The 112084-nt window shown below is 72.3% G+C and carries 110 protein-coding genes and 3 pseudogenes (2 of these 113 only partly in view); 59 read left to right on the top strand and 54 right to left on the bottom strand.

The genetic code is table 11. The annotated features are described in order from the left end of the window. Positions 1-32, top strand: the final stretch of a protein-coding gene (locus tag H305_RS0100765; RefSeq protein WP_028798713.1) for a pirin family protein. It extends 934 nt beyond the left edge of the window; the window shows 32 of its 966 coding nt (coding positions 935-966); its start codon lies off the left edge, out of view; the stop codon is at positions 30-32. A gap of 216 nt (positions 33-248) precedes the next feature. Here H305_RS0100765 and H305_RS0100760 read toward each other — a convergent pair whose 3' ends face one another. From H305_RS0100760 to H305_RS0100750, 3 genes are all read right to left on the bottom strand, one after another. After that, positions 249-1619, bottom strand: coding sequence for a VWA domain-containing protein (locus H305_RS0100760; protein WP_028798712.1), 1371 nt, complete (start codon positions 1617-1619; stop codon positions 249-251). After that, positions 1616-2476, bottom strand: a complete 861-nt coding sequence (locus tag H305_RS0100755; RefSeq protein WP_028798711.1) for an AAA family ATPase — start codon at positions 2474-2476, stop codon at positions 1616-1618. The genes H305_RS0100760 and H305_RS0100755 overlap by 4 nt, the downstream gene beginning before the upstream one ends. 165 nt (positions 2477-2641) lie before the next feature. Further along, the gene (locus H305_RS0100750) at positions 2642-3997 is read right to left on the bottom strand and encodes a hypothetical protein (protein ID WP_028798710.1); all 1356 of its coding nucleotides are present in this window, start codon (positions 3995-3997) and stop codon (positions 2642-2644) included. A 113-nt stretch (positions 3998-4110) separates the two neighbouring features. Here H305_RS0100750 and H305_RS0100745 point away from each other — a divergent pair, with 113 nt between their 5' ends. Next, positions 4111-5337 carry a molybdopterin-dependent oxidoreductase gene (locus H305_RS0100745; RefSeq protein WP_028798709.1) on the top strand — a complete coding sequence of 409 codons (1227 nt, stop codon included), beginning with the start codon at positions 4111-4113 and terminating at the stop codon, positions 5335-5337. Between the two features lie 496 nt (positions 5338-5833). On the opposite strand, the gene H305_RS55940 is transcribed toward H305_RS0100745, so the two are convergent. The 3 genes from H305_RS55940 to H305_RS0100730 are packed head-to-tail and all read right to left on the bottom strand — an operon-like array spanning position 5834 to position 8033. After that, the gene (locus H305_RS55940; RefSeq protein WP_028798708.1) at positions 5834-6685 is read right to left on the bottom strand and encodes a class I SAM-dependent methyltransferase; all 852 of its coding nucleotides are present in this window, start codon (positions 6683-6685) and stop codon (positions 5834-5836) included. Continuing rightward, on the bottom strand, positions 6682-7302 hold the full coding sequence (locus H305_RS0100735) for a TIGR04282 family arsenosugar biosynthesis glycosyltransferase (protein WP_028798707.1): 621 nt from the start codon (positions 7300-7302) through the stop codon (positions 6682-6684). The genes H305_RS55940 and H305_RS0100735 overlap by 4 nt, the downstream gene beginning before the upstream one ends. Continuing rightward, entirely contained in the window at positions 7299-8033 is a 735-nt protein-coding gene (locus tag H305_RS0100730; RefSeq protein ID WP_028798706.1) for a glycosyltransferase family 2 protein, read from the bottom strand. The genes H305_RS0100735 and H305_RS0100730 overlap by 4 nt, the downstream gene beginning before the upstream one ends. Positions 8034-8577: 544 nt before the next feature. Between H305_RS0100730 and H305_RS44115 the strand changes: the two genes are divergently transcribed. Next, positions 8578-9264 carry a response regulator transcription factor gene (locus H305_RS44115; protein ID WP_037762071.1) on the top strand — a complete coding sequence of 229 codons (687 nt, stop codon included), beginning with the start codon at positions 8578-8580 and terminating at the stop codon, positions 9262-9264. Between the two features lie 34 nt (positions 9265-9298). Next, on the top strand, positions 9299-10411 hold the full coding sequence (locus tag H305_RS0100720; protein WP_028798705.1) for a sensor histidine kinase: 1113 nt from the start codon (positions 9299-9301) through the stop codon (positions 10409-10411). Positions 10412-10460: 49 nt separating this feature from the next. Here H305_RS0100720 and H305_RS0100715 read toward each other — a convergent pair whose 3' ends face one another. Next, on the bottom strand, positions 10461-11456 hold the full coding sequence (locus H305_RS0100715; RefSeq protein WP_028798704.1) for an NAD-dependent epimerase/dehydratase family protein: 996 nt from the start codon (positions 11454-11456) through the stop codon (positions 10461-10463). A gap of 338 nt (positions 11457-11794) precedes the next feature. Between H305_RS0100715 and H305_RS0100710 the strand changes: the two genes are divergently transcribed. Beyond that, the gene (locus H305_RS0100710; protein WP_028798703.1) at positions 11795-12589 is read left to right on the top strand and encodes a SigB/SigF/SigG family RNA polymerase sigma factor; all 795 of its coding nucleotides are present in this window, start codon (positions 11795-11797) and stop codon (positions 12587-12589) included. Between the two features lie 173 nt (positions 12590-12762). On the opposite strand, the gene H305_RS0100705 is transcribed toward H305_RS0100710, so the two are convergent. From H305_RS0100705 to H305_RS0100695, 3 genes are all read right to left on the bottom strand, one after another. Next, on the bottom strand, positions 12763-13089 hold the full coding sequence (locus H305_RS0100705; protein WP_028798702.1) for an ANTAR domain-containing protein: 327 nt from the start codon (positions 13087-13089) through the stop codon (positions 12763-12765). A gap of 220 nt (positions 13090-13309) precedes the next feature. Continuing rightward, the gene (locus H305_RS0100700; RefSeq protein ID WP_028798701.1) at positions 13310-14620 is read right to left on the bottom strand and encodes an ABC transporter permease; all 1311 of its coding nucleotides are present in this window, start codon (positions 14618-14620) and stop codon (positions 13310-13312) included. A gap of 3 nt (positions 14621-14623) precedes the next feature. Beyond that, positions 14624-15412 (bottom strand): ABC transporter ATP-binding protein, encoded by a 789-nt coding sequence (locus tag H305_RS0100695; protein WP_037761948.1) that lies wholly within the window; start codon positions 15410-15412, stop codon positions 14624-14626. A 178-nt stretch (positions 15413-15590) separates the two neighbouring features. Between H305_RS0100695 and H305_RS0100690 the strand changes: the two genes are divergently transcribed. From H305_RS0100690 to H305_RS0100680, 3 genes are read left to right on the top strand one after another with little or no spacing between them, the layout of a single operon-like run. Beyond that, a complete protein-coding gene (locus tag H305_RS0100690) occupies positions 15591-16271 on the top strand; it encodes an ABC transporter permease (protein ID WP_028798699.1) in 681 nt (226 codons plus the stop codon). Beyond that, on the top strand, positions 16268-16939 hold the full coding sequence (locus H305_RS0100685) for an ABC transporter permease (protein WP_028798698.1): 672 nt from the start codon (positions 16268-16270) through the stop codon (positions 16937-16939). The genes H305_RS0100690 and H305_RS0100685 overlap by 4 nt, the downstream gene beginning before the upstream one ends. An 11-nt stretch (positions 16940-16950) precedes the next feature. Further along, positions 16951-17874, top strand: coding sequence for an ABC transporter substrate-binding protein (locus H305_RS0100680; protein ID WP_028798697.1), 924 nt, complete (start codon positions 16951-16953; stop codon positions 17872-17874). A 200-nt stretch (positions 17875-18074) separates the two neighbouring features. Here the strand turns inward: H305_RS0100680 and H305_RS0100675 are convergent, their stop codons facing one another. The 7 genes from H305_RS0100675 to rhaI all read right to left on the bottom strand — a co-directional run bounded on the left by H305_RS0100675 (position 18075) and on the right by rhaI (position 27318). Further along, positions 18075-19229, bottom strand: a complete 1155-nt coding sequence (locus H305_RS0100675; protein ID WP_028798696.1) for a betaine/proline/choline family ABC transporter ATP-binding protein — start codon at positions 19227-19229, stop codon at positions 18075-18077. 188 nt (positions 19230-19417) lie between these two features. Beyond that, positions 19418-20065 carry a LutC/YkgG family protein gene (locus H305_RS0100670; RefSeq protein WP_028798695.1) on the bottom strand — a complete coding sequence of 216 codons (648 nt, stop codon included), beginning with the start codon at positions 20063-20065 and terminating at the stop codon, positions 19418-19420. Further along, complete coding sequence (locus H305_RS0100665; protein WP_028798694.1) at positions 20062-21537, bottom strand: LutB/LldF family L-lactate oxidation iron-sulfur protein; 1476 nt, start codon at positions 21535-21537, stop codon at positions 20062-20064. Before H305_RS0100665 ends, H305_RS0100670 begins: the two co-directional genes overlap by 4 nt. Further along, entirely contained in the window at positions 21534-22289 is a 756-nt protein-coding gene (locus H305_RS0100660; RefSeq protein ID WP_028798693.1) for a (Fe-S)-binding protein, read from the bottom strand. The genes H305_RS0100665 and H305_RS0100660 overlap by 4 nt, the downstream gene beginning before the upstream one ends. Before the next feature lie 98 nt (positions 22290-22387). After that, the gene (locus H305_RS0100655; RefSeq protein ID WP_051370329.1) at positions 22388-23776 is read right to left on the bottom strand and encodes a rhamnulokinase; all 1389 of its coding nucleotides are present in this window, start codon (positions 23774-23776) and stop codon (positions 22388-22390) included. 56 nt (positions 23777-23832) lie between these two features. Then, entirely contained in the window at positions 23833-25872 is a 2040-nt protein-coding gene (locus tag H305_RS0100650) for a bifunctional rhamnulose-1-phosphate aldolase/short-chain dehydrogenase (protein ID WP_028798691.1), read from the bottom strand. A 285-nt stretch (positions 25873-26157) separates the two neighbouring features. Beyond that, positions 26158-27318 carry an L-rhamnose isomerase gene (gene rhaI, locus H305_RS0100645; protein WP_028798690.1) on the bottom strand — a complete coding sequence of 387 codons (1161 nt, stop codon included), beginning with the start codon at positions 27316-27318 and terminating at the stop codon, positions 26158-26160. Between the two features lie 381 nt (positions 27319-27699). Between rhaI and H305_RS0100640 the strand changes: the two genes are divergently transcribed. The 7 genes from H305_RS0100640 to H305_RS0100610 all read left to right on the top strand — a co-directional run bounded on the left by H305_RS0100640 (position 27700) and on the right by H305_RS0100610 (position 35673). Next, positions 27700-29214: a sugar ABC transporter ATP-binding protein gene (locus tag H305_RS0100640; RefSeq protein ID WP_028798689.1), complete on the top strand. Its 1515-nt coding sequence runs from the start codon at positions 27700-27702 to the stop codon at positions 29212-29214. Continuing rightward, entirely contained in the window at positions 29211-30251 is a 1041-nt protein-coding gene (locus H305_RS0100635; RefSeq protein WP_028798688.1) for an ABC transporter permease, read from the top strand. Before H305_RS0100640 ends, H305_RS0100635 begins: the two co-directional genes overlap by 4 nt. Further along, on the top strand, positions 30244-31233 hold the full coding sequence (locus H305_RS0100630) for an ABC transporter permease (RefSeq protein WP_028798687.1): 990 nt from the start codon (positions 30244-30246) through the stop codon (positions 31231-31233). Before H305_RS0100635 ends, H305_RS0100630 begins: the two co-directional genes overlap by 8 nt. 195 nt (positions 31234-31428) lie before the next feature. Beyond that, complete coding sequence (rhaS, locus tag H305_RS0100625; protein ID WP_028798686.1) at positions 31429-32511, top strand: rhamnose ABC transporter substrate-binding protein; 1083 nt, start codon at positions 31429-31431, stop codon at positions 32509-32511. A 17-nt stretch (positions 32512-32528) separates the two neighbouring features. Further along, the gene (locus H305_RS0100620) at positions 32529-32849 is read left to right on the top strand and encodes an L-rhamnose mutarotase (protein ID WP_028798685.1); all 321 of its coding nucleotides are present in this window, start codon (positions 32529-32531) and stop codon (positions 32847-32849) included. 346 nt (positions 32850-33195) lie between these two features. Beyond that, positions 33196-34215, top strand: a complete 1020-nt coding sequence (locus H305_RS0100615) for a LacI family DNA-binding transcriptional regulator (RefSeq protein WP_028798684.1) — start codon at positions 33196-33198, stop codon at positions 34213-34215. A gap of 156 nt (positions 34216-34371) precedes the next feature. Beyond that, positions 34372-35673: an alpha/beta fold hydrolase gene (locus H305_RS0100610; protein WP_028798683.1), complete on the top strand. Its 1302-nt coding sequence runs from the start codon at positions 34372-34374 to the stop codon at positions 35671-35673. Here H305_RS0100610 and H305_RS44110 read toward each other — a convergent pair. Beyond that, complete coding sequence (locus H305_RS44110; RefSeq protein WP_051370314.1) at positions 35654-36238, bottom strand: SDR family NAD(P)-dependent oxidoreductase; 585 nt, start codon at positions 36236-36238, stop codon at positions 35654-35656. The genes H305_RS0100610 and H305_RS44110 overlap by 20 nt on opposite strands. 214 nt (positions 36239-36452) lie before the next feature. Here H305_RS44110 and H305_RS0100600 point away from each other — a divergent pair, with 214 nt between their 5' ends. Then, on the top strand, positions 36453-37301 hold the full coding sequence (locus tag H305_RS0100600) for a pentapeptide repeat-containing protein (protein ID WP_028798682.1): 849 nt from the start codon (positions 36453-36455) through the stop codon (positions 37299-37301). Here the strand turns inward: H305_RS0100600 and H305_RS0100595 are convergent. Further along, complete coding sequence (locus tag H305_RS0100595; RefSeq protein WP_028798681.1) at positions 37263-38753, bottom strand: cytochrome P450; 1491 nt, start codon at positions 38751-38753, stop codon at positions 37263-37265. The two genes, H305_RS0100600 and H305_RS0100595, sit on opposite strands and share 39 nt — an antisense overlap. 107 nt (positions 38754-38860) lie before the next feature. Between H305_RS0100595 and H305_RS0100590 the strand changes: the two genes are divergently transcribed. Both H305_RS0100590 and H305_RS0100585 read left to right on the top strand, forming a co-directional pair. Further along, the gene (locus H305_RS0100590; protein WP_028798680.1) at positions 38861-39469 is read left to right on the top strand and encodes a TetR/AcrR family transcriptional regulator; all 609 of its coding nucleotides are present in this window, start codon (positions 38861-38863) and stop codon (positions 39467-39469) included. A 118-nt stretch (positions 39470-39587) separates the two neighbouring features. Then, positions 39588-40313 (top strand): DUF2470 domain-containing protein, encoded by a 726-nt coding sequence (locus tag H305_RS0100585; protein WP_028798679.1) that lies wholly within the window; start codon positions 39588-39590, stop codon positions 40311-40313. Here H305_RS0100585 and H305_RS0100580 read toward each other — a convergent pair. The 3 genes from H305_RS0100580 to H305_RS0100570 all read right to left on the bottom strand — a co-directional run bounded on the left by H305_RS0100580 (position 40281) and on the right by H305_RS0100570 (position 44036). Beyond that, positions 40281-41528 (bottom strand): lactonase family protein, encoded by a 1248-nt coding sequence (locus tag H305_RS0100580; RefSeq protein ID WP_028798678.1) that lies wholly within the window; start codon positions 41526-41528, stop codon positions 40281-40283. The two genes, H305_RS0100585 and H305_RS0100580, sit on opposite strands and share 33 nt — an antisense overlap. Positions 41529-41651: 123 nt before the next feature. After that, on the bottom strand, positions 41652-42710 hold the full coding sequence (locus tag H305_RS0100575; RefSeq protein WP_028798677.1) for a hypothetical protein: 1059 nt from the start codon (positions 42708-42710) through the stop codon (positions 41652-41654). 63 nt (positions 42711-42773) lie between these two features. Beyond that, a complete protein-coding gene (locus tag H305_RS0100570; protein ID WP_028798676.1) occupies positions 42774-44036 on the bottom strand; it encodes an FUSC family protein in 1263 nt (420 codons plus the stop codon). A gap of 113 nt (positions 44037-44149) precedes the next feature. Between H305_RS0100570 and H305_RS0100565 the strand changes: the two genes are divergently transcribed. Together H305_RS0100565 and H305_RS0100560 are read left to right on the top strand one after the other, a co-directional pair. Further along, positions 44150-44746: a TIGR03086 family metal-binding protein gene (locus H305_RS0100565; RefSeq protein ID WP_028798675.1), complete on the top strand. Its 597-nt coding sequence runs from the start codon at positions 44150-44152 to the stop codon at positions 44744-44746. 223 nt (positions 44747-44969) lie between these two features. Continuing rightward, the gene (locus tag H305_RS0100560) at positions 44970-45311 is read left to right on the top strand and encodes a helix-turn-helix transcriptional regulator (protein ID WP_028798674.1); all 342 of its coding nucleotides are present in this window, start codon (positions 44970-44972) and stop codon (positions 45309-45311) included. A 7-nt stretch (positions 45312-45318) separates the two neighbouring features. Here the strand turns inward: H305_RS0100560 and H305_RS0100555 are convergent, their stop codons facing one another. Beyond that, positions 45319-45813 carry an FBP domain-containing protein gene (locus H305_RS0100555; RefSeq protein ID WP_028798673.1) on the bottom strand — a complete coding sequence of 165 codons (495 nt, stop codon included), beginning with the start codon at positions 45811-45813 and terminating at the stop codon, positions 45319-45321. An 85-nt stretch (positions 45814-45898) separates the two neighbouring features. Between H305_RS0100555 and H305_RS49910 the strand changes: the two are divergent. Together H305_RS49910 and H305_RS0100550 are read left to right on the top strand one after the other, a co-directional pair. Then, positions 45899-46105: pseudogene (locus H305_RS49910) on the top strand (DUF3626 domain-containing protein); the annotation flags it as partial. Positions 46106-46250: 145 nt separating this feature from the next. Then, a complete protein-coding gene (locus tag H305_RS0100550) occupies positions 46251-47210 on the top strand; it encodes a phosphotransferase family protein (RefSeq protein ID WP_028798672.1) in 960 nt (319 codons plus the stop codon). A 48-nt stretch (positions 47211-47258) separates the two neighbouring features. Here the strand turns inward: H305_RS0100550 and H305_RS0100545 are convergent, their stop codons facing one another. From H305_RS0100545 to H305_RS0100530, 4 genes are read right to left on the bottom strand one after another with little or no spacing between them, the layout of a single operon-like run. Beyond that, positions 47259-48617, bottom strand: a complete 1359-nt coding sequence (locus tag H305_RS0100545; protein WP_028798671.1) for a GH1 family beta-glucosidase — start codon at positions 48615-48617, stop codon at positions 47259-47261. A 29-nt stretch (positions 48618-48646) separates the two neighbouring features. Then, positions 48647-49519: a carbohydrate ABC transporter permease gene (locus tag H305_RS0100540; protein ID WP_078628812.1), complete on the bottom strand. Its 873-nt coding sequence runs from the start codon at positions 49517-49519 to the stop codon at positions 48647-48649. After that, positions 49512-50510 carry a carbohydrate ABC transporter permease gene (locus tag H305_RS0100535; RefSeq protein WP_028798669.1) on the bottom strand — a complete coding sequence of 333 codons (999 nt, stop codon included), beginning with the start codon at positions 50508-50510 and terminating at the stop codon, positions 49512-49514. The genes H305_RS0100540 and H305_RS0100535 overlap by 8 nt, the downstream gene beginning before the upstream one ends. A gap of 14 nt (positions 50511-50524) precedes the next feature. Continuing rightward, positions 50525-51841 carry an ABC transporter substrate-binding protein gene (locus H305_RS0100530; RefSeq protein ID WP_028798668.1) on the bottom strand — a complete coding sequence of 439 codons (1317 nt, stop codon included), beginning with the start codon at positions 51839-51841 and terminating at the stop codon, positions 50525-50527. 168 nt (positions 51842-52009) lie between these two features. Here H305_RS0100530 and H305_RS0100525 point away from each other — a divergent pair, with 168 nt between their 5' ends. Further along, positions 52010-53308, top strand: coding sequence for an ROK family transcriptional regulator (locus H305_RS0100525; RefSeq protein ID WP_028798667.1), 1299 nt, complete (start codon positions 52010-52012; stop codon positions 53306-53308). 129 nt (positions 53309-53437) lie between these two features. Next, positions 53438-54271: an alpha/beta fold hydrolase gene (locus tag H305_RS0100520; protein WP_028798666.1), complete on the top strand. Its 834-nt coding sequence runs from the start codon at positions 53438-53440 to the stop codon at positions 54269-54271. Between the two features lie 57 nt (positions 54272-54328). On the opposite strand, the gene H305_RS0100515 is transcribed toward H305_RS0100520, so the two are convergent. From H305_RS0100515 to H305_RS0100505, 3 genes are all read right to left on the bottom strand, one after another. Continuing rightward, positions 54329-55288 carry an SDR family NAD(P)-dependent oxidoreductase gene (locus H305_RS0100515; protein ID WP_028798665.1) on the bottom strand — a complete coding sequence of 320 codons (960 nt, stop codon included), beginning with the start codon at positions 55286-55288 and terminating at the stop codon, positions 54329-54331. Positions 55289-55594: 306 nt separating this feature from the next. Beyond that, the gene (locus H305_RS0100510) at positions 55595-56407 is read right to left on the bottom strand and encodes an SAM-dependent methyltransferase (protein WP_028798664.1); all 813 of its coding nucleotides are present in this window, start codon (positions 56405-56407) and stop codon (positions 55595-55597) included. 405 nt (positions 56408-56812) lie between these two features. Beyond that, on the bottom strand, positions 56813-57850 hold the full coding sequence (locus tag H305_RS0100505; protein WP_028798663.1) for a PHP domain-containing protein: 1038 nt from the start codon (positions 57848-57850) through the stop codon (positions 56813-56815). A 321-nt stretch (positions 57851-58171) separates the two neighbouring features. Between H305_RS0100505 and H305_RS0100500 the strand changes: the two genes are divergently transcribed. The 4 genes from H305_RS0100500 to H305_RS0100485 all read left to right on the top strand — a co-directional run bounded on the left by H305_RS0100500 (position 58172) and on the right by H305_RS0100485 (position 60474). After that, a complete protein-coding gene (locus H305_RS0100500; protein ID WP_028798662.1) occupies positions 58172-58411 on the top strand; it encodes a hypothetical protein in 240 nt (79 codons plus the stop codon). 544 nt (positions 58412-58955) lie between these two features. Then, positions 58956-59330 carry a hypothetical protein gene (locus H305_RS0100495; protein ID WP_028798661.1) on the top strand — a complete coding sequence of 125 codons (375 nt, stop codon included), beginning with the start codon at positions 58956-58958 and terminating at the stop codon, positions 59328-59330. Between the two features lie 3 nt (positions 59331-59333). Next, positions 59334-60071 (top strand): hypothetical protein, encoded by a 738-nt coding sequence (locus tag H305_RS44105; RefSeq protein ID WP_158690460.1) that lies wholly within the window; start codon positions 59334-59336, stop codon positions 60069-60071. Positions 60072-60102: 31 nt separating this feature from the next. Next, positions 60103-60474, top strand: a complete 372-nt coding sequence (locus tag H305_RS0100485) for a peptidase inhibitor family I36 protein (RefSeq protein WP_028798660.1) — start codon at positions 60103-60105, stop codon at positions 60472-60474. A 174-nt stretch (positions 60475-60648) separates the two neighbouring features. Here the strand turns inward: H305_RS0100485 and H305_RS0100480 are convergent, their stop codons facing one another. After that, positions 60649-61296, bottom strand: coding sequence for a TetR/AcrR family transcriptional regulator (locus H305_RS0100480; protein ID WP_028798659.1), 648 nt, complete (start codon positions 61294-61296; stop codon positions 60649-60651). 173 nt (positions 61297-61469) lie between these two features. On the opposite strand from H305_RS0100480, the gene H305_RS0100475 reads away from it, so the two are divergent. Beyond that, positions 61470-62903, top strand: a complete 1434-nt coding sequence (locus H305_RS0100475; RefSeq protein ID WP_028798658.1) for an MFS transporter — start codon at positions 61470-61472, stop codon at positions 62901-62903. Between the two features lie 124 nt (positions 62904-63027). Here the strand turns inward: H305_RS0100475 and H305_RS0100470 are convergent, their stop codons facing one another. Continuing rightward, the gene (locus H305_RS0100470; protein WP_028798657.1) at positions 63028-64287 is read right to left on the bottom strand and encodes a lectin; all 1260 of its coding nucleotides are present in this window, start codon (positions 64285-64287) and stop codon (positions 63028-63030) included. Positions 64288-64427: 140 nt separating this feature from the next. Then, positions 64428-64964 carry a VanZ family protein gene (locus H305_RS0100465; RefSeq protein WP_051370313.1) on the bottom strand — a complete coding sequence of 179 codons (537 nt, stop codon included), beginning with the start codon at positions 64962-64964 and terminating at the stop codon, positions 64428-64430. Here H305_RS0100465 and H305_RS53860 point away from each other — a divergent pair. The 7 genes from H305_RS53860 to H305_RS0100430 all read left to right on the top strand — a co-directional run bounded on the left by H305_RS53860 (position 64852) and on the right by H305_RS0100430 (position 69252). Further along, on the top strand, positions 64852-65283 hold the full coding sequence (locus tag H305_RS53860; protein ID WP_199791326.1) for a hypothetical protein: 432 nt from the start codon (positions 64852-64854) through the stop codon (positions 65281-65283). The genes H305_RS0100465 and H305_RS53860 overlap by 113 nt on opposite strands. Before the next feature lie 243 nt (positions 65284-65526). Next, a complete protein-coding gene (locus H305_RS0100455; RefSeq protein ID WP_028798654.1) occupies positions 65527-65709 on the top strand; it encodes a hypothetical protein in 183 nt (60 codons plus the stop codon). Beyond that, positions 65706-66158: a monovalent cation/H+ antiporter complex subunit F gene (locus H305_RS0100450; protein WP_028798653.1), complete on the top strand. Its 453-nt coding sequence runs from the start codon at positions 65706-65708 to the stop codon at positions 66156-66158. Before H305_RS0100455 ends, H305_RS0100450 begins: the two co-directional genes overlap by 4 nt. Further along, positions 66151-66411, top strand: coding sequence for a Na(+)/H(+) antiporter subunit B (locus tag H305_RS0100445; protein ID WP_028798652.1), 261 nt, complete (start codon positions 66151-66153; stop codon positions 66409-66411). Before H305_RS0100450 ends, H305_RS0100445 begins: the two co-directional genes overlap by 8 nt. Continuing rightward, positions 66408-67148, top strand: a complete 741-nt coding sequence (locus tag H305_RS0100440; RefSeq protein WP_028798651.1) for an MnhB domain-containing protein — start codon at positions 66408-66410, stop codon at positions 67146-67148. The genes H305_RS0100445 and H305_RS0100440 overlap by 4 nt, the downstream gene beginning before the upstream one ends. Beyond that, positions 67148-67495 (top strand): sodium:proton antiporter, encoded by a 348-nt coding sequence (locus H305_RS0100435; protein WP_037761942.1) that lies wholly within the window; start codon positions 67148-67150, stop codon positions 67493-67495. The genes H305_RS0100440 and H305_RS0100435 overlap by 1 nt, the downstream gene beginning before the upstream one ends. Then, positions 67495-69252 (top strand): complex I subunit 5 family protein, encoded by a 1758-nt coding sequence (locus tag H305_RS0100430; RefSeq protein ID WP_028798649.1) that lies wholly within the window; start codon positions 67495-67497, stop codon positions 69250-69252. Before H305_RS0100435 ends, H305_RS0100430 begins: the two co-directional genes overlap by 1 nt. Positions 69253-69318: 66 nt before the next feature. Here H305_RS0100430 and H305_RS0100425 read toward each other — a convergent pair whose 3' ends face one another. Together H305_RS0100425 and otr(A) are read right to left on the bottom strand one after the other, a co-directional pair. Next, positions 69319-69969: a DUF4230 domain-containing protein gene (locus tag H305_RS0100425; RefSeq protein WP_028798648.1), complete on the bottom strand. Its 651-nt coding sequence runs from the start codon at positions 69967-69969 to the stop codon at positions 69319-69321. 166 nt (positions 69970-70135) lie between these two features. Beyond that, positions 70136-72010 carry a tetracycline resistance ribosomal protection protein Otr(A) gene (gene otr(A), locus H305_RS0100420; protein ID WP_028798647.1) on the bottom strand — a complete coding sequence of 625 codons (1875 nt, stop codon included), beginning with the start codon at positions 72008-72010 and terminating at the stop codon, positions 70136-70138. 249 nt (positions 72011-72259) lie between these two features. On the opposite strand from otr(A), the gene H305_RS0100415 reads away from it, so the two are divergent. After that, positions 72260-73213 (top strand): ribose-phosphate diphosphokinase, encoded by a 954-nt coding sequence (locus H305_RS0100415; RefSeq protein ID WP_028798646.1) that lies wholly within the window; start codon positions 72260-72262, stop codon positions 73211-73213. Positions 73214-73327: 114 nt separating this feature from the next. Then, complete coding sequence (gene tuf / locus H305_RS0100410) at positions 73328-74521, top strand: elongation factor Tu (RefSeq protein WP_028798645.1); 1194 nt, start codon at positions 73328-73330, stop codon at positions 74519-74521. Here the strand turns inward: tuf and H305_RS0100405 are convergent. Continuing rightward, complete coding sequence (locus tag H305_RS0100405; protein ID WP_028798644.1) at positions 74502-74882, bottom strand: anti-sigma factor antagonist; 381 nt, start codon at positions 74880-74882, stop codon at positions 74502-74504. The two genes, tuf and H305_RS0100405, sit on opposite strands and share 20 nt — an antisense overlap. A 583-nt stretch (positions 74883-75465) precedes the next feature. Here H305_RS0100405 and H305_RS54275 point away from each other — a divergent pair. Further along, a pseudogene (locus H305_RS54275) lies at positions 75466-75610 on the top strand (AraC family transcriptional regulator); the annotation flags it as partial. A gap of 94 nt (positions 75611-75704) precedes the next feature. Next, complete coding sequence (locus H305_RS0100400; RefSeq protein ID WP_028798643.1) at positions 75705-76571, top strand: hypothetical protein; 867 nt, start codon at positions 75705-75707, stop codon at positions 76569-76571. A gap of 4 nt (positions 76572-76575) precedes the next feature. Here H305_RS0100400 and H305_RS0100395 read toward each other — a convergent pair whose 3' ends face one another. Both H305_RS0100395 and H305_RS0100390 read right to left on the bottom strand, forming a co-directional pair. Next, complete coding sequence (locus tag H305_RS0100395) at positions 76576-77130, bottom strand: TetR/AcrR family transcriptional regulator (RefSeq protein ID WP_028798642.1); 555 nt, start codon at positions 77128-77130, stop codon at positions 76576-76578. Continuing rightward, on the bottom strand, positions 77127-77489 hold the full coding sequence (locus tag H305_RS0100390; protein WP_028798641.1) for a DUF1304 domain-containing protein: 363 nt from the start codon (positions 77487-77489) through the stop codon (positions 77127-77129). Before H305_RS0100390 ends, H305_RS0100395 begins: the two co-directional genes overlap by 4 nt. Before the next feature lie 273 nt (positions 77490-77762). Here H305_RS0100390 and H305_RS44100 point away from each other — a divergent pair, with 273 nt between their 5' ends. Continuing rightward, positions 77763-79244, top strand: coding sequence for an oxidoreductase (locus H305_RS44100; protein WP_158690459.1), 1482 nt, complete (start codon positions 77763-77765; stop codon positions 79242-79244). A 336-nt stretch (positions 79245-79580) separates the two neighbouring features. On the opposite strand, the gene H305_RS0100380 is transcribed toward H305_RS44100, so the two are convergent. After that, entirely contained in the window at positions 79581-80780 is a 1200-nt protein-coding gene (locus H305_RS0100380; RefSeq protein WP_028798640.1) for a PucR family transcriptional regulator, read from the bottom strand. A 261-nt stretch (positions 80781-81041) separates the two neighbouring features. Between H305_RS0100380 and H305_RS0100375 the strand changes: the two genes are divergently transcribed. Further along, the gene (locus H305_RS0100375) at positions 81042-82763 is read left to right on the top strand and encodes a fatty acyl-AMP ligase (protein ID WP_028798639.1); all 1722 of its coding nucleotides are present in this window, start codon (positions 81042-81044) and stop codon (positions 82761-82763) included. 241 nt (positions 82764-83004) lie between these two features. Next, positions 83005-83229: pseudogene (locus H305_RS56270) on the top strand (beta-ketoacyl synthase N-terminal-like domain-containing protein); the annotation flags it as partial. On the opposite strand, the gene H305_RS44095 reads toward H305_RS56270, so the two are convergent. Beyond that, entirely contained in the window at positions 83226-84680 is a 1455-nt protein-coding gene (locus H305_RS44095; RefSeq protein ID WP_078628836.1) for a cytochrome P450, read from the bottom strand. The pseudogene H305_RS56270 and the gene H305_RS44095 overlap by 4 nt on opposite strands. 354 nt (positions 84681-85034) lie before the next feature. Here H305_RS44095 and H305_RS0100365 point away from each other — a divergent pair, with 354 nt between their 5' ends. Genes H305_RS0100365 through H305_RS0100345 form a run of 5 tightly spaced genes read left to right on the top strand, consistent with a single transcriptional unit; the run spans position 85035 to position 89399 of the window. Continuing rightward, positions 85035-86765: a sensor histidine kinase gene (locus tag H305_RS0100365; RefSeq protein WP_028798638.1), complete on the top strand. Its 1731-nt coding sequence runs from the start codon at positions 85035-85037 to the stop codon at positions 86763-86765. A gap of 4 nt (positions 86766-86769) precedes the next feature. Beyond that, on the top strand, positions 86770-87180 hold the full coding sequence (locus H305_RS0100360; RefSeq protein WP_028798637.1) for a roadblock/LC7 domain-containing protein: 411 nt from the start codon (positions 86770-86772) through the stop codon (positions 87178-87180). Beyond that, the gene (locus H305_RS0100355; RefSeq protein WP_028798636.1) at positions 87177-87548 is read left to right on the top strand and encodes a DUF742 domain-containing protein; all 372 of its coding nucleotides are present in this window, start codon (positions 87177-87179) and stop codon (positions 87546-87548) included. Before H305_RS0100360 ends, H305_RS0100355 begins: the two co-directional genes overlap by 4 nt. Beyond that, positions 87529-88134 (top strand): GTP-binding protein, encoded by a 606-nt coding sequence (locus H305_RS0100350; protein ID WP_028798635.1) that lies wholly within the window; start codon positions 87529-87531, stop codon positions 88132-88134. Before H305_RS0100355 ends, H305_RS0100350 begins: the two co-directional genes overlap by 20 nt. Then, positions 88131-89399 carry a cytochrome P450 gene (locus tag H305_RS0100345; protein ID WP_028798634.1) on the top strand — a complete coding sequence of 423 codons (1269 nt, stop codon included), beginning with the start codon at positions 88131-88133 and terminating at the stop codon, positions 89397-89399. Before H305_RS0100350 ends, H305_RS0100345 begins: the two co-directional genes overlap by 4 nt. 51 nt (positions 89400-89450) lie before the next feature. Here H305_RS0100345 and H305_RS0100340 read toward each other — a convergent pair whose 3' ends face one another. From H305_RS0100340 to H305_RS0100330, 3 genes are all read right to left on the bottom strand, one after another. Then, positions 89451-90482: a 7-epi-alpha-eudesmol synthase gene (locus tag H305_RS0100340; protein ID WP_028798633.1), complete on the bottom strand. Its 1032-nt coding sequence runs from the start codon at positions 90480-90482 to the stop codon at positions 89451-89453. Between the two features lie 304 nt (positions 90483-90786). Then, complete coding sequence (locus tag H305_RS0100335) at positions 90787-92418, bottom strand: amidohydrolase (protein ID WP_028798632.1); 1632 nt, start codon at positions 92416-92418, stop codon at positions 90787-90789. Beyond that, positions 92408-93922, bottom strand: a complete 1515-nt coding sequence (locus tag H305_RS0100330) for an APC family permease (protein ID WP_028798631.1) — start codon at positions 93920-93922, stop codon at positions 92408-92410. Before H305_RS0100330 ends, H305_RS0100335 begins: the two co-directional genes overlap by 11 nt. A 118-nt stretch (positions 93923-94040) precedes the next feature. On the opposite strand from H305_RS0100330, the gene H305_RS0100325 reads away from it, so the two are divergent. The 3 genes from H305_RS0100325 (at position 94041) to H305_RS0100315 (ending at position 95804) form a co-directional block, all read left to right on the top strand. Continuing rightward, positions 94041-94760 carry a TetR/AcrR family transcriptional regulator gene (locus H305_RS0100325; protein ID WP_028798630.1) on the top strand — a complete coding sequence of 240 codons (720 nt, stop codon included), beginning with the start codon at positions 94041-94043 and terminating at the stop codon, positions 94758-94760. Positions 94761-94873: 113 nt separating this feature from the next. Continuing rightward, positions 94874-95335: a pyridoxamine 5'-phosphate oxidase family protein gene (locus tag H305_RS0100320; protein ID WP_028798629.1), complete on the top strand. Its 462-nt coding sequence runs from the start codon at positions 94874-94876 to the stop codon at positions 95333-95335. Between the two features lie 76 nt (positions 95336-95411). After that, positions 95412-95804 (top strand): VOC family protein, encoded by a 393-nt coding sequence (locus H305_RS0100315; RefSeq protein ID WP_028798628.1) that lies wholly within the window; start codon positions 95412-95414, stop codon positions 95802-95804. 146 nt (positions 95805-95950) lie between these two features. Here H305_RS0100315 and H305_RS0100310 read toward each other — a convergent pair whose 3' ends face one another. Both H305_RS0100310 and H305_RS0100305 read right to left on the bottom strand, forming a co-directional pair. After that, complete coding sequence (locus H305_RS0100310) at positions 95951-96256, bottom strand: DUF4235 domain-containing protein (RefSeq protein WP_028798627.1); 306 nt, start codon at positions 96254-96256, stop codon at positions 95951-95953. Positions 96257-96281: 25 nt separating this feature from the next. Beyond that, entirely contained in the window at positions 96282-97298 is a 1017-nt protein-coding gene (locus H305_RS0100305) for a glutathione S-transferase family protein (RefSeq protein WP_028798626.1), read from the bottom strand. Between the two features lie 302 nt (positions 97299-97600). On the opposite strand from H305_RS0100305, the gene H305_RS0100300 reads away from it, so the two are divergent. Further along, positions 97601-98539 carry a cation diffusion facilitator family transporter gene (locus H305_RS0100300; protein WP_028798625.1) on the top strand — a complete coding sequence of 313 codons (939 nt, stop codon included), beginning with the start codon at positions 97601-97603 and terminating at the stop codon, positions 98537-98539. Positions 98540-98648: 109 nt separating this feature from the next. On the opposite strand, the gene H305_RS0100295 is transcribed toward H305_RS0100300, so the two are convergent. Further along, positions 98649-99092 (bottom strand): nitroreductase family deazaflavin-dependent oxidoreductase, encoded by a 444-nt coding sequence (locus tag H305_RS0100295; protein ID WP_028798624.1) that lies wholly within the window; start codon positions 99090-99092, stop codon positions 98649-98651. Positions 99093-99219: 127 nt separating this feature from the next. Continuing rightward, complete coding sequence (locus H305_RS0100290) at positions 99220-99852, bottom strand: LysE/ArgO family amino acid transporter (protein ID WP_028798623.1); 633 nt, start codon at positions 99850-99852, stop codon at positions 99220-99222. Between the two features lie 358 nt (positions 99853-100210). Between H305_RS0100290 and H305_RS0100285 the strand changes: the two genes are divergently transcribed. Together H305_RS0100285 and H305_RS0100280 are read left to right on the top strand one after the other, a co-directional pair. Then, entirely contained in the window at positions 100211-101413 is a 1203-nt protein-coding gene (locus H305_RS0100285) for a cytochrome P450 (protein WP_028798622.1), read from the top strand. A 19-nt stretch (positions 101414-101432) separates the two neighbouring features. Beyond that, the gene (locus tag H305_RS0100280) at positions 101433-101627 is read left to right on the top strand and encodes a ferredoxin (RefSeq protein ID WP_028798621.1); all 195 of its coding nucleotides are present in this window, start codon (positions 101433-101435) and stop codon (positions 101625-101627) included. A 153-nt stretch (positions 101628-101780) separates the two neighbouring features. On the opposite strand, the gene H305_RS44090 is transcribed toward H305_RS0100280, so the two are convergent. Then, positions 101781-102398, bottom strand: coding sequence for a TetR/AcrR family transcriptional regulator (locus H305_RS44090; protein WP_051370310.1), 618 nt, complete (start codon positions 102396-102398; stop codon positions 101781-101783). Between the two features lie 102 nt (positions 102399-102500). On the opposite strand from H305_RS44090, the gene H305_RS0100270 reads away from it, so the two are divergent. Both H305_RS0100270 and H305_RS0100265 read left to right on the top strand, forming a co-directional pair. Next, a complete protein-coding gene (locus tag H305_RS0100270) occupies positions 102501-102959 on the top strand; it encodes a nuclear transport factor 2 family protein (RefSeq protein WP_028798620.1) in 459 nt (152 codons plus the stop codon). 9 nt (positions 102960-102968) lie between these two features. After that, positions 102969-103523 (top strand): flavoprotein, encoded by a 555-nt coding sequence (locus H305_RS0100265; RefSeq protein WP_028798619.1) that lies wholly within the window; start codon positions 102969-102971, stop codon positions 103521-103523. On the opposite strand, the gene H305_RS0100260 is transcribed toward H305_RS0100265, so the two are convergent. Both H305_RS0100260 and H305_RS0100255 read right to left on the bottom strand, forming a co-directional pair. After that, a complete protein-coding gene (locus H305_RS0100260; protein ID WP_078628810.1) occupies positions 103508-105268 on the bottom strand; it encodes a phospholipid carrier-dependent glycosyltransferase in 1761 nt (586 codons plus the stop codon). The genes H305_RS0100265 and H305_RS0100260 overlap by 16 nt on opposite strands. A 219-nt stretch (positions 105269-105487) precedes the next feature. Then, the gene (locus H305_RS0100255) at positions 105488-106345 is read right to left on the bottom strand and encodes an endo alpha-1,4 polygalactosaminidase (protein WP_028798617.1); all 858 of its coding nucleotides are present in this window, start codon (positions 106343-106345) and stop codon (positions 105488-105490) included. 295 nt (positions 106346-106640) lie between these two features. Here H305_RS0100255 and H305_RS0100250 point away from each other — a divergent pair, with 295 nt between their 5' ends. Both H305_RS0100250 and H305_RS0100245 read left to right on the top strand, forming a co-directional pair. Beyond that, positions 106641-106859 carry a hypothetical protein gene (locus tag H305_RS0100250; RefSeq protein WP_028798616.1) on the top strand — a complete coding sequence of 73 codons (219 nt, stop codon included), beginning with the start codon at positions 106641-106643 and terminating at the stop codon, positions 106857-106859. A 21-nt stretch (positions 106860-106880) separates the two neighbouring features. After that, positions 106881-107795 (top strand): alpha/beta hydrolase, encoded by a 915-nt coding sequence (locus tag H305_RS0100245; RefSeq protein WP_028798615.1) that lies wholly within the window; start codon positions 106881-106883, stop codon positions 107793-107795. 188 nt (positions 107796-107983) lie between these two features. Here the strand turns inward: H305_RS0100245 and H305_RS44085 are convergent, their stop codons facing one another. Beyond that, a complete protein-coding gene (locus H305_RS44085; RefSeq protein ID WP_078628809.1) occupies positions 107984-108826 on the bottom strand; it encodes a phytanoyl-CoA dioxygenase family protein in 843 nt (280 codons plus the stop codon). Between the two features lie 124 nt (positions 108827-108950). Between H305_RS44085 and H305_RS0100235 the strand changes: the two genes are divergently transcribed. Next, positions 108951-110000: an AraC family transcriptional regulator gene (locus tag H305_RS0100235; RefSeq protein ID WP_420708003.1), complete on the top strand. Its 1050-nt coding sequence runs from the start codon at positions 108951-108953 to the stop codon at positions 109998-110000. Here H305_RS0100235 and H305_RS0100230 read toward each other — a convergent pair. The 3 genes from H305_RS0100230 to H305_RS0100220 all read right to left on the bottom strand — a co-directional run. Beyond that, positions 109969-110457 carry a universal stress protein gene (locus tag H305_RS0100230; RefSeq protein WP_028798613.1) on the bottom strand — a complete coding sequence of 163 codons (489 nt, stop codon included), beginning with the start codon at positions 110455-110457 and terminating at the stop codon, positions 109969-109971. The genes H305_RS0100235 and H305_RS0100230 overlap by 32 nt on opposite strands. A 5-nt stretch (positions 110458-110462) precedes the next feature. Next, positions 110463-111683 (bottom strand): SLC13 family permease, encoded by a 1221-nt coding sequence (locus H305_RS0100225; RefSeq protein ID WP_234020600.1) that lies wholly within the window; start codon positions 111681-111683, stop codon positions 110463-110465. 219 nt (positions 111684-111902) lie between these two features. Then, on the bottom strand, positions 111903-112084 hold the final stretch of the coding sequence (locus H305_RS0100220) for a PAS domain-containing protein (RefSeq protein ID WP_420708002.1). Its footprint extends 457 nt past the window's final position; the window shows 182 of its 639 coding nt (coding positions 458-639); its start codon lies beyond the right edge, outside the window — the gene reads right to left on this strand; it ends in the stop codon at positions 111903-111905.

The raw sequence follows: 112084 nt of genomic DNA, 5'->3' as shown, positions 1-112084 counted from the left end.
TGCCGCTGAAGCCGCGCGGACGGGTGCGTTGACCTGCGGAGATGCCCGCGCATCCAAGGCGTTGCCGACGATGTCGCCCCTGGCCGGACGAACACTGACGCGACGCCGGCTTCATTGACCCCCCGTCGGGGCAGACCGACCCCACCCGGAATTCACCGACCGATCTGCCGATCCGCGGCATGACTCTGCCGATCCGCGGCATGACGGGGCGGAGGATCGTCGGCGGGCGCCAGCGCTCGCGTGCTCGTTCAGACCGGCAGCAGCCGGGCGATCAACGCGCTGAGCTGCCGTGCGTTGCGGCACTCGTGCATCTCGACGAGTCCGGCGTAGGCGGGAGCGGCGGAGTCGCCGGTGCCCCACTGGGAACGCGGTTCGGGGTTCAGCCAGTAGGTGCGACGGGACCGCTCGGAGATGTCCCGCACGGCCGGCAGGTTCGGGTCGCTCATGTTCGTGCGGGCGTCACCGAGGACGAACACGGTCGTGCGGGGGCCCACGGCGTCGGCGTACCTTTCGGTGAACTCCCCGAACGCGACACCGTAGTCACTGCTGCCGTGCCACCCCGTCAGCGTGGCCTCGTCGCGGATGCGGGCGCTCAGTCCGTCGGAGTCGGCCGCGCCGCGTTCCAGCAGGCCGGTCACCTCGTCGATCCGGTTGACGAAGGCGAACACCCGCACCTTGCTGAACTGGTCGTGCAGCGCCTGCACCAGCAGCATCGTGAAGTCGGAGAACCCCGACACGGAACCCGACACGTCGCACACCAGCACCAGTTCCGGGCGGACGGGTCGGCGCCTGCGCAGCACGGGCCGCATCGGCACCCCGCCCGTCGACAGCGAGCCGCGCAGCGTCCTGCGCAGGTCGATGGTGCCGCGGGAGGCCCGGCGACGGCGTGCGGCGAGCCGGGTGGCCAGCTTGCGGGCCAGCGGCCGCACCACCTTGCGCAGTTCGGCGAGCCGGTCCCGCCCCGCGAAGAGGAAGTCGACCCGGTCCGCGGTCGGCGCCACCGCCCGCCGCGCGATCTCGTCCCGGCCGCGCCGCTCGGCCACCCGGCGCCGCGCCTCCGTGGCGACCTGCTGCCGGAATTCCTCGATGCGCCGCCGGATCTCGTCCTCCAGCAGCCGGTCGGTGAAACCGGCGGCGTCACCGCGGGCACGGACGGTGTCACGCACCCGGGCCATCAGCGTCTGCGGACGCAGCCGGTCCAGCGCCTGGTACGACGACCAGCCGTCACCGCCCGGCGTGGCGCCGTAGCCGCCGAAGCCGGCCACCGCCTCCTGCGCCAGCCGGGCCAGCATCGCCCGGTCGTCGGCGGCGAGCGCCTCGGCCAGCCGGCCGCGCAGGTCCTCCCGGTCCACCGTCGTGTCGGCGTCCAGGGCGCCGACGCGGCGCGGGAAATACACGTCGAAGACCGGGTCGAACACCCGCCGCTGCCCGGGGTTGTGCAGCAGCGTGGCGGCCAGCCCTTCGCGCAGCCGTTCGCGGTCGGCGAGTCCGAGCGCCTCCAGTGCCTGCGCGGCGTCCACGCTCTCCCCGGTGCCGATGCGCACACCGTGCGAGCGCAGCGCGCCGACCAGGCCGGTCAGCCGTTCCGCGAGGTCCGCGGCGGGCGCCGGAGAGGTCACAGGGAGTCCAGGTCGAGCTTGGCCGCCGCCTTGAGGACATCGTCCTGGTGCTTGAGGATGACGCCCAGACTGTCGCGTACGACGGTCTCGTCCAGGGTGTCCGCGCCGAGCGCGAGGAGGGTGTGGGCCCAGTCGATGGTCTCCGCCACCGAAGGCACCTTCCGCAGGTCCATCTCGCGCAGCGCGCCGACCACCCGCACCACGGACTCCGTGAGCGCCGCGTCGAGGCCCGGCACCTTCAGCCGTACGATCCGGCGCTCCAACTCCTCGTCGGGGAAGCCGATGTGGAGGAAGAGACAGCGGCGGCGCAGCGCTTCGGACAGCTCGCGGCTCGCGTTCGAGGTGAGTACCACGAACGGGCGGCGGGTCGCGGTGACGGTGCCGAGCTCGGGGACGGTCACCTGGAAGTCGCTGAGCACTTCGAGCAGCAGGCCCTCCACCTCGACGTCGGCCTTGTCGGTCTCGTCGATGAGCAGCACCTTGGGGTCGTCCCCGCGGATCGCCGTGAGCAGCGGGCGGGGCAGCAGGAACTCCTCGCTGAAGATGTCCGTGCGCGTCTCGTCCCACGTCTCGTCCCGCCCGGCGCTGATGCGCAGCAGCTGCTTGGCGTGGTTCCACTCGTACAGCGCCCGGGACTCGTCGACCCCCTCGTAGCACTGCAAGCGGATCAGCCGGGCCCCGCCGACCTGGGCGACGGCCTTGGCGAGTTCGGTCTTGCCGACGCCTGCCGGGCCCTCCACCAGAAGCGGCTTGCCGAGCCGGTCGGCGAGGAACACCGTGGTGGCGACGGCGGGCGACGCGAGATAGCCGGTGTCGGCGAGGCGCGCGGTGACATCGTCGACGGACGTGAAAAGCAACGGGGCCTCCAGCTCGGCACGGGCCAGGTCGGGCCCTACTATCTAAGCGCTTGTTCACTGCTTCTGTCACCTGTGACGGCGCCCACGCCGCAGGCCCGCGCAGGGCACCCGCCGGGGCGGACGCCGGACGCCCTGTCGGGTCGGGGACACCGGGACGCTCCGGCGTCACCAGCCGGTCAGCAGCAGGTGGTTGAGGAGCAGGGCGAGCACGGCCTGCGCGGCGAGCCAGCCGCGGGGCCGGGGCAGCAGCGCGCCCGCCGCGAGCAGCCACATCGCGAACGGCAGCCAGATCCGCTCCGTCTCCGCCTTGCTCATCCCGGACAGATCGGCGACGAGGAGGGCGAGCAGAGCGGTGAGCACGAGCAGCGCGAGACGGGCTTCCGGCACGCTGCCGGGCATCCGGGGTCCCTTGCGGAGAACGGCCCGTAGCTCACCGAGCACCGGCGTCGCGCAGACGCGTCGCAGCCCCGCCACCGTCGCCGGGCCCACGACCAGCACCGTGCACGCGAGGTTCGCCCACACCCAGTAGCCGCACGGCCGGATGCCGCCCGCGCCCTCGTAGTAGCGGGTGACCAGCAGCCGGTACGCCTCCCACCAGTCGAAGCCGAGCAGCGTGAACACCAACGGCACGACCGCGGCCCCGGCGACGACGTAGGGCAGCGGGCGCAGCCGACGGGAGCCGAGGAGCAGCGCGGCGGCGGCGATCAGCGCGAACAGCGTCAGCCCGTAGGAGAGGTAGCAGGTGAGGCCGAACAGGAGGCCCGAGGCGAGACCGCAGGACCGCGGGCGGTGCCCGGTGACGGCGAGGGCGAGGAACGCGACGGCCCACGCGGCGACGGCCGCGAAGTAGCCGTCCGCGGAGGTGCCCATCCATACGGCTGCCGGGGCGAGCACGAGGAACGGCGCGGCGCGGCGGGCCAGCGCCTCCCCGCAGAGCACCCGCACGGCCACGAGGACCGCGGCCGGTGCGGCCGCCCCAACGACGATGCACCAGACCCCGGCCCACGCGCCGCCGCCCAGCCCGATCCGGTCCAGCAGGACGAACGTGACGGTGGCGGCCGGGGGATGCCCGGCCACATGGGCCGGCCAGTGGTCCGGCGAGTGGATCAGGATGTGGTGGGTGAAGTCCCGGAGCGTGCCCGGGATGTCATGGAAACGGTCGATGACCTGGAGATACTCGTACCCGGTCGTGAGGCGCTGCGCGATCCCGCGCTGCCAGCCGTCGACCAGCGCCAGCGCGGACGTCCACGCCGTGGCCGTGCCCCAGGCGGCCCACAGCAGGGCGCGCCAGGGCAGCCGGGCGGCGAGGCGCGGACCGTACGCGACCACGGCGACCGCCACGACGAGCGCGGCGGCTGTGCCGGGTCCCGCGTGCGGTTCCCAGTGGGCGTACAGCGGTGGCCAGGACACGTGCAGGGTGCCGTGGCGGTGTTCGATCCGGCCGCCGATCAGGACGGCGGCCGCGACGAGCAGGGCGGCGGCCGACACGGCGTACAGGTCACGGAGAAGATCGCGGTTCACACCGGCACGCTAGGCCGCGGCACTCCCTCGACCGCCGCCGCTCGTGTGGATGTCAGAGTTTCGTCATGGTTCGTGGCCCCTTTCGGGCGGTGTCGCGGGCCTACGGTCGGGCCATGCCTCGGTCTCCCTCCTCGCCCGCCTTCTGGCGCAGCCCGTTGCGCGGCCCATGGTTCACCGCCGTGCTCGGCGTCGTCCTGCTCGGCGGGATCACGGTGCTGTTCGTCACCGGGCTCGTGTCGTACGCCGCCTACAACCCGGATCTGTCGCCGGTCAACGACAAGACCCCCGACAAGGGGCTGCTCGCCTTCTACCTGTTCTCCTGGCCGACCGGCCCGGTCTGGCTGTACCGCCTCACCCAGGGCGTGCACGTGACGCTGGGCATCGTGCTCGTCCCCGTCCTGCTCGCGAAACTGTGGTCGGTCGTGCCGAAGCTTTTCGCGCTGCCGCCCGCACGGTCGCTCGCCCACGCGCTGGAGCGGATCTCGCTGCTCCTGCTGGTCGGTGGCGGGCTGTTCGAGTTCACCACCGGGATCCTGAACGTCCAGCTCGACTACGTCTTCCCCGGCTCGTTCTACCCGCTGCACTTCTACGGGGCCTGGGTGTTCTTCGCCGCGTTCGTGGCACACGCCGTGCTCAAGATTCCGGCGGCGCTCCGCGCGCTGCGCCACCCGCACGACGAACAGGGAGACCTGGTCCCACCGGAGCCCGCCGAGCCCACCGTCTCGCGGCGCGGTGCCCTCGCTGTCGTGGGCGGCGGCTCGTTGCTGCTGTTCGTCACGACGGCCGGCCGCAGCTTCGACGGGCCGCTGCGCCGAACCGCCCTGCTCACGCCGCACGGGGGCCCCGAACCGGGCGGCGGGCCCGCCGGGTTCCAGATCAACAAGACGGCCGCGTCGCGGGGGATCAGCGCGAGCGAGACGACCGAGGAGGCCTGGCGGCTGGTCGTGCGGGGCGGTGGCCGCACGGTGCGGCTGAGCAGGTCCGATCTGCTCGGACTACCGCAGCACGGTGCCGCCCTGCCCATCGCGTGCGTGGAGGGCTGGTCCACCTCCGACCAGTGGTGGCGGGGGGTGCGGCTGCGCGACCTGGCGGCACTCGTCGGGTACGAGCCCCAGGCGGCGCCCGACGTCCTGGTGGAGTCCCTCCAGCGGCACGGCGCCTTCCGCAGCGCGGCGCTGCGCGACAACCAGGTGCGCGACCCGCGTTCCCTGCTCGCACTCTTCGTCAACGGCGCGCCGTTGACGCCCGATCACGGCCACCCGGCGCGCGTCATCGTCCCCGCGGCGCCCGGTGTGCTCAACACCAAATGGGTGGCCCGGATGACGTTCGGAGACCTGTGATGAGGCGGCCGGTGATGAGACGGCCCGCGATGCGGTGGCCCTCGATGAAGCGGCCGGTGGTGAGACGGCCCGCGATGCGGTGGCCCACGATGAAGCGGCCCGTGCTGAGGTGGCCCGCGTTGCGACGGCCCACGATGACGCGGTCCGCTCGCGCGCGGTCCGGTATTCGGCGGGCCGCGCGGCGGCCGCTCCGCTCCTACGTCGGGAGCCCGCTGCAACTCCTGCTGCTCGCCTGCTCGTTCGCGCTCGCCGGATACGCGGGGGTACGGCTCCTCGCGGACGACTGGTTCGCCGTCGCGCTCTGGTTCGTGGGCGCCGCCGTGCTGCACGACCTGGTGCTGGTGCCCCTGTACGCGGGAGCCGACCGGGCGCTGATCGGAACCCTGGACAGGGTGGGCCGCCGGGAGTGGACGCTCTACGTCCGTGTCCCGGCGGCGCTCTCCGCGCTCCTCCTGCTCGTGTGGTTCCCGCTCATCACCGGACAGGTCGCGGACCGCTACCGGTCCGCGACGGGCCTGCCCGGCGACGGCTTCCTCGCCCGCTGGCTGCTGATCACGGCGGTGCTGTTCGGCGGTTCGGCGGCGCTGCTCGTCCTGCGGACATGGCGCGCCGCGCGGTCGGACCGGTTGCGCAGGGCGGCGAAGGAACGCCCGCCGGCCGCCCACTGACCCTCCGGGCGCCAGCCCGCGCCCACCCCGTGCCGCAACAGGGCCGGGGTGCCGACGCGGGCCCAGGGGAACGCCGGCCCGCCGACGCCGCCCTGGGCGTCGAGGGCCCGTACGACATGGACGCTGACACGTTCGTCGACGTCCATGTCCGGGAGCGTCTCGGCGAGCAGCAGGCCGCCGGGCGCCACCAGCTGGGACAGCCGGCGCAGCAGGGCGGCCGGGTCGCCGCCGATGCCGATGTTGCCGTCGACGAGAAGGGCGGTGTCCCAGCGACCCTCACCGGGGAGCGGTTCGAACACGGACCGGCGCAGCGCCTGTCCGCCGAGCCGCAGGGTCCGGGCCACCGCGGTCTCGCTCACGTCGATGCCCAGCGCGCGGTGGCCGCGGGCCGCGAGCTCGGCGACCAGCCGCCCGGGGCCGCAGCCGACGTCCAGCACGGCGCCCTCGCAGCGCCCCAGGACCTGGAGGTCCACCGCGTCGGCCCGCGCGCACCAGCGTTCCACCTCCAGGGGCAGCAGCCAGCCGTCGGTCCGGCGCAGGAAGAGCGGACCCCGGCCGCGCGCCAGGGCGTCCGCGTACGGGTCGGCGCCCCAGGGGCCCGGTGCGCCGGTTCCCGGGGCGGCCGCCGACCGGTCCGGACCGGCGACCTCGGCGGCGGTGGTCTCGCGAGCGCTGTTCATCGGTCACCGGCCGCCGCTCCGAGGCGGCTCAGCTCGGCCGCGAAACGGCCAGCGGGTGCCGAGGCGGCGACCGCCTCCACGTCCGCGGCTGTGTCGACGTCCCGCAGCCGGGGCAGATCGCGCACCCGCAGGCCCGCGGCCGTGAGGCGGTCCCGCTGCACGGCGCCGGTGGTGGGCGTCGACATCGGAACGCCCCGCAGGAGCGCGGGATCGGGTGCGGCGAGCCCCAGAGCCCAGAAGCCGCCGTCCTCGGCCGGCCCGAACCAGGCGTCGCAGTCGGCGAAGTCCACTGTGAGCAGCGCCGGCGTCACCTGGGGCGTGTCCATCCCGATGAGCAGCGCGGGTCCGGTGCATCCGGCGAAGGCCGCGGCCAGCCGCTCGTCGAGCCCGCCCGCGCACTGCGGTACGACGTCGAAGCCGGGGGGCAGCCAGGCGCCGGGCGCTCCGTCGAGCACCAGGACACGGCGCGCCGCGGGCGTCGCGGCCACCGCGCGCAGGGTGTCCACGAGCGCGGCTTCCGCGAGCGTCGCCGCCTCCCGGGGCGTGAACGGAGGCGTCAGGCGGGTCTTGACCCGTCCCGGCCGCGGTTCCTTGGCGATGACGAGGAGCGTGGTCACTGGGTGGTTCCTCCGGGGGACGGGGCGGCCGCGGGGGCGGCGCCGGGCGGCTCGGCCAGCACACGGCGCATGTCCCGCACCGCGTGCCAGGTGCCGCGCCACGTGCCTGTCACCTTGGACGCGCCGGTGCGCGGCAGATAGGGCACGTCGTGCTCGGTGACGCGCCAGCCGGCGTCGGCGGCGCGGACGACCATCTGGAGCGGGTAGCCGCTGCGGCGGTCGGTGAGGCCGAGGGTGAGCAGGGGCTCGCGGCGCGCCGCGCGGAGCGGCCCCAGGTCGCGCAGGCGCAGCCCCGTGCGACGGCGCACCATCCGGGCGAGCACGGCGTTGCCCGCGCGGGCGTGCGCGGGCCAGGCGCCTCGTTCGCGTGGGCGGCGCCGTCCGAGCACCAGGTCCGCCCCGCCGTCCCGTACCTCGCGCACGAACGGCACGAGCAGCGACGGGTCGAGCGAGGCGTCGCAGTCGCAGAAGCACACGATGTCCGCGGTGGCGGCGGTGAGGCCGGCGTGGCAGGCGGCGCCGAAGCCGCGGCGCTTCTCGCGCACGACGGTCGCGCCGAGGGCGCGGGCCAGTTCCGCCGAGCCGTCGGTGGAACCGTTGTCCACGACGAGGGCGCGCCAGCCGGGCGGGATGCGGGCGAGCACCCAGGGGAGGGCCTCGGATTCGTCCAGGCAGGGCAGGACCACGTCGACTTCCGGGTCCGGGGAGGGAGAGGTCGTCACGGCGTTCACCCTACGAACGCGAAGGGGAGATATCGGACTTCAGATCCTTACGAAACACGGACGTCGGACAGGGCCGGCAGCATCGCAGACGGACCGGTGGGAGGCTGGACCCATGCAGCAGCCGTACGAATCCGCAGGCACGCGGCACCGGGACGCTCCGGCCCCCGACGGTCGAGCTCCCGACGGCCGCGACCCCGTACCGCCCGGCTCCGCCGAGCCCGCGGGACCGGGACCGGGACCGGAGGCTCCGTCGGAGGGCGCACCTCGCGATCCCGTGACGGCCGGACCGCACGCTCCGTCCGGCACCGGACCGCACGCAGGCCCCGGACCTCGTACGCAAGAGCGCTCCGGACGCGGCGCGCACGAAGGGGCCGGGCACGGTGGGAGCGAAGGGGCCGGGCACGGTGGGCGCGAGGGCTCAGAGCACGGTGGACCCGACGGCTCCGGGCACGGTGGACTCGGCTCGGAGCACGGTGCGCACGACGGCTCCGGGCCCCGTGAAGCCGTACCCGCCGCGCGCGTTCCCGGCGGGTACGGGGAGGCCGCCCGTGTCCTGGTCGTGGACGACGATCCGACCGTCGCCGAGGTCGTCTCCGGCTACCTCGACCGCGCGGGATACCTGGTGGACCGTGCCGCGGACGGGCCTTCCGCGCTCGCCCGCGCCGCCGCGCACCGGCCCGACCTGGTGGTGCTGGACCTGATGCTGCCGGGCATGGACGGGCTGGAGGTGTGCCGCCGGATGCGCGGCCACGGCCCCGTGCCGGTCATCATGCTCACCGCGCGCGGTGACGAGGACGACCGGATCCTGGGTCTGGAGGTCGGCGCCGACGACTACGTCACCAAGCCCTTCAGCCCCCGCGAACTGGTGCTGCGCGTGGAGTCGGTGCTGCGCCGCAGCAGGCCCGCCCCCGCGGCCCGGCCCCTCGCCACGGCCGGACTGGCCATCGACCCGGCGGCCCGCCGTGCCACCAAGCACGGTGAGGAACTAGCCCTCACCATCCGCGAGTTCGACCTCCTCGCCTTCTTCCTGCGCCATCCGGGCCGGGCCTACAGCCGCGAGGACCTGATGCGCGAGGTGTGGGGCTGGGACTTCGGCGACCTGTCGACCGTCACGGTCCATGTGCGCCGACTGCGGGGCAAGGTCGAGGACGACCCGGCGAGCCCCCGGCTGATCCAGACGGTGTGGGGCGTCGGCTACCGCTTCGACGGCCCATCCCGTGAGGAGGCGGTCCGTCCATGACCACCGCCCTGCCGCGCGAGGAGGCGGCCTGACCATGCACGACATACTGCTCATGGCGCTGTACGCCTTCCTGGGAGCCGCGGCCGCCGGGCTGCTCGGCGCGGTCGCCCTGTGGCTGCTGCGGCGACGGTCGCTCACCGCGTCGCTCGGCGTCGTCGCGGCGGTCGCCGTGACCGCCATGCTCGCGGGGACGCTCGCCGTGGCCTGGGCGATGTTCCTGTCCTCCCACGACCTGACCGTGGTGACCACGGTCGTCGCCATGGCGGCCGTGGTGTCCCTGGCCACCGCACTGCTGCTGGGCCGCTGGGTCGTGGCGCGCAGCCGGGCGCTCACCCTCGCCGCCCGTTCCTTCGGTGACGGCGGCGACTTCGCCGCGCCCGACGGCCCCGCGACCGCCGAACTGGAGGCGCTGGGCCGGGAACTGGCGGCCACCAGCGCGAAGCTGGCGCAGTCCCGTGAGCGTGAGCGCGCCCTGGAGACCTCGCGCCGCGAACTGGTCGCGTGGATCTCGCACGACCTGCGTACCCCGCTGGCCGGACTGCGCGCGATGTCCGAGGCGCTGGAGGACGGGGTGGCGGCCGACCCCGATCGCTATCTGCGCCAGATGCGCACCGAGGTCGAACGGCTCAACGGCATGGTGGGCGACCTGTTCGAACTGTCCCGCATCCATGCGGGCGCACTCGCGCTCTCCCCGTCGCGCGTCTGTGTGTACGACCTCGTCGGCGACGCCCTCGCGGGCGCGGACCCACTGGCCCGCGAGCACGGGGTCCGGCTGGTCGGCGACCGTGTCGAGTCGGTCCCGGTCGAGGTGGACGGCAAGGAGATGAGCCGGGTCCTGGGCAATCTGCTGGTGAACGCGATCCGCCGGACGCCGGCCGACGGTACGGTCGCGGTCGCCGCCGAACGGTCGGACGAGGGGGTCGTGCTGTCCGTGACCGACGGCTGCGGCGGCATCCCCGAGGAGGACCTGCCGCGCGTCTTCGACACGGGCTGGCGCGGCACGAACGCCCGTACCCCTCCCGCCGGAGCCGGCCTGGGCCTCGCGATCGTCCGCGGCATCGTGGAGGCCCACCAGGGCCGGGCCGCCGTGCGCAACGTCCCCGGAGGCTGCCGCTTCGAGGTCAGACTGCCCACGGCCGAGGTGTGAGCGGCGCACGCGGGCGAGAGCGAGAGGCTCCCGCGCAGGAGTGGCGTCGCTACTCCCCACGCAGTCGCGCGGTCGCGAACTCCCGCATCCCTTCGGCGAATCCGACCTCGGCCTTCCAGCCCAGCTCGGCCCGCAGTCGCGTCGAGTCGGCGGTGATGTGCCGCACGTCCCCGAGCCGGTACTCCCCGGTCACCACGGGCTCGGGGCCCCGGGACGCCGCCGCGAGGGCCTGTGCCATCTCGCCGACCGTGTGCGGTTCGCCGCTGCCGGTGTTGTAGGCCGTGAGCGCGCCCGCGCGTGAATCCGCCTCCAGAGCGGCCACGTTGGCCGCCGCCACATCCCGTACGTGCACGAAGTCCCGCCGCTGGCCGCCGTCCTCGAAGACGCGCGGCGCCTCGCCCCGGGCGAGAGCCGAACGGAAGAAGGAGGCGACCCCGGCGTACGGGGTGTCGCGGGGCATCCCGGGGCCGTACACATTGTGGTAGCGCAGCGACACCGCGCTGCCACCGGTGGACCGGGCCCACGCGGCCGCCAGATGTTCCTGGGCCAGTTTCGTGGTGGCGTAGACGTTCCGCGGATCGGCGGGGGCGTCCTCGCCGACCAGCCCCGGGGTCAACTCCGCACCGCAGCGCGGACACCGGGGCTCGAACCGCCCCGCGTCCAGGTCCGTCACGGCACGGGGCCCGGGACGTACCGCCCCGTGCCGTCCGCACGCGTACGCGCCCTCGCCGTACACGACCATGGAGCCGGCGAGCACGAGCCGCCGCACCCCCGCGTCGGCCATCGCGGACAGCAGCACCGCCGTGCCGAGGGCGTTGCGCGACACGTACTCCGCCGCGTCGCCGAAACCCGTGCCCAGTCCGACCATCGCCGCCTGGTGGCACACGGCGTCCACCGTCGGGAGGGCGGTGGCGACCGCGTCCGCGTCACGCACGTCGAGGCCGTCGCGCAGGTCGAACGCGAGCGGCTCGTGCCCCCGCGCCCGCAGCGCCCGCACGACATGGGACCCGATGAACCCGGCGTCGCCGGTGACCAGTACTCGCATGCCGCTCACGCTAGGGCTGCGGCCCGCCCCACGGCAGCAGCGCGCCCGTCACGTCACGGCTCCGTAAGACCTCCACCGCACGAGGCCCCTTCCCCGCACCGCTCCACCGCCGGAGCCTCACCCGGTCACGCTCCAGCGTCGCACGATCGCCTGGCGTCATAAAATTCACGAATTTGTTTGCGTGTGTCGAGAGAGGGAAACTGGAGGATGAGTGCTTCGGACAGGAGGCACGTCCGTGGGAGCCGGTGTGCCGGACCGCGGGTGTCTTCCTCGGCCCCTGTGCGTGCCCTCCCACGGTGACTGTTCAGTCAGCACCTCCTGAGGGAGTTGTGAGCACCATGTCCGTCACCGCGAGAACGACGCATCACCCCCACGACGACGCTCCCGACACCACTGAAGCCTTCGAACGTCTGTCCACCCTTCCCGACGGCCCGCAGCGGCAGGCGCTGCGCGACGAACTCGTGCGGACCTGGCTCCCCATGGCCGAACGCATCGCCGGACGGTTCCGCGGCCGGGGGGAGTCCATAGAGGACCTCGTCCAGGTCGCGGCACTGGGTCTCGTCAAGGCCGTCGACCGCTACGACCCCGCCATGGGGCACGCCTTCGAGAGCTACGCCATCCCGACCATCACCGGCGAGATCAAGCGCCATTTCCGGGACCACATGTGGGTCCTGCACGTGCCGCGCCGGGTCCAGGACCTGCGCAACCGCGTGCGTGCCGCGCTCAAGGAGCTGTCCCAGACGATCCCGGGCCGGCGGCCCACCGTCACCGAGATCGCCGAGTGCGCCCACCTGTGCGAGGACGACGTACGGACCGCCCTGGAGGCGCTGGACAGCTTCACCGCTCTGTCGCTGGACGCCGACCTGCCGGGCAGCGACGACGGATACGCGCTGTCCGACGCCCTCGGCGAGCCCGACACCGGCTACGACCTGGTCGTCGACCGGGAGGCCGTGAAGCCCCTGCTGTGCGAGTTGCCCGAGCGTGAGCGGACCATCCTCTACCTGCGCTTCTTCCGCGGCATGACACAGAGCGGCATCGCGCGGCAGCTCGGCATCTCGCAGATGCACGTGTCCCGGCTGATCAGCAATTCGTGCAGTACGGTGCGGGAACAGGCGCTCGCCGACGTGGCGTAGGCACCCCGGTGCCCGGCACGCAGAACCGGCCGCCCTGCCGAGTCGATTCGGCAGGGCGGCCGGTGGCGAGCTCACTGCCGAACCCTCCCGGGAGCGGTTGGCCAATGCCTCGCTCCTATCGGACTACCGGGGAGGGAGCGATCGAAACACCCGCGCACCTCGGGCGTCCGGGCTCACCGAGGCGGTGGCGCACCCGGGATCTCCGTGGGCCCGTACTTGTCGAGCGTCTCCTCCAGGACCGCGCGCACGTCCGCGGGCAGCTCTCCCTCCTGCCCCCAGACGATGATCATCTCCGCGACGGCGCGCAGCCTGATGTTCGTGTGCTGGGACACCTCCCGCAGGACGGCCCAGCCCTGCCTGGGTGTCACCCGCCCGAGCGCCACCATCATGCCGATGGCCTGGTCCACGACGGCGTGCGAGGTGACCGCTTCCTTCAACTGGTCGATCTCTTCCCGCAGCCTGCGCGGATCGTCGTCATCCGGACGGGCGTCTGGACTCATCGTCCCCTCCGGGCGGGGTGTGTCGTCGAGCAGGGCTCCTGGATCCATCGTCGCCACTGCGGCGGGCGTGTGCCAACGCTGCGGGGGAGCATCGACTCGTCCTCGTTCCGAGCCCGCGTTCCGCCCGGTCCGTCGCAGTGCCGTGCCCGCGTCCCGACACGACAGGGGCACCCGCCCGACGAGCGGCTGCCCCTGCCCCTGTACCTGCCGGAGCGCTCGATCACGCGGCCAGGGTCACGGCCTCCACCGCGGGTGCCCGCACGGCGTGCCGGGCCGTGAGCAGGCTCGTGCCCACGGTCACCAGCGCTGCGACCGCGAGGACGCCGAGCCAGATTCCCGGTCCCCGGCCGGGCAGCAGCGTGTCCGACCGGACCAGCGTGAAGGGGAGGATCGCGGCGAGTGCGGCCAGCGTGCCGAAGAAGACGCCGGTCACCGTCAGGACCACGCTCTCCACGCCGACCGTCGCGAGGACCTGCCCCGGTGTCGCGCCGGCCAGCCGCTGCCGCCCGAACTCGCTGGACCGGTAAGTCGTCGTCGCGTAAAGGGAGTTGACCAGCATCACGCAGGCGAAGACCACGATGATCCCGACGACCACCAGGTTCAGGGTCTCCAGGTTCTTGGCGTCGACGGACTTCGGCAGGCCGGAGGCGTCGGTCGCGTCGTTCTCGACGGCCTGCATGTACAGGGTCGCCGTCGCCACGCAGGTGAAGAGGATCAACGGCATCAGGACCGTGGACAGTTCCGCGGCTCGGCGCCGCAGGTTCCGCACGGCGAACCAGCCGCTCGCTCCCGGCAGGGGCAGCCGGTCCAGCACGGCCGTCAGCAGCTTCGGCGACAGCAGCGCGCACCCCACGGACAGCAGGATCGCACCATAGGCGGGCGGCGCCATCAGGGCGGCGTCCCGCGCCGAGAAGGCGAAGGTCGAGCAGACGGCCACGGCGCCGAGGGCCGGCGCCCCGTACGCGAGGAACCTTCGCGCCCCGCGCCGGGGCACGCTTCGCCGGGTGACCCGGCGCACCGCGAGGAACGCCGCGCCCGCCGCCGCGAGCACCGTGATGCCGATGCCGGACATCAGCGCGACGGGACCGAAGGAGTAGTCCACCGATCGCGCCACCTGTCCGCTGTCCTGGAAGACGCCCAGCAGGGCCCGCCCGCCGAGCATCGCCGGACCGATCGCCAGAACCGCACCCACCAGCGCGATCACGACGGCCTCGCCGACGACCATCCGCCCGATCTGCGCCGGCGTCGCTCCGGAGCAGCGCAACAGCTCCATCTCCGAGCGCCGTTGACGGACGTTGACCGTCAGCGTCGACGCCACCGCGAAGAACACCAGCAAGGTGCCGTACCCGCCGACGACGCTCGCCGCGGTGGACAGCGACTCCGCGCTCACCCGGTCCACGCCCGCCCGGCCGGCCGTGTCGTGCATCGAATTGAACGTCATGACGATCGCCGCGCCCAGGAACGCGGACAGCAGGGTCGCCGTACAGCGCGCGGGGCGCTTGCGCAGAGAACACAGGGCCAGAGCGAACATCCCTCACACCTCCAGCAGGACGTCGTCGCCGAGATGGGCCAGCCGCTCGGCCACCGCGTCGACCGTCGGTGCGTGCAGCTCGCCCGCCAGGCGACCGTCCGCGAGGAACACGACGGAGTCGGCGTACGAGGCGGCCACCGGGTCGTGCGTCACCATGACCACGGTCCGGCCGTGCACCCGCACGGCCTCCCGCAGCAGGACCAGTACGTCCCGCGCGCTGCGCGTGTCCAGGGCCCCCGTCGGCTCGTCCGCGAAGATCACCCGGGGCTCGGTCACCAGCGCCCGGGCGATCGCCACGCGCTGCCGCTGTCCTCCGGAGAGCTGGTCGGGCAGATGACCCAGCCGGTCTCCGAGGCCGACGGCCGTCAGCACCTCCCGCACCCGCGCCCGGTCGACGCGCCGGCCGGCGAGCTTGAGCGGCAGGATCGTGTTCTGGGCGACGGTCAGTGTCGGCAGGAGGTTGTACTGCTGGAAGACGAAGCCGATCCGGCTGCGCCGGAACCGTGTCAGCTCCGCCTCGCCGCCGCCGGTCATCTCCGCCCCGTCCACCCTCACGATGCCGCTGTCGGGCCGTTCGAGCCCCGCCGCGCACTGCAGCAACGTGGACTTCCCGGACCCCGAGGGCCCCATGACGGCGGTGAACGTGCCGCGTGCCAGACCGAGCGTCACCCCGTCCAGAGCGGTCACTGCGCCGGCCCCGGTCCCGTAGGACTTGCCGACCTTGACCAGCCGCAGCGCCTCGGCGGCGGGTCCCGGGTCGTTCGTGCGTCGCGCTCGGTGAAACATCGTCATCACCCTCCGTCGGCACGCCCTGTGCCTCGTCCACGACGCTACGGAGAGCCGGGTCCGCCCACACTGGCCGCAGGACCCCTGTTCCGGGGTGTACCCAGCGACACCCTCGGACGGGAGCCACACCCCGTACGGGTCACCAGAACGCGCCGGGAGCCGCCCGCCCCGATGGAATGAAGGGGTGACCGCGCCCCCCGACGACTGCCTGGCGCGCAACGAGTGGATCTGCGGCGAGTATCTGAGCACCCGCCGGCACATCCTCCTCGACGCGGTCGCCCAGCACCTTCAGCTCACCGCGGTCTCCGTCCTCATCGGACTGGCCGTCGCGGTGCCGCTCGCCGTGCTCGCCCGTCGCTGGGGCCTGGCCGCGGGCCCGGTCCTCGCGGCGACAACGGTCCTCTACACCATCCCGTCGCTCGCGATGTTCTCGCTCCTGCTGCCCGTCTACGGTCTGTCCGCCGCGCTGGTCGTCGCGGGCCTCGTCCTGTACTCGCTGACCCTCCTTGTACGGAACATCCTGGCGGGCCTGCGGGCCGTCCCGGAGGAGACCCGGCAGGCCGCGCGGGGCATGGGGTACGGGCCCGTCCGGCTGCTGCTCACCGTGGAGCTGCCGCTCGCACTGCCGGCGGGCATGGCCGGGCTGCGGATCGCCACCGTGTCGGCGGTGTCCCTGGTCACGGTCGGCGCCATCGTCGGCTTCGGCGGGCTCGGCAATCTCATCTACTCGGGCATGAACACCTACTTCAAGGCGCAGGTCCTCACCGCGTCGGTGCTGTGCGTCGTCATCGCCGTCGCCGCGGACCTCCTGCTCCTCGCGGTGCAGCGGCTCATGACCCCCTGGACCCGGGCGAGCCGCGGATGAACACCCTGAGCGAGGCCTGGGGTTGGCTCACCGACCCCGCGCACTGGTCGGGCGACGACGGCGTCTGGCACCGTCTCGCCCAGCACCTCGTCCTGACGGTCGTCTGCCTGGTCGTCAGCTGCCTGATCGCGCTGCCCGTCGCCCTCGTCCTCGGGCACCTCGGCAAGGGCGGCGTGCTCGCCGTGAACCTCTCCAACGTCGGCCGGGCCGTGCCCACCTTCGCCGTGCTGGTGCTTCTCCTGCTCACCCCGATCGGGAGGTGGGGCGAGGGGCCGACGGTCGTCGCGCTCGTCCTCTTCGCGGTGCCGCCCCTGCTCACCAACGCGTACGTCGGGATGCGCGAGGTCGATCGCGACGTGGTGCGGGCGGCCCGGGGAATGGGCATGACCGGCCGGCAGACTCTGTTCCAGGTCGAACTGCCCCTCGCACTTCCCATGGTGCTGACCGGGGTGCGGATCGCCGCCGTCCAGCTCGTCGCGACCGCCACCATCGCCGCGCTCGCCGGCGGCGGCGGGCTCGGCCGGATCATCACCGCGGGGTTCAACCTGGCCAGCACGCCTCAGGTCGTCGCCGGTGCCGTGCTGGTCGCCGTCTTCGCCCTGCTCGTCGAGGGCGTCTTCGAGGTCGTCGAGCGGGTGGCACCGCACCGGGCGAGGGGCTCGCGGTGAGGAGACGCGCCGTGCTGACGGGGGCCTTCTTCCTGCTCGCGGGCTGCGCCACCGGACCGTCGCTGGAGAACCGGGGCTCGGTCACCGCCCCGCCCGGCGACAGCAGGCACCTGGTCATCGGCTCGGCCGGATTCACCGAGAGCGACCTGCTGGCGCAGATGTACGCGCTGCTGCTGAGGCAGGCCGGCTACAAGACGTCGATGATCACCGTCGCCAACCGGGAACTGTACGAACCGGCCCTGGAATCGGGCCAGATCGACGTCGTGCCCGAGTACGCGGCGACCTTCGCGGACTGGCTGAACGCGAAGACTCACGGTGCCGACGCGCGCCCCGTCGGCTCGCCCGACCTCGGCACCACCATGACCGCCCTGCGCGAACTGGCGACGCCGCGCGGGCTCACCGTCCTCGACCCCGGCAGAGCCGTCGACCAGAACGCCTTCGCGGTGTCCGCCGCGTACGCCCGGGAGCATCACCTCAAGACGCTCGGCGACCTCGGGCGGTCAGGTCTCGCGGTGCGGCTCGCGGCGGGCGACGAGTGCGTGCAACGGCCGTACTGCGAGCCGGGGCTGACGAAGACGTACGGCATCGACGTCGTCGCCGTCGACCCGAAGGGCGTCGGCACCACCCAGGCGAAGCAGGCCGTGCAGAGCGGCCGGGACCAGATGGTGCTGACCACCACGACGGACGCCACGCTCGACGAGTTCGGGCTCGTTCTGCTGGAAGACGACAAGCACCTGCAGAACGCCGACTACATCGTGCCCGTCGTCAACCGTTCGCGGGCGGGCGGCGAGGGCGTCATCAAGGCTCTCGGCAAGCTCAACGACGTCCTCACCACGGCCGACCTGGCGTCCCTGAACCGGCAGGTGGACAGCTGGCGACGGCTGCCCGAGGACGTGGCGCGCACCTATCTGCGGGACAAGGGCCTGCTGAGCTGACCCGAGGGGATCTCGCATCGACCGGGCAGGCGCCGGGCGCGAGGCCTCTTCGGACAGGTCGACCGGATCGGTCCGACGCGGCGGGCCCGGGGCCCGCGGGCGCCTCGACCGCCCCACCGCGGCCGGAGTCTCCCACGCGCTTCGGGCGCCCCGCGGCCGCAGTCCCCGACGCGCTTCGGGCGCCCCGCACGCTCCGCGGCTCAGGCGTCCGCCACCGAGTCGAAGTCCACCTGACCGCGCGGCACGCCCCGCGCGTCCGCGTCCACCGACCTGCGCAACGCCTCGTGGAGCTTGGCCGGGGTCAGTACGCCGAGGAAGCGCGCCTCGTCCAGTACGGCGACCCAGCCCGCGTCGTGCTGGAGCATGACCCCGAACGCCTGCTTCAGGGGAGCGCCCACGGGCACCCAGGAGTTCATCCGGTGCGCCAGGTCGCGGACCCGGCCGCCCGCGCCGAGTTCGTCCCGGCCGACCCATCCGTGCAGATCGCCGTCGGCGTCGAGCACCACGGCCCAGCGGGCGCCTTCGGCCCGCAGCCGTTCCGCGGTCCGCCCGGCGCTCTCGTCCAGCCGCGCGATCGGCGGCTGCTCCAGGTCGTCGGCCTCGATCGTGGTCACCGACAGGCGTTTCAGGCCGCGGTCCGCGCCCACGAAGTCGGCGACGTACGGCGTGGCGGGCGTACCGAGAACGGCGCCGGGGGTGTCGAACTGCTCGATGCGGCCCTGGCCGTACACCGCGATGCGGTCGCCGAGCCGCACCGCCTCCTCGATGTCGTGCGTGACCAGCAGCACCGTCTTGCGCACGGCTTCCTGCATGCGCAGGAACTCGTCCTGCAACTGCTCGCGCACCACCGGGTCGACGGCCCCGAAGGGCTCGTCCATCAGCAGCACGGGGGGATCGGCGGCGAGCGCCCGCGCCACGCCGACCCGCTGGCGCTGCCCGCCCGACAACTGGTCCGGATAGCGCGGTCCGTACGTCGCCGGGTCCAGGCCCACCAGGTCGAGCAGTTCGGCGGCGCGTGCCCGTGCCTTCGCCTTCTTCCAGCCGACGAGAGTGGGCACGGTCGCCGTGTTGTCGAGGATCGTCCGGTGCGGGAACAGGCCGACCTGCTGGATGACGTACCCGATGCGCCGCCGCAGCCGTACCGGGTCGACCGTGGCGATGTCCTCGTCGTTCACGAAGATCCGTCCGGACGTCGGCTCGATCAGCCGGTTCACCATCATCATGGTCGTCGTCTTGCCGCAGCCCGACGGGCCGACGAGCGTGACGAGTTCACCCTCGGCCACCTCGAAGGAGAGGCCGTCCACGGCGGTCGTGCCGTCCGGATAGCGCTTGGTGACCTGCTCGAACCGGATCATTCCCTCACGCTAACCGCGTGCCGCGATCACCGCCCACCAGCGGCGTCCTCGCGAGTCGAATCATGAGTTCCGTTTTTGAGAAGTGCGGCGCAGAACGGTGCTCACCACGGCCGGCCGCCCTGGACTGAGCGGGCACACGGACGGGGCGGGCCCGTACGGTTCACCGCGCGGACCCGCCCACGGACGGCTCAGACCTCGCTCACCAGGATCACCTCCAGGGTGCGCGGACCGTGCACCCCCTCGACCCGGTCGAGTTCGATGTCGCTGGTCGCCGAGGGTCCGGAGATCCAGGTCAGCGGGCGCTCCGGAGCGAGCCGGGCGAGTCCCTGCGGCACCGAGGAGACCACCTGGTCCGGGACGCGCACGACACAGATGTGGTGGTCCGGCACCAGGGTGATCCGGCGACGGCCCTGATCGGGGCCGCCGTCGAGCACGATGGTGCCGGTCTCGGCGATCGCCACCGCGCACGCGGTGACCGCGCTGTCGACCCGGTCGAGTTCGTGCGGGGTGGTCTCGGCACGGTCCGCCACGCGCGTGATGTCCGTGTCCGCCAGCCACGCCTCGTCCAGGCCCGGCGGGACCACCACGGAGGCCGAACCGTGCTCCGCGAGCAGCCCGGCGATCACACCGGCCAGTCCGTCCGCGGCACAACGGTGCACCAGCGCCCGGTAGTCGGCCAGGTTCTCGGCGAGCAGCTCGACCGTCTCCGCGACACTCCGCTCCCCGTGCTCGCGCAGATAACTCCGGTCCACGGCCTGGTCGTACGGCGTATCGTCGTGGCCCGTGTCCGCGAGCGCGCGCCGCACCCGGCCGAGAACCACATCCCTGCTGTTCACTTCGCGTCCCTTCCGCCCCGAGTGCGCTGCCACCAGTCGCGGAACGGCTCCGCGGGAACCGGCGGCAGATCGCGGCTGGCGCTCCACGCCCTGCCGGGTCCCGGCAGCGTCCGCGGATGGAAACGGCGCGTCCGCCCGGCGAGCCGCTGGCCGGCGCGCAGCGCGCCGGGGTGGCTGAACGCCCAGCGCGCCGCCCGCATCGCCGCCCGCTCGGCGGCGTGCCCCTTGGCCGGCTTGAGGACGACCTTGTTGCCCTCACGAGTCGCCTGGCCGCCCTGGGCGACCCGCTCCCGCAGGTGCACGAGCACCTCCGGAATGTCGATGGCGACCGGGCACACCTCGTAGCAGGCGCCGCACAGCGAGGAGGCGTACGGCAGGGACGCGTCGATCTCCGAGGCGGTGCCCCGGAGTTGAGGGCTGAGGATCGCGCCGATCGGGCCCGGATAGACGGAACCGTAGGCGTGGCCGCCGGCCCGCTCGTACACCGGGCAGACGTTCAGGCACGCCGAGCAGCGGATGCAGCGCAGCGCCTGACGGCCGACCTCGTCGGCCAGCGTGTCGGTGCGGCCGTTGTCGAGGAGCACCAGGTGGAAGGCCCGGGGTCCGTCCTCGTCGGTGGTGCCCGTCCAGGTCGAGGTGTACGGGTTCATGCGCTCGGCCGTGGAGGAGCGGGGCAGCGTCTGGAGGAACACCTCCAGGTCCTGCCAGGTCGGCACGATCTTCTCGATGCCGACGACCGAGATCAGGGTCTCCGGGAGGGTCAGGCACATCCGGCCGTTGCCCTCGGACTCGACGACGACGAGGGTGCCGGTCTCGGCCACCATGAAGTTGGCGCCGGAGACGCCGACCTTTGCCCGCAGGAACTTCTCGCGCAGATGCAGCCGCGCGGCCTCGGCGAGCTCGGCGGGCGTGTCGGTCAGGCCGTCGGGGGCGGGGCGGCCCCACTCGCCCATCTCCCGGGCGAAGATGTCGCGGATCTCGCCGCGGTTGCGGTGGATCGCCGGGACCAGGATGTGTGAGGGCCGGTCCTTGCCCAGCTGCACGATGAGCTCGGCGAGGTCGGTCTCGTAGGCACGGATGCCCTCCGCCTCCAGGGCTTCGTTGAGGCCGATCTCCTGCGTGGCCATCGACTTGACCTTCACGACCTCCGACTCGCCGGTCGCCCGGACCAGGCCGGCCACGATGCGGTTGGCCTCGTCGGCGTCGGCCGCCCAGTGCACGGTGCCGCCGGCCGCCGTGACCGACTCCTCCAACTGCACCAGGTAGCGGTCGAGATGACGGAGCGTATGGTCCTTGATCTGCTTGCCCGCCTCGCGCAGCGCCGCCCAGTCGGACACCTCCGCGACCGCCTTGGCGCGCTTGGAGCGGATGGTGTGCGTGGCGTGCCGCAGGTTGCCGCGCAGCGTGGCGTCGTGCACGGCCTCGTGCGCGGCCTTCGGAAACGCCGGCATGCCGACGAACGTTCCGCTCATGCCCAGGGCTCCTCTTCCGTGCTCGCCAGGATCTCCGCGATGTGCACCGGACGCATGCCCGTGTCGAGGCGGGTCATGGTGCCGCCGATGTGCATCAGGCAGGAGTTGTCGGCCGCGCACAGCATCTCGGCACCCGTCGACACGGCGTTGCGCACCTTGTCGGCACCCATCGCGGCCGAGACGTCGGAGTTCTTGACGGCGAACGTGCCGCCGAAACCACAGCACTCGTCGGCGCCGGGCAGCTCGCGCAACTCCAGTCCCCTGACGGCCTGGAGGAGGCGGCGCGGCCGGTCGCCCAGACCCAGGCTCCGCAGTCCGTGGCAGGTCGGATGGTAGGTGACCGAGTGCGGGTAGTAGGCGCCGACGTCGGTCACGCCGAGCACGTCGACCAGGAACTCCGTCAGTTCGTACGTCTTCGGCACGACGGGCGCCAGCGTGGTCGCGAGGGTGTCGCCGCGGCCTTCGGCACGCGCCCGCTCACCCAGACGCGGATACAGCTCCCGCACCATCGCCCCGCAGGAACCGGACGGGGTCACGATCGCCTCGTACTCCCCGAATACATCGGAGAAATGACGGGCGAGCGGTTCTGCCTCATGGCGATATCCGGTGTTGTAGTGCGCCTGTCCGCAACACGTCTGATCCATCGGGAAGTCGACGTCGACACCCAGTCTGGTCAGCAGTTTCACCACGGCGCGGCCTGTGTCCGGATACAGCGTGTCGTTGACACAGGTCAGGAACAGAGCGACACGCATCGCAGCTCCTTGTTGTCGATCATCGGATGAGTGCAGCCTACGCGGCGGGTGTGCGGAGCGGGAGACGCCGCGCACCCGCCGTGTGCGGGCGGCAGAGGTCAGCGTGCGGCGAGCCGTTCCTCGGCAGCACGCCAGGCCGCGGCGTCGCCGCGCGGTTCGTACCGCCGCAACGGCTGGGTCCGGGCGAGCAGCCGGCGCATCTGCGCGCGGTCGCCCACCTGGCCGTGCGCCCGCGCCTGGACGAGGACGTTGCCGAGTGCCGCCGCCTCCGCGGGGCCCGCGACGACGGGCAGCCCGCAGGCGTCGGCGGTCAGCCGGCACAGCAGATCGTTGCGGGCGCCGCCGCCCACGACGTGCACGACGTCGACCGGGTGGTCGGCGAGGGCCTGCGCCTCGGCGACCGCGCGGCGATGGGCGAGCGCGAGGGAGTCGAGGATGCAGCGCGTGACCTCCGCCGGGGACGCGGGCACCGGCTGGCCCGACTCCCGGCAGGCGTCGGCGATCCGCTGCGGCATCCGGCCGGGCGCCAGGAACGCCGCGTCGCCCGCGTCCACCACCGACCGCAGGGGCGTGACCTCGGCGGCGGCCGCGAGCAGGCCGTCCAGGCCGGGGTCGTCCCACTCGCGCAGACACTCCTGGAGCAGCCACAGCCCCATGATGTTCCGCAGATAGCGGACGGTGCCGTCCAGCCCCAGCTCGTTCGTGAAGTTGGCCGTCCGGCTCTCCTCGGTGAGCACGGGCGCGTCCAGCTCCAGGCCCGCCAGGGACCAGGTGCCGGTGCAGATGTAGGCGAAGCGCTCACCGTCCGCGGGGACCGCGGCCACCGCCGAGGCGGTGTCGTGCGAGGCGACGGCCGTCACCGGGACCGGGCCGGTCAGCCCGGTCTCCTCCAGCACCCGCGGCAGCAGCAGGCCCGCCGGGTCGCCGGGGCGGCGCAGCGGCGCGAACAGCCCGAGGTCGATACCGAGCCGTTCGGCCGGCCCGTACGCCCAGTCGCGCGTCCTCGGGTCGATGAGCTGGGTGGTCGACGCGTTGGTGAGCTCGGTCCCGGCCTCGCCCGTCAGCCAGTACGTCAGCAGGTCCGGGATCAGCAACAGGCGCTCGGCGCGGGCGAACTGAGCCGACGAGCGGGCCGCCGTCAACTGGTAGAGCGTGTTGAAGGGCGCGTACTGGAGTCCGGTCGCCGCGTACAGCTCCGCGGCGGACACGGTCGCCCACACCTTCTCCGCGACACCCTCGGTACGGGAGTCCCGGTAGTGCACCGGGTTGCCGAGGAGCGCTCCGTCCGCGTCCAGCAGGCCGTAGTCGACGGCCCAGCTGTCGATGCCGACCGAGTCGACCTGGCCGGCGGCGCGCAGCCCGTCCAGGACGCCCGCGTACAGGCCGAGGATGTCCCAGCGCAGGCCCTCGGGCAGGCGGACCGGCCGGTTCGGGAAGCGGTGCGCCTCGGCGAGGTCCAGCGAGTCGGGCCCCACGCGGCCGACCATGACGCGTCCGCTGGACGCGCCGAGGTCGACCGCGGCGTACGTGCGGTGCACAGCCGTCACCGCAGGAACGCGGCGGCGACGCCCGCGTCGACCGGGACGTGCAGGCCCGTGGTGTGCGTCAGCTCCCCGCCGGTCAGCGCGAACACCGCGTTCGCGACATGCTCGGGCAGCACCTCCAGCTTGAGGATGGTCCGCTGGGCGTAGAACTCGCCGAGCTTCTCCTCCTCGATGCCGTAGGTCGCCGCGCGCTGCGCGCCCCAGCCGGCCGCGAAGATTCCCGACCCGCGGACCACTCCGTCGGGATTGACGCCGTTGACCCGGATGCCGTGCTCGCCCAGCTCGGCGGCCAGCAGCCGCACCTGGTGCGCCTGGTCGGCCTTGGTCGCCGAGTAGGCGATGTTGTTGGGTCCGGCGAAGACCGCGTTCTTCGAGGCGATGTAGACGATGTCGCCGCCGAGACCCTGCCGGGTCATCACCCGCGCGGCCTCGCGCGAGACGAGGAACGAGCCGCGGGCCATGATGTCGTGCTGGAGGTCCCAGTCCTTCGCGGTGGTCTCCAGCAGCGGCCTGGAGAGGGAGATGCCCGCGTTGTTGACGACCAGGTCGACGCCGCCGAAGGCCAGCACCGCCGCCTTGAAGGCCTCGGTGATCTGCTCCTCGGACGTCACGTCGACGGTGACGGCGACGGCCTTGTCGGGGCCGCCGAGCTCCTCGGCCACGGCGGCGGCGTTCTCGGCGTTCAGGTCGGCGACGACCACACAGGCGCCCTCGGCCACCAGCCGGTGCGCGATCGCCTTTCCGATGCCGCTGCCGGCGCCCGTCACCAGCGCCACGCGCGTGGCGAGCGGCTTGGGCTTCGGCATCCGCCGCAGCTTGGCCTCCTCCAGGGACCAGTACTCGATGCGGAACTTCTCTGCCTCCTCGATCGGCGCGTACGTGGAGACGGCCTCGGCGCCCCGCATCACGTTGATCGCGTTGACGTAGAACTCGCCCGCCACGCGGGCCGTCTGCTTGTCCTTGCCGAAGGAGAACATGCCGACCCCGGGGACCAGCACGATCGCCGGGTCCGCGCCGCGCATCACGGGGGAGTCGGGCAGCGCGTGCCGTTCGTAGTAGGCCTCGTACTCCTCGCGGTACCCGGCGTGCAGCTCCTTCAGCCGGGCGACCGCCTCGTCGAGGGGCGCGGTCGGCGGCAGGTCGAGGACGAGCGGCCGGACCTTCGTGCGCAGGAAGTGATCCGGGCAGGAGGTGCCGAGCGCGGCGAGCCGCGGGTGTTCGGCGCGGGCGAGGAAGTCGAGCACGGCGTCCGCGTCGGTGAAGTGGCCGACCTGCGGGCGGTCCTCGGAGGCGATCGCCCGGACGTACGGCGCCAGTGCCGCGGCCCGGTCCCGACGGTCGGCCTCGTCGAGGGCCTCGTAGCCCTCGACGACCGGGCCGAAGGGCTCCGCCTCGCCGCGTTCGGCGAGGAACGTCTCCGCGGTGCGGATGATGTGCAGCGAGTTGCGCTCGCACTCCTCGGCGGTGGCGCCCCAGGCGGTGATGCCGTGGCCCCCGAGGACGCAGCCGATCGCCCGCGGGTTGGCCTCCTTGACCGCCGCGATGTCCAGGCCGAGCTGGAAGCCGGGGCGCCGCCAGGGCACCCACACCACACTGTCGCCGAAGCACTCGGCGGTCAGCTTCTCGCCGTCTGCCGCGCAGGCGAGCGCGATGCCGGAGTCGGGGTGCAGGTGGTCGACGTGCGGCGCGTCCACCAGGCCGTGCATCGCGGTGTCGATGGACGGGGCGGCGCCGCCCTTGCCGTGCAGGCAGTAGTCGAACGCGGCGACCATCTCGTCCTCGCGCTCGACGCCCGGATAGACGTCGCTGAGCGCGCGCAGCCGGTCCAGGCGCAGCACCGCGAGCCCGGCCTCGGTCAGGGTGCCCAGGTCGCCGCCGGAGCCCTTGACCCACATCAGCTCGACGTCGCCGCCGGTCACGGGGTCGGTGCCGGTGCCCTTGGCGGAGGCGTTGCCGCCCGCGTAGTTGGTGTTGCGGGGATCCGAGCCGAGCCGGTGCGACCGGGCCAGCAGAGCGGCGGCTTCGGGATGGGATGCCATGTTTTTGATCCTTTGGAAGTGAGAAGTCGTGCCCGGGTGCGCACCCGGGGGAGGGCGCCCCTTCAGGGGCGCGGATGACCGCGCGACCGGCCCGACGCGGCCCTCGGGCCGTACGCGGCGGGGCTAGGGGGTTGCGTTCGGATCAGCCCGGCTCCGCGGCGCCCGGCACGGCACCTCGCCCCGTTGTCGGACCACCCGAGTACGCCCGGTACGCGGGTGATCCTCCGCCTTGCGACGCACCGCACCGGACGCCGCGGCCTGATCCGAGCTGATCCGAACGAACCCCTAGGCCCCCCAGCCCGCCTGCTGCCCGCCGACCCGCTCGGCGGCGATCCGCTCCGCCCAGCCGGACCGGCGGTAGGCGGCGACCGGGTCGGGGTCGAGCCCGAGCTCCGAGCGCACCTCGGCGAGGAGCGGTCGCACGTCCGTGTTGTAGGCGTCCATGAGCACCGCGTTGGCGCCGAGCACGTCGCCCTCGCGCTGCGCGGCGGCCAGGGCGTCGCGGTCGACGAGGAGGGCCTTCGCCGTGGCCTCCTGGACGTTCATCACCGAGCGGATGATCGCGGGGATCTTCGCCTCGATGTTGTGGCACTGGTCGAGCATGAAGGCGACGTCCGGGGTGAAGCCGCCGCCGCGGATCACCTCGTACATGATCCGGAAGAGCTGGAAGGGGTCGGCGGCGCCCACCATCAGGTCGTCGTCGGCGTAGAAGCGGGAGTTGAAGTCGAAGGCTCCGAGCTTCCCCTCGCGCAGCAGCGTGGCGACGATGAACTCGATGTTGGTGCCCGGGGCGTGGTGTCCGGTGTCGACGACGACCTGTGCCTTGGCGCCGAGCTTGAGGCAGTGCGCGTAGGCCGTGCCCCAGTCCGGGACGTCGGTCGCGTAGAAGGCCGGCTCGAAGAACTTGTACTCCAGGAGCATGCGCTGGTCGTCGCCGAGCCGCTCGTAGACCTTGGCGAGGCTCTCGGCGAGCCGGTCCTGGCGCTCACGGATGTCGTCCTGGCCGGGGTAGTTCGTGCCATCCGCGAACCAGAGCTTCAGATCCTTCGAACCCGTCGCGTCCATGATGTCCACGCACTCGAAAAGGTGGTCGAGGGCCTTGCGGCGCACCGACGCGTCCGGGTGGCAGACCGAGCCGAGCCGGTAGTCGTCGTCCTGGAAGGTGTTGGAATTGATCGCGCCCAGCTTCAGCCCGCGTTCCTGCGCGTGCTTGGCCAGGGCCTGGTAGTCGTCGACCTTGTCCCAGGGGATGTGCAGCGCGACCGTCGGGGCCGCGCCGGTGAACTCGTGCACCTTGGCGGCGTCGTCCAGCTTCTCCTGCGGGGTGCGGGGGACCCCGGGTTGCGCGAACACCTTGAACCGGGTCCCCGAGTTCCCGTACGCCCACGACGGCGTCTCGACGGCCTGGGTCTTGAGCGCGGCCTTCACCGCGGCGAGCTCGGTCACTTCGGGACTCCTACGACTTCGGATCTGAAAAGGACTGCGGGGGCGGATCTCTTCGGGCGGGCGCCGGACGGGTCCGGACGGGCTCGTGGGACGGGCTGTGCGAAGAGCGTCCTGCGGTGCTTCCTGAGGCGTTGGTGGGACGGCTACCTGCAACGACTGTCTGAAACGATTCAGGAGGCGAAGCTATGAGCCGTCCGAGGGGCTGTCAACCCCTGTGGCGCAGACCGTTCTCCGTGACTCTGTTGTGACCTTTGACCATCGAAGAATTTCGACACGAACCCATTGACGTGACCTGGGTGACATGCCTAACGTCCCGGCAACCCAATTGAAACCTTTCACGACGCTGTGGGCCGTCCCGCCGGCGTCGTCGAGGAGCCCCTCATGACCCACCCGTCCGATACGGGTCCGGCCCCCGTGCTGGCGCTCAAGGACATCTCGAAGTCCTTCGGCGCCGTGCGCGCCCTGCGGGACGTGTCCCTGGAACTGTTTCCCGGCGAGGTGCACGCACTCGCCGGAGAGAACGGCGCGGGCAAGTCGACCCTCATCAAGACACTCGCCGGCGTGCACCGACCGGACGCCGGCCAGGTGCTGCTGGACGGCGAGTCCACCGTCTTCCACGGACCCGCCGACGCCCGTGACGCGGGCATCGCGGTGATCTACCAGGAGCCCACGCTCTTTCCCGACCTGTCGATCGCCGAGAACATCTTCATGGGCCGCCGGCCCCGGCGCGCCCTCGGGCGCATCGACCACAAGGCGACCCACGCCGCGACCCTGGCCCTGATGACGCGCCTCGGAGTCGAACTCGACCCCGACCGCCCCGCCCGCGGCCTGTCCATCGCCGACCAGCAGATCGTCGAGATCGCCAAGGCCCTCTCCTTCGACGCGCGCGTCCTGATCATGGACGAGCCGACCGCCGCCCTCACCGGCAGCGAGGTGGCCCGCCTCTTCGGCGTCGTGCGCACCCTGCGCGACCAGGGCTCGGCAGTGCTGTTCATCTCGCACCGCCTGGAGGAGATCTTCCAGATCTGCGAGCGCGTCACCACCCTGCGCGACGGCGCCTGGATCGCGAGCGAGCCGCTGGACGGCATGACCGAGGACGACCTGGTGCGCCGGATGGTGGGCCGCGACCTCGACGAGCTCTACCCCAAGCAGGAGGTCCGGGCCGGCGAGGTCGCCCTGAGCGTGCGCCGGCTGACCCGCGAGGGCGTCTTCACCGACGTGTCCTTCGAGGTGCGGCGCGGCGAGATCGTCGGCCTCGCCGGCCTTGTCGGCGCGGGCCGCACGGAGGTGGCGCGGGCCGTGTTCGGCGTCGACCGCTGGGACGGGGGCGAGGTCGAGGTGGACGGCAGGACGCTGACCAACGGCGCACCCTCGACGGCCATGGCCGCCGGACTGGCCCTCGTCCCCGAGGACCGGCGCGCCCAGGGCCTGGTGATGGACATGTCCATCGAGCGGAACATCGGCCTGACGGGCCTGCGCAGCACGGTGCGGGCCGGCCTGATGGACCGCGGTGCCGAACGCCGCCGTTCCCTCGACTGGGCCGTCAAGCTCCAGGTGAAGTACGCCAGGATCGCGGACACCGTCTCGACGCTCTCCGGCGGCAACCAGCAGAAGGTCGTCCTCGCCAAGTGGCTCGCCACCGGTCCCAAGGTGCTGATCGTCGACGAGCCGACCCGCGGCATCGACGTCGGCACCAAGGCCGAAGTGCACCGCCTGCTCAGCGAGTTGGCCGCCGACGGGGTGGCCGTCCTGATGATCTCCTCCGATCTGCCCGAGATCCTCGGCATGGCGGACCGCGTGCTGGTGATGCACGAGGGCCGGCTCACCGCCGAGATCCCACGCTCCGAAGCCACCGAGGAAACCGTGATGGCCGCAGCCACCGGGAGGGCCGCATGACGGTGACCGCTCCCAACCCCGCCCCCGCCGCCGAGGTGCCCAGGTCGAGCGGCACCCGGCTGGTCGACCGCGTCTTCAAGATGCGTGAACTGGCCATCCTGGTCGTCTTCCTGGTGATGATCGCCGTCACCCAGGCGGGCAACAGCCACTTCCTGTCCGAGCAGGGCATCAAGGACCTGCTCCTGAACGCGACGATCCTCGTCCTGGTCGCCACCGGACAGTCGCTCGTCGTCATCACCCGCAACGTCGACCTGTCGGTCGGCTCGACGCTCGGTATCAGCGCCTTCGCGGCCGGCACCTATCTCCAGGGCGGCGGGAACCCCGTCGTCGCCGTGTTCCTCTCGGTCCTGCTCGGCATCGCCTGCGGACTGGTCAACGGAACGCTCGTCAGCCTCGGCCAGGTACCCGCGCTCGTCGTCACCCTCGGCACGCTGTACATCATCCGCGGCATCGACTCCATCTGGGTCGGCTCCCGGCAGATCACCGCGGCCGACCTGCCCGGCTCCTTCGTCGACTTCGGCTCCGGCGGCATCTCGGCCGTCCCCTACCTCGCGCTGATCGCGCTGGCGTTGCTGCTGGTCACCGCGTACTACCTCAAGCACTTCGGCAGCGGACGCGAGCTGTACGCGCTGGGCTCCAACCCGGAGGCCGCCCGCCTCGCCGGCATCCCCGTCCGCAAGCGCATCCTGACCGCGTACGTGGTGTGCGGGGGCCTCGCCGGACTCGCGGGCGCCCTGTACCTCGCCCGCTTCGGCAACGTCGACTCCGGTACCGGGAACGGCTACGAACTCACCGTCGTCAGCGCGGTCGTGGTCGGCGGGGTCGTCTTCACCGGCGGCTCCGGCAGCGTCTACGGCGCCGCGCTCGGCGCCCTGCTGCTCACCTCGATCAACAGCGTGCTGCCCGCCCTCGGCGTCAGCTCCGTCTGGGTGCTCGCCATCAACGGCATCCTGCTCATCCTCGCCATCGCGGTCGACCGGGTCGTCGCGCTGCGCGTGGCCTCCGCACTGAAGAAGAGGAACGCCCGCCATGGCTGACTCGCCCCTCGCGCGCGCCGTCCGCTGGGACACGGTCGTCGGCGCCCTCCTCATCGTCCTGCTGCTGTTCTCCTTCGGCTTCGTCGACGGTTTCGGCAACGCCCTCAACCTGTCGTTCCTGATCGGCAACACGCTGCCCATCGCGCTGATCGCCCTGCCGATGACCCTGCTCGTGGTGGCGGGGGAGATCGACCTGTCCGTCGCCTCCACGGCCGGCCTGTCCGGCGCCGTCATGGGAGCCCTGTGGAACCAGGGCATGTCCATCGAGACGATCATCCCGCTGTGCCTGCTCCTGGGCGTGGTGTGCGGCCTGGTCAACGGTCTGCTGGTGACCCGGCTCGGACTGCCCTCCCTCGCCGTCACGATCGGTACGCTCGCCGCCTACCGGGGCGTCGCGCAGATCGTGCTCGGCTCGGACGCCGTCACCGACTTCCCCACGCAGTACCTCGACTTCGCGGCCGGACGCATCGGCGACACGTTCCTCCCGCAGGCGTTCCTGCCCTTCCTGGTGCTGCTGGCCGTCGCCGTGGTCGTCCTGCACGCCACCCCGTTCGGGCGCTCCGCGTTCGCGGTCGGCGCCAACGAGGAGGCCGCGCGGTTCGCCGGCGTCCGCGTCAAGCGGCAGAAGCTGATCCTGTTCGTCGCGACCGGTTTCATGGCCTCGCTCACCGGTGTCTTCTGGGCCCTGCACTACGCCAGTGCCCGGTACGACAACGCCACCGGACTCGAACTCTCCGTCGTCGCGGCCGTCCTGCTCGGCGGCATCGACTTCGACGGCGGCAAGGGCACCCTGGGCGGCGCGATCGCCGGAGTCTTCCTCCTCGGCGCCCTGCAGAACGTGATGAGCCTCCTGAACGTCTCCGCGCAGTCGCAGATCGTCGTCACCGGCGTCCTGCTCGTCGTCTCCGTGCTCGGCCCCCGGGTCGCACGGCAGATCTCCGTGGCACGGGCGGGCCGCAGGGCGGCCACGACGCAGACCTAGCCGCCCCGCCCCCCGCTCCCGGCCCTTCCCGTCCGCTCACGACGTATCCGCACCTTCCCGGCGCACCCGCCGGACCGGCCGTCCGCCGGCCGCCCGCCGTCCCCGGCTGGTCGCGCCGACGCGGCGGAGCCGCACACCCAGACAGTCCCGCGCCCCGTCGGGGGCGCACCCCCTCCCTCCCGAAAAGGACCCGCCATGCGCAAGTCGTCGATCCGTCGCAGCTGCGCGGCCCTCGCCGCCGTCACCTCGCTCGCCCTGGCCGTCACCGCCTGCGGTGGCACCACCAAGAACGACGTCAAGGACTCCGGCGGCTCGGCCGCCACCGCGGGCAAGGCCGACCCGAACGCGGCCACCAAGAAGGGCCTGACCGTCGGCTTCCTGCCCAAGCAGGTCAACAACCCGTACTTCACCTCCGCGGACAAGGGCGGCGAGAAGGCGCTGGAGGAACTCGGCTCCAGCTACAAGGAGGTCGGCCCCAGCAGCGCCACCGACACCAGCAGCCAGGTCAGCTACGTCAACACGCTGACCCAGCAGCAGGTCGACGCGATGGCCGTCTCCGCGCAGGACCCGGGCGCGCTGTGCACGGCGCTCAAGCAGGCGATGACGAACAAGATCAAGGTCGTCACCTACGACTCGGACACCAAGACCGAGTGCCGCAACGCCTTCGTCTCGCAGGCCAGCGCCGAGGACCTGGGCCGCACCGAGGTGCAGCTCCTCGCCGAGCAGATCGACTACAAGGGCGAGATCGCGATCCTGTCCGCCGCGCAGACCGCGACGAACCAGAACACCTGGATCGACTTCATGAAGGACGAGCTGAAGGACCCCAAGTACAAGGACATCAAGCTGGTCAAGGTCGCCTTCGGCAACGACGACGCCCAGCAGTCCTTCCAGCAGACCCAGGGCCTTCTCCAGGAGCACCCGAACCTCAAGGGGATCATCTCCCCGACCACGGTCGGCATCAAGGCCGCGGCGCAGTACCTGTCCGGCTCGAAGTACAAGGGCAAGGTCAAGCTGACAGGTCTCGGCACCCCGAACGACATGCGCAAGTACGTCAAGAACGGCACCGTCGACGCCTTCGAGCTGTGGGACCCGGCGAAGCTCGGCGAGCTCGCCGCCCGCACGGCCGTGGCCCTGTCCTCCGGGCAGATCACCGGCAAGGAGGGCGAGACCTTCAAGGCCGGCGACATGGGCACCTTCACCATCGGCAAGGACGGCGTGATCAACCTGGGCAAGCCGACCGTGTTCGACGCCAAGAACATCGACCAGTTCGACTTCTGATTCCCCAAGGGGTGTTGATGCAACGCGTGTGCTTCCTGCTGAAGGTCAGGGCGGACCGCCTCGACGAGTACCGCGAGCGGCACGCCGCCGTGTGGCCCGGGATGTGCGAGGCGCTCTCGGCCACCGGCTGGCACAACTACTCGCTCTTCCTGCGCGAGGACGGCCTGCTCGTCGGCTACCTGGAGACCGAGGACTTCGCCGCGGCCCAGGCGGGCATGGAGGCCACCGACGTCAACGCCCGATGGCAGGCGGAGATGGCGCCGTTCTTCGAATCGCTGGACGGCGCCCGACCCGACGAGGCCATGAAACCGCTCACCGAAGTCTTCCACCTCGCCTGACCAGGACCCCTCGCATGAGACTACGCACTCCGCCCACGACGGCCCGCGCGGTCGGCCCGCGGTCCTTCGGGCGCACCGACCGGACACCGCCGTACGGCGGCGGAGGGCCCGACGCCCACGCCGAGGTCGTCGCCGACGGGACAGCCGGCGTCGACCGGACGGCGGTCCCGCGAGACGCAGCCCTCCTCCCGGTCCTTCGGAAGAGGTCCCGCCGGACCACGCCCTTGTCACCGCGTCGCGGCACCGCACGGCGTCGGGCTGCCCGCACGACCACTGGTTCCGGCCCGTGCGCGGGTACTGTGAGGGCCTGCCCGCCGCTTCTCGTTTCCCTGGAGGTTTCCGCCTGATGGCCCAGTCGGTGGGTATCAAGGACGTCGCCCGTGCCGCCGGAGTCTCCGTCGGCACGGTCTCGAACGTGATCAACCGCCCCGACACGGTCGCCTCCGAGACCCGGGCGCGGGTCCTGTCCGCCATAGACCGGCTCGGCTATGTGCGCAGCGAGTCCGCCCGTCAGCTGCGGGCCGGGCGCAGCCGGATCATGGGCCTGCTCGTCCTGGACATGGGCAACCCGTTCTTCGTCGACGTCGCGCGCGGCGCGGAGCGCGCCGCGCGCGACGCGGGGCTCGGCGTGATGGTCTGCAACAGCGCGCAGAGTGCCGGCGAGGAGGCCGACTACCTGTCGCTCTTCGCCGAGCAGCGCGTGCGGGGAGTGCTGCTCACGCCGACCGACGCGAGCGGACGCAACATCGACGCGTTCCGCCGCAACGGCATCCCGTTCGTGCTCGTCGACCGGGTCGCCGACGGCACCACCGAATGCTCCGTCTCGGTGGACGACGTCGCGGGCGGCGCCCTGGCGGTACGGCACCTCGTGGACGCCGGCCACCGGTCCATCGCGTACGTGAGCGGTCCGCCCGGACTCAACCAGGTGCGGGACCGCCGCACGGGAGCCCTGAACGCCCTGGCGGAGGCGGGACTGGGCCCCGACTGCCTGCGCGAGCTGCCCACCGAACGCCTCGACGTGTCCGCGGGGCGCGACGCCGGCGCCCGGCTGCTCGGCCTCGCCGAGCGGCCCACCGCCGTCTTCTGCGCCAACGACCTGCTCGCCCTCGGCGTCCTCCAGGCCATGTACGCGGCGGGCGTCGGCGTGCCCGACGACCTCGCCATCGTGGGCTACGACGACATCGAGTTCGCCGCCGCCGCAGCCGTACCGCTGACCTCGGTGCGCCAGCCCGCCGTGACCATGGGCGCGCTCGCCGCCGAACTGCTCCTGGAGGAGATCGAGACGGAGACCGCTCCGCACGAGCACCGTCGTGTGGTGCTCCAGCCGGAGCTGGTCGTGCGTCGCTCCAGCCTCTCGGCGCGCTGAGCGGCCGTTCAGTTGCCGGGTGCCGCCGGGCGGCACCCGCGACGGTGCGGGCTGAGCGGCTGTTCAGTAGATTTTCTTGATCCCCGGGGCCCACCGCCTCAGGAACATGTGCTCAACTGGGACACGGCCTGGAATCCGTTCGTCTCGGGAGCCCTGTTGACCGTCAGCTACCGTCAGCCCGGTGTGGTCCTCACCGACCACCGCTTCGCCGTGCCCCTCGACCACGACGACCCGGCGGGGGAGAGCATCGAGCTCTTCGCCCGCGAGGTCGTCGCGAGCGACAAGGCGCACCAGGACCTCCCCTGGCTGGTCTACCTCCAGGGCGGTCCCGGCTTCGGCGCCAACCGCTTCATCGGCAAGCAGGCCTGGCTCGGCCGCGCGCTGAAGGAGTTCCGGGTGCTGCTGCTGGACCAGCGCGGCACCGGACACTCCACGCCCGCCAACCGGCAGACCCTCCCGCTGCGCGGCGGCCCCCGCGAGCAGGCCGGCTACCTCGCGCACTTCCGCGCTGACTCCATCGTCCGCGACTGCGAGGCCATCCGGCCCCGCCTCACCGGCGGAGCCCCGTGGACCGTCCTCGGCCAGAGCTTCGGCGGCTTCTGCACGGTCCGCTACCTGTCCGCCGCCCCGGAGGGGCTGAGCGCCGCCGTCATCACCGGCGGCCTGCCCTCCCTGGACGCGCACGCGGACGACGTGTACCGGGCGGCGTACCCGCGCATCGAGCGCAAGGTCGCCGCGCACTACGCGCGCTACCCGCAGGACGTCGAGCGGGCGCGCAGGATCGCGGAGTACCTGCTCCAGCACGAACCGGTCCTGAACGGCGGCTACCGCCTGACCGTCGAGGCCTTCCAGTCGCTCGGCATCCTGCTCGGCGGCAGCGAGGGCAGCCACCGTCTGCACTACCTGCTGGAGGAGGCCTTCGTCCGCACCCCGCAGGGCCCGGCGCTCTCCGACGCCTTCCAGGAGGACGTCCAGGGCCTGCTGTCGTACGCCGGACACCCCTTGTACGCGCTCGTCCACGAGGCCTGTTACGCCCAGGGCGACCGGCCCACCGCGTGGTCCGCCGAGCGGGTGCGCGCCGAGTTCCCGCAGTTCGACGCGGCCAAGGCCCTCACGGACGACGGCCCGGTGCTGTTCACCGGGGAGTCCGTGCACCCCTGGACGTTCGAGACCGACCCGGCCCTGCGGCCGCTGCGCGAGACCGCCGAGGAACTGGCCGCCCGCGCCGACTGGCCGGCGCTGTACGACCCGGCCCGCCTCGCCGCGAACGAGGTGCCGGTCGCCGCGGCCGTCTACCACGACGACATGTACGTCGACGCCGAGCACTCCCTGCGCACGGCGCGCGACGTCCGGGGCGTGCGGACCTGGGTGACGGACGAGTTCGAGCACGACGGTGTGCGGGCGGGCGGGCCGCGCGTCCTGGACCGGCTGCTGGCGCTCACGCGCGACGAGGCCTGAGATTCCCGGGTCCCCCTGGAGCGCGGCGAACGCACCGCTCGCCGCGGCCGAGGCCGGCGAAGCCGTGACCGCCCGTCCGGGCGTTCGACGCACCCACGTCGACGACCGAGCCCGGTGTGCCCGCCGCGAGGCGACGGCGGCCGAACCCACGCGTCACGAGGAACGTGCCGGTCGGGGTGATGTCGACGACCGCCCGCCACGCGTGGGGCCACATGTCCTCGGCGGGCACGGGGAAGTCGGCCGAGGCGTTGTCGACCAGCACGTCGGGCAGTCCGCGCAGGTCGAACACCTCGGCGCCACGTCCCGCGTCCCGGAGGTCGCACACGGCCGTCGTCACCCGTGCGCCCAGCGCCGTCAACTCCTCGCGCGCGGAACGCAGATGTTCCTCGCCGCGGCTGACGACCGCCAGGTCGGCGCCCAGCCGCGCGAATTCGGCGGCGATCCCTTGCCCAGGCCCGTGCCGCCTCCGGTGGCCAGGACCAGGGAGCCGTCGTACGTCCCGGGGCAGCGCGCTCGCACCGAGCGGCGGAGGGGCGGGCAGGCCGGGGAGGGAGGTGTCGTCCATGGCCGTCTCGATACCGCCTGCGCCGCCGGATCCCCAGAGACGGGGAACGCCCTTTGGCTGGACCGGGGCGCGCTCGGCCCGCGTCACCGCGCGTGGAGGACGGGCGGTGGCGCGTTCGGCACCGTGACGGCACGCCGCGGCCGGGTGGACGAGTGGCCGGATGAGGGCGTCGCCCCAGTTCAGGGCGGTCCGATCGGCTCAGTACGCTGGGCGCATGCGAGAAGACAGGGGAGCGGCCCCCGCGCGGCGGCTGGAACTGCTCAAGGCCGACTGCGGTGAGTGCTTCGGGCTGTGCTGCGTCGCCCTGCCGTTCTCCCGCTCCGCGGACTTCGCCCTGGACAAGGACGCGGGCAGACCCTGCCCGAACCTGAAGACGGACTTCCGCTGCGGCATCCACACGCGGCTGCGCCAGGAGGGCTTCACCGGCTGCACGGTGTACGACTGCTTCGGCGCGGGGCAGAAGGTCTCCCAGGTCACGTTCGGCGGCCAGGACTGGCGCTCGGGCTCCGCAGCACGCGCCCGGCAGATGTTCGACGTGTTTCCGGTCGTCCGGCAGCTCCACGAACTCCTGTGGTACCTCAGCGAGTCCCTGACGCTCCCCGCCGCCCGGCCGGTCCACGCGGACGCGCGACGCGCGCTCGACGAGACGGAGCGGCTCACCCGCCTGAGCCCGCAGGAGCTGGCCGGCCTGGACGTGGGCGCCCACCGCCGGGAGGTCAACGTGCTCCTGCTGCGGGTCAGCGAGCTCGCCCGCGCCGGAGTGGGCAGCGGCCGGAAGAAGGACCGCCGCGGCGCCGACCTGATGGGCGCCCGCCTCAAGGGCGCGGACCTGCGGGGCGCCGACCTGCGGGGGGCCTACCTCATCGCCGCCGACCTGACCGGCGCCGATCTGCGCGGCGCGGACCTGATCGGCGCCGACCTGCGGGACGCCGACCTCACGGACGCCGACCTGACCGGCGCGTTCTTCCTGACCCAGCCGCAGCTGAACGCGGCCCGCGGCAGCGCGCGCACCGGGCTTCCGGAGTCAGTCACCCGCCCGGGCCACTGGACCGCCCGCGGCTGAGGCCTCCCGCCGGGCCGGAGCACGCCGCTCCAGTCGCAGCCGCAGCCCCTGCGGCATCAATGTCAGCCGCTCCGCGACCCGCAGCCGGTACCCGGGGTCGGGCAGCAGCTCGTAGCGGCGCAGCAGCAGCCCGAGGACCAGCGTCGCCTCATGCAGGGCGAACTGACGGCCGATACAGGCCCGCGCCCCGGTGCCGAACGGTTTGAAAGTGTGCGCGGGCCGGGCCCGTACCGCCTTCGCGTCGAAACGGTCGGGGTCGAACTGCCCGGCGTCGGCACCCCACACGTCCGGGTCGCGGTGCAGCATCGCCGTCAGGACCAGCGTCCAGGCGCCCCGCCGCATCGGATGGACGTCACCGAGCACGGTGTCCTGCCGGGCCTCGCGCGCGAAGGCGGGTGCCGTCGGCCACAGGCGCAGTGCCTCGTCCAGGACGCGGCGGACGTAGCGCAGCTTGGCGACCTGGTCGTAGCCGGGACGGTCCGTGTCCCCCCAGACACGGTCGACCTCGGCACGGGCGCGCGCCGCGACCGGCGGGTGCAGCGCGAGGTAGTGCAGGGCGAAGGACAGCGCGCCCGACGTGGTCTCGTGTCCCGCGACCAGGAAGGTGATGACCTGCCGCCGGATGTTCTCCGGCGCCAGCCGTTCACCGGTCTCGGGGTGGGCGGTGTCCAGCATCCGGTCGAGCAGGTCGCCGTCACCGCCGCCGGAGCGACGGGACGCGACCACCGCGTCCACCGTGCGGTTGAGATACGCGATGTCCGCCTCGTTGCGGCGTGCGGCGCCACGCAGCAGCAGGGGGGCCAGGGGGCCGGGGACGCTGTTGAGCCGCTGCGCGTACGTCAGCGTGCCCACCATGGCGTTCACGAAGGGGTGCGGCCGGGAGCGTTCGAAGGAGCCGAAGTCGTGGTCGAAGCCGGTCCGGGCGATCGTCTCCAGGGTCAGCTTCGTCATGTCGCCCGGCACGTCCACCGCACGTCCCGCCGCCTGCTCCCGGTCCCAGTGGTCCGTCAGCCGCTCGGTGACGGCCACCATCATCGGGTGGTAGCCCTCCATGGCTTCGCGGCTGAAGCCGGGGGCGAGGACGTCGTGCGCCAGCTGCCAGTTGGGCTCGTGGTTGTAGGCGGTGAACAGACCGTCCCCGGCCACCGGGCGCAGGTTCGCGACGCCCAGGCCCACGTGCTTGGCGAACCGTGCCTCGTCCGCCAGGTCGGCGGCGAGGTCCGCGCCCCAGACGAAGACGATCTCCTTGCCGAAGATCTTGCGCCGGAAGATCGGCCCGAGCAGGTGTCCGATGCGCATGGAGTCCTGGACCGGGGAGCGCGGACTCACGCCCAGCACGTCGCCTGCCAGCGGGACACGGCGCGGCGGGTGCGGGATGCGGTACAGCTCCGGCCAGCCCAGCTCAGCGCTGCGGAACCCCCTGGGGAGCGCGTCCTCCGTCGTCCGAGCCATCAGCCATCTCCCTTGTGCCTGGGACGGGTTGAGTCTGTTGTACGTGGGTTCAATAGCGGAACGCAGTCTGGTCCCGTTATTGAACCGACGTCAAGTACAGTGCGGGCATGGCGGGGAAGCAGGGGGAACGCGCACGGCGGCGGCTCAGTACCGAGGAGCGTCGCGAGCAGCTCCTGTCGGTCGGGGCGTGCCTGTTCTCGGAGAGCCCGTACGACGACGTGTGGATCGAGCAGGTCGCGGAGATCGCCGGCGTCTCGCGCGGACTGCTGTACCACTACTTCCCGACGAAGCGGGACTTCTTCGCCGCCGTGGTCGAGCGTGAGAGCGGCCGGATGCTGCGGATGACCGCGGCCGTGCCGGGAGTTCCGGTGCGCGAGCAGCTCGGCGCGGGCCTCGACACCTTCCTCGGCTACGTGGAGGAACACGCGCACGGCTTCCGTGCCTTCCATCGTGCCGACGCGGCGGGCGACCAGGCCGTGCGCAGGGTCTACCGGCAGGCGCTGGCCGCGCAGGAGCGGCAGATCCTGGAGGCGCTCGCCGCCGACCCGGAGGTCGGCCGGCCGGCCGAGGAGCGCCCCGAACTCCGGATCGCCGTCCGCGGGTGGCTGGCCTTCACCACGGCCGTGTGCCTGGAGTGGCTCAGAGGTGCGGACCTGACCCGGGCGCAGGTGCGTGACCTGTGCGCGCGGGCGCTGCTCGGCGCCATCGACCCCTGAGGCGGCACGGCTCTCACGGGGCCAGCGCCCGGAGGGGGCGGTCCAGGAACGGCGAGGCGTGGTTGGCGTACGCCCGGAACTTCGATAGGTTAGGCAAGCCTTACCTAAGGAGGAATTGATGGGTGACCGTCACGCCTGGACGGCCGCGCCCGGCGTGGCGGAATGCGCCCGATCGGTGCTCGCCGCGGCCTTGTCCTGCGCGGTGACCGCGCAGGGCGGCCGCGAGGCGTTCGTCGGCGCGCACACCGTCGCCGCGGACGGCCGGGTGCTCCTGCGCGTACCGGAGGACAGCGCACTCCTCGACGCCGCGATCTGCGCGCCGCGCGGCGAGCCGTCCGCCGTCCTGGAGTTCGCCGACGCCGCGCCCGTACCGCTGCGCAACCGCATCCGCGCCCGACTGTGGCTCGCCGGATGGTGCGCCCCCGAGGACGGCCACCTCGCCTTCCGGCCGACGCGGGCCGTGCTTCGCCGCCCGTCCGGGACGGTCGTGCTCGACCTCGAGGAGTTCGCCGACGCCCGCGCCGATCCCCTCGCCACTGCCGAGGCCCGGCTGCTCACCCACCTCGCCGAGGCCCACCCGGACGCGGTCGAGCGGCTGACCCGGCTGGTCGGGCCGGACAGCCTGCACGGCGCGGTGTGCGTCCAGCCGCTCGCCGTCGACCGGCACGGACTGACCCTGCGCATCGAGCGGGCGCGTGGCGACGGCGACGTACGCCTGCCCTTCCACACGCCCGCCGACGACGTGTCCGAGCTCACCGAACGCATGCACGTCCTGCTCACGCAGGCGAGCTCGGCCTCCTGCCCGCGCCCCCTACTGTGGCAGCGCGCAGACGGCGACCGGTGAGGCGAACGGCTCGCCCGCGAGCCGCAGCCCGCCGTCCGCGGCGTCGACCTGGAACACGCTGACGGTGCCCGACCGCTGGTTCGCCGCGAACAGCAGTCGCCCGTCCGGGGAGAACGCGATGTGGCGTGGGAAGTCCCCGCCCACCGGCACCGTGTCCAGCAGCCTCAGCCGGCCGCCGTCCGCCTCGACGGCGTAGCGCGTCAGGCTGTTGTGGCCGCGGTTGGCGAGATACGCGTACGCCCCGTTCGCCGTCACCAGGATCTGGGCGGGGTAACTCGTGCCCCCACCCGTGCCCGTGGACTGCGGATCGCCCACCGTGAGCCGCCCGGTGGCCAGGTCGTAGTCGCAGACCGCGACGGTGTTGTCGACCTCGTTGGCGAGATAGGCGTGGCGGCCGTCGGGGTGGAAGGTGAGGTGGCGCGGGCCCGCGCCCGGCCGCGTGTGTGCCTGCGACACCTCGGTGAGCGTGCCCTTCGACCGGTTCAGCCGGTAGGTGTAGACCGTGTCGGTGCCGAGGTCGACGGCGAGCACGTGGTCGCCGTCCGGTGCGGTGATGAACTGGTGTGCGTGCGGGCCTTGTTGGCCCGGCCCGGGTGCCGGACTGGAGTGCGTGACCAGCTCGGTGCGTTCACCGAGCGCCCCCGACGCGTCGATGGGGTGCACGGCCACGCTGCCCGACCCGTAGTTCGCGCTCAGCAGCCAGCGCCCGCTCGGATGCACGGACAGGTGGCAGGGACCCGCACCGCCGGTGGAGCGCGTGCCGAGCACCGAGGGTTTCTGGCCGCCCGCGCGCAGCCTCACGGCCGTCACGCCGCCGTCCTCCCGTTCGTCGACCGCGTACAGCGTGCGGCCGTCGGGGTGCGGTGCGAGGTACGACGGATCACCGACGCCGGTGACGGTGCCGGCACCGGTGACACGGCCCGTCGCCGGGTCGTAGGAGGCGATGCCGATCCCGGTACCGCCGCCGTCGACCGAGGTGTAGGTGCCGAGGAACAGCGGGCGCGGACCGGGGCGGAAGCCGTGCGCGGGGGAGCGTGAAGCGGTCGGCGCGGGTGCGGCCGGAGCGGGCGCCGGCGCCGCCCCCGTTGTCCCCGTCCCCGGGGCGGCCGGCGCCGGCACCGTCGTCACGGCGGCGGCTCCCGCGAGCACGCCCACGAAGCGGCGCCTGGTCCAGCCGCCGCCCTGGACCGGGGACGGTCGCGCGTCACTGCTCATGCCTGCACCTCAGGTGTCGATTGCCTCGGCCGTGACAGTCACCTTGGCGTGCGGCACCCTTCACATGCAAGACCGGCAATGCACGTTGCGTACTGCGCAACGCGCGGCCGTGCCCCCTGGGGTCTACCAGTCGCCGTCCTCGACCGGCTTGCCCGGCGCGTCCCCGAGCGGCTTGATCTGGTGCGGCGAGGGCTGCTGCCAGGGCTCGTGGTCGTAGCCCAGCCACTCGCCCACCGGCTGCACCGAACCCAGCGCGTCCGCCGGGGCCAGGTCCGCGGCGTCCTGGTCGTAGTAGTCGAACCAGGGGAGCCCCGCGCGGGTGTAGGCGGCGCGGTCGACGGGGGACGGCGGGGCCGCCTCGCCGGTGATCCGGCGCCACTCGGGCGGCGTCACGAGGTGGACGAAGACGCGCCCCGCCGGTTCCTCGGCCCAGGCCCTGAGCGGCCGGTCGTCACGGTAGACCTCCTGGCGCATGGAGCCGCCGACGCCGAGCCCCATCGCCGGGGCGCTCCGCGCACGCCCCGCCGGGGCCGCCGCGGGGGCGGGGACCGCGCCCGGCGCCGCCGGTGCGGCCATCGGATAGGCGGCGCCGTACCCACCGCCGGGCGGTGGCATGAAGCTGCGCTCCTGGGCCCGGCGGCGCTCCTCCTCGCGCCACGCCGCCAGCTCCGCGTCATTGAGCGGGAAGGACTGGAGCTGGACGCCGCCCCACACCTCCTCGCCGGTGACCTGGCCCTCGACCGTGGCCCCCAGACCCAGCGGCACCGCCACGAACTGGCGGACCGTGCCCTTGCCGGAATTGATGCCGTCCAGCCACGGCTGTCGGGGCAGTACCACGTAATTCTGCGGCTTCCGCGTGAGACGGGAGCTCCACCGCTTGCCCGAGATCGCGCACACCTTGCCGACGCCGACCTGCAACGCCGCAGGCTCCGACGAACCGGCGAAATTCAGCCACATCGCCTCGCGCAGATACACCGGCAGCATCACCCCGCCGCGTGACCGCCATGCGGCGGGCACGGTGTCCGCGTAGTCCTCGACGCGGCGCACCGGGAACTCGCCGAGCCCCGGAGGCAGCGCGTGCGTGCCGGTCTCGGGCAGTCGCAGGGTCCGCATGAACCGCACCTGCACCCCGCCCGGCAGTCGCAGCGTGTTCCCGTCGATCCGTACGGCTTCCTCGGTCATTCGACCGCCCCTCCTCGTCGTACCGCTCCGGCGCCGGAGCGCCCCGGCGTCGTCACGCTCTCCTCAGCTAGAACGACGGGAAGCAGCGGGGCGGTTCCGCTTGAGGCGCAGCCGCGGCGGCACGCGCAGCCGCTGCCGCAGCCGGGTGAGCCGGGGGCGGCGCTCACGCTGCTCGCGTGCGCAGCGGTCCAGCTCCTCCAGAAGCCTTCGGGTGCGGTGCTCGGTGTCCAGCTCGTCGATGAGACGGTTGACCTCGGCCAGGAGCGCGCCGCGCAGCTGCCAGTGGCGGGCGTCGCGCTGGACCTCCTCCAGGAACAGCTGCGCCAGCTTGTCCCGGGTGGAGGCGGCCGTGGTCAGCTCGGCGCTCAGCCGCTCCTCGGCGGACGCGGCACTGCGGCTCACATCGCTGGTCACCAGCACGGCGAAGCTGACGACGGCGTCGGCGACCTGAGCCAGCAACTGCTCGAGGACGGCCCCCGCCTGCGGCTCGAACAGCGGTTCCGGCTCACGTTCCTTGGCGAGGTCGGTGAGGCTGCGTGCGATGACCCGCAGGACCACGGTGCAGATCTCCAGGGTGTCCAGACCGGTGCGCAGCACCACCCGGTGCAGCAGTCCCTCCCGCACCCGCGGATTGAGCTTGAGACTGTCCTCGGCCTGCCGCAGCGCCGCGTCCACCCCGCCGATGTCGTGATCGAGGCGGCGAGCCTCGTGCAGCCGCTCGGCGGCCAGCCGGAAGGGGGTGCGGCCCGCCGCCTGCTCACCGACGCGCAGCATCAGCTGGCGCATCCGGCGCGCGAGGTCCTCGATCGACTCACCGGCCGCGCCGACCCACACCGGCGGCGGGAAGACGAGGTTGGCGCCGAGCCCCACGACGGCGCCGATCAGGGTCTCGACGACGCGGGCCCACGCGGTGTCGCCCACTCGGGTCACACCGAGGACCAGCATGGCGCTGATCGCCACCTCGGGCACGAACTCGCTGACCCGGACGAGGTGTCCGGCGATCAGCGAGGCGAGGATGATCAGGCCCAGGCTCCACCAGGTCAGCCCCACCAGGCTGCTGAAGCCGATCGCGATGACGACGCCCGCCACCACGGAGTTCACCCGCCGGACGCCGGTGGTGATCGTGGAGTACAGGGTCACCTGGACGACCAGCAGGGCGGTGAGGGGTGCGGTGAGAGGGGCGGGCTCGGGACTGAGGTGCACGGCCACGACGTACGCGATGGTCGCGGCGGCGGTCGACCGCAGGGTCTGCAGGACCACCGGCTCCCGTCGCCGCTTCACCATCCGGGCGACGCCGGCCGCCCACTCACCCTGTACCTCTCGCATCTCTGGCCTGTTCCCGTTCCACAGGCGCGCCGAACTTCTCCATTGCGGACCGAACCTGTCCGCAATCGGGCCTAGGTTGGTGTCATCAGCCGGAGGACCGGGAGGGGACCGCAATGACCGACGTCCAGGGTGTCGAACTGCTCGCCCGGGCACACACCTGCCTGCGGGAGGCCGCCGCGGCCGTGCCGGAGGGTGCCTGGGGAGCGCCCACGCCGTGCAGCGAGTGGACGGCCCGGCAGGTTCTCAATCACGCGCGGCTCGACCAGCAGGCCTACGGCGCCGCGATCACCGGCGCCGGCCGGCCGGAGTCGGACCCCTTCCAGCCCGTCGACGGGCTGACGGCCGATGCGCAGGGGGCACTGGACAAGGTGCTGCGCGGCGTCGCGGACGCGTACGCGCAGCTGTCCGCCGACGCCGCGGAGGTGCCGACCCCGCTGGGGCCGCTGCCGCTGCCCCTGGCCGCCGCGGCGGCCGCCATGGACGCGGCCGTGCACGCCTGGGACATCGCGGTGGCGGCGGGGCGGGACGCTCCGCTGGACGAGGAACTGGCCGACGGCATCTGGCTCGCGGCGGGGCGGCTCGTCGACCATCTGCGCGACTCGTTCGGGGTGTTCGCCCCCGTGCGTGAGGTGCCCGAGGGCTCCGGCCGGGCCGAGACCCTGCTCGCCTTCCTGGGCCGGGACCCGCACTGGACGCCCGCCGCGGCCTGAGACCGCGGCGGCCCGGGAGGGTCGTCCCGGGCCGCCGCGGACCCTGGGTTTCCGTAGTGCGCTCCCGTGGCCCCCGGGCTTTCGCGGCGCGCTCCCGCAGCCCCCGGCTTCCGTAGCGCGCTGCCGTGGCCGGGCCCCCTGCCGGGCGCGTCACCTGCCACCACATACGGGAAATATGTTTCACCCTTTTGTATACGTGAATGCGACGCCCTACTCTGGGGGCATGGCTGTTGCACCGAAGGCGCACTCGGGGTGGACGTTCCTCACCAACCATGCGCGTGTGCTCGCCGCGATCGCCGAGAACCCCCGGACGCGAATCCGCGACATGGCCGCCCGCTGCCGGCTCACGGAACGTGCCGTCCAGAAGATCATTTCCGATCTGGTGCAGGAGGGGTATCTCTCCCGAACCCGCGTGGGACGCTCCAACATCTACCGCATCGAAGCGGGGACCATCTCGCGTCACCCCGCGGACGCGAGCCTGAGCGTGACCGATCTGCTCGCCCTGCTGGCCCGGCACGACGCGCGCCGCGGCGACGGGACGACGGGAGCGCAGACCGCCGAGTGAGGCCGTGTCAGCCCGTGACCCTGTCCAGGAACGCCGACAGGTTGTGCACGGTCCGGGCGATCTGCTCCGCAACCGTGAGGGTCTCCTCCAGGCGGGTCCCCGAGGGCGGGAGCCTCTTGCCGCGCACATAGAGGGAGCAGGCCAGGTCGGCGCAGATGTAGACGCCGACCGAATCGCCCTCGCGGCCCGCCGCGCCGGCCTTGCGGGCCGTCATCAGCAAGACGCCGCCGCCCGGATGGGTCGTCAGGCACAGCGAACACATGCTGTGGTGCAGGAACCCGTGCCGCGAGGAGGGGCGGCGCAGCGCGACGCCGACGAGCGCCCCGTCCCGCTCGGTGACGAGGTGGCTGCGGTCGGGGGCGCCGGGATCCCGCCAGCCCAGGAAGTCCAGGTCGTCCCAAGGGAGTGCGTCGAGTCTCCGGGGAGTGGCGAGGCGCTTCGCCTCCCCCTTGGAGCAGTTGACGAACGAGGTGCGGATGTCCTGCTCGGTGAGTGATCTCATGCGGGAGTCCTTCCGGGACGGGACACATCCTAGGGGTACTAGGTAGAGCCCTAAGCTAACTAGCCGCGCAGGGGAGAACCAGTGCATTTCGAGAGGGCCGCCACCGCGGGAGCGGGCCCTGCGCCACGCCGCCGCCCGTCCGACCGGCCCGGCCGTCGGCCCGGCGCTGCGGGCGGCCCTGAACTTCCGCCCGCACCGGCTGGTAGGCGGCGTCCCGGTCCTCGCCGCGACGGCCCGGGACGGCTCGTACCGCTCGCAGTTCGTGGCCGGCACCAGCAACGGCGGTCTGACCGCTCACCCGGGCGGTGACCGGTGGCTCCGGGAGAGCAGGATCTTCGAGCGCGCCCAGTCGTCCCTGGCCGCGGTACCTACCCCTGTCGCCGTCCCACCTGGCACAGTGGGCCCACGGACGACGAGGGGGGACCGTGGTGGCGGCGGTGGACGGCTGGGAGCGGGCACGGCAGGTCCTCGACGGGGCGGGCCTCGCGCCCGGCCTGCTCGCCGGTCGCCGGACCCTCACGGGCGGGACGTACAACGAGGTCGAGGAACTGCGTCTCACCGACGGCAGCCGCTACGTGGTGAAGTTCCCGCCGCCGGTCACGGCCCCGGGCCTGAGCCATGAACGGCGGCTCGTCGTCTCCGAGGCGGAGTTCTGCGGCGCGGCGGCGGCGACCGGCGTTCCCGTGCCCCGTGTCGTCGGCCCCCCTTCCGACGCCCACCTCCTCCTCACACACTGTCCGGGCACCGCGTGGGGCGACCTGCCCGAGGGCGAGGAGGCCGCGCTGCGCGCGGAGTTGGGCGGGCTGGTGGCCCGTCTGCACACGGTGACCGGCCCCGGGTTCGGCTACCCGTCCGGCGCGCTCGGCCCCCTGGCCGGCGACTGGCGCACCGCCTTCACCGCCATGTACGAAGCCGTGCTCGACGACGCCCGCCGCTTTCGCGCCTGGCTGCCCCGGCCCGTGGACGAGGTGGCCCGGACGGCGAAGTCCGCCTTCGACCTGCTGGACGAGGTCACCGTCCCCCGCCTCGTCCACTTCGACCTGTGGCGGGGCAACATCCTCGTGGAGCGCTCGGATTCCGGACCGCGTGTCGGCGGGCTGATCGACGGGGAGCGCATGTTCTGGGGCGACCCGCTCGCCGACTTCGTCTCCCTCGCCCTGCTCGACGACATCGAGCGCGATCCGCATTTTCTGATGGGTTATCAAGAGGCGGGCGGTGAGCTCGTGTTCGACGCCGGGGCGCGGCGGCGCCTGGCCCTCTACCGCAGCTACCTCTACCTGATCATGCTCGTGGAGACGGTGCCTCGCGCACCCGGCGACGCACGGGTCGCCCGGGTGCGCGAGGCTGTGGCGCCGCAGATGACCGTCGCCCTCGACGAGGCGGGCCAGGCCCTGTGACCGTTCGCGCCTGCCCGGCGGCCGACGCCGGGCAGGGACGGACAGGCCCTACGCCGCGCTGCGCCCCCTTCCCCCGTGCGCGCGGATGATCTCCGCGTAGCGGTGCCCGCTGCCCTTCACCGTGCGCCGCTGGGTCTGGTAGTCGACGTGCACGAGCCCGAAGCGCTTGTCGTACCCGTACGCCCACTCGAAGTTGTCGAGCAGCGACCAGGCGAAGTAGCCCGCGAGCGGAACGCCCTTGCGAACCGCGGAGGCGCAGGCGGCGAGGTGCTGCTCCAGGTACGCGACGCGCTCGGGGTCGTCGACCGTCCCGTCGGGGCGCACCACGTCGGGGTAGGCGGAGCCGTTCTCCGTGACGTACAGCTTGCGCGCGCCGTAGTCCTTCGTCAGGCGGAGCAGCAGACGCTCGATGCCGTCGGCCTCGACCTCCCAGTCCATGCCCGTGCGGTGTACGCCGAGACGGCGGACCGTGCGGACCCGCGGCGCCGGCCCGGTGGGGTCGTCGGCGACGGTGGACGGGAAGTAGTAGTTGAGGCCCAGCCAGTCCAGCGGCGCCGCCATCGTCTCCAGGTCGCCCGGCTGCTCGGGCAGTTCGACCCCGTACACCTCGCGCATGTCGGAGGGGAAGCCGCGGCCGTGGACCGGGTCCAGCCACCAGCGGTTGGTGTGCCCGTCCAGGCGGCGTGCCGCCGCCACGTCCTCGGGACGGTCGGTGGCCGGCTCGACGCTCGCCAGGTTGTTCACGATGCCGATCTCGGCGCCGGGGACGGCGGCGCGGACGGCCTGGGTGGCGAGGCCGTGGCCCAGCAGCAGGTGGTACGAGGCCCGCACCGCGACCGCCAGGTCGGTCAGGCCCGGGGCCATCCGGCCCTCCAGGTGCCCGATCCAGGCGGAGCACAGCGGCTCGTTGAGCGTGGTCCAGTGCTTCACGCGGTCGCCCAGCCGCTGCGCGACGACGGCCGCGTACGACGCGAAGTGCTGTGCCGTGTCCCGCGCGGGCCAGCCGCCCCGGTCCTGGAGCACCTGCGGCAGGTCCCAGTGGTAGAGGGTCACCGACGGGGTGATGCCCGCCTCCAGCAGGCCGTCGATCAAGGCGTCGTAGAAGTCGAGGCCCTTCGGGTTGACTGGGCCGTCACCGCCCGGCACCACGCGCGGCCAGGCGACGGACAGCCGGTAGGCGTTGGTGCCGAGTCGGCGCATCAGCTCGATGTCCTCGCGCCAGCGGTGGTAGTGGTCGCAGGCTGTGTCCCCGTCGTCGCCGTTGTCGATCTTGCCGGGCGTGTGCGAGAAGGTGTCCCAGATCGACGGCGAACGGCCGTCCTCCGTCACGGCTCCCTCGATCTGGTACGCCGATGTGGCCGTGCCCCACAGGAAGTCGTGCGGGAGGGCGGCGAGGTCGATGGTCACGGAAGTCCTCTCGGAATGGGGGGAGTCGGTCACTTGACGGCACCGGCCGTCAGCCCGGCGACGAGATAGCGCTGCAGGAGCAGGAAGCCGGCGACCACGGGGACGCTGACGACGAGCGAGGCGGCCATGATCTGGTTCCAGTACACGTCGTTGAGCGTGGAGTAGCCCTGAAGCCCGACGGCGAGCGTGCGGGTGGCGTCGTTGGTCATCACGGAGGCGAACAGCACTTCGCCCCACGCGGTCATGAAGGCGTAGACGGCGACCGCGACGATGCCGGGGATCGCGGCCGGCACGACGACCCGGAACAGTGCCCCGAGCGGTCCGCAGCCGTCCACCAGGGCCGCCTCGTCGAGGTCGCGCGGCACCGAGTCGAAGTACCCGATGAGCATCCAGATCGAGAACGGCAGCGAGAAGGTGAGGTACGTCAGGATCAGCCCGCCGCGCGACCCGAACAGGGCGATGCCGGTGGCGTTCCCGATGTTGACGTAGAGGAGGAACAGCGGCAGCAGGAAGAGGATGCCGGGAAACATCTGGGTCGACAGCACGGTGACCGTGAAGACGCGCTTGCCGCGGAAGGAGTAGCGGCTCACGGCGTACGCGGAGAAGACCGCGATCACCACCGAGCAGACCGTCGCGGCGCCGGCCACGATCAGCGAGTTCATGAAGTACTTCGCGAGCGGCACCGTCGACCAGATGTCGATGTACGGGCGGATCGTCAGCCCGCTGGGGATCCAGCGGAACTTCCCCGAGACGTCCGCGAGGGGCTTCAGCGAGCTGGAGACCATGACGTACACCGGCACCAGGACGAACCCGGTGAGCAGCGTGAGGAAGATCCGCCGGGACCAGAGGAAGGACCGGGGCGGCGCCATCGGGGAGCGGCTGCGGGTCACGGTGCTAGACATCGGCCGTCTTCCTTCCTCGGGAGGTCAGCAGGAGGTAGACACCCGTCACGACCAGCAGGAACAGCAGCAGCAGAACGGACATGGCGGAGCCGGTGCCGAAGTTCCAGGTGACGAACGACGCCTGGTAGATGTGGACCGAGATGAGGTCCGCTGCCTCCGGGGCGGTCTTGCCGAACAGCACGTACGGCGTGTTGAAGTCGTTGAACGTCCACAGGAACAGCACCAGCACCAGCACCTGGTTGACCGGGCGGAGCGACGGCAGCGTGATGCGGCGGATCTGCTGCCACATGCCCGCGCCGTCCAGGGCCGCAGCCTCGTAGAGCTCCTGCGGGATGTTCTGGAGGCCGGCCATCACGATCAGGAAGGCGAACGGCCAGCCCTTCCACACCGACACGGTGAGCAGGGCGACGAAGCTGTTGTCGCCGATCAGCCAGAAGGACGGCTTGTCGGTGAGGTGCAGCTGGTCGTGCAGGACGTGGTTCACCAGGCCGTTGTCGTGCTGGAACATGAACACCCAGGTGATCACGGCCGTGTACACGGGCAGCGCGTACGGGATGAGGAACAGCGCGCGCAGCAGGCCCCGGCCGCGGAAGGTGCCCTGCATGTAGATCGCGGCCGCCGAGCCGATCAGCCAGCACAGGCCGACCGACAGCAGCGTGAAGGTGACGGTGACGAAGAACGAGTCGAGCAGCGCCTTGCCCACGGGCGCGTCGAAGTCGACCGACACCTTGTAGTTGTCGAGGCCGGACCAGGGCGCGGTGCCCCAGTCGCGGATGTAGAACTGCGTGAGCTCCTTGAAGCTCATCACGATGCCGATGACCATCGGCACCAGGTGGACCAGGAGTTCGAGGACCAGGGCGGGAAGAAGCAGCAGGTACGGCAGCCCGATGCGACGGATCCGCCCGGTGCGGCGCGGGCCGCGTGCCGCACCGGGGGAGTTCTTGCGCACCGTCCGCTCGGCCGCCTCTGCGGTGGCGGTCGTGGTGGTCATGTGGGTGCTCGCACTCACTTCTTCGGCATCTGCTGCTGGGCCTTGTCGAGCTTGGCCTTCACCGAGGCCTCGGTCACCGGACGGCCGGCGGCCGCGTCGGCGAACAGCTCCTTGATCGCCGTGCCGACGGCGGTCTCGAACTGGGACTCGTCGGCGACCTGCGGCAGCGCGGCGGCGCTCTGCGCCAGGGTGTCCTTCAGGACCGCGTTCGACGGGGTGTTGAACGTGGCGTCGGACTGCGCGGCCTTGACCGGCGGGATCGAGCTGTACGCCGTGTTGAGGATCTTCTGCTCGGCGTCGCTGGTCATGAACTTCACGAACTCGGTGGCACCGTCGAGGTTGTCGGTGTTCTTGAAGACGGCCAGGTTGATGCCCGCGACCATCGAGTTGACGTTCGCGCCGGTGCCGGGGGTGCCGGACTGCACGGGCACCGGGGCGATGCCGTACGAGTCCTCGCTCATGCCCTGCGACTTGAGGTTGGCGGAGGCGGACTGCCACAGCAGCATCGCGTTCTTGCCCTTGGCGAAGTCGGCCACGGACTGGTTCTGCGCGTACTCGGCGTTGCCCGGGGCGATGATCTTGTCCTTCGCCATCAGGTCGACGTACTGCTTGACCGCCGCGACCACGCCGTCGGAGGTGAAGTCGGCCTTGCCGTCCGCGCTGAAGAAGTCGGCACCGTGCTGCTTGGCGAAGACGAAGGCGTGGTGGATGTTCTCGGACGGGTTGGAGCCCTCGGCGCCCAGCCCCCACTTGCCGCCCTTGGACAGCTTCTTGCCGTCGGCGATCAGCTCGTCCCAGGTGGCCGGCGGCTTGGCGATGCCCGCGTCGGCGAACATCTTCTTGTTGTAGTAGAGGGCGTACGCCATCGAGTACAGCGGCACCGCGGCCGGGTCCTTGCCCTGGGCGCCGGTCGAGCCGAGGGCCGAGTCGACGAAGCGGTCCTTGCCGCCGATCTTGCCGAAGTTCTTCGCGTCCCACGGCAGCAGGGCTCCGGTGGCCTGGAGGGAGGCGCTCCAGGTGTTGCCTATGTTCAGGACGTCCGGACCCTGACCGGAGGTGGTCGCGGTGAGGATGCGGTTCAGCAGGTCGGACCAGGGGACGACCTCCAGTTTCACCTTGATCCCGGTCTGCTTCTGGAACTTGTCGAGCTCGGGCTGGAGCACCTTCTTGTCGATCGCGATGCTGGCGCCCTGGTTGGAGGCCCAGTAGGTGAGCGTCTTGGGGGAGTCGTTGGACCCGCCGCTCGTCGACGAGCCGCCGCCACAGGCGGTCGCGGCGGTCAGCAGGGAGATGGTGACCGCACCGGCGGCCGCGGCTCGGATTCTGCGCATGGCTGCTTGTGTCCCTTTCCCGGAGGGATGGCACGAGGGGCGCCCGCGTTCACTTCCCGAACGCCCCTCATGGCTTAATTTAGGACGTGAGTTAAGACCCGGAAGAAAGTCGCGTCAAGGGATCGGGCAGGGGTATCTTGCAGGTCGGGCAGGCCGGAAGGGAATCTCATGGCGGGGCGGAACGGGCGCACAGTGCGTGACCTGCGGCGGGGCAATCGCACCGCCGTACTGCAACGGTTGTATTTCGACGGGCCGATGAGCCGCTACGAACTGGGCCCGGCCACCGGGCTGAGTTCCGGTTCCATCAGCAACGTGGTCGCCGAACTCGTCGCCGACGGACTGGTCGAGGAGGCCGGCAGCGTCGACTCCGACGGCGGCCGTCCCAGGACCCTGCTGCGCGTCGCGCCCGGCAGCGGCCACATGATCGGCGTCGACGTCGGCGAGACCCGCGTCCGCGTCGAGCTCTTCGACCTCACACTCACCGAACTCGCACGCACCGAAAGGCCGTTGGAGCGCCAGGGCTACGACGTCGAGGTCATCGTCGGCCACATCCGCGACGGCATCGCCGAGGTGCTCGCCGCGACGGACATCGCGCCGGAACAGCTCCTCGGCGTCGGCATCGGCGTCCCCGGCATCGTCGCCCGCACCCCGGACCTCGGAGCCGTGGTGCACGGCCAGACGATCGGCTGGGACGCCGTCCCGCTCGAATCCCTGCTCCGCGCCACCTGTGAACTCCCCGACACCGTCCCGTACTTCGCGGACAACGGAGCCAGGACCCTCGGCCAGGCGGAGATGTGGTTCGGCGCCGGGCGCGGCGCCCGCAACGCGGTCGTGGTCCTCTTCGGCTCGGGTGTCGGCGCCTGCCTCGCCACGGAAGAGGTGGACAACGGCCGGTCCGTCGAATGGGGTCATCTGACCGTACGGGTCCGGGGACGCCGCTGCCGCTGCGGGGCCCTCGGCTGCCTGGAGGCGTACGCGGGCGCGGAGGCACTCCTGGACCGCTGGCGCGAGGAGGGCGGCCGTCCCCCGGAAGACACCGACGAGGAGACCGCGCTCACCGCGATGCTCACCGCGGCCTACCCCCCCGAGGACGCCGAGGACACCACGCCCGACCCCGTGGCCCTCGCCGTCCTGGAGGAGACCGCCGAGTACCTCGGCGCCGGCCTCTCGGACCTGATCAACCTCTTCCAGCCCGAGCGCATCCTCATCGGCGGCTGGGCCGGCCTCCAGCTCGGTTCCCGCTTCCTGCCCGCCGTCCGCCGGTACGCGGCCTCGTACTCCCTGCGCTACCCCGCCGAGCGCGTCACCATCGACCTCGGCAAACTCGGCCCGGACGCCGTCACGGTCGGCGCCGCGATCCTGCCCCTCGCCGACTTCTTCGCACGGGGCGGACGGCGTGCCGAGCCCGTCCGGCAGGGTCCGTCGCCCGCGTGGCGCGCCGCCTTGGAGGAACGCGCCCCACAGTGATCGCCGGCGACGGAACCCCGTGCTCCGAAGGCCATGACCCCTGAGGTAATCGACCCGCCCGCGTACTCCCGGAACCATGAAGGGCACAGCGCACCGCCCGTCACGCACCTGGATTCCGGGAGGACTCCCATGCCGTACTTCGAGAGCCCCGTCGATGGCACCCGGCTGCACTTCGTCGACTACGGTCCCGCCTCCGGACAGGTGATCGTCTTCGTCAACAGCTCCTACTTCGGCACCGAGATGTGGGAGTACCAGATGCTGCCGCTGGCCGAGGCCGGGTTCCGGTGCGTCGGGTTCGACCGGCGCGGGCACGGCCGGTCCGACGACGTATGGGGCGGCTTCGACCTGGACAGCCTCGCCGACGACGTGGACGGACTGCTGCGCCATCTCGACCTGCGGCAGGTGACGCTGGTCGGGCACTCTCTGGGCACCGCCGAGGTCGTGCGCTGCCTGACCCGGCACGGCGCCGGGCGGGTGGCCCGGGTGGCGCTCGTGGCGGGCCTGGCGCCGGGTCCCGCACGCTCCGCCGACCATCCGGCGGGAGTCGATCCGGCGCTCGTCGAGGCGGGCAACGCGGAGTTCCGCCGCGACCGGGCCGCCTTCTTCGCGGACGGCGCCCGCGCGTTCTTCGCCCTCGACCTGCCCGGCAACGAACTCTCCGAGGCCTACGTGCAGTCGATGGTCGACCGCTGCCACGGGGCGACGGCCCGCGCCGGGGCGGCGCTGGGCGACCTCGTCGTCACCCTGAACGTGGCGCCGGAGATCGCCAAGCTCGATCTGCCCGTCCTCGTCGTCCACGGCACCCACGACGCGTCGGCCCCCGTCGAGCTGACCGGCCGCCGTGCGGCGGGACTCGCGCCCGACAGCACCTTCAAGGTCTACGAGAACGCGGGCCACGGGCTGTTCGCCACACACCGCGACCGACTGACCGCGGACCTCAGGGAGTTCGCGGAAGGCCGCTGAGCCTCCGGGGCGGGGGGCCCGCCGACCGGCGGGCCCCCCGCCCCGGCCGTACGGAGATCAGGCGAACGCGTTCACCCCGGTCAGCTCCGCCGACAGCTCCCACAGGCGCGCGGCCTGTTCGGGGTCGATCGCGTGGGCGCAGACGCCGACCCGGTTGCCGTCCGCCGGCGCGGGCTCGGCGATGTCGCAGTCCTCGCAGTACACCCCGCCCATGCCGGCCAGCTGCGGCGAGGTCGCGGCCCACACCTGGGTGGCCGCGCCCTGCTCGGGCGTCTTGAAGGCCTCGGGGTTCAGCGGGGTGCCGTTCTCGTCGATCCAGCCGCGCTCGACCATCTCCTCGCGCGGGAGGTGGCGCTGGAGCGGTGTGAGGATGCCGCCGGGGTGCAGGGCGAAAGCCCGCACACCGGACCCCTGGCCGAGCCTGTCCAGGTGAACCGCGAAGAGCACGTTCGCGGTCTTCGCCTGGCCGTATGCCTCCCACTTGTCGTAGCCGTTCGCCCAGTGCACGTCGTCCCAGCGGATGCCGGAGAAGTGGTGACCCGCGGACGACACCGACACCACACGCGCCCCGCCCGCTGCGATCGCCGGCCAGAGCCGGTTCACCAGTGCGTAGTGCCCGAGGTGGTTGGTCGCGAACTGGGCCTCCCAGCCCGGTCCCACGCGCGTCTCGGGGCAGGCCATGATCCCGGCGTTGTTGATCACGAGGTCGACGGTGCGGTCCGAGGCGAGGAACCGCTCGGCGAAGGCGCGGACGCTCTCCAGATCGCCGAGGTCGAGCTCCTCCACCTCGACCGCGTCGGTGCCGTCCAGCGCCTCGCGCGCCGTGTCCGGGCGACGGGCCGGGACGACGACCCGGGCGCCCGCCTTGGTGAGGGCGCGGGTCGTCTCCAGCCCGAGGCCCGAGTAGCCGCCGGTGACGATCGCGAGCTTTCCGGAGAGGTCGATCCCGTTCAGGACGTCGTCGGCGGTGCTCCGGGCACCGAAACCAGAACCGATCTTGTGCTGTGCAGTGCTCATGCTCCGCACGCTACGAAGTGAAGTGGACTCGAAGTCAAGCGCGGCCCGCCCGGGCAAGGCAAAGGCCCCGACCGGACGGGGGAATCTCGGTCGGGGCCGTATGTGGGGGGCCGGATGGCGGTCGCCTCTCGGCGAGAGGCTCCACAGGGCTTCAGCCGAACGATCGTCCCTGTGGGCAAGTGGCGAGGCCCGGGCACACTGTCCCATCCGCACCCACGAATCGTTCAACGGGAAACTACCCGCGAGTGTTCCTCGGGGTCGAATCCAGCCATGGTGATCTACGTCACGGGTGCTGTGCCCGGCCTGTCACGGTTTCACGGCGACCGCGCCGAACTGGGGGACGACCGCTGCGGAGTCCCCGTCGGCGTGCCATCGCGAGCACGAGACGAGCCCCGGCGTGACCAGGTCCAGGCCGTCGAAGAACGCCGCGATCTCCGCGCGGCTGCGCGCGGTGATCGGCGGGGTGGCGTTCTCGTTCCAGAACTTCATCGCCTCGACGTTGCCCTCGCCGCCCAGGTCGGCGTCGGTGGTGGGGTGCGTCAGGACCAGGCAACTGCCGGACGGGACCGCGTCCATGACCGTGCGCACGATGTTCCGCGCCTGCTCGGTGTCGAGGACGAAGTTGAGGATGCCGAGCATCATCACGGCGACGGGCCGGGTGAGGTCGAGGGTCGCTGCGGCCCCCTGGACGATGGTGCCCGGGCGGTGCACGTCCGCGTCGATGTAGTCGGTGCTCCCCTCGGGCGTGCTCGTCAGCAGCGAGCGGGCGTGCACCAGCACGATCGGGTCGTTGTCCACGTACACGATCCGCGACTCCGGCGCGATCCGCTGCGCGATCTCATGGGTGTTGTCCAGCGTGGGCAGCCCGGTGCCGATGTCCAGGAACTGCCGCACCCCGCGTTCGGCCGTCAGGTGGGTGACGGCGCGGCCGAGGAAGGCCCGGTCCGCCCGGGCCACCTCCCGGATCACCGGGAACATGGACGCGACCTGGTCGCCCACCGCCTGGTCGACCTCGTAGTGGTCCTTGCCGCCGATCCAGTAGTTCCAGACGCGGGCGTTGTGCGCCACGCCGGTGTTCAGTCGTGGGGACCCGCCGGATGGGCTCTGGCCGTCGCTCACGCGTTCTCCTCCCTGCGCGCCCCGGTCCCTCCCGGGCGCGTACGGCCGCCGCGGGCGGCACGGGACCGTCGCCGCCGACCGGCCGCCGCGGGCGGCACCGGACCGTCGACGCCATTGTGCCGCCCGGTGATCACGACGTCCCGGGAATCCGCGCATGCGGCACGCACTCCCGTTCGACGGACGGATCGCGAGGGGCCGACGGGCCGGTCGCCAGGGGGCGACGGGCGGGGGGCAGGGGGACCGCGGGGGAGTGCGGCCGCTGCCGGACGTGTGCGCGGAAGCAGGCGGGTCCGTCCCGGTGGTCGCGTCGGGCAGCAGGGCGGGGTCCGTCCCGGTGGTCCGCGCCCCGTCGGGCTCCGCGCCCTGTCGGGCTCCGCGCCCGCGCGGGTGCCGCCGGAGGACACGTCAGACGCGGCTCGTACGCTCCGGTGTCACCCGGTCCCCGGTCCAGGCCAGCAGTTCCTCGACGGTCCAGGTGGTCACCACGCGCTCGGCGGGCACCCCGCACTCCTCGGCCCGCGCGCAGCCGTACCCCTGCCAGTCCAGCTGGCCGGGCGCGTGCGCATCGGTGTCCAGGGAGAACAGCACCCCGGCGTCGACCGCCCGGCGCAGCAGCCGGCGGGGCGGGTCGAGCCGCTCGGGGCGGCTGTTGATCTCCACGGCCGTGCCCGACTCGGCGCAGGCCGCGAACACCGCGTCCGCGTCGAACTCCGACTCGGGCCGGCCGCGCCCGCTGACGAGACGGCCCGTGCAGTGCCCGAGCACGTCCGACAGCGGATTGCGTACGGCGGCCACCATGCGCCGGGTCATCGACCGCGCGTCCATGCGCAGTTTGGAGTGCACCGACACGACCACGACGTCCAGCCGGTCCAGCAACTCCGGCTCCTGGTCGAGCGATCCGTCGTCGAGGATGTCGCACTCGATGCCGGTGAGCAGCCGGAAGGGCGCCCACCGCTCGTTCAGCTCCGCCACCACGTCCAGCTGCTCGCGCAGCCGCTCCGGGGAGAGCCCGCGGGCCACGGTCAGCCGGGGGGAGTGGTCCGTGAGGACCGCCCACTCGTGGCCGAGCCGGGCCGCCGTCCGGCCCATGTCGTGGATCGGACTGCCGCCGTCCGACCAGTCGGAGTGCAGATGACAGTCTCCGCGCAGCAGTGCCTGCAGTGCCTCGCCGCCCCGGACGAGCGGCTCCTCGGTCTCGCCCTCCAGACGTTCCAGGTAGGCGGGCACCTCACCGGCGAGCGCCTCGCGCACGACCTGCGCGGTCTTCGGGCCGACCCCCCTGAGCGACTCCAGCGTCCCGGCCGCCGCGCGCTCCACCACGCCCCCGGGAGGCAGGCCGGCGAGTACCGACTCGGCGGTGCGGAAGGCCCGGACGCGATAGGTGGGCGCCTGGGACCGCTCCAGCAGGAACGCGATGCGGTCCAGAGCCTCCAAGGGGTCCATCGGCGCCTCCTTCGCTCCTGATCGCACCGTATCGGCCCTGATGCGCGACCCGGTCCTGATCCGCGCTCCGGCCCTGATCCACGCCCCGGGGCGGTTCCTCCAGCGTTGCCCAGCCGTCGTGACCCCGCACGGCGGGGCGTGCGGAGCACCGTGGCGTCCGTACGCCGTGGGCGACCCCGCCGCTCACGGCTGATCAGCCGGCTGCTCACCCGGCCGGGCGAAACACGCAGAGGCGCACTATGCCCCGAGGGAGTACGGTCCGGACGCGGATGGCCGCAGCGCTCGGCCGCTGATCCCCCGGAACCGCTCTACGCTCTATTCATGACCGAAATCGCGAGCCCCTACATTTCCCATCCGCGGATCATGGTGCTCGGAGTCCAGCCCGGAACGCCGCCGTTCCGGATCATGGAGATCGACGGCGAGGTCGTCGGCTCGGCGAAGACGATCACCGACGTCCTGGAGACCGCAGCGGCCTACGGCATCACCGTCCATGATCTCGACGACCCCGAGGTGGTCCGCTGGGTGGGCGGAGACAAGCTCACCTGGATGCCGCGCACCTAGGCCGCGCGCGCCGCCCCCAGCACCCGGCTTCGGGAAGCGGCAGCGGGCAGGGACACCCGGCCGTGAGACGAGAGCGCCGCTCGGCCGTGAGACGGCACTCCGCGGCCGTGAGGTGTGACGCGCCTGCGAGGCGGCGTCTCGGGGCGAGAGTCGGCGGGCCCCGACCGAGACACGGCACGCGCCTGCAGAGGATTCGCCCCCGGCCGTGAGCCCGTGCGGTGAGCCCCGGTCACGAGCGACACGGGATACGCCTCGGCAATGCGTCCCGCGCATGTCCCGGCATGCTCCGACAGGGACCACGGCCGGACATGCCGGTCGACGACTGTGGCGGCCGGGGTCGCGTGGCGGGCTGGAGGGCGGCGGGGAGCGTGCGGACCTGCGGGTTCACGCCGTTGCGAGCCGGGGGGAGCGCGAATGCCCCCACACCTCGCCAAAGATCATTATTCGGTGGGAACTGCGCATGGGCCCGATACCGCGAGGGCACGTTGACCTCGCCGGGTGATCACGACGACCCCGGCGTCCCCTCATCCCACCGGGAGTCGTCATGTTCCGTGGCTTCGCCGTGCCCGCCGCCGCCCTCGCCGGCACCGCCCTGGCGGCCTCGGCGCTCCTCGCGGCCCCGTCCGCGACCGCCTCCGAGGCCCGCCGCGCCGGAGACGTGTGCTTCTGGACCGCGGCCGGGCAGCACGGCAGTTCCTGGTGCTACACACCACCGGGCTATACGGACGTGCCCGAGTTCCTGCACGACAAGGCCGCGTCCTTCCGCTCCACCGCGGACACCGCCGTGTACGCCATCGACTGGGGCCGCGACACCTGCCACTACCGCCTGATCCGTCCCCGCGACCTGGCCGACAACTGGCCCTGGGGCGCCCGGCTCGACGGGGTGGCGGACACGACGATGGGCTGCGAGGTCGGCTGAAGCGTGAGCCGGCCCAGCCCACGACGGGCGACGAAACCGACGACGCCGGTGCTGCTCGCGCTGCTGGGGGCGCTGACGCTGACGGGGTGCGCCACGGACGCGACGACCGGAGGCGGCGAGGACCGGCGCGGGACGCTGTCGCTGCCGACCACCGGGCGCGGCAAGGACGACCTCATCGACACCGCCCAGCAGGTGCTCGTCGAACGCTGCCTGGAAGGCCGGGGCCTGACGCTGCGTCACGCCCCGGCCGACAGCCCCGGCTCGTCCGATCGGGACCGCCGACTCCAGGCGGCCCTGTTCGGCGCCGGCCGGTCCGAGCTGTCCGTCACCCTCGCCACCGGATACACCGTGACCGGTCACACCGACGGATGCCTGGCCGCCGCGCAGCGCGAGCTGTACGGGGACCAACCGCTCTGGTTTCGCAGCCGTGTCGTCGTCAACAACCTCCGTGCCGAGGCCCAGCAGCGCATGGACCGCGACCCCCGCTACCACGCGGCGCGGGCCCGTTGGACCCGCTGCGTCACCCCGTCCGACGGGCCCCGGCCCGAGCGGCCCGACCCCGCCGTCTCCGCGCGCTGTGCCCGTGCGAGCGGCCTCGCCCGGCTCAGGGGCCGCCTGGAGCCGGCCCTGCTGAACCGGGTCCGCGCCGACCGGCGCGATCAGCTGACCACCTACCAGCGGCTGCGCACCCGCGCATTGCAGCGCGCGGCGGCCCTGTACGCCGCGCGGACCGTCCGGTGAACCGACAGAAAGGCAGAACCACCTCGTGATCATGAAGCGCCTCGCCACCTCCGCCGCCGCGGTCGTCCTCGCCCTCGGAAGCGGACTGGCCCTCGCCGCACCCTCCGGCGCGGCGGACTGCCCGAGCGGCGAGTTCTGCGTCTGGGAGAACGCCAACTTCGCCGGCCAGCGTGCCAACTGGTCGGGGGACGACGGCTGGTGGGAGAGCTGGATCGCCGACACCGACTCCTCCTGGGCCAACCACGGCATCTCGGCGCCGGGGGTCAAGGACCACGTCAAGGTCTACGAGGACGCCTATCAGGGCGGCGACATGACGATCTGCCTCACCCCCGGCGAGGAGGTCGGCTACAACGGCGTCGCCAACGACCGCGGAGACTCCCACACCTGGGCCATGAGCTGCTGACGGGCTGACCGGCTGACCCCGTCCACCCGGCTCCGTCCGCCCGCGGTGCGGGCCGCTGGCGGACGGTGGAACAGGGGGGCGCGGATCCGGCATGGAGAGTTCCGGGCCCGGGGGGTTCGACCGCCCGGGCCCCGAACTCGTTCTCAGGGTGCCCCGCCTTCGCCGTGCCCGCGTTCAGGTGCCCGCTGGGCTGTAGTGCCCCAGGAACATGGCGACCCCGTCGCCGATGAGACGGTCCGTCAGGTCCTCGTCGATGTGCGTGCCGTAGGAACTGAAGACCATGTGGGGGAAGACCAGCAGGCCGTAGAACTGGATGATCGCCACCTGAAGGTCGGAGATCTCCAGCCGGCCCTGCTCGGCCAGGCCCTGCAGTGCACTCGCGACAGCGGGGTGGTGGCTCTCCGCGCCGCGATGCCGCCAGGCCTCGCCCAATTCGGGGAAGCGGTGGACCTCCGCGGCGACGAGGTTCCGCAAGGCGGTCACCTCGTCGTTCGTGCGCACGGCGTGGACCCAGGTCCGGGCCGCGTCGACGAGAGCGCTCCTCAGATCCTCGGCCTCCGTCAGGCCTTCCAGCGCGGCCGCCGATTCCCCGGCGAGCGGCTCGTCGAGCGCGCCCGTGATGACCTCTGTGAACAGGGCTTCCTTGCTGCCGAAGTGGTTGTAGACGGTCACTTTCGACACGCCCGCCTCGGCGGCGATGGTGTCCATCCCCACGCCGAACCCGTCCCGCAGGAACAACGAACGAGCGGCTCGGACGATGGCCTGCCGCTTCATCTCCGCGCGACGGCCGCTGGGGGGCTGTTTGACGCTGTCCACGCTCATGAGCCGACCTTAGCAGCCAACTGAACTGTACTGTTGAGTTCACATGAACTGAACAGTATGGTTCAGTTGAGTGCGCCGCGCCGGGGTCACCGCGACGGGCGCGCTGCTGCGTTCCTTCTCCCGCAGACCGCGGTGCCAGATCCGACGTCCGACACACGCCCGAAGGACCCCTGATGACCCATTCCGCAGCCGGTACGCCGCAGACGGACCGACATGACCGCCCCCTGCCCCCCGACCCTCGCCGCTGGGCGGCCCTCGCACTCATCTGTCTCGCCCAGTTCATGCTGGTCCTCGACGTCACCGTCGTGAACGTCGCCCTGCCCGACATGGCCGCCGACCTCGATCTCGGCCGGTCGACGCTGACCTGGGTGGTGACCGCCTACACCCTGTGCTTCGGCGGACTGATGCTGCTCGGTGGCCGGCTCGCCGACGCCCTCGGTGCCCGCCGCACCCTGCTCGCCGGACTCGCCCTGTTCACCGCGGCCTCACTGCTCACCGGTCTGGCCCAGAACGCCACGACGCTGCTCGGCGGCCGGATCGGCCAGGGCATCGGGGCGGCCCTGCTGTCCCCGTCCGCGCTCTCCCTCGTCACCACCACCTTCCACGGCACCGAACGCAACAAGGCCCTCGGCGTCTGGGCGGCCATCGGGGGCATCGGCTCCGCGGCCGGCGTGCTTCTCGGCGGAGCCCTGACCGACGGGCCCGGCTGGCCATGGGTGTTCTTCATCAATGTGCCGGTCGGGCTGCTCCTGCTGGTCGCACTCCCCGCCTTCGTCCCGGCCCGCGCCCCGCAGCCCGCACGGCTCGACGTACCCGGCGCGCTGCTCGTCACCGCGGGCACCGCCGCACTGATCTACGGCCTTGTCGAAGCGGGGGACAGCGGCTGGGCGGACGCCTCGACCGTGCTGCCGCTGGCCGGTGCGGTGGTCGCGTACGCGGCCTTCGCGGTGGTCGAACGGACGGGCCGGGCACCGCTGATGGACCTGAGGATGTTCACCCGGCGGCCGGTGCTCGCGGGCGCGTTCCTGATGCTCGTCGCCACCGCACTGCTGATCGCGTACTTCTTCCTCGGGTCCGTCTATCTCCAGCACATCCGCGGTCTCAGCCCGTTGGAGACCGGCCTGGTGTTCCTGCCTGTCGCCGTGGCCACCGGCATCGGCGCGCACCTCGGGTCCCGGCTCGTCGGCCGGATCGGCAGCCGCCCGACGGCCGCTGCCGGCATGGCCGTCGCAGCCGCCGGAACCATCCCGCTGACTCGGCTGTCGGAGACCGGCAGCGTCTACGCCGTGCTGCTGCCGGGCTTCGTCGTCGCCGCTCTCGGCCTCGGTGCGGTCTTCGTCACCGCCACGACGACCGCACTTGCCATGGTGGAGCACGAGGAGGCGGGGCTCGCCTCCGGCGTGGTCAACACCTTCCACGAGGTGGGTGGTTCGATCGGCGTCGCCGTCGTCTCCACCGTCGCCGCAGCCGGCTTCGAGCGTGGCTCGGTGGGCGGTTTCGGCGACGCGTTCACGGTGTGCGCCGTGGCGGCCGGTGCAGGCGCCGTCGTGGCCCTGGGCCTCGTTCCGCGGGGCAGGCCTCGGCCGACCGGCCCGCACGTGCACTGATCAGGGACGGCCGCTGACCGGCGGCAAGCAGTCGAGAAGGGTTTGCCGTGAGCCTGGCGGCTTCCGGTGCCGTGATCGGCACCGGAAGCCGCCCTCGCACAGGCAACGAGATCCGGGCGGGCTGTCAGCCCACCGTCCACTTCTGGTTGGCTGCGCCGGAACACGTCCAGATCTGCAGCCGGGTCCCGTTGGCGGAGTTGTTGTCCTTGACGTCCAGACACTTGTCGGCCTGCGGGTTCACGATGTCGTGGGCCCCGGTGACGGTCCACTTCTGGTTGGGGCCGCCGGTGCAGTCCCACAGCTGGACGGTCGTCCCGTCCGCGGTGCCGTTTCCGGTGACGTCCAGACACTTGCCCAGTGCGCGCAGGGTTCCGTCCGAGGAGACCGTCCACTTCTGGGCGGCGGTGCCGTTGCAGTCGTAGAGCTGGACGGCGGTGCCGTTGGCGGAGTTCGCCCCGGCGACGTCCACGCATTTGCCCGCGAGGCCCCTGATCGGAGCGCCGGTACCGCCGCCCGAACTGTCGCCGGTGGTCACCTTGACCTCGTCCACGACGAGTTGCTGCGGGAAGGCGGTGGAGCCGTCCGGATCGCCGGGCCAGTAGCCGCCGACGGCCAGATTGAGGATCAGGAAGAACGGCTTGTCGAACACCCAGCTCCGGCCGCCCAGGTCGGCGGGGGTCCGGCGCTGGTAGACCGTGCCGTCGACCGACCAGGTGATCGAGTCGGGCGCCCAGTCGACGGCGAACGTGTGGAAGGCGTCCGCGAAGGCCTGACCGTTCGGCAGGGAGTAGCCCGCGCCGATGCCGCCGGAGCCGGAATAGCCGGGGCCGTGGATGGTGCCGTGCACCGTCGACGGTTCGAAGCCGACGTTCTCCATGACGTCGATCTCGCCGGAGGCGGGCCAGCCCACCTGTCCGATGTCGTCGCCGAGCATCCAGAACGCGGGCCACATGCCCTGCCCGCGCGGGACCTTCATCCGGGCCTCGACGTGGCCGTACGTCGTGGTGAACTTCCCGGAGGTGTTCAGGCGTGCCGAGGTGTACTGACAAGTGCCGTACCAGCACTGGTAGTTGCTCGGGTTCTCCTTGCGGGCGGTGATCACCAGATGGCCCTGGCCGTCCAGTGCCGCGTTCTTGTTCCCGGACGTGTAGTACTGCCGCTCGTGGTTGTTGACGTTGTCGCCGGTCTCGATCTGCCACTTGGAGGAGTCGACGGCCGAACCGGCGGGGCCGTCGAAGGTGTCCTGGAACGTCACCGCCGCCGCGGCCGCCGCCGGGGCGGCGGTGGAGTCCGCCGCCGCGGAGGTACCGACGGCGGCGGACGCGACGAGCACGCCCGACAGGGCGGCGAGGAGACATCTGCGGAGCAGGCGCGGGGAGTCCATGACTCTCCCTTCCGTACGGCGACCCGCGTGACGGGTGGGCCGACTGGGGTGGGGGGTGCATGCTTCGCCTCTTGATTTAAGAAGTGAGGTAAGGCCGTGTCAAGACTCTGGTCCGGACCAATAATCGGGAGGTCGGTTTCTCAGGCGCGACGGCGCTTGGGGTGCACCGCCCGTCCGAGCCGGCGCCCGAGCAGCAGGTAACCCACCAGCGCGCCAGAGGTGTTGAGGATGACGTCGTCGATGTCGAAGGCGCGTCCCGTGACGAACGCTCCCTGGGCCAGTTCGACCAGGAGCATGACGAGCGCGGTGAGCACCAGTACGCGCAGGAATCCCCGCGTCTTCGGCGCCAGCGTCGGCATCAGGATGCCGAACGGCACTCCGAGCAGCAGGTTTCCGCCGACCTGCTTCACGGCGTCGCGGAACTCCGGCTGGGAGAGGTAGGCGTGCAGGGAGCGCCCCGGGTGGAGATTGCTGTGGACCAGCGCCTCCGAGGCCGGGGAGGGCTCCAGGGTCAGCCGGGCGAGCACGGCGGCGAAGGCCACCATGGCCGCGAACGCCAGCAGCATGACCAGCAGGCGCACGGGCAGCGGCAGTACCTTGGCGTCCCGCGCCGCCGCCGGTGTCCGGCCGCCTGAGGCCGAACTCGGCCTTTTGGGCGCGGACTTGCTCCCCCACATCCAGGAAGTGGTCTTCTCTCCGGACCGGGCGGACCTCGATGTCCGGCCGGACTTGGCATCGCCGGTCCTGGCCGCCTTCCCGCGCCCGGTCCCGGGTGCCGTCCTTCCCCCACCGGACTTCGCCGACTTCTCCCCGCCGGACTTCGCCGCCTTCCCGCCACCTGACTTCGCCGTCGTCTTCCCGTCCGATTTCGCCGTCCTCTTCCCGCGCGCGGTGCCGGAAGCCGACGCCGCCGCTCGCCTGCCGGACCTGACGGCACCGGTCAGAAATGCCGTACGGACCATGCGATCCTCCCGTTTTCAACTGCCCTCTGGGTAATCGCGGTTACCCGCGATCCCGGCAACGATGCCGAGGTCGCGGGGGAGCGTCGTGCGGACGGTCGGGCCCCGAGGGTGCGTCGCTGCCCCGACCCGCACGCGACCGGTTTCCTTCCGTGTTCCCGGGGCACTTCGGGCATCGGCCCCTCGCGCGCCACCGCCGCTCGGAGGGGTGGCGATGCTTGGATGACGAAGCGGAATATATGCACCCAAAAAGGCGATCGAGGGAGTGCGGAGGTGACCTGTGACGCCGTGTACGGCGCTTCGTGGCGCGCTCGAAGTCGTGGCCTGGTGGACCGTGCTCTTCCTGCTGTGGCTGGTCCTCATCGGCACGGTGGACACCCTCGAACTGGTCATGGGAGCGGCCGCGGCTCTCGTGTGTGCGGTCGCGGCCCGGGGAGCGCGCCGGGCGGTGGGCGGCCGGTGAACGGCTGGACGGCCACGGCGACGGCCGTGCTCGCCCTGGGCGGCGCGGCCGCGGTGTGGGGCGTCGCGACGGGACCGCTCGGCCGCCGGGTCGTGGCACAGAACCTGTCCACGTCGCTGGCCTGCCCCGTCCTTCTCCTCCTCGCCCAGGGGTACGGCAGGCCGTCCTACGTGGATCTCGCCCTGGTCCTCGCCCTCCTCGGCCCCGTCGGCACCCTCGTGTTCGCCCGGCTGCTCGCCGAGGACCTTGAAGGGGATCCGCCCGGCGCCCGGGCGGCGACCTACACGGTCGCGGCGTTCGGGGCCACTGTCGTGATCGTCCTGTGCGCGGTCGTCGGCCCCGGCAGGGCGATGCTGAAGCTCCTGGTGACCGGCGCCCTGCTGATCGCCGGGAACCTCGTCGCTTCCCGGGCCCTGGCCGGGGGACTCTCCGGGAGCCGTCATGGATGACCCGCTGATCGTGGTGGCTCTGCTGCTCGTCGCCGCCTGCGCCACCGCGGCCGTCGCCGTGCGCGATCCCGAGCGCCAGGCCCTCGTCCTCGCGGTGCTCGGTACGGCCCTCGCCGTCCTGTTCACCGTGCTCCAGGCGCCCGACGTGGGCCTCTCGCAGCTGGCCGTGGGCTCCGCGCTGACACCGCTGCTGCTGATGCTGTCGGTGCGCAAGGTCCGACGGCGCGAGCGCGACAAGGGGAGGACGCGGTGACGCGACGCGTACGGCGCTGGGTCCTGGCCGTCGGCGGCGCGGGTCTGGCGGCCCTCCTCGTCGCCGCCTGCCCGGCGCTGCCACCCTTCGGCGGTGCCACGCACCCGTACGGCGACCGGGTGGTCCGCGAGTCGCTGGCCCGGCAGACCGCCAACACCGTCGCCTCCGTCAACTTCGACCAGCGCGCCTTCGACACCCTCGGCGAACTGGGCATCCTGTTCGCCTGCGTGATCGGCACGGTGGTCCTGCTGCGCCAGACCCGCGACGAGCGGCGCGCCGCACCGGAACCCGCCGCGGTGGCCCTCCCGGTACGCCGGTACGCGCTGGTCGTGCTTCCCGTCGCGCTGCTCACCGGCCTGTACGTCGTCGCGCACGGACAACTCAGTCCCGGTGGCGGCTTCCAGGGCGGGGTGGTGACCGCGACCGCGCTGCATCTGCTGTACCTCGGAGCCGACTACCGCGCCCTGGAGAACCTCCGCCCGATCGGTCTCTACGAGGTGGGCGACGCGCTCGCCGCCTCCGCCTATCTCGTCACGGGCCTCGCGGGGCTGCTCGGCGGGACGGCGTTCCTCGCCAACACCCTCCTGCCGTACGGCACGTTCAACACGCCGGCGTCCGGCGGGAACGTCCCTCTCCTGAACGCCGCCATCGGCATGGAGGTCGCCTGCGCGGTCGTCGTGCTGCTCGCCCGCTTCCTGGACCAGGCCGTGGAGATCGAGAAGGAGAGCGGTTCGTGATGTCCGTACTGCCGTACCTCGTCGCCGTGTGGATCTTCCTGACCGGCTGCTACGGGATCGCCACCAGCCGGAACCTCATCCACGCCGTGGGCTGCCTCGCCGTCTGCCAGTCCGCCACCTACGTCCTGCTGCTCGCCGTCGGCTATCGCGACGGCGGCACCGCGCCCGTCTTCTCCGACGTCGAACCCGGGTCGCGCTCCGTCGTGGACCCCGTCGTGCAGGCCCTCGCCCTGACCGACGTCGTCGTCGGTGCGACCGTCACCGCGCTGCTGCTGGCCCTCGTCATCCAGGTCTCCAAACGCCACGGCACGGTCGACCCCGACGAGCTCTCGGAGCTGCGCGGCTGATGAACCACCTGCTTCCACTGCTCGTAGCGGCACCGCTGCTCGGAGCCGCACTGCTGGTCGCGGGCGGCCGCCGGCTGCCGCGCGCCGTCGCCGAACCGGTGGGCTGCGCCGTCTCCGCGGGCACGGCGGTCCTCGCGATCGCCCTGCTGCTCAACTCCTCGCCTCCGCTGGTCGAATGGGTGGGCGGCTGGGCGCCGAAGGACGGCGAGAGCGTCGGCATCGTCCTCGTCGGGGACGGACCGGGGCTGGGCATGGCCGCGCTCGCCTCCCTGCTGACCCTGGCGGCGCTGGTGTATTCCTGGCGCTACTTCGACGAACCGCCGCGCCGCCACGCGGGCTCCTTCCCCGCGCTGATGCTGCTGTTCCAGTCCGGTATGTGCGGCTTCGCCGTCGCGGGAGACCTCTTCGACGCGTTCGTCTTCTTCGAGCTGATGAGCGTCGTGGCCTACGCGCTCACCGGACATCGCGTGGAGGAGGCGAAGGCCGTGCAGGGCGCGCTGACCTTCGGGGTCGTCAACTCCCTGGGCGCGTACGCCATGCTGCTCGGCATCGCCCTGCTCTACGCGCGCACCGGCGAGCTGGCCATGGTGAAGATCGGCAGGGGGCTCGACGAGCACGGTGGGCCGGACGCCCTCACCCTGACCGCCTTCGTGCTCGTCCTGACCGGCCTGCTGGTCAAGGCCGCGGCCGTGCCCTTCCACTTCTGGCTGCCGGACGCGCACGCCGTGGCCCCCACGCCCGTGTGCATGCTGCTGTCCGGGGTGCTGGTGGAAATGGGTGCGTACGGCGTGTGGCGTGTGTACGGCACGGTGTTCGACGGACCCGGCGGGATCCCGGCGGCCGACGTGGAACGCGCACTGGTCGTCCTCGGCGTGCTCACCGGGGTGGTCGGCGCCCTCATGTGCTGGTACCAGCGGCACATCAAACGACTGCTGGCCTACTCGACCGTCGCCCACATGGGGCTCTTCGTGATCGGCATCGGTTCGCTCACCCCCGAGGCCGACGACGGGACCGCGCTGTACATCCTGGGACACGCCGGCGTGAAGGCCGCCCTCTTCGCCTGCACGGGCATCCTGCTCGACCGGTACGGCAGCGTCGACGAGCACGCGCTGTACGGTCGCGGCCGGTCGTTGCGCGGGGTCGCCGTGCTGTTCGCCCTCGGCGCGACCGGCCTCGCCGGACTGCCGCCCTTCGGAACCGGGCTGGGCAAGGCGGTCACGGAAGAGGCGGTCGGCGGCCCGCTGTCCGTGGTGTTCGTCGTCGTCTCGGCCGTGACCGCGGGCGCCGTGCTGCGGGTCGCCGCGCGCGTGTTCCTCGGAGCCGGTCCCGAACCCCGCGACGTGTCCGCGTACGAGACCACCGGCATCCGTGAGGAGCCGGAGACCCGGCACCGGCTGAGCCGGGTACCGGACACGATGACCGTGGTTCCCGCCCTGCTGCTGGCCGGATCCCTCGCCGTCGGCGCGGTGCCGGGCGTCGCACGCCTGGTGGGGCACGCCGTGAGCGAGGCGGGGTCCGGCGGGGCGGTCACCTCGCCCCACTGGACACCCGCCGGTGTGTTCCTCGGGCTGCTCTCGACCGTGCTGGCGCTGGGCCTGGCCGCGCTGGCCGTGTCCCGTCCGGAGCCGTTCGGCGAGCAGCCTTGGACAAAGCCGTTGCGGCGCCTGCAGTCGGGCCACATCGGTGACTACGTGGCCTGGACGCTGGCGGGCGCGACCCTGCTCGGCGCGCTGGCACTGCCGGGCATCCTGCCGTAGGGGGTGGTGCCGTCCGGACCAGGTCGGACCGGCCCCCGGCGTTCCCCTGCCGTCGGGGGGACCGGTTCACGCGCCGTAGGTGACCGTCACCTCCTCGAAGCCCAGGGAGCGCAGCAGCCCCTGGAGCATGCCGGTGGTGTTCTCCTCGGCGCGCGCGGTGAGGCGGGAGTCCTTCGCGGCATCACCGATGTGCTTGGCCGCGAGCCGCTGGACCGCCCGCTCGTCGTTCGGGTTGTCCGAGAAGACGTCGCCGAGCCGGTCGAGGAGGCCACGCTGCTTGGAGACGGCGTACGAGTGGTCGGGGTCGAGCGCGGGCTTGCCCAGCGCCGCGTGCGGGAGCCGGAGCGTGGCCGACGTGCGGTCCTTGTCGACCGTCACGTCCTTCTCGCCGAGCTTGCCGAGGTCGACGTACGCGTCGACCGTGCCGGCGCCCACGTACAGCGTGCGGGTGCCGCGGATCGCGTCGGGCAGGTACTTGGCGTCCTTCTCCAGGTCCACGACCACCTGGAAGTTGCCCGACGCGGCGTCGTAGCGGCTGATGTCCTGGATCGACTTGAGCAGCGCGGGACCCGACCGGTCGTGGGTCTCGGTGCCGAACACGTCGTGCAGCCCGGGCAGAAGGGCCAGCCGCACCCCGGCGAACAGCACCACGAGCACCAGCACGAAGGCGCTGACCACCTTCGCCCAACCGGGCATGCGCTTGATGGACGTCGTCATGTCGACGGTCCTCCTTTCAACGACCCGGTTACCCCCCAACTGCCGTGACAGGCCCGCGTCTCGGGCCGGCCGCGGGCGCCGCCGTGGTTCGCCGTACGCCGCGGACGCACGGCGTCCGACCCTGCCGCAGCACCGGCCGGATCCGCCGCTCCGCACGACGCATCGGTCAGCGCGCGACCCGGACGGGACGGTCGCCGGACACACGCGACCACCAGACCCCTTCGCCGTGCGTCAGCCCTGGGAGCCGCAACTCGACGTCCCGCACCTTGCCGGCGGGCAGCTCACCCGTGACCAGCCACGAGGTGCGGCCGCCGGACGTTGCCCCGAACTCCGCCCCGCACGCCGCCAGATGGGCGGTCACCGCGGACAGGGCGTCGAGCGGGATCTCCACCTCGAAGGCGTGGTACGGCTCGTACACGCGGGTCCCGGCCTGTTCCAGGGCCCGGTGCAGCACGACGGGGGTCAGCCCGCGGAAGTCGGCCGCCGTGCTGATCGGCGCCGCGAACCCGGAGCGGACGAGCGTGACCCGGTAGTCCGTCACCGGCCGGCCGCGGGGGCCGCTCAGCAGCGTGGCGTGCACCGTGTCCTCGATCGCCTGGTGGAACGCCCGGGGCAGCGCGCCGAGTTCGGTCTCGTACGTGAAGACTCCGCCGGAGCCGCGCGGTCCCGGTTCGATCCGCAGCCCGATCGTCGCCCAGAACCCGACGTGCCCGTGCCGCTGGATCTCCTCGCACGCCTCACCGGTGCCCACCGGGCGCTCCAGCAGCCGCACCCGGCTCGGCTCGAAGTCGGCCTCGATGCCGAAGTCCTGTGCCAGCGTGGCCGCGAGGACCTCTTTCTGGACCTCCCCGTACAGCAGCAACGCGGTGCTGCCGGACGTGGCGGGCCTGGCGTGCAGCAGCGGGTCCTGGTCGGCGAGGGCCAGCAGCGCGGCGCGCAGTGCGGCGGCCTGCTCGGGACGCCTGGCCCTGACCAGTGTCTCCAGGGTCGGAGCGGCGAACTGCGGCGCCCGGTCACCGGACGGGCCGAGCCGGTCGCCGACGCGGAGCGCGCCCGCGCCACGGAGCACGGCGATGTTCCCCGGGGTGAGCCGGTCGGCCTCCGGCCGTCCGACCACCTGCATGCCCAAGGCCCGGCCGGGCACCCGCGCGGTCCGGCCGTCCGGCTCCCGCCGCCGGAACACCAGCCGCTGACGCTGTCTCACCTCTCCCTCGTACAGGCGCAGCCAGGCCGTGCGGTCGCCTCCCGGCCCGGGCCGTACGGCGAACACCGTGCCGCGCGGCTCACCGGACGAGGACGACGCCACGGTCGGGCCGGGGACCAGCCGGATCAGCTGCGCGACCAGCTCCGCGACGCCCTGCCCGCCGATCGCCGAACCGAAGAGCACCGGATGGACCGAGCCGTCGGCCGTCCGCGCGGCGAGGGCGGACTCCAGCTCGTCGGGGGTCGGCGACGGACCGTCGACCAGGGCCGCCAGCACACCGGGATCCACCTCGGCGAGCGTGCCGGCCGCGATGTCGTCGAGGGGCCGCGGCAGGACCCGGGCGTCCGGTGTGCCGAGGGCGCTGACGCGGCTGAGCGGGACGACGTACGGCGTGAGGAGCCGCCGTACGTCGTCGAGGAGCGCGCCTTCGCGCGCCCCCGCCCGGTCGATCTTGTTGACGAAGACCAGGGTGGGCAGGCCGAGCCGCCGCAGCGTCCTCATCAGGACGCGCGTCTGCGCCTGCACGCCCTCGACGGCGGAGAGCAGCAGCACCGCCCCGTCCAGGACCTCCAGGGCGCGCTCGACCTCGGCGATGAAGTCGGAGTGTCCGGGGGTGTCGATCAGGTTGACGTGGACGTCCCCGGCGCGGAAGGCGGCGACGGCCGAGCGGATCGTGATCCCGCGCTGCCGTTCGATCGCCCCGTCGTCCGTACGGGTGTCACCGGCGTCGACGCTGCCGAGCCGGTCGATGGAGCCGCCGTCGAACAGCAGCCGCTCCGTGAGGCTGGTCTTGCCCGCGTCGACGTGGGCCAGAATTCCGATGTTCAGGGTGTGCATGTGTGGTCGAGTCCTCGGGAACAGTCGTCCGGTGGGGGCGCTGAGGTGTTCCGAGGAATCGGCGCATGTCGTTCTCCTGGGTGCCGGGTGGCTCTGACGTCGTCATCATGGCGCGGTCCGGGCGGTCGTCCGCAACCGAATTTGGCCCCGGTCGAGTGACCGGGAGGTCCCCAGTAGCATGAAACACGCACCCCGGGCCGATCTCGCCGCACGGCGCCACGGCCCGGTTCGATCATGCGAGGAGCGGTCGTGCGTGACATCGCCGTGTTCAGCGGTAGTGCCCATCCCGAGCTGGCCGCGGAGGTCTGCGCCCATCTCGGTGTCCCCCTCAGCCCGACCCGCGTCAGCCGCTTCGCCAACGACTGCCTGGAGGTCCAGCTCCAGGCGAACTGTCGTGAGCGTGACGTCTTCCTCGTGCAGCCGCTCGTCTCACCGGTGCAGGAGCACCTCGTCGAGCTGCTGATGATGTGCGACGCGGCGAGGGGTGCGTCGGCGGGCCGGATCACCGTGGTCATGCCGCACTACTCGTACGCCCGCTCGGACAAGAAGGACATGCCCCGCATCTCCATGGGCGGGCGGCTCGTGGCGGACCTGCTGGTGGCGGCCGGGGCGAGCAGGGTCCTCGCGATGACACTGCACTCCCCGCAGGTGCACGGCTTCTTCTCGGTTCCGGTGGACCATCTGCACGCCCTGCGCGAACTGGCGGCGCACTTCCGCGGCCACGACCTGTCGCGTACGACCGTGGTGTCGCCGGACCTGGGCAACGCCAAGGAGGCCGCGGCGTTCGCGCGGCTGCTCGGGGCGCAGGTGGCCGCCGGTGCCAAGCAGCGGTTCGCCGACGACCGCGTGCGCATCAGTTCCGTCATCGGAGAGATCGCCGGACGCGATGTGATCGTGCTGGACGACGAGATCGCCAAGGGCAGCACGGTCCTCGAACTCCTGGACAGGCTGCGGGAACTGGGCCCCCGGTCGATCCGGGTCGCCTGCACCCACGGGCTGTTCGCGGCCGGCGCGCTCAAGCGGCTCAGCGAGCAGAGCGACGTCCTGGAGATCGTGTGCACGAACACCGTGCCGGTCCCGGTCGAGGAACACACGGAGAAGCTCCGCGTCCTGTCGATCGCGCCGGCGCTCGCCGAGGCGGTGCGGCGCATTCACAACGGTGAGTCCGTCAGCGCCCTGTTCGACGCGCCCCAGAGCGAATAGACAGGAAGGAGCGGAACTTCCCGCCCGTCCGCAGGGCCGGGGAAGCGGCCTGGTGCCCGCCCGGGAAGCCGCGAGCAACGCTCGGCGTCACCCAGGTGATCAGGAGGGCTCGCAGTGGCGAAGGCGAAATTCGAGCGGACCAAGCCGCACGTCAACATCGGCACCATCGGTCACATCGACCACGGCAAGACGACGCTCACCGCGGCCATGACCAAGGTGCTGCACGACCGGTTCCCCGACCTGAATCCGTTCACGCCGTTCGACCAGATCGACAAGGCTCCCGAGGAACGCCAGCGCGGCATCACGATCTCCATCGCCCATGTCGAATACCAGACGGAACACCGGCACTACGCGCACGTCGACTGCCCGGGCCACGCGGACTACATCAAGAACATGATCACGGGCGCCGCGCAGATGGACGGCGCGATCCTGGTCGTCGCGGCGACCGACGGGCCGATGCCGCAGACCAAGGAGCACGTGCTCCTGGCCCGCCAGGTCGGCGTCCCGTACATCGTCGTCGCGCTCAACAAGACGGACATGGTGGACGACGAGGAGATCCTGGAACTCGTCGAGCTGGAGGTGCGCGAGCTCCTCACCGAGTACGAATTCCCGGGTGACGACGTGCCCGTGGTCCAGGTCTCCGCGCTCAAGGCCCTCGAGGGCGACCCGAAGTGGAGCGCATCCATCCTCGAACTCCTCGCTGCCATAGACGAGTTCGTGCCCGAGCCGGTACGCGATGTGGACCGGCCGTTCCTGATGCCGATCGAGGACGTCTTCACCATCACGGGCCGCGGCACGGTCGTCACCGGCCGCATCGAGCGCGGCGTGCTGAAGGTGCACAGCGAGGTCGAGATCATCGGTGTCCACGAGCAGAAGACGAAGACCACGGTGACCGGCGTCGAGATGTTCCGCAAGCTCCTCGACGAGGGACGTGCGGGGGAGAACGTGGGACTGCTGCTGCGCGGTGTGAAGCGGGAGGACGTGGAGCGCGGGCAGGTCGTCATCAAGCCCGGATCGGTCACGCCGCACACGGAGTTCGAGGCGCGGGCCTACATCCTGTCGAAGGACGAGGGCGGCCGGCACACGCCCTTCTTCGACAACTACCGCCCGCAGTTCTACTTCCGCACCACGGACGTCACCGGGGTGGTGACGCTGCCCAAGGGGACCGACATGGTGATGCCGGGCGACAACACCACCATGCAGGTGCAGTTGATCCAGCCGATCGCCATGGAGGAGGGGCTGAAGTTCGCCATCCGTGAGGGCGGCCGCACGGTCGGTGCGGGGCAGGTCACAAGGATCCGGAAGTAGCCTCCGGGCGGCTGAACGCCTCGTCGAGGGACGCGGAGGGCGGCAGCAGCCGTGCGAGACCGGTCGCCCGCAGGACGCGCAGCGTCAGCGCCTGGGTGCAGACGAGGTGCAGCCGCCCGCCGCGGTCGAGGACGCGCCGCCTGGCGCGGTACAGCAGGCGCAGGCCCGAGCAGTCGAAGAAGTCGGCGGGCCGCAGGTCGATGACGACCTGCGGTGCCCGGCCGCCGGTGACGGCGTCCAGGGCCGGGGCGATCTCCAGCGCCGCGAGGATGTCGATCTCCCCGTGGAACTCCAGGACGACATGTCCGCGGTCCTGACGGATACGCAGATGCCGGGTCGGGGGTGCGGGGTCGTGCGGCACGAAGACATCACCTCCAACCGGCAGCCGGCCCGCTGCCGAAGGCAGGGGCCAGTGAGACCGGGAGCCGGGCGACGACGTCCGGCGCGTGAGGACACGCTGCCGGGCCGCCGGTGGTTGCAGAGCTCTTCCTTGCTCTGCAAGTTACCCCCGATGGAGTGAATTCCAGCATGTTCGATTGACATATGTCTTCGATTTAATCGGCGAGTCGCGCCGCGGATGTGTGGCTTGGGAGGCCGACGTGGCTCCGTCCGTCCCCCCCGTCGTGTCCTCCAAGTCACCCTTGACTCAAGGACGTTGGCGCCGGAGAGGCTGGTCACGGGCGCGGCCCGCCTCCGCGACCGGCTCGCCCGGCCTGCTCAGGCGACGACGAGCACCAGCTTCCCCGCCGCCCGTCCGGTGCCGCCGAGAGCGTGCGCCTCGGCGGCGTCGGCCGGCGGGAAGCGTCGACGGACCGCAGGTCCGCACCGACGCCGTTTTCTCGGTCACAGTCGACCCCGGACCCGAGGTGCTGCGCACGGCCGACACGGTGGTGATCCCCGCCGTCGGCCCGGCCGGCGCGCGGCCCGCGGCTGCCGGCTGCCGGCTGCCGGAGTCGGGCGACCTCTCGGTGGACCGGATCGCCGGCGAGGTCGGCTTCGCGACGGCCGCCTCGCTGCGCCAGCACCTGCACGTGGCCATCGGCGTCTCGCCCCCAGGCGTAACGGCGCACCTTCCGGGCGACCCGGTAGCTCCCCCTCCGAAGAATCGCGAGCCTCCATCGAACGAACCGCGTCGTCGCGGCGTCGAAGGAGGGAGACGACAGCCGGAGGGCAAGGGGTGGGCATGCGCAAGGGACTCGCGGCGACGATGGTTCTGCTCGGTGCGGCCGCGGTGGGCTGCGGGGACGGGAACGGCGGCGGCCTCGTGGTCACCGGGACGCCGCCCGCCACGCCGTACACCGGTCCGCTGACCGTGCCCGTGAAGGAGGCGGCCGGCGAGGACGACGGCGAGGACAGCCCCCGTGCCATCCGGGTGCGGTCGGGTGCGGCCGGGCGCGCGCTGGAGTGCGACGCGGAGATCTACTCGGGTGGCGGCAGCGACCCGTGGAGCAAAGGCGACGGCGGCTCGACGCCCGAGGAGGGCCTGCGGGCGTTCTTCGACATGGACCAGCCCGAACTGCCCGAGTCCGGCTACCGGATGGAGCGCAAGGAGAAGAGGCGTGTGCTGTTCTCGTACGACGTCGACGGCCGCACCAAGGTCGCCGTCGTCGTCGCGCTGGACCGCCCGCACCGCCCCGGCTGGGGCCCGGAGACCAGCGCGTCCTGCGACCCGGCCGAACTTCCCGCGAGCTTCACCGACTCGACCTCGTACGAGATCTGGACCGACCGCGACGGCCGGCGCGTCCCGGTCACGAAGGTGCACAGCTCCGTCGGCGCCGCGCACTGCGACTGGGAGAGCGCGCGCTTCCTGGCGATCGGCCGGGGCGAGGACGGCAGGCTCTACGCGCGCGATCCCGAAGGAGTCCTCGACGGGATGCTCACCTCCGCGTACGACCCGGACGGCACCATGCCCGCCGGAGCACGGGACACCGGCTACCGGCTCCACGACCGGCAGTTGTGGCTGACCGCCGGCCGGTCGAAGGCGTACGTCCGCACGCCGGACGGGGTCGAGGTGTGGCCCGCGGTGAAGGAGGGCGTCGGCTGCAAGTGAACCGTCAGCGACTGCGGTGCAGGGCGACCAGCAACTGCCAGACCTGGTGGGCGATCTCATCGGCGGTGCCCTCCAACAGCCCGTGCAGCCAGTCCGCGAGCACCCCCGCGAAGGTGGCCGCGACGGCGGACGCGACGAGCGGGGCGTCCGGGGCGCCCACGAGGGTGCGTTCGGCCAGACTGCGGGCCCGCAGGTCGCGGTGCAGCACGCTGCCGAGCGGGCCGCCGCCGCCCGGACTCAGCAGCGCACGGTAGAGGGCGGCGTGCGGGGCGAGACCGGCGAAGAACGCGAGCAGGGCAGGTGGCGCCGACACCGGATCGGGGCGCCCGCGCCAGGCGTGCAAGGCATCCACGGCGTCCCGTACGACATCGGCGCAGGCGTCGACGGCGAGCGCCTCCAGGTCCGCGTAGTGCAGGTAGAACGTCGCCCGGCCGACCCCGGCCCGGCGCACCAGCGCCGCGACGCCGACCTCCGTCAACGGCCGCTCGGCGCACTCCTCCAGCAGCGCCCGGCGCAGTCTGGCGCGGGTCCGGGCGGCCCGCGGGTCCCCGGACGTCACCGGGCGATCAGGACGACGGCCAGGGCGAGTGCCCCAGGCAGGGCCTGCGCGAAGAGGATCCGGCGGTTCGCGGTGACCGCTCCGTAGACGCCCGCGACCACGACGCACACCAGGAAGAAGACCTGGACGCGGAAGCCGGTCGGATCGTCCGCGACGAGCCCCCACACCAGCCCCGCCGCCAGAAATCCGTTGTAGAGCCCCTGGTTGGCGGCCAGCGGTGCGGTGGCCCGGGCCATCTCGGGGTCGAACCCGTGCAGGCCCCGTCCCGGCGCGCGCTCCCACAGGAACATCTCCAGGACCAGGATGTACGCGTGCAGCGCGGCCACCAGCCCCACCAGCACGTTCGCGACCGTCTCCATCGTCAGCAGGCTCCGTCGTCTCATATTTCTTGGACAGCTGTCCACTATAGCTGGACAAGTGTCCAGGAAATATGCCGGGGAGGTCACACGACACCTCCGGTTGTGGTGTCCGCCGTCGGGGTAGCGATGGACGGGATTTCCGTTACCTGAGGGGGAGTTGACGTGTCGGGCAGCCTCGCGCCGGCCGGCTGGAGCGGAAGCGAGCGGAGGATGTGGGCCGCTTTCCGGCGAGGGGAGTGGTTCACGCACCGGGGCGAGGTGCGGGCCCGCGTCGTGCGGAGACTCCTGCTGGCGCCACCGCAGGCCGAGGCGGGACATGTGCCGCGGCTCAGGCTCAGGAACGTGTCGATCACCGGCCGGCTCGATCTGGCCGAGGCCGTCCTCGCGGGGACCCTGCGACTGCACGGCTGCCGCTTCGATCAGGTGCCCTGCCTCGACGGCGCCACCCTCGGGGCGCTGGAGATGCGCGACTGCGAGCTGCCCGGACTGTCGGCCGTGGGCGTCACGATCGGCTGGAAGTGCGAGATCGCCGGGTGCGAGGTGCGCGGGCCCATCGACCTCTACGGCGCTTCGATCGGCGGCACCCTGCGGCTGGAAGGCAGCCGACTGACGGGGCACGGGGAGCGGCGCGGCGAGGGCGCCCTGCAACTGCTGTGCGCCACCGTCGGAGGCGACGTCCAGGCGGGCACGGGGCTGCGCGTCGACGGCTGCACCGACCTCAGGGACACCTCCGTCCGCGGCAGCGTCGTACTCAAACGCGCCGAACTGCGCAACCCGGCCGGCGCGGCCCTGAGAGCCAACAGGCTGCACATAGGAGGGGACTTCAACTGCCGGGGCGGCCTCGTCGCCGAGGGCACCGTCGATCTGTGCGACGCCCGCGTGGGCGGCGGCGCGCTCTTCCAGGAGGCCGTGCTCGACTCCCCGAACGGACCCGCGCTACGGGCTCACGGCATAGACGTCGGCGCCGAGTTCAACCTGTGCGACGGGTTCACGGCGCGTGGCAGGGTCTCCATGAGCAGCATCACCGTACGCAGCCGTCTTTCCTTCAAGGACGCCCTCATCGAGGCGCCCGCCGGTCAGGCCGCCCTGATCAGCCGCCGCTCCACCGCCTCCGAACTCGACCTGCGCTTCCGCGAACCGGTGAAGGGCACCGTCGACCTCAGCCACACCCGGGTCACCGTGCTGAAAGGCACCCCGCCGCGCTGGCCCGTGGCCCTGCGCATGGAGGGGGTGGTCTACGACAGCCTGCTGCCCCAACTCCCCGCCGCTCAGCGGCTTCCGCTGCTCACACGCGATCCCGAGGGGTTCACCCCGCAGCCCTACGAGCAACTGGCCTCCTCCTACCGGCTGCACGGTCACGACGGCGACGCCCGCACCGTGCTTCTCGCCAAACAGCGACGCCAGCACACCACGCTGCCGTGGCCGGGCCGGGTGTGGGGCGGCCTCCAGGACATCACCCTCGGCTACGGCTACCGGCCGATGCGGGCGGTGTGGTGGCTGTGCGCGATCATGCTCAGCGGCAGCCTGCTGTTCACCCGATGGCCCCCACAGGCGGTCGACCCGGGCAAGCCGCCCCACTTCCAGGCCGCGATCTACACCTTCGACCTCGTACTGCCGCTCGTCGACTTCGGCCAGGAGCAGGCGTTCAGTCCGCGCGGCGGACTCCAGTGGGCGGCCGTGGTCCTCGTGTGCCTGGGCTGGCTGCTCGCGACGACGGCCGCGGCTGCCGCCAACCGGACCTTGCGCAGGGCGTGACGTCCCGCTCGCACTGCGTGCCCGTTCGCGGGACGGTCTCGCGGCCCTGGGACACGGGCGGGCGCGCCCCGCGGCTCGGGCGCGCGTGTGCCGCGACCCGAAGCCTCGGCACACCGTGCGGGGCGCCCTCGGTCCTGCCGCGAGTGCCGGTCGCCCCGCGGCGGCCGTCGGGCGCCTGCCGGGCGGCGGCCCACCGTGACCGCCGTACACAGCGGGACTCGTCCGCCGCGACCGCCGGTCCCAGCGCGAATGGGTGGCTGTCACCGTCCGGTTCAGCGCGAATTGGCGGCCGTTACCGCCCGGTTTAGCGCGACTCGGCAGCCGTCACCGCCCCGCTCAGCGCGACTCCGCCGCCGTGCGCAAGGTCAGCGCCCGAAGAGCGAGCTGCATCTCGAACTGAGCTGTGGGGTCGTGCAGTTGGGTCCCGAACAACTCGTCCAGCTGGCGCATCCGATAGCGCACCGTCTGCGGATGAACGGCGAGCCGCGCCGCCACCTCGCTCGCGTTGTGCCCGCACTGGAGCCAGCTGAGCAGCGTCTCCGCCAGCCGCTCCCGCTGCGGTGAACGCATCTCCACCAGCGGCCCGAGCCGCCGCTCGGCCATCGCGTCGACCAGGGCCTCGTCGCGGAAGAGCAGGAGCGTCGCCAGATGGTCCTGACAGCGCACCGGCTCCGTGCCCGGGAGGATGCCGCGCCGCGCCAGATCCAGCGCCTCGGTCGCCCAGCGCCACGACCGCGCACCCTCCTGGAGTGCCACGGTCGGACCCATCGCCGCGCGCAGTCCGTGCAGCGCCCCGGCGACCGCCCGTGCCCTGCCCGGCCCGTCCGGGTCGGGCACGACCAGCACGGCGGGCTGGACGTCGAACCGTGCCAGGAACTCCGCGGGCACGATCGGCCGTACCGCCCCCGGCCGTGACCCCTGGTCGACCACGACGACCGCGAGGGCCCGCGGCACCGGCCAGCGCGCCGAGTGCGCGAGACCGCCGATCGCCTCGGCCGACGCGGGCGGATCCGCGGTGAGCAGGTCGACCAGCCGGCGGCGCCGCTGCTGCAACTCCCCGGCCGCGTGCAGCCGCGCCTCCGTGTAGCCCGCCGTCGTCGCTGCCGCCATCTCGTCCAGGTGCAGGAACAGCGCCTCACCGAGGGCGGCCAGCACCTCGCGGGGCAGCAACTCCGCGTCGACCAGGGAGTTCACCCGGCGCCAGGTCACCCGCGCGCCGAGGCGCAGCGCGGACTGGAACGAGTCGAGACTGCGCCCCTCCTCCGCCTCGCCCCGCCCGATCCTCAGGTACGTCGCCTTCACCGGCTCCCAGCCGGTGTCCGGCTTCGCCATCCGCTCCAGGAACCCCTGAAGCGCATGCTCCACGCCCTGGTGCACGACATGCATGTACGTGTCGTCGGTAGGCCGGGCGTACTCGGGGATCTCGGTCCTGATGGCCCGTACGACCTCTTCGGCGATGTCGGCGAAGAAGGGCCTGAGGTGGTCGTGCAGGTCCGAAGGGAACACCTCGAACGGACCGTTGGGCTTTTCGTCCACGGCTCGGGCTCCTCCTGCGCACGGGATCAGGGGCTCCGAGACGATACGACGGGCGACCCGTCCCGGCTCATCCACCGCGGACGGACATAAGGGTGCGGTTCGTCACATCGCCTTTGTCAGCGAGCTGACAGAACCCGCATGACGAACTGTCAGCGGACCGTCTAACTCGACCGGCGTCCGTCGGCGGAGGCTGGGGGGAGACCACCCACCACTCACCTCCAGGGGGCAACAGCACTGCCCTCCCACCGAGTTGGAGCCACCATGACCGCAGCCCGGCCCGGGGCCGACGCCTTGCTCACGGACCATCTGCGGTACTGGGCCCGCCGGTGCCCCCAGCAGTGCGCTTTCCGGCACGTCGAGTTCGCCGGCTCCGCCTCCGAGGGATGGCACCGGACCCTGGGCTGGCGTGCCATGGACGCCCGGGCCCGCGCCGTCGCCGCCCGTCTGGTGACCCTCGCGGCGCCCGGCGACCGGGCCGCCCTGGTCATGCCGCAGGGCCTCGACTACGCGGCGGCCTTCCTCGGCTGCCTCTACGCCCGGGTGATCGCGGTACCGCTGTCCAGGCCACAACTCGCGGGCCACGACGCTCGACTGGCCGGCGTGCTGGCCGACTGCGAACCCGCCGTCCTGCTCTGCGACTCCGTCGACCTCACCTCCGTCGAGGCGTTCACGCTGGACCACGACCTGCCCGCGGTGCCGGTCGTGCCCGTGGACCACCTGCGCATCCAGCGTTTCGGGTTCGACGAGTACGAGTCCGTGCCGGATCCCGACGACACCGCCTACCTCCAGTACACCTCCGGTTCCACCCGCGACCCGGCCGGCGTGATGATCAGCCATGCCAACCTGGCCGCCAACGCCCGCCAGGCCCTTCACACGTTCGTCGACGACCCCGGGGCCACCACGGCCGTCGGCTGGCTGCCCCTCTTCCACGACATGGGTCTCGTCCTGAGCGTCGTCGCTCCCGTCATGGGCGGATTCCAGTCCGTGCTGATGGATCCCGTCGCGTTCCTGGAGGACCCGGCACGCTGGCTCCGCCTGCTCGGCTCGTACGACGGCACCGTGAGCGCGGCGCCGAACTTCGCGTACGACTACTGCGTGGCCCGCTCCGGTCCCGGCGCCGCCGAAACGCTGCGGCTGGACCGGGTGCACGTCCTGATCAACGGCGGGGAGCCGGTACGGCCGGGGACCATCGACCGCTTCCACGCGGCGTTCGCGCCGGCGGGGCTCGACCCGGCGACCCACCGGCCCGCGTACGGACTCGCGGAGGCCACCGTGCTGGTGACGGCCGACACCCGCGCGGCGGCCCCCACGACGGTGCGGTGCGATGCCGAAGCGCTCGCGGCCGGGCGCATCGAAGCGGCGTCGGAACGGACGACGGCGGAGGGCGGCGTGGCCGAACTCGTCGCGTGCGGCCCGCCGGCCGGACAGGAACTGCTGATCGTCGGGCCCGAGGGTGAAGAGCTGCCGGAGGACCACGTCGGTGAGATCCGCCTGACCGGCCCCAACATCGCGCGCGGCTACTGGAAACGGGCCGCTCCCACCCCCTTCGACCCGCGGGGCCGCCTGCGTACGGGCGATCTGGGCGCCCTGCACGACGGGCGGCTCCTGGTCACCGGACGCCTCAAGGACGTGATCGTCGTCGACGGGCGCAACCACTACCCCCAGGACATCGAGGAGACCGTGTGCACCACCCTGGACCTCGTACGCCGGGACCGGCTGGCCGCGTTCGGGGCACCCCGCGCGGACGGCACCGGGGAGGAACTCGTCGTCGTCGCGGAGTACGACCGGGACACCGAACCCACGCCGAAGGAGCTGCGCGACGCCGAACACACCGTGCGTGCCGCCGTGTCGGCGCGCCACGGACTGTGCCTCGGGTCGCTGCTCCTGGTCCCTCCGGGCTCGGTGCCGCGCACCAGCAGCGGCAAGGTGGCGCGCGCGGCCGGCCGGGCACGGTTCCTGGAAGGGGGGTTCGATCCCCGATGAGCCCCTCGCGGACCGAGATCCGGGCCGTGGTCGCCGGGCGGCTGCGCTCCTGGTACGCCCTCGAACCCGGCGAGAACGCCGGCGACCGTCCGCCGGCCCGACTGGGTCTCACCTCGCGCGACGCGGTGACCACTGACGGCCACGTGGCGCTGGCGGTGACGCCCCGCGGACAGCCGCACCGGGGTCTTCGTGGGCATCAGCGGGCAGCGAGTACGCCCGGGTCACGGCCGGCGCGCCGGACACCTGGACGACCGCGCCGGGCATCGCGGCGGCCCGTCTCTCCCACGCCCTGGACCTGGGCGGTCCGAGCCCGGCCGTCGCCACGGCGTGCTCCTCCGCGCTCCTCGCCGTGCCGCCGCCCCGTCGGCGCCATCGCCGCCACAGGTTCGGCGAGCAGACCCCTGCGGCCTTCGGGCGGGAGCCTGTGCTCGCCGCGGCGGACGGCGAGCACAGGTCATCGGCCTAGGCCGCGCGCGGCAGCGGAGTCATCTCCAGCCTGTCCGGCTTGACCGTGACGACGGCCTGGGGGCGCGGCGGTGCCGAGGCGAGCGTCAGACGCCAGCGCTGGAGAACGGTGGCGAGCACGACGAGGAGCTCCGTCCACGCGAACTCCTCACCGATGCACTTGCGGCGGCCGTCACCGAAGGCGAGGAAGGAGGAACGGTCGACCTGCTTCGCCCGCTCCGGCCCCCAGCGGTCCGGGTCGAAGACGGCCGGGTCGGCGTAGACCGCGGGATCGTGCTGATGGACGTACGGGCTGTAGACGACGTCGGCCCCCTCCGGTATCGGATGCCCGTCCAGCACGACCGGGCGTGTGGTGATGCGGGTGACCAGCCAGGCCGGCCCGTACATGCGCATGGTCTCCTTCAGCACGGCACGCAGGTACGGGAGCGAGGCCAGGTCCTGCTGCGCGAGCGGGCGGTCGCCGCACACGCCGTCGAGTTCCGCGTGCACGCGCCGCTCGATGTCCGGGTTCCTGCCGATCTGGTGGAGGGCCCACGCCAGTGTGGTCCCCGTCGTCTCGATGGCGCCGGTCAGGAGGGTGATCGCCTCGTCCTGGAGCTGCTGGTGGGACAGCGGGCCGGTCTCCGGGTCGTCGGCGGTCAGCAGGGTCGAGAACAGCCCGCCGCCGGGGGCCCCTTCGGACGTCCCGTGCGCGGGGCAGCCGGGCGGCGCCTGGGCTGCGGGCGGCGGTCCGGCCGACAGCTGCGTGCGCTGATGGTCGATCGCCCGGTCGATGAGGACCCGCAGGCGGGTCACCCGTCGCTCGTGCGCGCGGTTCGCCGGCAACGGCAATTCCGTCACCCAGCCCGGCAGGATCGTCTGCCGGATCGTGCCGCGCATGATCGCGGGCATGAGGCGGGTGAACTCCTCCTGGACCGCCGCGGGCAGGCCGGGTCCGAAGAGCGCCACGAGGAAGGTCGACAGCGCGAGGTCGTTCATGTCCTCGTACGTCGCGCGGGCGACTCCGGGGGTCCATCCGGCGGTCGCGGTCCGCACATGGTCGATCATGACGTCACCGCGCGTCGCGATGTGCGCCTTGTTGAACATCGGCTGCATCAGACGGCGGTGCTTCATGTGCCGGTCGCCGTCGGCGATCGTGGCGAGGCCGTCGCCGAAGAACACCCGTAGGGCGTCGATGATCTTCCCGCCCTTGGCGAAGGCGTCGACCTCAGTCACCAGCACCTTGCGGGTGACGGCCGGGTCGGTGACGACGTAGGCGGGCGTGGGGCCGAGAAGGATCCGTACGACGCTGCCCTGCGTGCGCAGGGAATCCATGAAGTCCAGCGGTCGACGGGCGAGTCGGTGCGCGTGTCCGATCAGGGGCAGGCGGCCGGGTGCGGTGGGGGTCACGGTGGGGGATGTGGTCCGGGTCGCGGTGGGGGGTGCGGTGGGGGAACCCGACGGGGAACTCATCTTCCAGTTCTCCTCAAGATCATGCCGGCTGGTGCCGAGCACCGCATGCATGCCCATCAAGATCACTCGGCACCCCCGGTACTTGATCGCATCCGATGACCTCGACACCCCCCACCGTCTGCCACTGCGCTGTCGGCGTGGGGATTTGTCGACGTGAACGCGCCTGCTGGAGGGTGACCGGACATTCACGGGTGGCAGGTGGGGGAGTTGATCCTTTAGGTGTCCAACCCGATAAGCTCCCCTGCGGCGCTGCGAGTTGACGTGAAGACACTCGGTCGTCTCGCCCGGCGTTCCCCGACGCGTACGGCGCCTGCACACCCCCCCGTTCGAGCGTGTTGCTTTCGAAGGATGCAGATGGAACTTGCCACTCCGCCCCCGGCGGCGCGGGCGCCCGTCGCCTGGTACAGCTGGTGGCTCATGCCCCTCGCCTTAGGCGCAGGCACGGTCGCCACCGCGGTCGCGGGACCCGACCAGGTCCAGATACCCGCCACGTTCGCCGGCGCCGCGGCCACCGCGGCCGGCGCCGCCTGTGTACGCCTCCTCGTCCGCACGCAGTCCCAGCTGCGCCGCGCCAACGGTGAGTTCCGCGCCTCGCAGGCCGAGCACTCGCAGCAGTGGCAGCAGCATGTGGCCGGTCTGGAAAGGAAGTTCACCGCCGAGCGATCCGGCCTCGAACATCGACTGGCCGAGCAGGCGCAGGCCTTCGAGGCCCGGCTCACCGAGGAGACCCAGGCCTACGAGAGCCGGCTGGCCGAAGAGGCGAAGGCGTACGAGAGCCGGCTCGTCTCCGAGGGCCAGGGCTATGAGGCACGCCTCACCGCCGAGGCCGAGGTCTGGCAGGAGCAACTCGCCCTCCAGCAGGCGGCCGTGGCGCGACTCGCCGACGTCCAGCTGCCCGAGGCGCTCAAGCGGCTGCGCTCGGGGGAAGCCATCGACGACATCCTGGCGGAGCTCGCCGGGGAATCCGAGGCGAGCCCCGAGCTGCGCGGCGAGCTGCGCAAGGTCCTGCGCACCGCGCTGATCGGCATGGAGGAGGAGTTCGACCGCTCCACCTCGGCCGAACAGGCCGTCATCAGCATCGGCAGCCGCATCCATGTGCTGACCAGCAAACTGCGCGGACGCCTGCACGAGATGCAGGGCGAGCACGGGCGGCTGCCCGCGGTCGCCAGCGGCCTCATGGAGCTCGACCAGGAGATCGGCCCGGCCGACTGCCTCGCCGCCAGCATCGGCGTGCTCGGCGGCTCGGACCGGCCCGGACGCCAGTGGCAGGAACCGCAGCGGCTGCTCAGCGTGGTCCGCGGCGGCATCGGCCGCATCAAGGACTTCGACCGGATCCAGGTCCGTCACCTGCCCGAACTCGGTGTCGACGGCGGCCTGGTGGACCATCTGACGCTGATCTTCGCCCACCTCCTCGACAACGCGGCGCGCTACTCGCCGCCCACCGAGCCCGTGGTCGTCTCCGGCAAGGAGGTCCCCAACGGCGTCGGCATCGAGATCCAGGACTCGGGCAAGGGCCTGAGCGAGGAGAAGAAGCGCGAGGCCGAGCAGTCCCTCACGGGAACAGCCGCGGGCCCGGGCCTCGGCGGCATCTCGGAGGACGCCAACCTCGGCCTGCGGGTCGTCGGCACCCTGGCGCGTCGCTACGGCATCCGTGTCACCTTCGCGGACTCGCCGTGGCTGGGCACCTCGGTGGTGGTCGTGGTCCCGCACAAGTACTTCAGCCCGCTGCCCGCCGCCGTCACCGAGCCGGCCCCGGCCGCCGCCGCGACCGCGCCGAGCACCGAGCCCACGACGCCCGCACCGACCACCGAGGACGTGGACACCACTCCCGGCGGTCTGCCCCGGCGCAGGAGCAGGCGCAGTGACGCGACGACGGTGGACCGGACGAGGCCTGCCGGACGTACGGAGGAGAACGTGGCCGCCGTACCGCCGGACGCGTCCTTCGCCGGCCTCGCCGCCTTCGCCACCGCCGGACGCGAGAGCGAACCGGTGCGCGAGACGACCGCGGACCGAGACCCGGCAGCCGGCGGCGAGCAGACCGCCGGGCCCGAGTTCAACGAGCACCGCACTGAAGAGAGCGACTAGTCCCATGACGCAACAGGGAACCGACGTGAGCTGGGCGCTCCGCGATCTGACGGAGAGCATCCAGGAGATCCGCTTCGCCCTCGTGGCATCGAGCGACGGCAAGGCCATCACCTCCTACGGCGCCGACGACCCCGACGACGTGGACCGTTTCGCCGCCGTGGTCGCCGGCCTCCAGGCGCTGGCCCAGCCCGTGGCCGAGCAGTTTCCGCAGTACGCGGGGCAGTTGCGGCTCGCGATGATCGAGGTCGACGGCGGCCACCTGTTCGTGGTGCGGGCCGGCGTGGAGACGTACCTCGGAGTGCTCGCGAAGGAAGGCCTCGACCAGGGCCTCCTCGGCCATCAGATGAGGGACCTGGCCCGCAGGATGGGTGAACTTCTGGGCACCACTCCGCGCCTGGAGGAGCACTCTGGATGAGTGCTCCCCGCCCGCCCACGGACCCGTCCGGTCTCGAGCGCTACTACGTCCTCACCGGGGGCCGCAGCGGACCGGGCGGTTCGGCGTCGAGCCTCGACGTGGCGACCCTGATCGTCTCCCGCGCCGCTGCCGTCCCCGGCATGCAGCACGAGCACGAGGAGATCATCCGGCGCTGCCGCGATCCGCTGTCGGTGGCCGAGCTCGGCGCCCACCTCGGATTGCCCTTCAACATTCTCGCGGTGCTCCTGGCCGATCTGCTGGACGCAGGCCGCGTCGAAGCCCGTCATCCCATCCCGGCGTCAGGCGCCGGCAGCGGGCCCGACCTCGCGCTCCTTGAGGAGGTACTCAGTGGACTTCAAAGGCTTTGACCACCCCGACCGGCAGACGGCCGGGGGCCCCCGCTCGGTGAAGGTGATGATCGCCGGCGGCTTCGGCACCGGCAAGACCACCATGGTGCGGTCCGTCAGCGACATCAAGCCGCTGACCACCGAGGAGACCCTGACCCAGGCCAGCGTGGACGTCGACAACCTGATCGGGGTGGCGGACAAGCAGGAGACCACCGTCAGCCTCGACTTCGGCAAGATCGGCATCAACGACCAGCTGGTGCTCTACCTGTTCGGGACGCCGGGCCAGGAGCGTTTCTGGTTCCTGTGGAACGGCCTGTTCAAGGGTGCCCTCGGCGCGGTGGTCCTGGTCGACACCCGGCGGCTGGCCTCGAGCTTCCGGGCCATCGAGGAGATGGAACGGCAGAACGTGCCGTTCGTCATCGCCCTGAACGTCTTCCCGGACTCCAAGGACCACCCGATCGAGGAGATCCGCGACGCCCTGGACATATCTCCGCACACCCCGATCGTGGCCTGCGACGCCCGCGACCGTGCCTCCAGCCGTGACGTGCTGATCGCCCTGATACGCCACCTGCAGGAACGCTCTGCCGCCGCAATGGAGCCCCGATGAACGACCAGCCCTTAAACGGTCCCGACGCCCCCCGCGGCTGCCCCGTGGCCCACGGCGGCGCGAGCGACACCACCCGTTTGTACGGGCCGGATGCCGCGCTCGACCCGCAGGGGATATACGCGCGGCTGCGCAAGGAGTACGGGGCGGTCGCACCCGTATTCCTGGAGGGCGACATCCCCGCCTGGCTGGTCCTCGGCTACCGGGAGAACCGCCGGGTGCTCGACAACGCACGGCAGTTCAGCCGTGACGCGCGCATCTGGCGGGACTGGCAGGACGGCCGTATCGAGGCCACCTCCCCGCTGATCCCGATGCTCGGCTGGCGCCCCGACTGTGTGTCCCAGGACGGCGAGCCGCACCGCAGGCTGCGCGGAGCGGTCACCGACAACCTCCAGACGGTCGCGGGCCGCGGTATCCGGCGTCACATCACGCATTTCGCGAACAAGCAGATCGACGCGTTCGCGGACGAGGGCACCGCCGATCTGGTGGCCGACTACGCCGAGTACCTGCCGATGCTCGTCCTCACCCGGCTCTTCGGGCTGCCGGCCGGCGAGGGCCGCAGTCTGGCCGTCTCCTGCGCTCAGGTCATCAAGGGCGGCGAGGACGCCGTGGTGCACAACGATCGCATCATGGAGATCCTCGGCGAACTCGCCGAGCGCAAGAAGGAGGAGCCGGGCGCCGACTTCACCACCGGACTGCTCGGCCACCACGCGGACCTCGACGACGACGAGATCCTCAGCCATCTGCGGCTGGTGCTGATCACCGCGCACACCACCACCAGCAACCTGCTGGCCCGGGTGCTCCAACTGGTGCTCACCGACACCTCCCGGCTCGCCGGACTCGTCAGCGGCCAGCTGAACGTCTCCGCGGTCGTGGAGGAGGTCATGTGGAACACGCCGCCGCTGGCCGTGCTCCCGGGCCGTTTCGCCACCGTCGACCTCGAACTGGGCGGTCACCACATCAAGGAGGGCGACCTCCTGGTGCTCGGCCTCACGGCCGGCAACCTCGACCCGGAGATCCGGCCCGACGCGGGTGTGTCCGTCCAGGGCAACCAGTCGCACCTGGCCTTCAGCGGCGGCGCCCACGAGTGCCCCGGCCAGAACATCGGCCAGGCCATCATCGAGACCGCCGTCGACGTCCTGCTGCACCGGCTGCCGGGCCTGCGCCTGGCCGTGCCTGCCGACGAGCTCACTTCGACCGCCTCCACCTGGGAGGCCCGACTCGACCGGCTGCCGGTCGAGTTCGCGGCACAGGCCACGGCGGTCTGACCGCACGCTCGGCGCTGCCCGGCCGGACGGCTCCGGCCGGGCAGCGGCATGTCAGACCGCGAGCAGGTCGTCCAGCGATCCCCTGCCCGCCAGTTCGGCGGTCGCCGCCGGGCCCTCCTTGGCCGCGGCGTAGCGGCCCGAGGTCAGGCCCCACTCGTAATTGCCGTTGATCCAGTGCTGGATGGCCTCCACGCCCATCCGGACCTGGGCCTGCTGCTCGGCGGTCAGCCGGAGTTCCTCGCACATCGCCGGCACGCGCGCCTCCAGCGCGAGGTACTCCTCGAGGCGGTCGGTGGTCATCCGATAGGCCTCGGCGGCGGCCTCCTCCCAGCCGCAGCCGCGCTCGCGGTGCAGCACGGCGATCAGGTTGTGCCCGTCGCCCCGCCGCTTCTCGCGCTCGAAGGAGTGGATGTCGTTCATGAACCCGATGGTGTCGGCGGCGAGATCGCGCATCCGGACCATCAGCGGATGGGCCTGGACCTGCGCCGGCACCTCGAAGCCACGGCTGCGCTCACCGGCGTCGATGCTGTGGTGGATGCCCACCGTCCGGCGGCGGAACTCGGCGTACTCGGCGAGGCTCAGGGTGCCGGCCAGGCCCCGCGCGGCGAGGTCGACCTCTTCGGTGTGGGCCACCAGGAAGCGCCCCCAGGAGGCGGCGAACCGGGTCCGCCACGTCAGGGACATGCCATCCGAGAGATGGCCCCAGACCTCCGCCCAGGCGACGGTGATCGGGCAGCCGACCCGGGGAGCGGTCCCCGCGGGGCGCAGCGGGGTGGCTATCAACTCCCGGGCGACCTCGGCTATGCGGTCCGCGCGGTCCGGTTGTCCCGTGTCGAACTGGTCGTCGAACAGGAAGGCCAGCGAGAACCAGTTCATCAGGACGACCATGTCGTCGGCCGAGGCGTGAGGATAGGTCCGTGCCGCCGCCTGGGGCAGGTCCCAGGACTGGTACTCCTCGAATCCGGCCTGGCTGCGCACCAGCCCCATGTCCCACACCCAGCGCAGGTGGCGCTCTCGGGCGTACTCCAGGTGCTCGCTGACAGGGGTCTTGAACGGGAGGTCGAACCTGACGTCCTGCGGCATTCGTGTCCTTTCCTGAGGCGATTCACAGGCCCCCGCCCCTGTGCACGGGCGATCGCTCTAGACGCCCGCTGACTCGAACTGTGCTTTTTGAGCCGGTAGTTGATGACTCAAGCGCGCTTCGAGACTGCCCAGAGCCTAAACGATCTATGGTGTGACATCTGTAACGTGTGATGCGGGTGTGAAACGAGAGACGCGTCCCTCATGACGAGAGACGCGCCTGTCACGACGAGAGGCCGCCCCTCCGCAGAGGTGACGCGGCCCTCGCCCCGACCCGCCGTGCGGCAGGTGGCCGCACCGTACGGAATCAGGCGTCCGGTGCCGCGTACACGCGCTCACCGCCGACATAGGTGAGCGCCACCCCGGTCCCGCCGATCGCCTCCGGCGGGCCCTGGTACGGATCGCGGTCCAGCACCACGAGATCGGCCAGCGCCCCCACCCGCACACGGCCGGTGTCGTCGAGGTGGTTGGCGTACGCCGAGCCCGCGGTGTACGCCGTCAGCGCGTCCGTCAGGCCGATGCGCTCGCCGGGCAGGAACACCGGTCCGGGTTCGTCGGGGCTCACCCGATTGACGGCGACATGGATGCCCCGCAGCGGGTCGGGGCTGCTGACCGGCCAGTCGCTGCCCGCCGCCAGCCGCGCCCCGGAACGCAGCAGCGCGCCGAACGGGTACTGCCAGGAAGCGCGTTCGGGGCCGAGGAAGGGGATCGTCAGCTCGTCCATCTGCGGCTCGTGCGCCGCCCACAGCGGCTGGATGTTCGCCGTGGCACCCAGGTGCGCGAACCGGGGCACGTCGTCCGGGTGCACGACCTGGAGGTGGGCCAGGTGCGGACGTGTGTCGCTGGGGCCGTTCGCCTTCCGGGCCGCCTCGACGGCGTCCAGGGCGTCGCGCACGGCCCGGTCGCCCAGCGCGTGGAAGTGGCACTGGAAGCCGAGCGCGTCCAACTCCGTCACGTACGCGTGCAGTCGGGCCGGGTCGATGAAGCTGGTGCCGCGATTGGCCGTCGCACAACCGCACTTGTCCAGGTACGGACTCAGCAGTGAGGCCGTGCCGTTCTCGGCGACCCCGTCCAGCATGAGCTTGATGCTGCCGGCGCCGAACCGGCCGTGCGTCAACGCCGCCCGCCGCTCGACGAGTTCGGCGATCTGCTCGGCGCCCCGCGCACGGTCCCACCACAGCGCGCCGACCACACGAGCGGTGAGCGACCCGTCCCGGGCAGCCGTCAGATACGCCTCGGACGGATCGTCCATGCCGAGGAAGGACCCGAGGAGCGCGTCCTGCCACGCGGTGATGCCGAGCGAGTGCAGATGCCGCTGGGCGTGCAGCAGCGCGGCGAGCCGGTCCGCCGCGGTGGCCGGCGGGGTGAGCCGGCCGACGGACTGCATCGCCCCCTCCTGGAGCATGCCGGTGGGCTCGCCCGCGGCGTCGCGCTCGAACCGGCCGTCGGCCGGATCCGGCGTGTCCCGGGTGACCCCCGCGAGCTCCAGCGCGCGGCTGTTGACCCAGGCGCCGTGATGGTCCCGGTTGGGCAGGTACACCGGCCGGTCCGGCACGACCGCGTCCAGCAGTTGCCTGGTCGGCGTACCGCCCTCGAAGGCCTCCATGGACCAGCCGCCGCCCGTGATCCACTCGCGGTCGGGGCGCGCGGTGGCGTAGGCGCGGACGGCGGCGAGCGTCTCCTCGGCCGTCTTCGCCTCCGTGAGGTCGCACTGGGCCAGTTCCAGGCCCGCCGGGACCGGGTGGACGTGTGCGTCCTGGAACCCCGGCAGGAGCAGGCGTCCGGCGAGGTCGACGACGTCGGTCCCCGGTCGCGCGAGGTCGTGGACCTCCGCGTTCCCGACGGCGGTGATCCGGTCGCCGGTCACGGCGACGGCCGTGGCGGTGCGCCCCTCGGGGGTGAGGACCGGGCCGCCGGTGAAGAGGAGATCAGCGTGCATGTTCGGTTCCTTGTCGGGATGGGGCCAGTGTCCCGGGCGCGTCGGCGTCGGTGCCGAGCCCCGTGACGAAGTAGGGGGACCTGCGCACCCACTTCGCCCACGCGGCGGCCACGAAACCGGAGGCGATCATGACAGTGGGAGTCAGCAGCAGGAACCAGCCGTTGTCCGCGCTGACTTCGAGATGGTCGGCCGAGGTGTAGAAGGAATACGCGAGGTATCCGCCGAGCCCCAGCAGCGCCACGGCGCTCACCGTGGGCAGGACCACCGCCCGTATGCCCTGCCGCAGGTCCTCGCGCAGCAGCCCGCGAAAGCGCGCGGCGGCGGCGAGGGCGATGAGCGCGTACGACAGCGCGACGACGATGCCGACCGCGTTGACCGTCGCCATGATCATGTCGGCGAGCCGGGGGATCACCAGCGCGAACCCGGCCACGGCCGTCGCCAGCGCGCCGATCAGCAGGGTGCCGGCCGCCGGAGTCCCGTACCGCGCGCTGACCCTGGACCACAGGGGGCCGAGCGTACGGTCCCGGCTCATCGCGAACATCCCGCGTGCCGTCGGGATCACCCCGGACTGCAGCGAGGCCACGGCCGAGAAGAGCAGGGCCACCAACGGCAGCGCGGCCAGCGGCTGGGCGGCCAGCCGTTCGCCGAAGAACGCCAGCCCCTCCGCGCCGTGCCCGGCCAGCTCCTGTTCGCTCAGGACACGCTGGAAGGCCACGGAACCGAGCAGGAACAGCCCGAGCATCGTCACCAGTGTGATCGTCCCGGCCCGCGAGGCGTCCCGCGGATCGCGTACCTCCTCGTTCACCGTGAACGCCGCGTCGAAGCCCCAGTAGCAGAAGACGGACAGCAGCAGACCCTGGGCGAGCGCGGTCGTGGAGGGGATGGCGAACGGGTCGAACCAGCTCAGGCTGAAGGGATGCGGTCCCGTCACGATGCCGTAGCCGCAGAAACCCAGCAGCACCACGTACTCGAAGACCAGCAGCGCGCTCTGCAGCCGGGCCGCGGTGCGCACACCGGTGACCGCGGTGAGAGTGACGGCCGCCAGGACCACGATCCCGACCGCGGTGGTCTGCGCGGTCGAGCCCGGGTCGAGCCGCAGACCGCCCATGTCGTGCAGCCCCGCGTCACCGGCGAGCTGGAGCATGGCCGACCCCGTCACCGCCGTGGTGTACGCGAGGAAGGCCACCGTGGCCACGATGTTCACCCAGCCGACCAGGAAGCCCAGCCAGGGAGTGAGCGAACGGCCCACCCACGTGTAGCCGTTGCCCGCGTTCGGCTCCACCCGGTTGAGCCGGGAGTACGCGCCGGCGATGCCGAGGACGGGCAGGAAAGCCAGCAGCATGATGGCCGGCAGATGCAGTCCGACCACTCCCGCGGTCACTCCGAGACCGATGCCGATGCTGGTGGTCGCCGCCGTGCTGGAGGCGGCGATGGCGACTCCGTCGACGACGCCGAGGGTTCTGCGCAGGGACGGGGGATCCCCGCCGTACGGCTGCTGCGACATGTCCTGCTCCGATCGCACCCGGGGCCTGGGACCGGCCCGATGACCGGACATGAAACTGCTCGGGGGCTTAACAGGTCAACGCCGTTGACATAAGGTTCCGGCACCGGAAGGAGCGCCCATGAACGACCGAGTCGTCCCGCCCCCCGCCCGTCGGCGCCGACGTCCCACCAAGACGGGGGTCGTGCTCTCCGAGGAGCTCATCGTCGAGACAGCGCTGCGGCTGCTCAAGGAGCACGGGGCCGACGCACTCACCGTCCGCCGCCTCGGCCTCGCGCTCGGCGCCGACCCCACCGCCCTGTACCGCTACTTCCGTGACACCGACGACCTGTTGCTCGCCATAGCCGACGAACTCATCGGCCGTACACTGCGCACCTGGCGGCCCACCGGCGACTGGCGTGCCGACCTGCGCGACCTGGGCCTGCGTACGCACGCGAACTCCCTCGCGCACCCCCAGGCCGCGGTGCTCAGCTCCTACCGCGTCACGGGCCGCGCCCACGAGATCGAGGCGGTGGAGACGATCCTCGGCGTCCTGCGCGGGGCCGGCTTTCCCGACCCCGAGGCCGTACGGATCTACCACGCCTTCGTCGACCAGGCCCTGGCCTTCGCCGCCCTCGACGCGGCGAGCGTCGCCCTGCCCCGGTCCGCCCGCGAAACGGAGGCGGACGTGTGGCGGGCGACGTACGCCCGGCTGTCCGCCGACAGCCACCCCCACATCGCGGCGACCGCCCGTCATCTGGTGGCGGACATGCGGCGCAGCGCCTACCCCGCCGCCCTGGACCTGCTGCTGGCCGCCGCGGCGGCCCGGCTCGCGGAGATCGAGGGGCAGCGGAAGGAGTAGGCGCGCCCGGCGCGCGCACGGGAGGGAAAGGCGTACGGCTGTGCCCGTCGCCCCGCTCGATCATGATGGTCGCGGAACCGTTCCGCACGTCGTCACCAGGAGGCTGCCCGACGATGAACCCGCCCGCCCGCACCGCGAAACAGCGCAAGCAGGACACCCTCGACCGGCTGGAGAACGACGTCGACGCCTGGGTGTCCACGGCCGACGGCGAGGGGGGAACCCCGTATCTGGTCCCGCTGTCCTACCTCTGGGACGGCAGGACCCTGCTGGTGGCCACCCCGGCCGAGAGCCCCACCGGCCGCAACCTGCGGGCGACCGGCAGGACACGTCTGGGTATCGGGGCGACCCGCGACGTCGTCCTCGTCGAGGGCACCGTGACGGCCCGGGAAGCCGCCGAACTGCCGGACGGGGTCGGGGACGCCTTCGCCCGCAAGACCGGCTTCGACCCGCGTGAACTCACCACCCGCTACCTGTACTTCAGCATCACCCCGCAGCGCGTCCAGGCCTGGCGCGAGGTCGAGGAGCTGACCGGCCGCGACCTCATGCGCGACGGCGAGTGGCTCGTGACCGACTGAATCCGGGGGTACCCGGGAAGACGGCGCAGCGGCGGCCGGATGCCGCCGCGCCGCCCCGGAACCCTACGGAGGACACATGACACTGGTCACGGCAGGCGTCGTGGTGCTGGACTGCGGCGAGCCCGAGAAGCTCGCCGCCTTCTACAAGCAACTGCTCGAGGCCGAGGAGACGGACGCGTCGGCGAACCGCGTGGAGATCCGGGCCGCCGACGGGCTCCGGCTGGCGTTCCGCCGCGACGTGATGGCGACACCGCCGAGCTGGCCGCGCCCCGAGAACTCCCTCCAGGTCCACCTCGACTTCCTGGTGGAGGACCTGGACGAGGCCGAACGCAGGGTCATCGGTCTCGGCGGCCGGCCGATCGAGACGAAGGACGCGGCCGGTCCGTTCGAGGAGCGGGGCTATGCCGACCCGTCCGGGCACTCCTTCACGCTGCGCTGCTCGCGGCCGACGGCGCCCAAACAGGGCTGAGGCGAGCAACGCCGAGGCGCACGGGGCCGGCCCGGCGGGGCGTGGTCCGTACGGAGTTCCGTCACGGATCACGGCCCGTCGGGCCGGTGCGCGCGTGGTCCGTACCGGGTTCCGTCACGGATCACGCCCCCGCGGGCCGGTGCGTGTCAGTCCCGGCCGCCCGTGTCCGCGGACGGCCAGACACCGGTCGAGCGCTCGATGGCCTTCGCGCCCGTGCGGTCCACCGCGCTGCGCACGACGGCGAAGATCGCGCCCTGGACCGCGGCGGCCAGCAGGATCTCGCCCCAGCCGCGGTCCTTGTCCAAGGCGTCGGGAGCGTCGTCCTCGTGCCGTATCGCCTTCCACGCCTGCTGGAAGGCCAGCCCGGCGAGGGCGCCGCCCGCCCAGCTCAGCGCCATGCCGACCGGCTTGTAGACGAGTTTGAGCTTCTTCTGCTGCTTCTTCCTGGACACCTGGGTCTCTCCGTTGCGTGTGCGGTCAGGGACGTCCGTGTGCCGGGACGCGTTCGTCCTCGGGCACGGGGCCCGGCGCGGTTCCCTCTCCGAAGGGCCGTCCGCCGAGGCGTTCGCGGTGATGGGGCGTCAGCCAGCCCGCCAGGTCCGGTCCGAGGGGGACGATCCCGGTCGGGTTGATACCGGTGTGGACTTGGTAGTAGTGCCGTTTGATGTGATCGAAGTCGACGGTGTCACCGAATCCCGGCGTCTGGTAGAGGTCCCGGGCGTACGCCCACAGGACCTGGTTCTCCGTCAGTTTCCAGCGGTTGCACTTGAAGTGGCCGTGGTAGACGGCGTCGAAGCGGACGAGCGTGGTGAACAGCCGGATGTCCGCCTCGCTGATCGCGTCGCCGACCAGATAACGGTGGTCCGCCAGCCGCCCGGCCAACTGCTCCAGACGACAAAAGACCCCCGCGCAGGCTTCCTCGTACTCCTTCTGCCCCGTCGCGAAACCCGCCCGGTACACACCGTTGTTGACGTCCTCGTAGATGCCCGCGACGACCTCGTCGATCTCACTCCGCAGCCGTTCCGGGTAGAGGTCCGGTGCCCCTTCCCGGTGCAGGGCCGTCCACTCGGTGGCGAGATCCAGCGTGATCTGCTGGTAGTCGTTGGTGACCAGCCTGCCGCTCGGCACGTCCACCACGGCCGGCACGCTGACACCGCCGGGGTAGTCCTTCTCCCGTGCGTCGTAGGCCTCGCCGAGGAAGCGGATGCCGAGCACCGGGTCCCGGCCGTCCGGGTCCAGGGTGAAGCGCCAGCTCCGGTCGTCCTGGACGGGATCGGCGACCGCCAGTGACAGGGCGCCCTCCAGACCGAGCAGCCGCCGCGAGATCAGCGCGCGGCTCGCCCAGGGGCAGGCACGGCTGACGACCAGCCGGTAGCGCCCCGCCTCCACCGGCCAGCCGTCGCGGCCGTCCGCCGTGATGCGGTCCGCGAAGTGGCTCGTGGACCTTTTGAACGCCTTCTTGCCCAGACTCGCGTTGCCCGCGCTCTCGCCCATGGTCTCGCCTCCCTGCTGTGCCCTCATACGGGTGCCCCGGTGAACGGGCTCGATTCAGGCCGCCACCACGGTGTGAGGTACGCGGACCCGGGAAGCCGGACGGTGTGCGCAACGACCCGACGAACAGGCCGAACGGCTCGCCGCTGGACCACCCGGACCAGCCGTCCCCTCCGCGGGACCGGGACCGCCCGGATCCCCAGAGCCGCCCCGGTCCCGCCGACCGCCCGGCTCCCCCTGATCACTCGGCTCCATCGGACGGTTCGACCTCCTCGGGCGGATCGGACCGGAAGACCCGGGTCACCGTGCTGGTGGCACTGGGTGCCAATCTACTGATCGCCGCGGCCAAGGCGGTAGGAGGCCTGCTCGCGGGTTCACCGGCCCTCCTCTCGGAGGCGGCGCACTCCGTGGCCGACAGTCTGAACGAGGTGTTCCTCCTCGCCGCCCTGCGGCGCAGCCGCCGCCCCGCCGACAGCCGGCACCCCTTCGGCTACGGCAAGGAGCGGTTCTTCTGGTCCTTGCTGGCCGCGGTCGGCATCTTCGTCATGGGCGGCTGCTTCTCCTTCTTCCAGGGGATAGAGGCACTCAGGAACGGTGCCGAGGAGTCTCTCGGCGGCTACCGCGCCGGGCTCGTGGTCCTCGGGGTGGCCTTCCTCGCCGAGGGCGCCTCCCTGTGGCGGGCGCTCCATCAGGCGCACCGGCAGGGCGGCACGGACGGCATGCGGGACCCCGCGCTGCGCACGGTCGTCGCCGAGGACGGCACAGCGGTGCTCGGCGTGGTCCTCGCCATGGCCGGCATGGCGCTGCACATGGTCACCGGCCAGGTCGTGTGGGAGGCCGCCGCCTCGCTCGCCATCGGGGCGCTGCTCATGTACGTCGCCTACCGGCTGGGCCGGGAGGCACGCGACCAGTTGATCGGCCGGGCCGCCGACGAGGAGCAGCGCGGCAGGATCCGCGCCCTGCTGGAGGCGCAGCCCGAGATCGACAGCGTGGAGGCGCTGCTCACCATGGAGCTGGGCCTGGACTCGACACTGGTCGCCGCGCGGATCGACCTCGTCCCCGGGCTCGACAGCGAGGAGGTGGAGGACGTGGCGGTGCGCATCAAGCGCTCCGTCGCCCACACGTTCCCGGATGCCGATCAGATCTTCCTCGACGTCACCGACGCGCGGACGGCACGGGCGGCCGCACGCGGCGCGCGGGCAGCGGAAAGCCCCGCCGCGACGGGGGAGCGCGGCGGGGCCTGACGCTCGGGTGCCCGGCACCCGGCGGATCATGCGCACCGATTCCTAGATCTTCCGGCGGCGGTCCGGACGCCGTGACGGCCCGGCGGTCCGGTCACGCCAGGTGCGGGGATCAGCGCGAGGGCTCCAGCAGGAAGACGGGGATGACCCGGTCGGTCTTCTGCTGGTACTCGGCGTACGGGGGGTACGCCGCGACGGCCCGCTCCCACCACTGGGCCTTCTCGTCGCCGCTGAGCTCACGGGCAGTCATGTCCTGGCGCACGGGGCCGTCCTGGAGCTCCACGTGCGGGTCGGACAGGACGTTGTGGTACCAGACGGGGTGCTTGGGGGCGCCGCCCTGCGAGGCGACGACGGCGTACCGCCCGTCGTGCTCGACGCGCATCAGCGGCGTCTTGCGGATCTTCCCGCTCTTGGCGCCGCGGGTCGTCAGGATGATGACGGGCAGGCCCGTGTCGAGCAGCGTCGTCCCCTTGGTCCCGCCGGAACTCTCGTACAGCTCCACCTGGTCCCGCACCCACTGAGCCGGGCTGGGCTCGTACTCGCCCTCGAGCGGCATGGCTTCCGTCCCATCGTCGTGTCGTAGCCGGTCGTGCTGTCGGCACGATTCAACACCAGTGCGGATGCCAATCCTCCGCAACGCCGCCCCGCGCGTCCTCCTGCCGCGCGGGGCGGCCCCGGACCGTTCACGGTGCCGCCAGGAACATGCGGACGGCGAGCGCCGTGATCACCGCGCTGGACGCGAGCGCCGTCACCAGCCGTCCCCGGTGTCCGGTCAGGGCGCGGCCGAGCAGCGCGCCGCCGCAGGCGAGCACGAGCTGCCAGCTCGCGGACGCGGCGAATGCGGCGAGCACGAACACCCCCTGCTCCAGAGGCGGCGCCGCGTCGGCGGAGCGGCTGCCGAGCACCAGCGCGGCGAAGTACACGACGGTGGTCGGGTTGAGCAGGGTGATGCCGAGCAGCGACAGGTAGGCGCGGGCCGGCCGGGGCGGGTCCTGCCCCGTCCGGACGGCCGATCGCCGCCCGCGGTACCGACGGACCGCGGCGATCGCACCCCGGACCGCGAGCACGGCCAGGACGAGTGCCGAGGCCCACCGCAGCGGGACCGTCACAGGCCGCAGCGTGGCCGCGAGCGCCGCACCGCCCAGCGCGGCGACCAGGGCGTACAGCCCGTCCGCGGTCGCGACACCGAGCGCCGCGCAGGCGCCTGTCCGAAGGGACGTACGTGCAGTGAGGGACACTAGATATGTCGCGACGGCCCCGACGGGCATGGCGATGCCATAGCCCGCGACGAGCCCCGCGACGAGCGCGGCGGTCACGACCGAGGGAGCGAGGGCCTCCGCGGTCGGCCGGGCTGCTGCTGGACCCGCACCGGACGAGCGGCGGCGGAAGTCGGCGGCAGAAAGGCTTCGATCGTGGGCATGGGCAGATCCTCGGGCCACCGGATCCGCCCCCGCAAGCCAATTACGCGGGGGCCGCGCCGATGGGGATCAGGCCACGCGGGGACCCCCGGGCCCGTGGCACGGGCCGGAAGTCCGAGGAGACAGGAGGTCCGCCGCACGGGCTTCGGACAGATCGCCGGTCCGGGGCATCTGGCCGAACTTCGCGTGGCCGTCTAGATGCCCCGGGCATCTAATGAAGATCGGCAAGAGGGAACCAGCGCTTGCGAGGTCATCCATGACAGAACCCCTCACGACAGATGCGGTCGCCTTCCCCCAGGACCGTACGTGCCCCTACCACCCGCCCACCGCCTACGACCCGCTGCGTGAGGCGCGCCCGCTCTCACGGGTCTCCCTGTTCGACGGCAGGACCGTGTGGGTCGTCACGGGCCACGACGCCGCCCGCGACCTGCTGGCCGACCCACGGCTGTCGTCGGACCGCACCCGGCCCGCTTTCCCGGCGCCGACACGACGGTTCGCCGAGGTCCGCAACCGCCGCGTCGCGCTGCTCGGTCTCGACGACCCCGAGCATCGCACCCAGCGGCGGATGCTGGTCCCGAGCTTCACCCTCAAACGGATCGCCGGTCTCCGGCCGCGCATCCAGGAGACCGTCGACCGCCTCCTGGACCGGATGGAGCGGCAGGGCCCGCCCGCGGAGCTGGTGGACGCCTTCGCGCTGCCTGTGCCGTCCATGGTCATCTGCGCCCTGCTCGGCGTGCCCTACGAAGACCACGACTTCTTCGAGGAGCAGTCCCGCAGGCTGCTGCGCGGGCCCACCGCGGCCGACACCGAGAAGGCGCGCGAGGCACTGGACGCGTACTTCGGCACCTTGATCGACCGCAAGCACGGCGGACAGGGCGACGGGCTCCTCGACGAACTCGTCCGGGACCGGCTGAGCGAGGGGGCGCTGGACCGCGAGGAGCTGATCTCGCTGGCCACGATCCTGCTCGTCGCCGGGCACGAGACCACGGCCAACATGATCTCGCTCGGCACCTTCACCCTGCTGAGGCACCCCGAGCAGCTGGCCGAACTGCGGGCCGAGCCGTCCCTGATGCCCGCCGCCGTCGAGGAGTTGCTGCGCTTCCTGTCCATCGCGGACGGTCTGCTCCGCGTCGCCGTCGAGGACATCGAGACGGCGGGGACGACCATCCGTGCCGGCGAGGGCGTCGTCTTCTCCACCTCGGTCATCAACCGCGACGAGCACACCTTCCCGGAACCGGACGCCCTGGACTGGCACCGTTCCACCCGCCAGCACCTGGCGTTCGGCTTCGGCATCCACCAGTGCCTGGGCCAGAACCTGGCGCGTGCCGAGATGGAGATCGCGCTGCTGTCGCTCTTCGACCGCTTCCCCGGGCTGCGGCTCGACGCACCGGCGGACACCATCGCGTTCAAACCCGGGGACACGATCCAGGGGATGCTGGAACTCCCCGTGACCTGGTAAGAGGCTTTCGGGCATGAGCATCGAGATCTCGATCGACAAGAACGTGTGCATCGGCGCCGGGCAGTGCGCGCTGGCCGCCCCGAACGTCTTCACGCAGGACGACGACGGATTCAGCGAGCTGCTGCCCGGTCGCGAGGACGGCGGCGGCGATCCCATGGTGCGGGAGGCGGCGCGGGCCTGCCCGGTCGGCGCCATCACGGTGACCGGGACCTGAGGGAGGACGCGCCGGCCGTCGCTGCTCCAGGACGGCGAGCTCCAGGCGGCGCAGGCCTCCGGGGCCGGCGATCACGTCGTACGCCGTGCTCGCGGGGGCTCGCTCGCGGCGGCGCGGGCGGAGGTCACCGCGCTCGCCTCCTGAGGGGCACCCTCATCCCGTGCCGCAGGGCCGTGCCCCGCCGACGGCGTCCTGCCGCCCGGCCGCCAGCAGCACGCGCGCCGCGTCCGCCGCCTGTCCGGCCGGCTCCGCGCTCCGGGCGATTCCGGCGGTCACCATGGCCCCCTCGGCCAGCAGGAACAGCCGGCCGGTGAGCACGGAGGGGAGTCCGGCGTCGGACACGAGGCCGCCCAGGTAGGCCCTGAACGCCTCCTTGTGCGCCGTGACCCGCTCGGTGACGCCGGGAAAGGTGGTGCCCAGCTCGCCGTACGCGTTGATCCAGGCGCATCCGCGGAAGCCGGGCTCGGCGAACCACAGCCCGAGCCACTCGAAGACGGCCAGGATGCGCTCCTCGGGCTGTTCGTGCCGGTCGACGTGCTCGGCCAGCCGCCCGCGCCAGCGCAGGTCGCGTCTGTCCAGATACGCCTCTACGAGCCGGTCCTTGGCGGGGAACAGCTGGTACAGCCGCTTGAGAGAGACCGCGGACGCGCCGCGGATGTCGTCCATGCCGACGCTCTGCACACCACGGCCGTAGAACAGCTCCTCGGCCGCGTCGAGCGCCCGTTCCCGGGCGAGGGCGAGGGCCTGGTCCCGGGCGGTCGTGCGGTCCATGCGGGGTCTCCTTGACGTGAGAACGGTCGTTCTCTACGTTAGCAGCCAGAGAGAGAGCGGCCGTTCTCACTCGTGTTCCCGACGCCGAACCGAGGAATCGCCATGACCGACCGCCCGCCCCTGCCGCCCTTCACCCGGGAGACCGCCGCCCAGAAGGTCCAGGCCGCCGAGGACGCCTGGAACACCCGGGACCCGCACAAGGTCTCGCTCGCCTACTCGCAGGACTCGGTCTGGCGCAACCGCGACACCTTCGTCACCGGCCGCGCCGCGATCGTGGAGCTGCTCACCGCGAAGTGGGCGCGCGAGCGCGAGTACGCCCTGCGCAAGGACCTCTGGGCCTTCGACGGCAACCGCATCGCCGTCCGCTTCCAGTACGAGGCGTGCGACGCCGAGGGTCAGTGGTGGCGCTCGTACGGGAACGAGCTGTGGGAGTTCGACGAGCACGGCCTCATGACGCGGCGTGAGGCCAGCATCAACGACGTGCGCATCGAGGAGAAGGAGCGCCGGATCCTCGGTCCGCGTCCGGAGGCGGAGCGCGGGGCGTCCTTCCCCGTTCACTAGGGTTCCCGCGTGAGCGAACAAGCGGAAAAGCCCTTCCTCTACGTCGTCGTCTGCGCGGCCGGCGTCGCCGAGGACGTCGGCGACCTGATCACCGCGGCACAGGAGCGGCACTGGGAGGTCGGCGTCATCGCCACCCCGCAGGGCCTCGGCTTCATCGACGCCACCGCCGTGCGGGAGCAGACCGGCCGTCCGATCCGCTCCGCCTGGCGCGCCCCCGGTGACCCGCGTCCGTTCCCGGCACCCGACGCGGTGGCCGTCGCCCCGGCCACCTTCAACACCGTGAACAAGTGGGCCGCCGGCATATCGGACACCCTCGCCCTGGGCACCCTGTGCGAGGCGTACGGGCTCGGCGTCCCGATCGCCGTACTCCCTTGTGTGAACGAGGCGCTGGCGTCGCACCCCGCCTACCGTGCGAGCGTCGAGCGGCTGCGGGGGATGGGTGTCCGCTTCGGGGACCCGTACTCCGGTGAACTCCAACAGGACGGCGGGCGCCGGGAGTTCCGCTGGGATCGGGTGCTGGACCTGCTGACCCCCGAGAACGCGGCGGGTCAGGGCCTGCGGTAGACGGTGATCGAGTGGCCGACGTCGTCGATCGGCCGGCTGGTGGCCAGCAGCGCCGCCAGCCGGCCGTCGGCCTTCGCGACCGAGGTGTCCGAGACGACGAGCAGCCCGTGCACGTCGTCCGGGTCGGCCGTGCGGGGATCGGCCGCGTGGATGCCGTAAGCCGACGGCACGCCCGCACCCTTGTAGACGAGCCACACCTTCTCCCGCGGGTACCGCTCGCGCAGCCGGTCGGCGAGCCGCCCCAGGTCCTGCCCCCAGTCGACGTTCGAGTCGTGCAGGCGCAGCCTGGTCTTCGACGGCCCGCCGAACGCCTCGTTCGAGTACGGCAGATAGAAGGGGTACGTCGCCAGTGAACTGACGGCGACGAACAGCACCAGCGCCGCCGTGGCCCCGTGTGCCCAGCGACGCCCGAAGGTCACGACGCAGGCCGCCGCGACCGCGAGGAACACCGGTACGAACAGGGCGTAGCGCACCCCGAGGTCGCGGGACCCCAGCATGGCCGTGCCCAGCAGCAGTGCCGGGGGGATCAGGACGTACGGGGCCGCGGGCCGCAGCCGGGGTACCGAGAGCAGCGCGGCCGCCCCGGCCGTCCACAGTGCGAGCATGCCGAGCGGCGTCTTCACCAGCAGCGCCGCCGGAAGGTAGTACCAGAGCGAACCCGCGTAGAGACGGCCGAACAGGAAGCCCTGCCAGGTCGCGTTCTCGAAACCGAACTGCACGCGCATGCCGTCCCGGTACGGCCGCGGGAACGGCAGTACGTCGACGAACAGTGCGCGCAGGCCGTGCACCGGAGGGAGGTCCGCCGGCGCGGTCCAGCGCAGCCGCGGATCGACCGCCAGATACGCGGCCCACACCACGGCGACGGCCACCAGTGCCGTGCCGGCCGCGCCCGCCGCGCCGAACCCCAGGAGCCGGACCCACCCGTGCCTGCCGGACGGCCCACCGGCGGCCTGGGCGTCGACCGCCCCGCCGTCCTCCGCCGGTCCGGCGGCCGACCCGCCGCGGCGGCGCGCGTGCCACACCGACAAGGCCGCCAGGAGCAGCAGCACCGGGACGGCGGGCAGCATGCTCATCTTCGTGGCCGGCGCCGCGCCCAGCGCCACCCCCGCGAGCGGCAGATGGAGCACCGGGCGCCGCCGGGCCCGCCACAGCAGCCACACCGAGGTCAGCAGAAAGCCCGACGCGGGGAGATCGAGCGTGGCCAGCGAGCCGTGCGTGATCACATCGGGCGAGAACGCGTACAGGGCCAGCGCCGTCAACCCGCCCACGGGGCCGACGAGTTCCCTGGCGAACGCCAGAACGACCAGGCCGAACAGCAGCGTCAGCACCATTACCGGCAGCCGGGCCCAGAACATCACCCGCCAGGGGTCGTTGCCCGACTCGTACAGCACGTGTCGCCCGAGCTCCGTCTGATCACCCGCGAACCCCGGGTCCAGGTGCGGGTGGGCGAAGACCAGCCCGCTCGCGATGATCAGTTTGCCCAGCGGCGGGTGCTCGGGGTTGTAGCGCAGGCTGTGCTGCTGCGCGTACACCACGGCCGTACCCACATAGACCGGCTCGTCGATCGTCGGGGTCTGCTGCACCGCCGTCGTGACCATCGCCACCGCCATCTCGGCGAGCAGCGCGACCACGGCCAGGACGAACAGCAGGCGCCGGTGCCGCCGCGGCAGCCGCCGTCGCGCAGGGAGCTCCGTACCGCTCACCGGGAGCTGCTCGTCGTGTCTGCCGGCCAGGAAGGTGGACATGCCCTTGGTTACGTCCGCTCCGTACGGGCCTGCTCATCCGGGAGCACCCGTATTCGGGCGCGCCCCGGTCCGCGGACCTGCCACGACCGCCCGGACGGGCGGCAGGGAGACGAGTATGCACCGCGGTCCGTCCGGGCGCGTGCGGCACGCGGAGGTTCCCGCGGGCCGCGCCGCGCGCCGGAAACCGGCGAGGAAGCAGGCATGTCGCCCCGGACTCCGTCAGCGGGTCCTGCGCACGTAGCCCGCGCTGCCCGGTGTCGACACCAGCACATCGCGGCGCACGATGCTCAGCCGGTCACCGTAGCCCGAACGGGCCTTGCGCAGACCGCTGTCCGTGTACTCGACGACGAGCACCCGGTCGTGGAACGCCTTCGCGTACTGCCCGCACTCGTCGTACTCGCCGCACTCCTCCGCCACCGCGAAGTCGAGCCCGGTGCGTGCCCGCACGCCCGCCAGTTCCACCGTGTTCTTCTGGCCGATGGCCAGATGCCGGGCGTGCGCGTGGGCCGACAGCAGCGTGATGAACGCGGTCGCGTCGTCGGCGGTCAGCAGGTGGTGCGAGCGCGTGTAGCTGTCGTAGTTGTCCGGCTCGACGGCGTCGAAGCCCTTGTCGGCGCAGTCGTCGATCCACCGGCCGACCCGCTCGGCCACCCGCTCGCGCTTGTCCGGCGTACGGATGTCGAGCAGGGCCTCGTCCCAGTCCTCGTCGACGACGACCTTGCCCCGGGCGTCCCGCAGCAGCAGGTCGGCGGGCCACTGCCCGCGCTCCTGCGGCTGAGCCTGGAAGGCGTTCACGTAGCAGACGTTGTAGAGGCCCGGAGCGGGCGACGCGGCACGGTCCCGGCTGACGACACGGACCCCGGCGGGCGGAGGATAGGCGCCGCCGATCTGGTAGTCGAAGCCCGCGTGCAGCGGCGGGAGTTCGACCGCTTCCTTGCCGGACCCCGCCGTCGCGGAGCCCTTCGGCGAGGCGTCGGTGTCCCCGCCCGAGCCGCAGCCGGCCAGCGCCAGCGCCAGCGCCAGCGCCAGGGCAGCCGGGGCCGCCCGCCGGACGGGGGAAACAGGTGTGTCGGGCATGTTGCTCCAGCACTCGCGAGTACGACCCCGCCTCGGACGCTTCCCGCGATCCTGGCGACTCGGGCCGGACTTGAACGGAGTCCGCTACCGGCTGGGCGCACCTCTGGTGTGCCGGGTGACACCACGGCACGTGCAGGATCAAATCGTGTGATTGCGCCCACGTCAAGGCGGCCGATCGGAACGCGCCGGGCACCCGACGGGCACCCGGCCGTGCCGTCGGGGCCGATGCAGGCCGCACCTCGCGTCCGGGACACCCCTCACCGGAACGCGGCACAACGAGGAGAGCAAGCGCGCCATGACCATCGGAATCCTCGGTGCCGACCCGCGCACTCCGGCCGGCCGGCGTGTGATGCCTTCTCTCCGGCACCACCCGTGCGCCAACGGCCGAGTGGCGCGGATCGTGGGGCGGGTGGGCCGGGCGGCCGTGGATCTCGGCCCATTGGCCGAGGGCGGACGGCTCCAGCAGGTCCCCGGCGGCCCGCTGGCCGCCCTTCGCCTCGTCATGGAGCCCTGATTCGGGGCTTATTGTCACGACATGACCGGAGACCGTATCTCACTGGCCGTACACGATCACGGGGGCGACGGGCCGCCCCTGCTCCTGCTGCACGGCGCGGGCCGCACCCTCGCGGACTGGGCTGCCGTCGCCCCGCTGCTCGCCCGCCGCCACCGGGTGTTCGCCGTGGACCTCCGTGGGCACGGTCTCTCGCCCTCCGGGCCCTGGAACTTCCCCGCGGTGCTCGCCGACATCGAGGCCGTGCTGGAGAAGCACGACATCCCTAACGCGCTGCCGGTCGGCCACTCCCTCGGCGGGATGGTCGCCGTCCTGCACGCGCTGGCCCACCCGGACGCCGTGCCCGGCGCGGTCAACCTCGACGGCTACGGGTGGGGCCGCCCCGACCAGTACGTGGGCCTCGACCCGGCGTACGTCGAGGAACGCCTCGCCCAGGTGCGTCAGATGGCGGAGGCGGCGTCGGCCCGCGGTCCGCTGCCCGCCGACGGACTCGCGCGGGAACTCGCCAGGCAGCGCACGATGTCCGCACAGCTCGGCATCCCCTACGACCTGCTGGAGGCCGGCGTCCGGCGTTCCGTCACCGAACGGCCGGACGGACGACTGGAGTTGAGGCCCGTGCGCGACCGCGCACTGGAGATGTTCGCCGCGATCGAGTCGCTCGACCTGTTCGCCCTCTTCCGGCAAGTACCCGTACCGCTGCTGCTGGGGCGCGCCCTGCGACCCGTGCCGCCGTTCCCCGGCGTGGACTGGTTCGACGAGCTGATGGCCGCCTACGGCCGGGGGCTCACCAGGGATCTCGACCTCCTGGCCGCCGAGCGTCCCGGAGTGAGCGTGGCCGGGATCGACGGCACCCACGCGATGCTCCTCGAGAACCCCCGGGGGGTCGCGGACGCGGTCCTCCGCTTCACCTCCGAGACGCTCCCGGGGCCTGCCGCATGACGCCGGGCCGGTGACGAATGGATCGTCGGGCGCGGGCCCGAACTCGTCCTGCTCACCCGCCTGGTGGAGGAGCCGGCGGCGGGCGGGACGGCGTCCGTGGCCCTCGCGGGCACTCCGGGCGGGGGGCAAGAGCCTCCTGCTGGACGCCGCCGCCCGGGAGGTGCTGCCCGAGGAGCCGTCCTGACCGGTCAGTGCGGGCCAGGCGGCGCGAACTCGGTGCCGCAGGGCCCCGCGCCCTCGCTCTCCGGCAGGGCGACGGGAGATCCGCTCATCGTCAGCGTCCGGTAGAAGCGGCCGATGCGTTGCGCGGAGCGGCCCGCGTAGTGGCCGATGAAGGACCGGCGGAACCGGTCGGCGCTGCGGTTGGGGCCGGAACCGTGCACGAGGCTGCCGTTGAAGAACAGCACGTCGCCGGGGGCCATGTCGACGGGTACGGGGGCGAGGCCGGGCGGCGGTGCGACGTACTCGCGCGCGAAGGACACCTCACGGTCCGCCTCCTCGGGACAGAACAGGTCCATGCGGTGTGTGCCCGGCACGACCTCCAGACCGCCGTTCTCGCGGTCGATCGCGTCACAGGCGATCCAGGCCGCCACACAGGTGCCGGGCTCGACCCGCAGATAGAAGTTGTCCTGATGCAGCGCCTGGCCGCGCGCGCCGGGCGGCTTGAAGTAGAACATGCTCTGTGCGGCCAGGACCTCCTCGCCCAGCAGGGACTCCAGCACCGCGCGCAGCCGGGGGTCGAGCAGGAGGCGCAGCGCCAGGGCGCTGATGCGGTGCGGGTGCATGACGCGGGGATGGGTGTGCAGCGGGTCGGCCGGGCCGTCGCTCTCGGCGGCGCGGGGTTCGAAATGCCCCGGAACCGGTCCCGCGGCATGCAGTGCGGTGAACTCGGCGCACAGTTCGTCGATCTCGGTGGTGGTGAACAGGCCGCGCTCCACCACGAAACCCCGCTCCGCGAACTCGGCCTCCCACCGCCGCGCCCCGGCAGCCTTCGCGGAACGCCGTACCCCGCCGTTGTCCCCGACCGCCATGCGACCGCCCCTTCCGCCCGGTGTGCCAGGTGTCCCACGCTAGGCCTGTGCGCTCCACCGGAGGATGCCTGTGCGTGCTGACGAGTTGTCCGGGGCTGCCGCTCCGTCGCCGCCGCCCGGCCTTGTGACGATCGGCCGCTTCGATCAGCGCGCCGGCTACCGCGTCAACCGCCCGCGCGGCTCGGACAGCTGGCTGTTCACCTGGACCACCGGCGGACACGGTCTGCTCGAACAGGGCGCGGCCCGGACCGAGGCCGGCGCGGGGGACCTGGTGGTTCTCGGACCCGGCACCGCGCACCGCTACGCCGTCGAACCGGGGGCCGGGCACTGGGCGTTCTGGTGGGCGCACTGCCAGGCCCGCCCGGCCTGGGTGGCCCGGCTGCGGCCGTACGCGCTCACCGACGGGCTGTACGCGGTCGGACCGGAGACGGAGGGCACGGGACCCGGCGGGCCGGGACCCTGTCGCCCGGACACCGGCGGCCCGGTCACCGGCGGTACGGATTCCGGCGGGCCGGACCTCGGCACGGAATTCGGCGTGCCGGACGCGGGCGACACGCAGACCGGTGGCCCGGTCACCGGTGGTACGGGACCCGGCGGGGCGGACGCGACCGGCCCCGGTCCGCGCCGGAGCCGTATCGAGGTTGCTTTCCGGCGGATGTTCTCCGACGCCCGCTGGACGGGGGCCGGACCGCCACCCGGGCCGGTGCGGCCGGCTCCCGGCGCCGTCGCGGTGGCGCACGGCACAGCCGCCCGTGAGCTGACGCTCTGTTCGTTGGAGGAGATCGTGCTGCTCGCCACGGCGCGGGCCGAGCACCGCGGCCCCGGAGTCGACGTGCGGATCCGGCACGCCGAGTCCCTGATCGCCGCCGACCCGAGCGTGCCGCACACCGTACGGTCGCTGGCCGCGGCGGTCTGCCTCTCACCGTCCCGCTTCGCGCACCTTTTCACGGAGCAGCTCGGCCGGTCCCCGATGCGTGCGCTGCGCGACGCGCGGCTGCTGCACGCGGCCCGGCTCCTCGAAGTCACCGAACTGCCCGTGGGACGGGTGGCCGCGGCCTCCGGCTTCACCAGCGCCTTCCACTTCAACCGTGTCTTCCGGCAGCGCTACGGCATGCCGCCGGGCGCCTACCGGAACGCTGCGGTCACGGGTGCGGGGGAGGCGGCGGCAACGTAGCGACGTCCGGCGGCGACTCGGGCCACACCAGCAGCACCGGGCAGGGCGCGTGGTCGACGACGAACCGCCCGGCCGGTCCCAGACTGCGCGGGCCGAGGTGCGCCCGGTCGCCGTCACGGGCCAGCACCAGCAGGTCGGCGCCCTCGGCGGCGGCCACGACCTCCCGTTCGGCGCGCCCACCGCGTTCCAGCTTCGCGGCCGGGCGGTCCAGCCGCTGCGCCGCCGCGTCGAGCAGCCGCGCGGCCGAGGTGGTGCCCAGCGTCTCCATCCGGTCGCCCGGGTCGGGCTCGGAGCGCGCGCGGCCGAGCAGTCCGGCGAACGCGCCGTGCGCCAGACCGGGCACGTCGGGTTCCGAGACGTGCAGCAGGACCACCTCGGCGGTACGGGGCACGTGCCCGCGCACGGCGTCCACGCACGCCGGCCAGGTCCCTTCGACCAGCCAGACGACCACCCGCATGCTCATCAGCCTCCGATGACCTGGAGAGACAACCACAATGCCAGTACGGCGGGGACCAGCGCCGCGGGCACGGCGATCAGACCCAGCCGTGTGAACTCCTTGAGATCGACGCCGTGTTCGTGCTGGTGCACGATACGCCGCCACAACAGCGTCGCGAGGGAACCCGCATAGGTCAGGTTCGGCCCGATGTTGACGCCGAGGAGGACGGCCAGCACGGCTCCGGGGCCGGACGCCGCGGTCAGCGGCAGCAGGACGAGGACCGCCGGCAGATTGTTGATCAGGTTGGCCAGCACGGCGGCGAGCGCGGCGATGCCGAGCAGGGCGGGCAGGTCGCTGCCGTCCGGCAGGAGCCGACCCAGCGCGTCGGCGAGTCCGTTGTCGACGACCGCCCGCACGACGACGCCCAGGGCGAGGACGAAGGCGAGGAACGACGGCGCCGCGGCCTTCACGAGGGTCAGCGGGGTGGCCCGGCGCCGCGCGAGGGCGCGCCCGGCCAGCACCAGCGCGCCCGCCGCCGCGGACCACGCCGGGTCGATGCCGAGCGCGGAGGCGGCGACGAAGCCCGCCAGGGTGCAGCCCACGGTGACCAGGGCGAACAGGGGAACCTCCGGCGGTTCCCCGGCATTCGGCTCGGGTGCCGCCGCGCCCAGGTCGTGGGCGAAGAAGCGCCGGAAGACCACGTACTCGGCGCCGATCGCGACCAGCCAGGGCAGGACCATCAGCGTGGCGAACCGGGTGAAGCTGAGGCCGCTGGTGGTGAACGCGAGCAGATTGGTCAGGTTGGAGACCGGCAGGAGCAGCGAGGCCGTGTTCGACAGATGGGTGCAGGCGTACACGTGCGGCTTGGGGCGGGCTCCGGTCCGGGCCGCCGTCGCGAACACGACCGGGGTGAGCAGCACGATGGTCGCGTCGAGACTGAGCACGGCCGTGATGGCGGAGGCGAGCGCGAAGACGGCGGTCAGCAGCCGCCCCGGACGGGCCTTCGCCCAGCGGGCCATCCAAGCGCCGCAGGCCCGGAAGAGCCCCTCGTCGTCGCAGAACCGGGCCAGCACGAGGACCGCCGCCAGGAAGCCGATCACCGGCCCGAGATGCGCGGCCTCGGCGCGGACGTGATCCAGGGGGATCGCGCCCGTGACGACCACCAGTGCCGCGGCCGGTACCGCCACCACGGCCTCGGGCCAGCCGAACGGCCGGACCACCGCGCAGACGAGGACGACGACGAGCAGGGCGACGGAGAGGGCCTCGGCGAACGGGCTGCCGAGAGGGGAGGAGAGGGCCTGGGCGAGGGGGCTGCCGAGACGGGTGGAGAGGGCCTGGGCGAGCGGGGTGCCGACGGCGGCGGGGCCGCCCGGGCCGAGCGGGCTGTTCAGAGTTCGGTCCTCCGAGGATGGTCGTGGCGCCCCACCATCACATCAAACGCACGGTGACCCGCCCCGCTGCGGCCGTCACTCCTTGCCGAGCAGCGTCAGCTCCGCCCAGATGGTCTTGCCCTCCGGTGTGTGCCGACTGCCCCAGCGCTGCGTGAGCTGGGCGACGAGCAGCAGCCCGCGGCCCCCCTCGTCGAAGATCTTCGCCCGGCGCAGATGCGGCGCGGTGTGGCTGCTGTCGGAGACCTCGCAGATGAGGG

The organism is Streptomyces sp. 142MFCol3.1 (genome assembly GCF_000424945.1).
GTDB classification, from domain to species: domain Bacteria; phylum Actinomycetota; class Actinomycetes; order Streptomycetales; family Streptomycetaceae; genus Streptomyces; species Streptomyces siamensis.
The sequence above is the reverse complement of the archived record's forward strand: the minus strand, read 5'-3'. Positions and strand labels throughout refer to the sequence as shown.

Bases quoted from the DNA above. Each gene is read 5' to 3' on its own strand.
- H305_RS0100745 (WP_028798709.1), top strand. From the start codon at position 4,111: ATGCCTCGGTCTCCCTCCTCGCCCGCCTTCTGGCGCAGCCCGTTGCGC.
- H305_RS55940 (WP_028798708.1), bottom strand. From the start codon at position 6,685: ATGAACAGCGCTCGCGAGACCACCGCCGCCGAGGTCGCCGGTCCGGAC.
- H305_RS0100720 (WP_028798705.1), top strand. From the start codon at position 9,299: ATGCACGACATACTGCTCATGGCGCTGTACGCCTTCCTGGGAGCCGCG.
- H305_RS0100715 (WP_028798704.1), bottom strand. From the start codon at position 11,456: ATGCGAGTACTGGTCACCGGCGACGCCGGGTTCATCGGGTCCCATGTC.
- H305_RS0100710 (WP_028798703.1), top strand. From the start codon at position 11,795: ATGTCCGTCACCGCGAGAACGACGCATCACCCCCACGACGACGCTCCC.
- H305_RS0100705 (WP_028798702.1), bottom strand. From the start codon at position 13,089: ATGAGTCCAGACGCCCGTCCGGATGACGACGATCCGCGCAGGCTGCGG.
- H305_RS0100700 (WP_028798701.1), bottom strand. From the start codon at position 14,620: ATGTTCGCTCTGGCCCTGTGTTCTCTGCGCAAGCGCCCCGCGCGCTGT.
- H305_RS0100695 (WP_037761948.1), bottom strand. From the start codon at position 15,412: ATGACGATGTTTCACCGAGCGCGACGCACGAACGACCCGGGACCCGCC.
- H305_RS0100685 (WP_028798698.1), top strand. From the start codon at position 16,268: ATGAACACCCTGAGCGAGGCCTGGGGTTGGCTCACCGACCCCGCGCAC.
- H305_RS0100675 (WP_028798696.1), bottom strand. From the start codon at position 19,229: ATGATCCGGTTCGAGCAGGTCACCAAGCGCTATCCGGACGGCACGACC.
- H305_RS0100665 (WP_028798694.1), bottom strand. From the start codon at position 21,537: ATGAGCGGAACGTTCGTCGGCATGCCGGCGTTTCCGAAGGCCGCGCAC.
- H305_RS0100660 (WP_028798693.1), bottom strand. From the start codon at position 22,289: ATGCGTGTCGCTCTGTTCCTGACCTGTGTCAACGACACGCTGTATCCG.
- H305_RS0100655 (WP_051370329.1), bottom strand. From the start codon at position 23,776: ATGGTCGGCCGCGTGGGGCCCGACTCGCTGGACCTCGCCGAGGCGCAC.
- H305_RS0100650 (WP_028798691.1), bottom strand. From the start codon at position 25,872: ATGGCATCCCATCCCGAAGCCGCCGCTCTGCTGGCCCGGTCGCACCGG.
- H305_RS0100640 (WP_028798689.1), top strand. From the start codon at position 27,700: ATGACCCACCCGTCCGATACGGGTCCGGCCCCCGTGCTGGCGCTCAAG.
- H305_RS0100635 (WP_028798688.1), top strand. From the start codon at position 29,211: ATGACGGTGACCGCTCCCAACCCCGCCCCCGCCGCCGAGGTGCCCAGG.
- H305_RS0100630 (WP_028798687.1), top strand. From the start codon at position 30,244: ATGGCTGACTCGCCCCTCGCGCGCGCCGTCCGCTGGGACACGGTCGTC.
- rhaS (WP_028798686.1), top strand. From the start codon at position 31,429: ATGCGCAAGTCGTCGATCCGTCGCAGCTGCGCGGCCCTCGCCGCCGTC.
- H305_RS0100620 (WP_028798685.1), top strand. From the start codon at position 32,529: ATGCAACGCGTGTGCTTCCTGCTGAAGGTCAGGGCGGACCGCCTCGAC.
- H305_RS0100615 (WP_028798684.1), top strand. From the start codon at position 33,196: ATGGCCCAGTCGGTGGGTATCAAGGACGTCGCCCGTGCCGCCGGAGTC.
- H305_RS44110 (WP_051370314.1), bottom strand. From the start codon at position 36,238: ATGGACGACACCTCCCTCCCCGGCCTGCCCGCCCCTCCGCCGCTCGGT.
- H305_RS0100600 (WP_028798682.1), top strand. From the start codon at position 36,453: ATGCGAGAAGACAGGGGAGCGGCCCCCGCGCGGCGGCTGGAACTGCTC.
- H305_RS0100595 (WP_028798681.1), bottom strand. From the start codon at position 38,753: ATGGCTCGGACGACGGAGGACGCGCTCCCCAGGGGGTTCCGCAGCGCT.
- H305_RS0100590 (WP_028798680.1), top strand. From the start codon at position 38,861: ATGGCGGGGAAGCAGGGGGAACGCGCACGGCGGCGGCTCAGTACCGAG.
- H305_RS0100585 (WP_028798679.1), top strand. From the start codon at position 39,588: ATGGGTGACCGTCACGCCTGGACGGCCGCGCCCGGCGTGGCGGAATGC.
- H305_RS0100580 (WP_028798678.1), bottom strand. From the start codon at position 41,528: ATGAGCAGTGACGCGCGACCGTCCCCGGTCCAGGGCGGCGGCTGGACC.
- H305_RS0100575 (WP_028798677.1), bottom strand. From the start codon at position 42,710: ATGACCGAGGAAGCCGTACGGATCGACGGGAACACGCTGCGACTGCCG.
- H305_RS0100570 (WP_028798676.1), bottom strand. From the start codon at position 44,036: ATGCGAGAGGTACAGGGTGAGTGGGCGGCCGGCGTCGCCCGGATGGTG.
- H305_RS0100565 (WP_028798675.1), top strand. From the start codon at position 44,150: ATGACCGACGTCCAGGGTGTCGAACTGCTCGCCCGGGCACACACCTGC.
- H305_RS0100560 (WP_028798674.1), top strand. From the start codon at position 44,970: ATGGCTGTTGCACCGAAGGCGCACTCGGGGTGGACGTTCCTCACCAAC.
- H305_RS0100555 (WP_028798673.1), bottom strand. From the start codon at position 45,813: ATGAGATCACTCACCGAGCAGGACATCCGCACCTCGTTCGTCAACTGC.
- H305_RS0100540 (WP_078628812.1), bottom strand. From the start codon at position 49,519: ATGTCTAGCACCGTGACCCGCAGCCGCTCCCCGATGGCGCCGCCCCGG.
- H305_RS0100535 (WP_028798669.1), bottom strand. From the start codon at position 50,510: ATGACCACCACGACCGCCACCGCAGAGGCGGCCGAGCGGACGGTGCGC.
- H305_RS0100530 (WP_028798668.1), bottom strand. From the start codon at position 51,841: ATGCGCAGAATCCGAGCCGCGGCCGCCGGTGCGGTCACCATCTCCCTG.
- H305_RS0100525 (WP_028798667.1), top strand. From the start codon at position 52,010: ATGGCGGGGCGGAACGGGCGCACAGTGCGTGACCTGCGGCGGGGCAAT.
- H305_RS0100520 (WP_028798666.1), top strand. From the start codon at position 53,438: ATGCCGTACTTCGAGAGCCCCGTCGATGGCACCCGGCTGCACTTCGTC.
- H305_RS0100515 (WP_028798665.1), bottom strand. From the start codon at position 55,288: ATGAGCACTGCACAGCACAAGATCGGTTCTGGTTTCGGTGCCCGGAGC.
- H305_RS0100505 (WP_028798663.1), bottom strand. From the start codon at position 57,850: ATGGACCCCTTGGAGGCTCTGGACCGCATCGCGTTCCTGCTGGAGCGG.
- H305_RS0100500 (WP_028798662.1), top strand. From the start codon at position 58,172: ATGACCGAAATCGCGAGCCCCTACATTTCCCATCCGCGGATCATGGTG.
- H305_RS0100495 (WP_028798661.1), top strand. From the start codon at position 58,956: ATGTTCCGTGGCTTCGCCGTGCCCGCCGCCGCCCTCGCCGGCACCGCC.
- H305_RS0100485 (WP_028798660.1), top strand. From the start codon at position 60,103: ATGAAGCGCCTCGCCACCTCCGCCGCCGCGGTCGTCCTCGCCCTCGGA.
- H305_RS0100480 (WP_028798659.1), bottom strand. From the start codon at position 61,296: ATGAGCGTGGACAGCGTCAAACAGCCCCCCAGCGGCCGTCGCGCGGAG.
- H305_RS0100475 (WP_028798658.1), top strand. From the start codon at position 61,470: ATGACCCATTCCGCAGCCGGTACGCCGCAGACGGACCGACATGACCGC.
- H305_RS0100470 (WP_028798657.1), bottom strand. From the start codon at position 64,287: ATGGACTCCCCGCGCCTGCTCCGCAGATGTCTCCTCGCCGCCCTGTCG.
- H305_RS53860 (WP_199791326.1), top strand. From the start codon at position 64,852: ATGACCAGCAGGCGCACGGGCAGCGGCAGTACCTTGGCGTCCCGCGCC.
- H305_RS0100465 (WP_051370313.1), bottom strand. From the start codon at position 64,964: ATGTGGGGGAGCAAGTCCGCGCCCAAAAGGCCGAGTTCGGCCTCAGGC.
- H305_RS0100445 (WP_028798652.1), top strand. From the start codon at position 66,151: ATGGATGACCCGCTGATCGTGGTGGCTCTGCTGCTCGTCGCCGCCTGC.
- H305_RS0100435 (WP_037761942.1), top strand. From the start codon at position 67,148: ATGTCCGTACTGCCGTACCTCGTCGCCGTGTGGATCTTCCTGACCGGC.
- H305_RS0100430 (WP_028798649.1), top strand. From the start codon at position 67,495: ATGAACCACCTGCTTCCACTGCTCGTAGCGGCACCGCTGCTCGGAGCC.
- H305_RS0100425 (WP_028798648.1), bottom strand. From the start codon at position 69,969: ATGACGACGTCCATCAAGCGCATGCCCGGTTGGGCGAAGGTGGTCAGC.
- H305_RS0100400 (WP_028798643.1), top strand. From the start codon at position 75,705: ATGCGCAAGGGACTCGCGGCGACGATGGTTCTGCTCGGTGCGGCCGCG.
- H305_RS0100390 (WP_028798641.1), bottom strand. From the start codon at position 77,489: ATGGAGACGGTCGCGAACGTGCTGGTGGGGCTGGTGGCCGCGCTGCAC.
- H305_RS0100375 (WP_028798639.1), top strand. From the start codon at position 81,042: ATGACCGCAGCCCGGCCCGGGGCCGACGCCTTGCTCACGGACCATCTG.
- H305_RS44095 (WP_078628836.1), bottom strand. From the start codon at position 84,680: ATGAGTTCCCCGTCGGGTTCCCCCACCGCACCCCCCACCGCGACCCGG.
- H305_RS0100365 (WP_028798638.1), top strand. From the start codon at position 85,035: ATGGAACTTGCCACTCCGCCCCCGGCGGCGCGGGCGCCCGTCGCCTGG.
- H305_RS0100360 (WP_028798637.1), top strand. From the start codon at position 86,770: ATGACGCAACAGGGAACCGACGTGAGCTGGGCGCTCCGCGATCTGACG.
- H305_RS0100355 (WP_028798636.1), top strand. From the start codon at position 87,177: ATGAGTGCTCCCCGCCCGCCCACGGACCCGTCCGGTCTCGAGCGCTAC.
- H305_RS0100345 (WP_028798634.1), top strand. From the start codon at position 88,131: ATGAACGACCAGCCCTTAAACGGTCCCGACGCCCCCCGCGGCTGCCCC.
- H305_RS0100340 (WP_028798633.1), bottom strand. From the start codon at position 90,482: ATGCCGCAGGACGTCAGGTTCGACCTCCCGTTCAAGACCCCTGTCAGC.
- H305_RS0100335 (WP_028798632.1), bottom strand. From the start codon at position 92,418: ATGCACGCTGATCTCCTCTTCACCGGCGGCCCGGTCCTCACCCCCGAG.
- H305_RS0100330 (WP_028798631.1), bottom strand. From the start codon at position 93,922: ATGTCGCAGCAGCCGTACGGCGGGGATCCCCCGTCCCTGCGCAGAACC.
- H305_RS0100325 (WP_028798630.1), top strand. From the start codon at position 94,041: ATGAACGACCGAGTCGTCCCGCCCCCCGCCCGTCGGCGCCGACGTCCC.
- H305_RS0100320 (WP_028798629.1), top strand. From the start codon at position 94,874: ATGAACCCGCCCGCCCGCACCGCGAAACAGCGCAAGCAGGACACCCTC.
- H305_RS0100315 (WP_028798628.1), top strand. From the start codon at position 95,412: ATGACACTGGTCACGGCAGGCGTCGTGGTGCTGGACTGCGGCGAGCCC.
- H305_RS0100305 (WP_028798626.1), bottom strand. From the start codon at position 97,298: ATGGGCGAGAGCGCGGGCAACGCGAGTCTGGGCAAGAAGGCGTTCAAA.
- H305_RS0100295 (WP_028798624.1), bottom strand. From the start codon at position 99,092: ATGCCGCTCGAGGGCGAGTACGAGCCCAGCCCGGCTCAGTGGGTGCGG.
- H305_RS0100285 (WP_028798622.1), top strand. From the start codon at position 100,211: ATGACAGAACCCCTCACGACAGATGCGGTCGCCTTCCCCCAGGACCGT.
- H305_RS44090 (WP_051370310.1), bottom strand. From the start codon at position 102,398: ATGGACCGCACGACCGCCCGGGACCAGGCCCTCGCCCTCGCCCGGGAA.
- H305_RS0100270 (WP_028798620.1), top strand. From the start codon at position 102,501: ATGACCGACCGCCCGCCCCTGCCGCCCTTCACCCGGGAGACCGCCGCC.
- H305_RS0100260 (WP_078628810.1), bottom strand. From the start codon at position 105,268: ATGTCCACCTTCCTGGCCGGCAGACACGACGAGCAGCTCCCGGTGAGC.
- H305_RS0100255 (WP_028798617.1), bottom strand. From the start codon at position 106,345: ATGCCCGACACACCTGTTTCCCCCGTCCGGCGGGCGGCCCCGGCTGCC.
- H305_RS0100250 (WP_028798616.1), top strand. From the start codon at position 106,641: ATGACCATCGGAATCCTCGGTGCCGACCCGCGCACTCCGGCCGGCCGG.
- H305_RS0100245 (WP_028798615.1), top strand. From the start codon at position 106,881: ATGACCGGAGACCGTATCTCACTGGCCGTACACGATCACGGGGGCGAC.
- H305_RS44085 (WP_078628809.1), bottom strand. From the start codon at position 108,826: ATGGCGGTCGGGGACAACGGCGGGGTACGGCGTTCCGCGAAGGCTGCC.
- H305_RS0100230 (WP_028798613.1), bottom strand. From the start codon at position 110,457: ATGCGGGTGGTCGTCTGGCTGGTCGAAGGGACCTGGCCGGCGTGCGTG.